Source organism: Massilia norwichensis (assembly GCF_024753245.1).
Classification (GTDB): Bacteria; Pseudomonadota; Gammaproteobacteria; order Burkholderiales; family Burkholderiaceae_D; genus Telluria; species Telluria norwichensis.
Genome location: NZ_JANUGX010000001.1, coordinates 113,545 through 228,887, shown reverse-complemented (window position 1 = coordinate 228,887; position 115,343 = coordinate 113,545). Strand labels below are relative to the sequence as shown.

Sequence of the window (115,343 nt, the reverse complement as noted above, 5' to 3'; positions counted from 1 at the left end):
CGAAGCGCACGGTCGACGACGACGCCCGGCGCCGCTTCGACAGCATCGCCCAGGGCGCGCGCCAGCGGCTGGATGGCGCCGTGCAGTCCTATGCGCAGGTGGTGCGCAACATGGCGGGCCTGTTCAACGCCAACGGCGGCGAGGTCTCGCGCCTGCAGTTCCACCGCTATGTCGCGTCGCTGGGCGTTGCCGACAATTTTCCGGCCATCGAATCGCTCAACTATGGCGTCCATGTCCTCGACGCCCAGCGCGACGCCTTCGTGGCCGCGGTGCGCGCAGACCGCAGCCTGGACCCGCGCGGCTACCCCGACTTCGACATCCAGCCGCCCGGCCGGCGCCCGTCCTACCTGGTACTCAGCTACCTGGAGCCGATGCTGGCGCCGCGGCTCGGCATCGACATGATCGCAGACCGCCCGGCGGTCGCGCGCAGGCTGGAGGAAGCACGCGACCGTGCGGAACTGGTTGCTTCCGGCAGGCCGCTGCAATTCAAGGCTCCGCATGCCGTCCTTGCCATGACCCTGCGCTTCCCGGTGTACCGCGGCGGCGCCGTGCCCGACAGCGTCGAGGGGCGGCGCGCCGCCTATCTCGGCTCGGTCGGCATCGGCTTTTCGATACCGACCCTGGTCCAGCGCGCGCTGGACGGCATGGGCCCGCATCCGGTGGCGCTGCAGCTCTACCTGGCGAAGCAGGAGCAGCTTGCCGCCGGCCAGAAGCTGACCGTGACGCCGGCCGACACCCTGTTGTATGGCAGTGACGTCGAGCAGGCGCCGGCCTCGCAGGTGCCGCACGACGCACGCGAGGCCTTCGAGACCGTGCTGCCGGTGCGCTTCCAGAACAACCTCTGGAAAGTGCGTTTCGTGGCCGATCGTGCCGCGCTGATCGACGGTTTCGGGTTCTGGTTTCCATGGCTGGCCTTCGGCGGCGGCTTCGGTGCGACGCTACTGATCTATGGGCTGTTCCTGAAGCTGTACTGGTCGCGGCGCCAGGCGCTCGAGCAGCGCGTGCTGCTCGACCTGGTACTGGACAACGTCGACGCTTATGTCTACATGAAGGATGGCGAGCGGCGCTTCCGCTATGTGAACGCCAAGATGGCCGAGGCGGCCGGCATGCCCGCCGAGCAGATGGTGGGGCGGCGCGACAGCGAGGTGCTGCCGGCGGCGCGCGCCGACGCGGTCTGGGAGCTGGACCGGCCGGTGCTGGAAACGGGGCAGGGCCGCTCGGTGCAGAACGAGATGCGGCTGCCCGACGGCAGCGTGCGCCAATTATGGAGCGTGAAGGTGCCGGTGCGCGCCGACGGCGAGGTCGTGGCCCTGCTGTGCGTGTCGACCGACGTCACCGACCTGCACCAGCTGAAGGCCAGGGCCGACGCCGCCAGCCAGGCCAAGACCGACTTCCTGTCCAACATGAGCCACGAGATCCGCACGCCGATGAACAGCATCATCGGCATGTCCTATCTGGCGCTCAAACAGGCGGCCGAGCCGCGCCAGCGCGACTACCTGCAGAAGATCCACCATTCGGCCCAGCACCTGCTGGGCATCATCAACCACATCCTCGACTTTTCCAAGATCGAGGCCGGGCGCGTCGAGCTGGAGCTGCTCGACTTCACGCTGGACGCCCTGATGCACAACCTCGCCAACCAGCTGGGCGAAGCCGCCGCGGCGCGCGGCTTGACGCTGGAATTCGAGATCGCGCCCGAGCTGCGGCGCCCGCTGCGCGGCGATCCGCTGCGGCTCGAGCAGGTGCTGCTGAACTTCACCTCGAACGCGATCAAGTTTTCCGAGCAGGGCGCGGTCCTGGTGCGGGTGCGCGCCGTGCGCACCCTCGGCAGCGACACCCTGGTGCGCTTCGAGGTGCGCGACCGCGGGATCGGCATCGCGCCGGACGAGCTGCCGCAGCTGTTCGCGCCTTTCCACCAGGCCGACCCCTCGACCACGCGGCGCTACGGCGGCACCGGGCTGGGGCTGGTGATCAGCAAGCAGCTTGCCGAGCTGATGGGCGGCGAGGTCGGGGTCGAGAGCGTGCCGGGCCAGGGCAGCACCTTCTGGTTCACCGCGCGCCTCGGCACCCCGCCCGACGGCGCCGCGGCGCAGCGCGCGGCAAGCCTGGCGCTCGCCGTGGACACGCCAGGGTCGCCGGCGCGTCCGGGCGCGCTGGCCGGCAGCAGCATCCTGCTGGTCGAGGACAATGCCTTCAACCAGCAGGTGGCGCGCGAACTGCTGGAGGACGCCGGCGCCGGCGTGGTCGTGGCCGGCAACGGCAGCGAGGCGCTGGCGCTGATGCGCGCACGGGAAGAGGGCGCCGCCTTCGACTGCGTGCTGATGGACGTGCAGATGCCGGTGATGGACGGCTTCGAGGCCACGCGCCGGATCCGCCTCGACCCGCTGCTGAAGGACACGCGCGTGATCGCGATGACGGCCAACGCCGGCCTCGAAGACCAGGCACGCTGCCTGGCGGCCGGGATGGACGAATTCGTGACCAAGCCGGTGGCGCCGGAAATCCTGGTCGCGACGGTGGCCCGGGCGCTGGGACGGAGCGTGCAGCACCCGCCGCTGCCGGCCGCGCCGCCGGCGCCGGCGCAGCTGCCCGCGCTGCTCGACCTCGAGGTGCTGTCCGATACTTTCGGCGGCAATCCGGACAAGATGCGTAAATATGCCTTCATGTTCCTGGAGACGGCGCGCGAAGGCCTGCTCGAAATCGACCGCGCGCTGGCGGCCGGCGAAGTCGAGCGCGCCGCCGGGGTGGCGCACCGCATCAAGTCCTCGGCGCGGACGGTGGGCGCGATGGGCTTCGGCGAGGTCTGCGCCGACCTTGAAAACCAGCGCAACCACGGTTCGGTGGCACAGGCGCGTTCGCTGGCCGCCCGCCTGCGCGCGCTGCTGGCGCGGCTGGAACGCCACATTGCCGCCGAACTCGGGGCCCGCCAGCAGGATCAAAAGGCCTGAGCTCGTCCATTTCCTTGTCCGCCAGACCCCCTTGGTAGTATCCTGCGGGGGTCTACCCGAAGTCTCCCATCATGCGCTCCCCGATCTCTCCCGGCCTCCTCATCCTGCACGGCAACCAGATGGAACTGCTGCGCGCCGCCGTCTTCGACTGGCTGCGTGCAAATCCGCTCGGCCCGTTGGAGGAAGAAATCATCCTCGTGCAGTCGAACGGCGTGGCCGAATGGCTGAAGATCGCGCTGGCCGAGGAGCTGGGCGTGTGCGCGGCCACCCGGGTGGCGCTGCCGGCGCGCTTCCAGTGGGAGGCCTACCGCGGCATGCTGGGCCCGGAACGGGTACCGCGCCGCTCGCCCTTCGACAAGGATGCGCTCACCTGGCGCCTGATGCGCCTGCTGCCGGAGCTGCTGGCCAAGGAACAGTTCGCGCCGCTGCGCCACTTCCTGTCCGATGGCGACCCCGAGCGCCGCCTGCAGCTGGCCGAGCGCCTGTCCGACCTCTACGACCAGTACCAGGTCTACCGCGCCGACTGGCTGACCGACTGGGCCGAGGGACATGACCAGTTGCGTCGCCCCGGCGGCGAGCCGGTCGCGCTGGCGCCCGACCAGTGCTGGCAGGCCCAGCTCTGGCGCGAGATCCACGCCAGCCTGCCGCCCGAGCGCCGCTGGTCCGGCCGCGCCACCATCCACCAGCAGTTCATGGCCGCGGTCGAGGACGAGCGCCAGCCGGCCCAGCGCCTGCCGCGCCGCGTGGTGCTGTTCGGGATGTCGACCCTGCCTTACCAGACCATCGAGGCGATGGCCGGGCTGTCGCGCTACACCCAGGTGCTGCTGGCGGTGCCGAATCCCTGCCAGTACCATTGGGGCGACATCATCGAGGGCCGCGAGCTGCTGACCGCCGCCTACCGCCGCCACCAGTCGCGCAACGGCAGCAACCTGGCCGAAGTGCCGGTCGAGGAGCTGCACGCGCACAGCCACCCGCTGCTGGCCAGTTGGGGACGCCAGGGACGCGACTTCGTGCGCATGCTGGACGAGTTCGACGGCCAGCTTGGCGCGCGCTTCGGCAACATGCGCGTCGACCTGTTCAACGAAGGCGATGAAGGCACGCTGCTGTCGCAGGTGCAGGCGGCGGTGCGCGACCTGCTGCCGCTGGCCGAGCACCCGCACGTGCCGCCCGAGCCGGAGGACCGCTCGATCGAATTCCACATCGCCCACAGCGCCCAGCGCGAGGTCGAGGTGCTGCACGACCAGCTGCTGTCCTGGTTCGCGCGCGACCCCGCGTTGCGCCCGCGCGATGTGGTGGTGATGGTGCCCGATATCGACACCTTCTCGGCCGCCGTGCATGCCGTGTTCGACCAGCACAAGCGCAGCGACCCGCGCTACATCCCCTTCGAGATCGGCGACGTCAAGGACCGCAGCGTGAACCCGCTGCTGGTGGCGATGGAATGGCTGCTGCGCCTGCCGCAGCAGCGCTGCCGCCAGAGCGAGGTGCGCGACCTGCTGGACGTGCCGGCGCTGGCCGCACGCTTCGGCGTGGAGGAAGACGACCTGCCGACCCTGGGCCGCTGGATCGAGGGCGCCAGCGTGCGCTGGGGCCTGGACCAGAAGCACCGCGCCGGCCTCGGCCTGGGCTCGGCCGGCGAGCAGAATTCCTGGCTGTTCGGCATCCGGCGCATGCTGCTGGGCTATGCCACCGGCGCCGGCCCCAGCTTCGGCGAGATCGAACCCTATGCCGAGGTGGGCGGCCTCGACGCATCGCTGGCCGGCGCGCTGGCCGAACTGGTGGAAAGCCTGCTGGCCTGGCGCGAACAGCTCGATGCGGTGCTCACGCCGCAGGAATGGGGCCAGCGCGCGCGCGCACTGATGGCGCGCTTCTTCCGCGCCTGCGACGACGAAGACCGCATGATGCTGAACCAGCTCGAGGAAGCGCTGCAGTGCTGGCTGGAGATCTGCGAGAACGCCCTGTTTGACGAAGCGGTGCCGCTGGGCGTGATGCGCGAAGCCTGGCTGTCGGAGCTCGACCAGCCGGCCCTGAACCACCAGTTCGTTTCGGGCGGCGTGACCTTCTGCACCCTGATGCCGATGCGCGCCGTGCCCTTCAAGGTGGTCTGCCTGCTGGGCATGAACGACGGCGACTTCCCGCGCCGCGGCCACCAGTCCGACTTCGATTTGCTGGCACTGCCGGGCATGGGACGGCCGGGCGACCGCTCGCGCCGCGACGACGACCGTTACCTGATGCTGGAAGCGCTGCTGGCCGCGCGCGACAAGCTGTATGTGAGCTGGGTCGGCCGCAACGTGCGCGACAACACCGAGCAGCCGGCCTCGGTGCTGGTCTCGCAGCTGCGCGACTACCTGAAGAACGGCTGGGACATGGAAGAGGGCCTGCCGGACCGTACGACCGTGCATGCGTTGCAGCCGTTCTCGCGCCGCTATTTCGAAGCGGGCGGCCTGCTGACCTATGCCGGCGAATGGCGCTCGGCGTACAGGGAAGATGAGGACAACGCAGCAAGCGACGACGCTTTGCCGCCCTACGAACTGGAACCCGACTACCGCCTGAAGCTGGGCGAGCTGCTGTCCTTCCTGCGCCAGCCGGCGCGCTACTTCTTCCGGCGCCGCCTGGGCGTGAACTTCGGCGGCAACGAGGTGGTGGGCGAAGACGAGGAGCCGTTCTCGCTCGACGCCCTCGAACGCTACTTCGTGGAAGACACCCTGCTCGACGACAGCGGCAGCCCGGAAGCGCAGGACGAAGTGCGCCAGATGCTCGATGCGCGCGCCCAGCGCCTGGTGCGCGAGGGCAGGCTGCCGATCGGCCTGCTGGGCCGGCAATGGCAGCAGCAGCTGGTCGAGGACCTGGTGCCGGTGCGGCGCAGCTGGCTGGCGCTGGGCGCCCGTTATCCGGACCCGGCGCCCAAGCTGGCGGTGAGCCTGGACGTGAACGGGATCCTGCTCGACGACTGGATCGACAAGCTGCGCAGCAACGACGGCGAGACCGTATGGCTGCTGCAGATCTCGTCCAAGGTGCTCGACCGCAAGGGCGCGCCGCGCGGCGACAAGCTGATCGGCCCCTGGCTGCGCCAGCTGGCGGCCAGCGCGGTCGGCGCGCGCCTCACCGGCTACCTGGTGGCGCGCGACGCCACGCTGCAGCTGGACCCGATCGACCCCGCCATCGCCCATGCCGCCATCGAGAACATCGTGGCGCTGTGGCGCGCCAATCTCGACCATCCGCTGGCGGTGGCCTGCAAGACCGCGCTGGCCCACCTGGCCGGCGGCGACCCGCGCGAGACCTATGACGGCGGCTTCGAAATCAATGGCGAAGTCGACGACCCCTGTCTTGCGCGCCTGTGGCCCGAATTCGCGGTGCTGCGCGCCGCCGGCGACTGGCCGCGCACTGCCGAAGCTTTATATGGCCCGCTGGCGGCCTGGCTGCGCGACAGCGTCACCGTCACCGTCACTCCGCAGGAGCCGAGCGTATGAGCGAGCTGCTCCAGCCCCTGACTTTCCCGCTGCACGGCTCGCGCCTGATCGAAGCCAGCGCCGGCACCGGCAAGACCTGGACCATCGCCGCGCTCTACCTGCGCCTGGTGCTCGGCCACGGCAATGGCAATGGCGACGGCGAAGAGAACGGCTTCCCGCGCCCGCTGCTGCCGCCCGAGATCCTGGTGATGACCTTCACCCGCGCCGCCACGCGCGAGCTGTCGAACCGGGTGCGCGAACGCCTGGTGCAGGCGGCCGCCTTCTTCCGTGGCGAGGAATACGTCGACGATCCCTACCTGGAGGCGCTGGCCGACAGCTACGAGGATGACGCCGCGCGCATGGTCGCGGCCCACCGCCTGGTGCTGGCCGCCGAGACCATGGACGAAGCGGCGATCTTCACCATCGACGCCTGGTGCCAGCGCATGCTGCGCGAACACGCCTTCGACAGCGGCAGCCTGTTCGACGAAGAGCTGGTCGGCGACGAGCGTGCCCTGTTCGAGGATGCCGCCAACGACTACTGGCGCCAGCACGTGTATCCGCTGAACGGCCATGCGCTCAAAAGCCTGCTGGCGGTCTGGAAGGACGTCGATGCCCTGAAGGCGGCGGCGCGCGAGCTGGTGCAGCGCGCCGAATTGCTGGGACCCGACTGCGTGGACGAGGAGGGCCGGCCGAACGACATGGAGGCGCTGGGCGCCGTCATCGCCGCGGTCGAGCGCTCGCAGAAGGCCAAGCTCGCGCGCCTGAAGGAGGGCTGGACCGAGCGCGCGGATGCGATGGAAGCCTGGATCGCCGCCCAGCGCGGCACGCACCCGAAATGCTTCAACGGCACCAAGATGAAGCCGGAGTCGCTGGCGAAGTGGTTCGAGGCCTTGCGCGCCTGGGCTGCGGACCCCGCCATGCTGACGCCCGATCTCAACGACACCGCCTGGAACCGCCTGACCCCGGACGGCATCGTCAATGCCTTTGCCAAGGATTTCAGCGCCGCCGTGCCCGAATGCTTCGAGCATACGCAGGCGCTGAAGGCGGCCCTGGAAGAGATCGAGCCGATGGCCCACGCGCTGCTGCGCCACGCCGCCTGCAACATCGCGCGCCGCATGATCGACCTGAAACGCCGCAACCGCCAGTTCGGTTTCGCCGACATGCTCGCGCGCCTGAAAAACGCGCTCGAAGGCGTCAACGGCGAAGCCTTGCGCAAGCGGATCCTCGACCAGTTCCCGGTGGCGATGGTCGACGAATTCCAGGATACCTCGCCCGACCAGTACCGCATCTTCGACCTGCTGTACCACGTGGCGGATAACGATCCGAGCCACGGCCTGTTCCTGATCGGCGACCCCAAGCAGTCGATCTACGGCTTCCGCGGCGCCGACATCCACAGCTATCTGTCGGCGCGCCGTGCCACCGCCGGCCGGCATTACCAGCTCGGCACCAACTACCGTTCGACCGAAGCCGTGGTGGCGGCCGTCAACCGGCTGTTCGAATACGCCGAGCAAGGGCATGCCTTCGGCGCTTTCCGCTTCAAGAAGGAGGGCGAGAACCCGCTGCCTTTCGAGGCGGTGAAGGCGGCCGGGCGCGGCACCGAGCTGGTCGGCGTCGATGGCCCCTTCCAGGCGCTGGCGGTGGCGAGCACGCCGCGCGAGGACCTGCGCACCGAGGACTACCGCGAATACTTCGCCCACCACTGCGCCGAACACATCGTCAGCCTGCTGAACGATCCGCACGTGGGCTTCCGCGACCGCGACAGCGGCCAGTTCAAGCGCCTGGTGCCGGCCGACATCGCGGTGCTGGTGCGCGACCGCCGCGAAGCCACGGCAATCCGGCGCGCGCTGGTGCAGCGCCGCGTCGCCAGCGTCTACCTGTCGGACCAGGATTCGGTGGTCGAGAGCCAGGAAGCGGTCGACGTGCTGCGCTGGCTGCAGGCGGTTGCCAGCCCCCTGGATGGGGTGTTGGCACGGACCGCCTTCGCCACCGCCACCTGTGCGCTGCCGCTGACCGAACTCGCCCGCCTGTCGAGTGACGAACTGGCCTGGGAGCAGCGGGTCGAGCAGCTGAAGAACCTGCACCAGACCTGGCAGCGCCAGGGCGTGCTGGCGATGCTGCGCCGCTTCATCCACGAACTCGGCCTGCCGGCCAAGCTGCTGGCCATGAGCGGCGGCGAGCGGCGCCTGACCAACCTGCTGCACCTGGCCGAGCTGCTGCAGGAAGCCAGCCGCGAACTCGATGGCGAGCAGGCCCTGATCCGCTGGTTCGCCGAGCAGGTCGAGGGACTGGGCGAGGGTGGCGACGAGCGTGTGCTGCGCCTGGAAAGCGATGCCGAGCTGGTCAAGGTCGTCACCGTGCACAAGTCCAAGGGCCTGGAATACCCCCTGGTGTATCTGCCCTTTGCCGTCACCGCGCGCAAGACCGACCGCCGTAACCGCGCCTTCTTCGAGTACGTGCACGAAGATGGCGGGCGGCGCATCGACCTCGGCCTGAGCGAGGATGCGCTGCAGGCGGTGGACCGCGCGCGCCTCGAAGAAGACCTGCGCCTGCTGTATGTGGCGCTGACGCGCGCCAAGCACTTCCTGTGGCTGGGCGTCGCCGCCGTGGCGGCCGGACGCAAGGGCGAGAACCGCCTGCACGAATCCGCGCTCGGCTACCTGCTGACCGGCGGCACGCCGGTGCCGGCCAGCGAGATGCAGGCGCGCTGGGAACAGCTGCGCGGCAGTGTCGATGCGATCGAGCTGCACACGCTGGACGCGCCGGAAGGCTGCACCCGCCTGGCGCGCGCCGACGTGCGCCCGGAACTGGTCGAGGCCCCGGCCTTCGACGGCCAGTTCGAGCGCAACTGGGCGGTCGGGTCCTTCACCTCGCTGACCCGCCACACGGTGGCGCCGCCGACCCGGCCGCAGGAAGAAAACCTGCTGGAAGAAGACGAGCCTGGCACGGTCGAAGTGCAAAGAGCCGAGGACGCGCCCTGGCACCGCTTCCCGCGCGGCGCCACGCCCGGCAACTTCCTGCACGAGCAGCTGGAGTGGATGGCGCAGGAGGGCTTCGGCCGCATCGACGAGGACGATTTCATCAAGCGCCTGCACCAGCGCATCCAGCGCGCCGGCTGGGGCAACCGCGTCGACGATGCGATGGCCTGGCTCGATGCGCTGGCGACCACGCCGCTGCCGCCGACCGGCTGCGCGCTGGCCGAGCTGGAAGAAGTGCTGCCGGAGATGGAATTCTGGTTCCCCAGCCATGGCCTGGACGTGGGTGCGCTCGACCGCCTGTGCCGCCGGCGCCTGCTGGGCGACATCGCGCGGCCAACCCTGCCGGAACGCCAGCTGCATGGCATGTTGAAGGGCTTTACGGACCTGGTGTTCGAGTGCCACGGCCGCTACTGGGTGCTGGATTACAAATCGAACGCGCTGGGGCAGGGCGACGCCGCCTACACGGAAGCGGCGATGGCGGCGGCGATGGCCGATCACCGCTACGACATCCAGGGCGCGATCTACCTGCTGGCCCTGCACCGGCTGCTGCGCGCGCGCCTGGGCGAAGCCTACGATCCCGAGGAACAGCTGGGTGGCGCGGTGTTCCTGTTCCTGCGCGGGATCGGCAACGAATTCACGCGTGGCTGCTACCTGATCGAGCCGGACCGGGAACTGCTCGACGGACTGGATGGGCTGCTGGCAAATGGCTGACAAGAACAAGGACAAGGACGAGGGGATGATGGACCCCGACAAGATCGACATCTTCTGGTTCGAGGTGGAGCGCCTGACCGAGGCCGGCGAACTGCGCCGCCTGTCCGGCGCCTTCGCCCGCTTCGTCGCCTCGCTCGGACCGGCGAGCGGCCCGTTGCTGCTGGCTTCCCTGGTGCTGTCCGAGCTGGAAGGGCGCGGCCACAGCTGCCTGCTGCTGGCCGACCTGGCGCAGGACGCCGCCGGCCTGCTCGGCCTGCCCGCCGAAGAATGGACCGAGCTGGCAGCCGCCATCAAGCCGCTGCCGAAGAACGCCAAGGGCTGGATGGCGCAACTGAGCGGCTGCGAGCAGGTGTGGACGGCCGGCGAATTCGACTACGGCCAGCCGCTGGTGCTGGACGGCGATGCCGATAACGGCCGGCTCTACCTGCGCCGCTACTGGCGCGACGAGACCACGGTGGCGTCCAGCGTGCGCGCCCGCGCCGCCGCGCACCAGGCGGTCGACGTGCCGACCGTACGCGCATGGCTGGACACGCTGTTCGCCACCCAGCGCGCCGCCGAAAAACCGGACTGGCAGAAGCTGGCCTGCGCGATCGCCCTGCGCGGCAGGATGGCGATCATCACCGGTGGTCCCGGCACCGGCAAGACCTATACCGTGGCGCGCCTGCTGGCGCTGCTGTTCGCGACCGCGCCGGATGCGGCCCGCCAGCGCATCGCCCTGGCGGCGCCGACCGGCAAGGCGGCCGCGCGCCTGAAGCAGTCGATCGACAAGGCGCTGGGCGAGCTGGCGGACAAGGTCGGCGACCGGCTGCCGCTGCGCGAACTGACGGCGCGCATGGGCGCGGCGCGCACCCTGCACAGCCTGCTGGGCGCGCGCCCGGACAGCCGCGCCTTCGCCCACCACCGCGGCAATCCGCTCGACGTCGACGTGCTGATCGTCGACGAAGCCTCGATGGTGCACCTGGAGATGATGGCCTCGCTGCTGGACGCGCTGCCGCCCGACGCGACCCTGATCCTGCTCGGCGACAAGGACCAGCTGGCCTCGGTGGAAGCCGGCGCCGTGCTGGGCGACCTGTGCGCCGATGCCCAGGCCGGCAACTACAACGAAGATACCGTGGCCTTCGTGCGCGAAGCGAGCGGCGAGGCGATCCCGCCGGACTACGTGCACGCGGGCGGCGCGCTGGCCCAGCAGACCGTGATGCTGCGCCACAGCCGCCGCTTCGGCGGTCCGATCGGCCAACTGGCGCTGGCGGTGAACGCCGGCGACGTCGAGGCCGCGACGGCCGTGCTGCGCGCGCGCGGCGCCCTGGGCGTCGAGGTCGCGCACGCGCTGCGCTGGATCGAACACGCCCAGCAGCAGCACGCGATCGGCCTGGCGCTGGAAGGCTACCGGCCCTACCTGCAACTGCTGAAGGAAGGTCCAACCCAGGGCGCGGATGGCGCTGCCCACGAGGACTGGGTGCGCGCGGTACTGCAGCGCTTCGAGGCCTTCCGCATCCTGTGCGCGGTGCGCGAGGGCGAATGGGGCGTCGAGGGCTTGAACACGGCGATCGAGCAGCGCCTCGACGGTGTCGGCCTGATCCGCCGCAGCAGCGACTGGTACACCGGCCGCCCGGTCATGGTGACCCGCAACGATTACGCGACCAACGTCTTCAACGGCGACATCGGCCTGACCCTGCCCGACCCGGCGCGCCCCGGCTCGCTGCGGGTCTGGTTCCTGGAAGGCGACAAGGTGCGCAGCGTGCTGGCGACCCGCCTGCGGCATGTGGAAACCGCTTATGCGATGACGGTCCATAAATCCCAGGGCTCGGAATTCGCGCACACGGTGCTGGCGCTGCCGAAGGAGGGTGGGGCGGTGCTGGCGCGCGAACTGGTCTACACCGGCATCACCCGCGCCAGCCGCGAGTTCACGCTGCTGACGCCGGTGCCCGCGGTGCTGGGCGAGACGATCGGCAAGCGTACGCATCGGGCCAGCGGCTTGCGCGGGATGATCGAGCGTTAGCAGTAAAACCGTCGTCCCGCACATTTCCCCCGTCATCCCGCAGCTTTCCCCGTCATCCCCGCGCAGGCGGGGATCCAAGTTTGGGTGAGTAGCGCGAAAAGCCTTTTACAGCCCGCAAAGGACTTGGGTTCCCGCCTTCGCGGGAACGACGAAGTAAGGCTTATTTGCGCCAGTCTTTGCTTTCCTGATGGCAACAATGTTAAAGTTGCTGTTTGGTAACCTCGGAGACTGCGCCATGTTGATCCTTGTCGGTTTTTGCGTCGTGCTGCTGGCGGTGTTCGGCGGCTTCGTGCTGCAGGACGGGCACCTGGCGGCGCTGTTCCAGCCTTACGAGCTCCTGATGATCTTCGGCGGCGCGCTGGGCGCCTTCGTGATCGCCAACGACCGCAAGGCGATTTCGCTGACCTGGCATAGCATCCCGGTCCTGTTCCACGGCTCCCGCTATACCCGCGAGCTCTACATGTCGCTGATGGCGCTGATGTTCGACGTGCTGACCAAGGTGCGGCGCGAAGGCCTGATGTCGCTCGAGGACGACATCGATGCGCCCTATGAGAGCGCGATCTTCGGCAAATACCGGCTGGTGCTGGCGGACCACCACCTGCTCGACTTCATCACCGACTACCTGCGCCTGCTGGTGTCCGGCACCATGAACGCCTACCAGCTCGAAAACCTGATGGACTGCGAGATCGAGACCTACCAGGAGGACGCGGAGATCCCGGTGCAGGCGATCCACAAGCTGGCCGACGGCATGCCGGCCTTCGGCATCGTCGCCGCGGTGATGGGCGTGGTGCACACCATGGGCGCGATCGGACGTCCGCCGGCGGAGCTGGGCAGCCTGATCGCGGCGGCGCTGGTCGGTACCTTCCTCGGCATCCTGCTGTCCTACGGGCTGGTGGCGCCGCTGGCGAGCCTGCTGCACCGCCGCCACCAGGAAGTGGTCAAGGCCCTGCAGTGCGTGAAGGTGACGCTGCTGGCCAGCATGAACGGCTATGCGCCGACCATCGCGGTCGAGTTCGGACGCAAGGTGATCTCGGCCACCGAACGGCCCAGCTTCGCCGAGCTGGAAGGCCATGTGCGGCAGCTGAAATCGCGCTGAAGCCGCACCGGGAACGCGTTGATAGAGAGCGCTTGAGTTTGCATTCGTGCTCACCGATAATGGCTAAATTGCCGAAATTGGGCGTCCACGCCAACATTTCCACCCATGTCCGATTCCTACGGCAGCCTGCCTGCCGCCCAAGCCGCGCTGCTCGGCGCCCAACTCTTCGATAACAGTCCCGACTGCATGAAGCTGCTGGACGCGGATGGCCGCCTGCTGGCCATGAACCGCAACGGCCGCCTGGGCATGGAAATCGACGATTTCAGCGCGCTCCAGGGCCAGCGCTGGCTGTCGCTGTTCCCGGACGAGAGCAGGGAGGCGGTCGGCATCGCCCTCGAACAGGCGCGGCGCGGCGGCAGCGGGCGGGCCAGCGCGTTCTGCCCGACCATGCGCGGCACGCCCAAATGGTGGGACATCGTCGTCACCCCGCTCGGCGGCGCCAACGGCCAACTGGTCGCGGTCTCGCGCGAGGTGACAGCGCAGCGGCGGCTCGAACAGGAGCGCAGCCATCTGCTGGGCGAAGTCCAGGCCGCCAACCAGCGCATGAACGACGTGTTCAAGCAGGCGCCAGCCTTCATGTGCATCCTGCGCGGGCCCGAGCACGTGTACGAGATGGCCAACGACCGCTATTACCAGCTGGTCGGGCAGCGCCGCCTGGTCGGCCTGCCGGCGCGCGAGGCGCTGCCGGAAGTGGGCGGCCAGGGTTTCTTCAAGCTGCTGGACCAGGTGTACCGGACCGGCGAGCCCTTTGTCGGCAACAATTTGCGTGTGGCGCTGCAGCGCGAGCCCGGCGCCCCGCTCGAGGAGCGCTACGTCGACGTGATCTATACCGCGCTGCGCGATGCGAAGGGCGAGATCTATGCGGTGCTGAGTCACGGCATCGACCAAACCCATCGCCGCCAGGCCGAGATCGCGCTGCACGAGAGCCGCGAGCGCTTCGAAAAGATCGTCAGCCAGGCCGCCACCGGCGTGGTCGAGATGGACGTGGCCGGGAACATCACCCTGGTCAACCAGAAGTTCTGCACCATGCTGGGCTATACCGAAGACGAGCTGCTCGGCACCTGGATCATCGACATCACCGCGCCCGACTCGGTGCAGAAGACGCTGGCCGCGGTCGAAAGCATCGTCGCCGAGGGCAGAGGACGGGCGGTCGAGAAGCACTACCGCCGCAAGGACGGCAGCCTGATGTCGGCCACCTCCAGCGTCAACGCGCTGCGCAACGCCGCCGGCGAGACCCACGGCCTGGTCGCGATCGTGCTCGACACCACCGACAGCAAGCTCGCCGCCGAGGCCTTGCGCGCCAGCGAGGAGCGCTACCGCACCCTGTTCGATTCGATGGACCAGGCCTTCTGCGTGGTCGACCTGCACCTGGACGCGAACGACCAGCCGACCGGCTGGACCTTCCTCGAGACGAATGCTGCCTTCAGCGTGCATTCGGGCCTGGCGGATGTGGTCGGGAAGGCACATAGCCTGCCGTCCGCACCCCACGTGTGGTGGCTGGAGTCGGTGCGCAAGGTGGCGAAGGAGGGCGGCAACCTGCGCTACGAGCGTTACGTGCAAGGCCTGGGGCGCTGGCTGGACGTCTACCTGACCCGTATCGGCGAGGCCGGCAGCACCAAGGTGGCGGCGCTGTTCCGCGACATCACCGAACGCAAGACGGCCGAGGAGCAACTGCGCCGCTTTGCCGGCGACCTCGAAGAAGCCGACCGCCGCAAGACCGACTTCCTGGCGACGCTCGCGCATGAGCTGCGCAACCCGCTGGCGCCGATCCGCAGCGGCCTGGGGGTGCTGCGCCTGAACCGCGATGCGACGCCGGCCATGGCGCGGGTGCGCGAAATGATGGAGCGCCAGGTGACCCACATGGTGCACCTGATCGACGACCTGCTGGACGTCGCCCGCATCAGCGGCGGCAAGCTGAACCTGCGCAAGGGCGAGGTGGCGCTCGGCCCCATCCTGGCCAGCGCGGTCGAGACCAGCCTGCCCTTGATCGAGGCCGCGCGCCACGAACTGACGGTCGAGGTGCCGGACGACGAGCTGTTCGTGCACGCCGATGCCACCCGCATCGCCCAGGTGGTGGCGAACCTGCTGAATAACGCCGCCAAGTACACGCCGCCGGGCGGGCGTATTGCGCTGTCGCTGCGGCGCGAGGGCCTGGAAGCGGTGGTGGCGGTCAGCGACACCGGCGTCGGCATCCCCGAACATGCGCTGCAAAGCGTGTTCGAGATGTTCAGCCAGGTCGGCAGCGAAAGCGAGCGTTCGCAGGGCGGCCTCGGGATCGGGCTGTCGCTGGTGCGCCAGCTGGTGCAGATGCATGGCGGCAGCGTGCTGGCGGAGAGCGCCGGGCCTGGCGCCGGCAGCCGCTTCACGGTCAGGCTGCCGCTGCTGCTGAAGGACGCCGCCAGCGCAAGCGCGCCCGTGTCGGCGGCGGCGACCGAAGCGGATGCGGGATCCGGACTCAGGGTGCTGGTGGTGGACGACAACGTCGATGCCGCCGTCACCCTGGCCATGATCCTCGATGTCGACGGCTACGCGACCCGGGTCGCGCACGGCGGCCAGGAAGCGCTGCACATGGTCACGGAATTTGTCCCTGCCGTGGTCTTCCTCGACATCGGCATGCCGGGCATGAACGGTTTCGAGACGGCGGAAGCGATCCGCCGCCTGCCCGGCATCGCCCAGCCCTGCCTGGTCGCCTTGACCGGTTGGGGCGCCGAGCATGATCGCGCACGCTCGGCGGCGGCCGGCTTCGACCATCACCTCACCAAGCCGGTGGAACTGGGCACGGTACAGGCGCTGCTGGCGGGCCTGGCAAAATAAAAGCCACGGCGGCGAACCGGCGCGGCTTTCTTCGGGTGCCGATCAGGCGATCGAGCGATCAGCGATGACGGCGATGGCGCGTCACCTGCGCATGCTTGAAGCGGCTGGTGCGGCTGGCCGAGGCCTTGGCGCGCGGACCGCCGGCGGATGCCTTGATGCGCGGACCACGTGCCGTCGCCTTCATGCGCGGACCGCCGACGGCGGCCTTGACGCGCGAGGCGACGCGGGCGCGTACCGGGCTGGCGGCGGCCGGCGCGGCATCGCCCAGCACGTGGCGGCGAATGTTCAGCGCGTCCAGGATGCGCACCGAGGAGGCGCCGGCGTTCAGCAGCACCATGGTAGCGTTCTTGCCCGCGGCCTTCACGCGCATGATCAGGCAGCGGCCCGCTTCCTGGGTATAGCCCGTCTTCGACAGGCCGATGTCCCAGCCCTTGGCGCCGACCAGGCGGTTGGTGTTGTGGTACTCGACTTCACGGCCCTTGATGTTGACCAGGTGATCCTGCGAGGTCGTGATGCGGGTGATCTCCGCGTAATTCGAGGCGGCGGTCGCCATCTTGACCAGGTCGGCCGCGGTCGATTTGTTATGCGGCGACAGGCCGGTCGGCTCTTCGATCACGGTCTGGGTCATGCCCAGCGCGGCGATCTTGCGTTTCACGGCAAGGCGGAACGCATCCATACCACCCGGATAGGTACGGCCCAGTGCAGCGGCGGCGCGGTTGTCCGACGACATCAGGGCCAGCTGCAGCACGTCGCGGCGCGGAATGGTCGCGCCGACCGGCACGCGCGAGCTGCTGTGCTTGAGCACGTCCACGTCCTCCTTCTCGATCTCGATCGGCTCGTTCATGTCCTGACGGGCGTCGAGCACGACCATCGCGGTCATCAGCTTCGTCAGCGAAGCGATGGGCACGACGGCAGCCGAATTTTTTTCGAACAGGACCTTGCCGGTGTCGTCTTCGACGACCAGCACCGACTGCGATCCGAAAGGCACAGCGAGGGCGGCCGCGCTGGAAATCGTCATCAGCACGGCAGCGAGGAATTTTTTGATCATGTGTTTGTCTGGATAACTGAGCGTTCAGTTAGACCAATAGCGGCGAGCTATATGGCGCTTTTGAAATGGCAGAACACCGACAACTTGATCTAGATCAATGTCATCGGGGGAAAATCAATACCACCGGCAAGATTCTACAAGAAAAAAGGCCTCGCGTTGTCGCAAGGCCTTATTTGTGAACGGAAATTTAGCGATTTATCTTAAAGTAATCTCTTAAAAGCGACTCGGCCATATTTTTCCGTTAGTAAATGCTGTATATCTATCCAGCATTTATTAGCAATTCGAATTACATTCTTTTTATTTCGACTGATAGATCTTGTCGAATTCGCCGCCATCGTCGAAATGGCGTTTCTGCGCCGCGCGCCAGCCGCCGAATACATCGTCGACGGTGAACAGCTGGATCGGCTTGTAATTCGCGGCAAACTGCTTCATGACCTTCTCGTTGCGCACACGCAGGTAGTGCTTGGCGCCGATCGCCTGGCCCTGTTCCGAGTACAGGAAATTCAGGTAGGCGGTGGCCTGCTTGCGCACGCCCTTGCGGTCGACCACTTTATCCACCACGGCCACCGGGGTTTCGGCCAGCACGGAAATCGTCGGGTAGACGACCTCGAAGTTGTCGCCGAATTCGGCGCGCACCAGGTTCACTTCGTTTTCGAAGGTGACCAGGGCATCGCCGATCTGGCGCTGGGTGAAGGTGGTGGTGGCGGCGCGGCCGCCGGCGTCCAGCACCGGCACGTTCTTGAAGATCTTGCCGACCAGCTCGCGGGCCTGGGCTTCGTTGCCGCCTTTCTTGACGACCGAGCCCCAGGCTGCCAGATAGGTATAGCGGCCGTTGCCGGCGGTCTTGGGGTTCGGGATCACGACTTTCACGCCCGGCTTGGCCAGGTCGGCCCAGTCGCGGATGGCTTTCGGGTTGCCCTTGCGGACCAGGAACACCATGGTCGAGTAATAGGGCGAAGCATTGTTCGGGAATTTCTTGGTCCAGTCCTTGGCGACCAGGCCGCGGTCGGCCAGCATGTCGATGTCATTCGCCTGGTTCAGGGTCACCACCGAGGCTTCGAGGCCGTCGGCGACGGCGCGCGCCTGCTTGCTGGAGCCGCCGTGCGACTGCTTGATGACGATGTCTTCGCCGGTGCTCTTCTTCCATTCGGCGATGAAAGCCGGGTTGACGTCCTTGTACAGTTCGCGGGCGACGTCGTAGGACACGTTCAGCAATTCCGGGCCGGCAGCCTGGGAGGCGAGCGGCAGGGCGGCGCTGCCCAGCGCCAGGGTCAGTGCCAGCAGGCGACGGCGGAGCAGAGAGGTGGTTCGGACCATTGTTTGTTCTTCCTTGTAGAGACCTGTGAATACCGGGTTCATCATCCACGAAGAAATATCGGAACAAAAGTACATTTTTATCATATGCTTAGAAGCTTCATGCTCAGCGCATGCCCGGACAGCACGATTGGTGACTTTGGGTTATAGTCCGGCCTGCTGAACCACGCCTTTAACTGAGAGTACATGGGTATCGACATTCGCCAGGCAACACCGAGTGACGCGCAGGAAGCATGCGACCTGTTGCGCCGCTCGATCGAAGAAGGCTGCGCTGCCGACCATGGCCAGCGTAGCGAGATCCTCCAGGCATGGCTGAGCAACAAGACCGTCCAGAACGTCACGACCTGGTTTTCCTCGCCCAGCAACTACGCCGTGGTTGCGGTGCGGGGCGGTGAGCTCGCCGGACTGGCGCTGCTGACCCAGGCCGGCAAGCTGGCGCTCTGTTATGTGATGCCGGGGCAACAGCGCCAGGGCATAGGCAGCGCCATGGTGCAAGCGATCGAAGAGCGTGCCCGCTGCTGGGACATCGCCAAGCTCCATATGCACAGCCCGGCATCGGGCAGCGGCTTTTTCGAACGCCTGGGCTATGTGAATGCCGGCAAGGACAAGGCTTGCTTCGGCCTCGAATGCGACTTCCTGTGGAAACAGCTGGATGCGGCCGAGCCGCCGGCCAGCAAGCGTTTCTGCACCTGCAGCGGAATTTAATGCCAGCGCGCCGTATGTTGTCTGAAACATGCGGTAACACGTGCTCATCTTCTTTCTTGCAATCTATTGAGATATAGTACGCAAGTTCCAATGATGAGTTTGTTATGGCTTCCCGCAGAGATTTCCTTCACCACGGGTTGCGCCTTACCGCACTCGGCCTGGTCGCGACTCCGCTGATCGACGCCAGGGCGGCAGCGCGCAACGCCGACCGCAACGCTTCCAGCCAGGCCACGCCGGCGGAAGCACCCAGCATCGACATGGCCCCGCCGCCCGACCTGTTCGACGCCCAGGTGGTCGACCTCGACTTCTGGGTCAAGCCGCGCACCCTGTCCGTGATCCGTCCCGCCAGCGGCGAACGCAGCAAGGTTCTGTACTGGAAGGACGGCGAGATCATCGACTCGGCCTACCAGGAACTGTGCCACATGCTGCGCGACGTGAACGGCAAGGCCAGCATGGCGATCGATCCCAAGCTGATCGAGACGCTGTGGGCGTCCCAGGCCTTCGTCGCGCGCTACGGCCTCGACAAGCCGCTCGAGATCCTGTCCGGCTATCGCACGCCGGCGTCCAACAACCGCCTCAGGGAGCAGGGTATCCCGGCCGCACGCCAGTCGCTGCACATGTCCGGCAAGGCGGCCGACGTCCGCATCGCCGGCCTGACCGAGGAAGTGCTGGGCGGCCTGGTGCGCAGCTTCCGCCAGGGCGGGGTGGGCTTCTACTACCGTTCCGGACCGAAGGGCGGCTGGATTCATACCGACACTGGCCTGAACCGTACCTGGAAGGGTTGATCGCCAGCGCGATCCAGAACGGCTAGGCGGCGCACCCCGGCGCGCATTTTTGCTATCTTGGCTTGCCTGTCAAACTTTCCGAAGGAGGACACGATGGCAACCATGAACGCACCCACCATGGAGCGGCGGCACCTGCCCGAGCGGCGTGCCGCCATGCGCGAAGGGAATACGGCGATGTCGGCGGTCGACTATATCGCCATGGCGCTTCTGATCATCGGCGGCCTGAACTGGGCCATGGTCGGCCTGTTCGACGTCGACGTCGTCGCCAGCCTGTTCGGGGCCGGCAGCCCCGCCAGCCGCCTGATCTATGTGCTGGTCGGCATCTCCGCCCTGTATTCGATCTGGACGGCCATGAAGATGGGCCGGCACCGCCATTCCGGCTGAGTCGGCGGGGCCGCAGCGGACCATGCGGATCGGGCTGATCTCGGACACCCACGGCCTGCTGCGTCCCGAGGCGCTGGACTTCCTGGCCGGCAGCGACCACATCGTCCACGGCGGCGATATCGGCAACCCGGAGATCCTGGCGCGCCTGGCCGCCATCGCCCCGCTCACCGTGGTGCGCGGGAATAACGATACCGCGGCCTGGGCGAAACAGATACCGGTCAGCGCGCGCATCGAACCCGGCGGCGTGCCGGTCTATGTCATCCACGACCTGAAGGAACTCGACATCGATCCGGCCGCCGGCGGCGTGCGCGTGGTGGTGTCCGGCCACTCGCACAAGCCGGCCTGCGTCGAGCGCGGCGGGGTGCTGTACGTGAACCCGGGCAGCGCCGGGCGCCGCCGCTTCAGCCTGCCGATCGCCGCAGCCGAACTGCTGATCGAGGGCGGACGGGTCGTGCCGCGCCTGGTCACGCTGGCCGCCTAGCCGGCGCGACTTGCGCCTGAGCGGATGCGGCTTGCGCTTCACCATGTGCGGCTTGCGCCTCGGGCCGTGCATGCCTTAGCATACGTGCCCTTGCCATCCTCACTATCACATCGCCCTCATGAGCCAAGATTCGACCAGGGACGGCGCCGAGCGCCCCCGCTTCCGTCCGGTGCCCTGGACCCCGCTGGAAACGCCGCAGGACGTCGAGCTCTGGATCGATGCGCACAACCGCACCATGCAGGAGATGATCGGCCCGCAGGAGACCGGGGTCGGCGTGCGCTTCACGCTGGCGCCGGGCGGCGACGTCTACCTGCAGACCAGCGGCGACGCCGTGCTGCTCGACGTCGAGCCGGACGCCGGCTGGATCGCGCCCCTGATCATGGCCGCCACCGGCGCCGAGCAGCCGGCCGGCCAGGTCTGGATCCTGCCCGAGGACAAACTGGTGCAACTGCTGCTGGGCCTGTCGACCCTGGTCGAGAGCACCCTGATCGTCACCGGCCACAATTTCAAGCATAGCCGCAGGCTGTATTGACCCGCCAATAATTCCCTTTTCGCATGCTCCATTTCAGGTTATAAATCAGGCTCTGCCGCTTGAATGGAGTGCGAAGGTATGCAAACGGGTTCCCTGAACAAGTTCCGCCGGACCGTACTGACGGGCGCCGCGATGGCCTGTGCGGCGGCGCTTTCCATGCTCGCGCTGCCGGCGCATGCCGCCGACCTGCTCGACACGGTGAAGGCGAGGGGAACGCTGCGCATCGCCCTCGAAGGCACCTATCCACCTTTCAATTTCCGCGACCCGAAGACCGGTCAGCTGAGCGGCTACGACGTCGACGTCGCCCGCCTGCTGGCGGCCAGACTGGGTGTGAAGCCGGCGTTCGTGACCACCGAATGGGCCGCCATCCTGGCCGGCCTGGGCGCCGGCAAGTACGATGTCATCATCAGCCAGGTCAACGTCACGCCCAAGCGCGCGCAGGCCTTCGATTTCTCCACGCCCTACACCTATTCGACGCCGCAGCTGATCGTGCGCCGCAACGAGCGCATCGAGTACAGGAAGCTGGAAGACCTGAAGGGCAGGAAGGTCGGGGTCGGGCAGGGCAGCGTGTTCGAGCAGCAGGCCAAGGCCGTGCCGGGCGTCGAGGTCAAGAGCTATCCGGCGGCGCCCGAAAACCTGCAGGACCTGGCCTTCGGCCGCATCGACGCCGCCTTGAACGACAGCCTGATGGTCGGCTACCTGCTGACCTCCTCGCAGCTGCCGATCCGCGCCGGCGCGCGCGTGGGCGCGGTCGAGCGCACCGCGGTCGCCTTCCAGAAGGGCAATCCGAAATTCCGCGCCGCCGTCGACAAGGCGCTCGAGGAAGTCCGCGCCGACGGCAGCCTGAAAGCCGCGTCGGTGAAGTGGTTCGGCACCGACGCCACCCACGCCCCGTGAACGCCTGAATGGAATTCCAGGACCTGTGGGGCCTGCTGCGCGACGCTGCGCCGGTGATGCTGCGCGGCGCCGGCTATACGCTGCTGCTGGCCGTCGCCGCCATGGCCGGCGGATTGCTGCTCGGCCTGCCGACCGCGCTGATGCGGGTCGGGCCCTGGGCGCTGCTGCGCTGGCCGGCAACGCTTTACGTCAGCGTCTTCCGCGGCACCCCGCTGCTGGTACAGCTGTTTGTCGTCTATTACGGCCTGCCCAGCATCGGCATCGAATTCACGCCAGTCATGGCAGGGGTGCTGACCCTGTCGCTGAACGCCGGCGCCTACCTGTCGGAAAGTCTGCGCGGTGCGATCGACGCGGTGGCCCAGGGCCAGTGGCGCGCCGCCTACAGCCTCGGACTCGGCTGGGGCCAGACCCTGCGCCACGTGGTGCTGCCGCAAGCGCTGCGGGTGGCGGTGCCGTCGATGAGCAATACGCTCATCAGCCTGATCAAGGACACCTCGCTGGTCTCGGTGATCACCATGACCGAGTTGATGCTTGTCACCAAAGAGTTGATCTCCGTCACATTCCGTCCATTGCCGCTCTACGTCGCAGCGGCCATCATCTATTGGATGTTGAGCCTGTTCTTCGAGGGCCTGCAGCGCCGTGCCGAACGGCGCCTGAACCGGGCCCATCAGCAACACTAGAACAACAGCGGATCGACAAGGTCAGCGGGCCCGGGCAAACAACCAGGTAAAGCGGGGTGAGATGGACAAGGACGTGCAACAGCTCGACAGCGGCGTCAGCCCCGAGCGGCTGCGCCACGAACAGGAACAGGCGCACTTCAACGAACTCTACCTGCTGGCGCCGAGCGGCTATTTCGTGGTCGCCTTCGACGGCCGCATCCTGCAGGCCAACGTCGCCGGGGCGCAGCTGATCGGCGTGCCGCGCAGCGCGGTCAGGGGGCACCGCTTCCGCGACTTCGTGCGCCGCAACTGGCGCGAGGAGTTCGACGTCTTCTTCGAATCCGCCATCAACAGCCGCGCGCCGCGCCGCCTGCGCATCGAGATGACCTGCGCCGACCTTGGCGCGCCGGGTCCGGTGCTGCTGCTGGCCAGCGCCGACGGCAGTGGCCAGGCCTGCCGCATCGTGGTCGAGTCGAGCGACGGCAAGCTGGCCGCGCTCGAACGCTCGGAGGAACGCTTCCGCCGCATCGTGCACTGCGCCGACGAGGGCATCTGGGAGATCGATGCGTTCGGCTTCATCACCTTCGTCAACCCGAAGATGGCGGCCCTGCTGGGCTGCGAGATCGAAGACCTGCTGGAGCAGCCGCTGGTGAGCTTCATGGACGAGGAGGGCAGGACCCGCTTCGAGGCCCACGACGTGCGGCGCCAGCACGCGCGCGGCGAGCGCGCCGAACTGAAATTCCTGCGCTGCGACGGTGCGGAGCTGTGGACCAGCGCCGCCACCACGCCGATCTTCGACGTCGCCGGCAACTACCTCGGCGCCCTGGCGCTGGTCACCGACATCACGCGCAGCCGCGCCTCGGCCGAGCGGATCTGGCACCAGGCCAATTTCGACGAGTTGACCGGCCTGCCGAACCGCCACATGTTCCGCGACCGCCTGGCCCAGGAGATGCGCAAGGCCGATCGCGGCGCCACCTTCGTGGCCCTGCTGTTCATCGACCTCGACCACTTCAAGGAAGTCAACGACCGCCTCGGCCACGCCGCCGGCGATACCCTGCTGGCCGAAGCCGCGCGCCGCGTGAAGGCCTGCGTGCGCGCGACCGACACCCTGGCGCGCCTGGGCGGCGACGAATTCACCGTGATCCTGGCCGGCCTGGAGCGGGTCGGCAGCGTCGACCGCATCGCCCAGGCCGTGGTCGAGGCGCTGGCCAGGCCCTTCGACGTGCTGGGGGAGGCGGCCGCGATCTCGGCCTCGGTCGGCATCGCGCTGTATCCCGCCGACGCGCGCGAGCTGGCCGACCTGATCTCGCACGCCGACCAGGCCATGTACGCCTCGAAGAACGCCGGCAGGAACCGCTACAGCTACTTCACCCGCGACCTGCAGGAGGCGGCGCTGGCGCGCCAGGTGATCGCCGCCGACCTGCGCGAAGCGATCGCGCAGCAGCAGTTCGAGCTCCTTTACCAGCCGATCGTGTCGCTGACCACCGGCGCCGTGCGCAAGGCCGAGGCCCTGCTGCGCTGGCGCCATCCGACGCGCGGGCTGCTGGCGCCGGCCGAATTCATTCCGTTCGCCGAAAGCAGCGGCATGATCGTCGAGATCGGCGACTGGGTGTTTCGCGAAGCGGCGCGCCAGGTCCAGCGCTGGCAGCGCAGCATCGGTCCGGATTTCCAGGTGAGCGTGAACAAGTCGCCGGTGCAGTTCCGGCGCGACGGCGGCCAGTACCAGGGCTGGCTCGACTACCTGCGCGAACTGCAGCTGCCGCCGCAAAGCCTGGTGGTGGAGATCAGCGAAGGGGCATTGCAGGGCGGCGCCGATGCCCTGCTCGGGCGGCTGGCGCAGTACCGCATGCTGGGTCTGCAGGTGGCGCTGGACCATTTCGGCACCGGCTATGCTTCGCTGGCCTACCTGAAGCGCTACGACATCGACTTCGTGAAGATCGACCCCTCGCTGGCGCAGACCCTGGACGGGGAGGGCGGAGAGCTGGCGCTGTACGAGGCGATCGTCGCCATGGCGCACAAGCTGGGACTGAAGATGGTGGCGGAGGGTGTGGAAACGGCGGCGCAGCGCGCGCTGCTGGTGGACGCCGGCTGCGATTATGCGCAGGGTTATATCTTCGGGCACCCGATGACGGCGGGCGAACTGGAGGCTCTTGCCCTGCGCCAGGCACCGTTGGGTGGGCACGGGGTGCCCACCCAACGAACCGGACTGCCGGTCCCGATTTACATGTTCGGGTAATTCGGTCCGCCGCCGCCTTCCGGCGTGACCCACACGATGTTCTGGGTCGGGTCCTTGATGTCGCAGGTCTTGCAGTGCACGCAGTTCTGCGCGTTGATCTGCAGGCGGTCCTTGCCCTCGTCGGTCTTCACGAACTCGTACACGCCGGCCGGGCAGTAACGCTGCTCCGGACCTGCGTACTTCGCCAGGTTGATCTCGACCGGGATGTTCGGGTTCTTCAGCGTCAGGTGCACCGGCTGGTCTTCCGCATGGTTGGTGTTCGAGATGAACACCGAGGACAGGCGGTCGAAGGTCAGCTTGCCGTCCGGCTTCGGATAGACGATGGGCTTGAAGTCGGCGGCCGGGCGCAGGCATTCGTGGTCGGCGTGCTGGTGGTGCAGGGTCCACGGCGCCTTGCCCTTGAACAGGATCTGGTCGATGCCGACCATGATCGTGCCCAGGTACAGGCCCTTGCTCATCCACGGCTTGAAGTTGCGCGCCACGTGCAGCTCTTCGTGCAGCCAGGACTGCTCGAAGGCGGCCGGGAAGCTGACCAGCTCGTCGTGCTGGCGGCCTTCGCCCAGCGCGGCAAAGGCGGCGTCGGCGGCCAGCATGCCGGTCTTGATCGCGGCGTGGCTGCCCTTGATGCGGCTGACGTTCAGGAAGCCGGCGTCGTCGCCGACCAGGGCGCCGCCCGGGAACACGGTCTTCGGCAGCGACTGCAGGCCGCCCGCGGTGATCGCGCGCGCGCCGTAGGAAATGCGCTTGCCGCCTTCGAAGAACTTGCGGATCTCCGGGTGGGTTTTATAGCGCTGGAATTCCTCGTACGGCGACAGGTAAGGGTTCTGGTAGGCCAGGCCCACCACGAAGCCGACCGCGACCTGGTTGTTCTCCAGGTGGTACATGAAGGAACCGCCGTAGGTGTCGTTGTCCAGCGGCCAGCCGGCGGTGTGGACCACCAGGCCCGGCTTGTGCATGGCCGGGTCGATTTCCCACAGCTCCTTGATGCCGATGCCGTAGACCTGCGGATCCTTGCCCTTGTCGAGCGCGAATTTCGCGATCAGCTGCTTGCCCAGGTGGCCGCGGCAGCCTTCGGCGAAGAAGGTGTACTTGGCGTGCAGTTCCATGCCGAGCTGGAACGCGTCGGTCGGCTGGCCGTGGCGGTCCACGCCCATGTTGCCGGTGGCGACACCCTTGACCGAGCCGTCGTCGTTGTACAGGACTTCGGCGGCCGGGAAGCCCGGGAAGATCTCGACGCCCAGCGCCTCGGCCTGCTGGCCCAGCCAGCGCACGACGTTGGCCAGCGAGATCACGTAGTTGCCGTGGTTGGTCAGCGCCTTCGGCACCATGAAGTTCGGGGTCGCATGCGCCTTGGTCTCGGTCAGGAACAGCACGCGGTCTTCGGTGACCGGGGTGTTCAAGGGTGCGCCGAGTTCCTTCCAGTTCGGGAAGAGTTCATCCAGCGCGCGCGGATCCATGACTGCGCCCGACAGGATGTGGGCGCCCAGCTCGCCGCCCTTCTCGAGCACGCAGACTGAGACCTCGCGGCCTTGTTCCGTCGCCAGCTGCTTCAGGCGGATCGCGCTGGCCAGGCCGGCAGGGCCGCCGCCGACGATGACGACGTCGTATTCCATCGCTTCGCGCGGACCGTATTGTTCGATGAGGTTGTTGGGCTGAGTCATGTTTTAATAGTGTTAGAAAAATTTAAGCACGAGTGTGCACTTTTTTGCTCATGATTGCAACGCAGCACGCTATTGTAGGGCAGATATTAGATGCGGCAATCTAAACGCTGCGAAATTGCTTAAGTATGTAATCATGATGTCTTCGCAGCAGAGTATCGTGCGGCGGTTTCGGCGAGTTTGGTGACAGGGAGCGCAACGTGGGCATTGAAGTCAATTTCGAAGGCAAGATCGCAATGGTGACCGGGGCATCCAGCGGACTGGGTGCGCGTTTCGCGAAAGCCCTGGCCGGGGCCGGGGCGCAGGTGGTGCTGGCCTCGCGCCGGGTCGAGCGTTTGAAGGAGTTGCGCGCCGAGATCGAGGCGGACGGCGGCGCCGCCCACGTGGTGTCGCTCGACGTGACCGACCTTGCCAGCATCAAGGCGGCGATCGCGCATGCGGAAACCGAGGCCGGGCCGATCGACATCCTGGTCAACAACTCGGGCGTCTCGACCACCCAGCGCCTGCTGGACGTGACCGAGGACGACTACAACTACATCATGGACACCAACCTGCGCGGCGCCTTCTTCATGGCCCAGCAGACCGCCAAGCGCATGATCCAGCGCGCCAAGGGCGACCCCAGGAAGCAGCACCGCATCGTCAACATCGCTTCGGTGGCGGGCCTGCGCGTGCTGCCGCAGATCGGCGTCTATTGCATGAGCAAGGCCGGCGTGGTGCAGATGACCAAGGCGATGGCGGTGGAGTGGGGCCGCTACGGCATCAACGTCAACGCCATTTGCCCCGGCTACATCGCCACCGAGATGAACGAGGATTACTTCGACACCGAACAGGGCAGGAAGCTGATCGAGATGCTGCCGCGGCGCCGCATCGGCAAGCCGGAAGACCTCGACGGCCTGCTCCTGCTGCTGGCGGCCGAGGAAGCCCACTTCATCAACGGCACCATCATCACCGCCGACGACGGCATGACCGCGCAATGAGCGGCTCAGTGAGCAGCTCAGTGAGCAGCGCAGGCGCGCCGCTGCTGATCGTGCACGGCCTGCTGGGCTCCGGCAGCTACTACGAGCCGCAGGCCTACTTGCCCGGTGTGGACGTGCGCACGCCCGACCTGCTCGGTTACGGCACCAAGCGCAGCATCGACGTCGGCATCGACCTGCAGCGCCAGGCCGAAGAGGTCGCGCGGGTGCTGCGCGAAGACGTCGGCGAGCCGGCCTGGCTGCTTGGCCACAGCGTCGGCGGCGCGGTCATGATGCTGGCGGCCGCGCAGGCGCCGGAACTGGTGCGCGGCCTGATCAGCGTGGAGGGCAACTTCACCTTGAAGGATGCATTCTGGTGCTCGCGCATCGCACCGATGCCTGAAGCCGACTGGGCGGCCGAGTACGGCGCGATGGAAGACGACCCGGCCGCCTGGCTGGAACGCATCGGCATCGAAGCCAGCGATCTGCGCGTCGCCTGGGCCCGCGACATCCTCGCCAACCAGCCGTATTCGACGATCCAGGCGATGGCGCGCTCGGTGCTGGAAACGACCGGCGCGCCCGGCTATCTCGAGGAGGTGCGGCGCGTGCTCGGCAGCGGCGTGCCGCTCTACCTGCTGGGCGGCGAACTGTCGGCCTCCGGCTGGGATATCCCCGAATGGGTGCTGGCGCTGGCCGCCCAGAGCCTGGTGCAGCCGAAGGCCGGGCACATGATGATGCTCGAGGATCCGGCTGCGTTCTGTTGCCTGGTCGGCGATATCCTGCGCCGCCACAATTAAGTTAACGCCGGAGCGCGGCGCCGGCCGAACGACTACAATGCCTGTTTTTTTGTAAAGCAGGCAGCAATGAGCGAGAAGAAATTAGTCCACGTGATGCGCCAGGCGATCCGCTGGGGCGACATGGACGTGCTGGGCCACGTCAACAACACCGTCTATTTCCGCTACATGGAAAGCGGCCGCATCTCCTTCCTGGAAGAGGCGGCGGGCGAGTTCAACATGCAGGGCGAGGGGCCGGTGATCGTCACCGCCTACTGCACCTTCATCAAGCAGCTGAAGTACCCGGGCGAGATCGAGGTGCGCACCTATGCCGGGGCGCCGGGCCGTTCGAGCTTCGAAGTCACCCACGAGATCAGTCTGGTGGACGCCGAGGGCAAGGCGGACGTGGTCTACGCCGAAGGCGGCGGCAAGGTCGTCTGGATCGATTTCAAGAAAGAAAAGTCGGTGCCGCTGCCCGAACACCTCAAGGCTATCCTGCCGGCCTGACGGCGGACGTGACAAAGCGTGAGTTTTATAGGGCTCACGTTATGGCATCATCGGTGCCCGCCGTAAAACGACGGGTACACATCCCCAAAAAACATTCGACTTGACTGGCTGCGCAAGCGGTTGGCCAGGATCCATGCTGTCTTTTTTCTTCGCAAGTATTGATCCAGGTCGTTGCAAAAATGCTTTCCAGTTCGCAATGCAGTTCCAACAGGCAAAACCAACAATTATAATTACATTTAGTTGTGCCTGCCGCACGATTGATTTTCCACCACTTCCGCTTCCTGACCATGTTCGATAACGAGCTCGCATTCTCCATCGCCCGGCACGCCGCCTGGGCGCCCGGCGTGGCCTCGCCCGAACAGTGGGCGGCGTGGGCGCGCGAACCCTGGCCGCTGGCCGGCGAGGAAGAGCCGAAGGTCGCGGCGATGCCGGCGATGCTGCGCCGCCGTGCCGGCTTCCTGGGCCGCATGGCGCTCGAAGTGGCCTACGAATGCCTGGGCCAGGATGCCGATGTGCCCACCGTGTTCTGCTCGCGCCATGGCGAAGTCGCGCGTGCGGTCGGGCTGCTGGGCGAGCTGGCGCGCGGCGAGCCGCTGTCGCCGACCGCCTTCGGGCTGGCCGTCCACAATGCCAGCGCCGGCCTGTTCTCGATCGCGCGCGCCGACCGCGCCAACCACGTGGCGCTGGCAGCCGGTACGGCCACGCTCGAACACGCGGTGATCGAAGCCTGCGGCCTGCTGGCCGATGGCGCACCGATGGTGCTGCTGGTCGCCTGCGACGCCCCGCTGCCGGCGCTGCTCTCGGCCTTCGAGGACTGCGAAGAACAGCCTTTCGCCTTTGCCTGGGCGATGGTACCGGCCGGCGAGCGCCCGGTGCGCCTGGGCTGGTGCGCGGCGCCGCAGCCCGACGCCCCGGCTTCAAACACGCCCGGCGCACTCGAGGTGCTGCGCTTCCAGCTCGGCGGCGAAGCGCTGGTGCGCCACGCGGCCGGCAAGCGCTGGACCTGGAGCCGCAATGCTTGAGAAGCTGTTCCTCGGCTGGCGCGTGCTCGCGACCGGCTTGAGCTTCATGCTGTTCGGCCTCGGCGGCCTGCTGCTGCGCGTGCTCGTGTTTCCGCTGCTGGCGCTGTGCCTGCGCGAACCGCGGACCAGGGTCAGGGCGGCGCGCGCCGTGATCCGCCTGAGTTTCCGGACTTTCGTCGGCATCATGCGCGGACTCGGTGTGCTGCGCTACGAAGTGCGCGGCCTCGACAAGCTGGACCGCGAAGGCCAGCTGATCCTGGCGAACCACCCGACCCTGATCGATACCGTGTTCCTGATCGCCTTCGTGCCCAACGCCGACTGCATCGTCAAGGGCGGCCTGTGGAACAACCCCTTCACGCGCGGGCCGGTGCGTGCCGCCGGCTACATCTGCAATGACCGCGGTCCGGAACTGGTCGAGGACTGCATCGCCTCGCTGGGTGCCGGCGGCAACCTGATCGTGTTCCCGGAAGGGACGCGCACGCCGCGCTGCGGCACCATGGAACTCAAGCGCGGCGCCGCCAACATCGCCGTGCGCGGCACCCGCGCCGTGACGCCGGTGCGGATCTCCTGCGAGCCGCCGACGCTGGGCAAGGGCGAGAAGTGGTGGCATGTGCCGCCGCGCCAGGCCAGCTTTCGCATCGAGGTCGGCGACGACATCGGCATCGAGCGTTTTACCGGTCCCGGTGTGACCGACGTGCTGGCCGCGCGCCGTCTCACCGAATACCTGCAACATTATTTTATGAAAGAAGGCCAGCACCATGCTTGAACAGGAAGTGAAGGAACTGATCGTCGATGTCCTGCAGCTCGAGGAGATCGCCCCCGCCGATATCGACAGCGAGGCGCCGCTGTTCGTCGAGGGACTGGGGCTGGACTCGATCGATGCCCTGGAAATCGGCGTCGCGCTGCAGAAGCGCTACGGCATCACGCTCCCGCCCGAGTCGCAGGAGACGCGCCGCCATTTTGCATCGGTGCGCGCGCTCGCAGCGATGATTGAAGCTAACCGCAAGAAGTAGGAGAAGGCCATGGTAGCCCTGAATGAGATGAACCGCGACCAACTGTTCGGCTGGGTGGCGGACCTGCTGGCCGAGATGTTCGAACTGGACCGCGCCGAACTGACGCCGGCCTCGAACCTCTACACCGACCTCGATATCGACAGCATCGACGCCGTCGACCTGGCGGTGCACCTGAAGCAGCTGACCGGCAAGCGCCTGCGCCCGGAAGTGTTCAAGACGATCCGCACGATCGATGACGTGGTGAACGCGCTGGTCGCCCTCGGCGACGAGACGGGCGCCGACGCGCAGGCGGAACCGCAAGCGGCCTGACGAGGTGGCGTGGAATGTTCTGACGGCTGCGCTCACGCTGGTGTATCCGTTGGCGATCTGGCTGGGCCATGGCGCGCTCGAACCGCGCTGGCTGGCCGGTCTGCTGCTGCTGACCGTGGCGTCGCGGCTGCCGGCGCTCAAGCTGAGCGCCGCCGCGCGCTGGTCGGCGGCGGCCGCGCTGCTGCTGGTGGCGCTGGCCGTCTGGGCCAACGCCGTGCTGCCGCTCAAGCTGTATCCGGTCCTGGTGAACGCCGCGCTGCTGGCCGCCTTCGGCGCCAGCCTGCTGTCCGGGCCGTCGATGGTAGAACGTCTCGCGCGCCTGCGCGAACCCGAACTGCCGGCGGCGGCGGTCGGCTACACGCGCCGCGTCACCCAGGCCTGGTGCCTGTTCTTTCTCGTGAACGGCGGTATCGCCCTGGGTCTGGCGCTGGACGCGCCGGAAGCCCTGTGGTCGCTGTACACGGGTGTTGTTTCTTATGGCCTGATGGGCCTGATGTTCGGCGGCGAATACCTGCTGCGCATGCGTTTCAAGCGGCTGCACCATGTCTGATTTCTTTGTCCGCATCGCCGGACGCGCACCGGACGCGTTGGCCGGCCGCCGTGGCGCTGCCAGCGTCGCCCACGCCGAGCTGATGGCGCGCACCCGCGCCTGGACTGCGCTCGGGCGCCGCACCCAGGCCACCCAGATCGCCTTGTACCACGAAGACAGCATCGAGTTCGCGGCGGCGCTGCTGGGCGCATGGCTGTCCGGGAAGACGGTCTGGCTGGTGGCCGACACGCTGCCGGCCAGCTGCGCCGCACTGGCGCGCGAGCTTGGTGCCGCACCTGGCGTCTTCTGGGGCCAGTTCCCGCCGTCCTGCATGCCGGCGGTGCCGGACGAGGACGAGCTTTGCCGGCTGCCCTGGCACGAACCGGCGCCCGACTTCCCGGCACTGGTGGTCTACACCTCGGGCAGCACCGGCGCGCCGCTGCCGATCCGCAAACAGCTGTCGCAGCTGACCGGCGAGCTGGAGGCGCTCGAAGCCTGCTTCGGCGCGCGCCTCGGCCATGCCGAAGTGCTGGCCACGGTCTCGCACCAGCATATCTACGGCCTGCTGTTCCGCGTCCTGTGGCCGCTGGCCGAGGGCCGCGCGATCCACGCCGAACGCCATGAATTCCCGGAGCCGCTGGCGCTCGCCCTGGCGGCGCGTCCCTGCGTGCTGCTGGCCAGCCCGGCCCACCTGAAGCGCCTGCCGGCGCATCTCGACTGGAGCGGCGCCGCGGCGCAGCTGCGGGCCGTGTTCTCCTCGGGCGGGATGCTGGAGGCGGCGGCCTCGCAGCATGCGCGCGCCTTGCTGGGGCAGGCCCCGGTCGAGGTCTACGGCAGCTCGGAGACCGGCGGCGTGGCCTGGCGCCAGCGCGGCGAAAGCGCGGACGAAGGCTGGACCCCCTTGCCCGGCGTGGCCTGGCGCGCCGATGACCAGGGGCTGCTGGAAGTGCACTCGGTCCACGCCGGCCCGGATGGCTGGCAGCGCCTGCCGGACCGCGTCGAGGATGCCGGGGCAGGGCGCTTCGTGCTGCGCGGCCGCGCCGACCGCATCGTCAAGATCGAGGAAAAGCGGGTCTCGCTGGATGCGATCGAGAGCGCGCTGCTGGCCGGCGGTCTGGTGCGCGAAGCGCGGGTGCTGGCCTGTCCTGGCCTCGATGGCGGGCGCCAGCTGCTGGCCGCCTTCGTGGTCCCGAACGGGGACGGCGCGGGGCTGCTGGCGCGGGAGGGCAAGCCGGCCATGAACGCGCGCCTGCGCGCCCTGCTCGGCGCCTCGACCGAAGCGGTGGCACTGCCGCGCCGCTGGCGCTACCTGGACGCGCTGCCGGTCAACGCCCAGGGCAAGACCACCCAGGCCGCCTTGCTGGCCCTGCTCGAGGACAAGCCGGTGGGCAAGCTGGAGGCGGGACTGAAAGCGCGTCCGCGCTGGCCGGCGCTGCGCGTGCTGGAGGAATCGTCCGCGCGCATGCTGCTGGAACTGACCGTGCCGGCCGATCTGCTGTACTTCGACGGCCATTTCAGCATCGCGCCGGTGCTGCCGGGCGTGGTGCAGGTCGACTGGGCCATCCACTACGGCCGCCGCTGGTTCGGCATCGATGCCGGCATCACCGGCATGGCCGCGCTGAAGTTCCAGCAGATGATCCGGCCGCAACAGCCGGTCCAGCTGGAGCTCGTGCACGACGCCGCCAAGGGCAGCCTGAATTTTCGTTATTTCTCGGAGGCGGGCGCGCATGCGAGCGGCCGCGTCCTGCTGGGAGCCGATCGCACATGTTGAACAAGAAGTTTTCGCCGGAGCGCCAGAGCGCCTTCGAAGCCCGTTTCGAAGCGCAGAAGATCGCCTTCGGCCCGGTGGTGTTCCAGTGCGTGCGCTATGCCTGGAAGCGCGGCATGCTGCAAGCGATTGCCGATGCCGGCGAGCGCGGGCTGTCGGTCGAGGAGCTGGCAGCCAGCGGACGCTGGACCGTCTACGTCCTGAAGGTGGTGCTGGAAACCTGCATGTCGGCCGGCGTGGTCTACCTGAACGAAGGCCGCTACGCGCTCGACAAGGCCGGCTTCGTGATCCTGACCGACACCATCACCCAGGTCAATATCGACTTCAACCATGACGTCTGCTACCAGGCCATGTTCGATCTCGAGCGCACGCTGGACGCCGAGCAGCCGCTGGGCCTGAAGGTGTTCGGCGACTGGCCGACGCTGTACCAGGGCCTGGCCCAGTTGCCGGAGCCGGCGCGCAGCAGCTGGCTGGCCTTCGACCACCTGTATTCGGACACCTCGTTCCCGGCCATCATGCCGGACGTGTTCGCGACCGCGCCGCGGCGCCTGATGGACATCGGCGCCAACACCGGCAAGTTCACGCTGGCGGCACTGGCGTTCGACCAGCAGGTCGCGATGCACCTGGTCGACCTGCCGGGCCAGCTGGCGGTGGCCGAGCGCGCGCTGGCCGACGCCGGCGTGCGCGAACGCGCGCGCCTGCATCCGATCGATCTGCTCGACGCCGCCGCGGCGCTGCCGTCCGATATGGACCTGATCTGGATGAGCCAGTTCCTGAGCTGCTTCTCGGAAGCGGCGATCGCCAGCATCTTCCGCCGCGTCGCCGCGGCGCTGGGCCCGCGCGGCCAGGTGCTGGTGATGGACACCTTCTGGGATCGCCAGCGCTACGACATCGCGGCCTACTGCCTGATCAATACCTCGCCGTACTTCAACAATCTGGCCAGCGGCAACAGCAAGGTCTACGAGAGCACGGACTATGTGCGCCTGGCCGAAGCGGCCGGCCTGAAGCTGCTCACCGCGCGCGACGGCATCGGCTACTGCCATTCGCTGCTGCGCTTCGGGAAGGCGGAATAAGCATGTTCCATCCCTGCGTCGTTATCCCGGTCTACAACCACGAGCATGCGATCGCCAAGGTGCTCGGGCAGGTGCTCGCGCACGGCCTGCCCTGCATCCTGGTCGACGACGGCAGCTCGCCCGCCTGTGCGGCCGAGCTCGACCGCCTGACTGCCGCACATCCGGGCCAGGTGGTGCTGGAACGCCACGCCATCAACCAGGGCAAAGGCGGGGCGGTGCTGACCGGCTTCGCGCGCGCCGCCCGCGAGGGCCACAGCCACGTGCTGCAGGTCGACGCCGACGGCCAGCACAGCGTCGCCGACATCCCGCGCTTCCTGGACGCCGCGCGCGCGCGTCCGCAAGCGGTGGTGGCGGGCTGCCCGCTGTACGACGAGTCGGTGCCGGCGCTGCGCCTGTATGCGCGCTACCTGACCCACATCTGGGTCTGGATCAACACGCTGTCGCTGGCGATCCGCGATTCGATGTGCGGTTTTCGTGTCTATCCGGTCGCACCGGTGCTGGCGCTGGCGCACCGCCGCAAGCTCGGCCTGCGCATGAACTTCGACATCGAGATCCTGGTGCGCCTGTATTGGGACGGCGTCGAGGTCGTCAACCTGCCGACCCGGGTCGGTTATCCGGAAGACGGCGTATCGCATTTCAAGGCCTGGACCGACAACGTCCTGATCACCCGCCTGCACGTGGCCCTGTTCTTCGGCATGCTGCCGCGTGTGCCTTCGCTCCTGGGCCGCAAATGGCGTACCTGAACAAAGCCACGGACACGCGCCACTGGGCCGCGATCGAGGAGGCCAGCTTCGTGGCCGGCATGCGCCTGCTGTTCTGGGTCTGCCGCGTGTTCGGCCGCTGGCCCTTCCGCGTCGTGCTGTACCCGGTGCTGTTGTGGTACGTGCTGACCCAGCCGCGTGCGCGGCGCGCATCGGGCGGCTACCTGGCGCGCGTCGGCGCGCCGCACGGCGTGCTTGGCGTGACGCGCCACTTCGGCGCTTTTGCCGAGGCCATCCTCGACAAGATGCTGCTGTGGGGCGGCCTGTTCGATTTCAGCCGCGTGCGCCTGCATGGCGCCGCGCCGCTGCTCGAGATGGTCGAGCAGGGCAGGGGCGCGCTGCTGGTCTGTTCGCACCTGGGCAATCTCGATCTGTGCCGCGCGCTGTCGCTGCGCACGCCCGGCCTGAAGGTCACGGTGCTGGTGCATACCCGCCATGCCCAGGCCTTCAACGACATGCTCGCCAGGCTCGACCCGCGCAGCCAGCTGAACCTGATGCAGGTGACCGACATGAGCCCGGCGATGGCGATGCAGCTGTCCGAACGCATTGCCCGCGGCGAGTTCGTCGTGATCGCCGGCGACCGCGTGCCGGTGTCCAGCAATCCGCGGGTCGCGCTCGCATCCTTCCTGGGCCAGGAGGCCGCCTTCCCGGTCGGCCCCTGGGTCATGGCCTCCGTGCTGGGCTGCCCGGCCTACGCGATGTTCGCCACCCGCAGCGGCGACGGTGGCCACGAACTCCATTTCGAGCTGCTGCGCGAGCGGGTCAGCCTGCCGCGCCGCGGACGCGATGCCGCTTTGACCGAACTGGCCGGCGATTATGCCCGCCGGCTCGAACACCACGTCCGGCGCACGCCGCTGGAGTGGTTCAACTTCTACGACTTTTGGCATGTAACCGGATCGGAACGCGCAAATGCAGCTCACTGACCTCAACACCCGCAAGCGCACGGTGCGCTTCGACCGCGAGCGCCTGGCGCTGGAAGACATCGTCGACATCGCGCGCGGCACCGCCCATCCCACGCTGTCCGACGATCCGGCCTTCCGCGCCGCGATCGCCAAGGGCGCCGACTTCCTCGACCGCCTGCTGCGCGAAGATGGCGCGATCTACGGCGTGACGACCGGCTACGGCGATTCCTGCACCGTGACGGTGCCGCTGTCGCTGGTGGCCGAGCTGCCGCACCACCTGTACACCTACCACGGCTGCGGCATGGGGCAGTTCCTGACGCCGGCGCAGACGCGCGCGGTGATGGGCGCGCGCCTGGCCTCGCTGGCCAAGGGGTTTTCCGGCGTCAGCGTGGCGCTGCTGGAGCAGATCGTGCGCCTGTTCGACGCCGGCCTGCTGCCCTTGATCCCGAGCGAAGGCTCGGTCGGCGCCAGCGGCGACCTGACCCCGCTGTCTTACCTGGCCGCGGTACTGTGCGGCGAGCGCGAAGTGCTGCGCGACGGCCAGACCGTGCCGGCCGCGCAGGCCCTGGCGGAGGCCGGCATCGCCCCGCTGCGCCTGCGCCCGAAGGAAGGCCTGGCGATCATGAACGGCACCGCCGTGATGACCGGCCTGGCCTGCCTGGCCTGGGACCGCGCCGACTACCTGGCGCGCCTGACGACCCGCATCACCGCGCTGGCTTCCTTCGCCCTGGACGGCAACGACCATCACTTCGACGAGACCCTGTTCTCGGTCAAGCCGCATGCCGGCATGCAGAACGTGGCCGCCTGGCTGCGCCAGGATCTCGAATATGCCGGCCAGCTCGAGCGCAACGGCAAGCGCCTGCAAGACCGCTATTCGATCCGCTGCGCGCCGCACGTCATCGGCGTACTGGCCGATGCGCTGCCTTTCTTCCGCAGCGCCATCGAGAATGAGCTGAACAGCGCCAACGACAATCCGATCATCGATGCCGAAGGCGAGCGCGTGCTGCACGGCGGCCACTTCTACGGCGGCCATATCGCCTTCGCGATGGACGGCATGAAGAACGCGGTGGCGAACCTGGCCGACCTGCTGGACCGCCAGATGGCGCTGCTGGTCGATGCGCGCTACAACGCCGGCCTGCCGGCCAATCTGTCCGGCATGACGGGCGAACGCGCCGCCATCAACCACGGTTTGAAGGCGCTGCAGATTAGCGCTTCGGCCTGGACCGCCGAAGCCCTGAAGCTGACCATGCCGGCCTCGGTGTTCTCGCGTTCCACCGAATGCCATAACCAGGACAAGGTCAGCATGGGTACGATCGCCGCGCGCGACTGCCTGCGTGTGCTGGAGCTGACGGAACAGGTGGCTGCGGCGCTCTTGATCACCGTGCGCCAGGGCGTGTGGCTGCGCCGCCGGCTCGATCCGGCGCGCGGGCTGCCGGCGCCGCTGGCGCGCATGCTCGACCTGCTCGGCGCCGACGTCGAGCCGATCACCGAGGACCGCCGCCTCGACCCGGAACTGCATCTGCTGCTGGGACGCATCCGCGACCAGGCCTGGAGCCTGTATGCGTAAGCTGAAGCCCGCCTCGCGCTGGAGCGCCGAAGTCGAGGTGCAGGTGCAGTTCTACGACCTCGACCCGATGGAGATCGTCTGGCACGGCAACTACGCCAAATACCTCGAGATCGCGCGCTGCGCGCTGCTCGACAAGATCGGCTACAACTACCCGCAGATGAAGGAATCGGGCTACATGTGGCCGATCATCGAGATGAACCTGCGCTACGTGGCCGCCGCCACCTTCTGCCAGCGCCTGCTGGTTCGCGCCGACATCGTCGAGTGGGAGAACGCGCTGCGCATCGACTACCTGATCAGCGATGCCGAGACCGGCAAGCGCATCAACCGCGCGACCACGACCCAGGTCGCGGTCGACATCGCGAGCCGCGAGATGTGCTTCGTCTCGCCGCCCGTCCTTTTCGAAAAGCTGGGAGTGCAAGCACCATGAAACGTATCCTCTTTGGCCTGCTGCTGGCGGCGAGCGGCGCCCAGGCCGCGGCACCGGTCGCGACCATCCAGGGCATGCTGGCCAAGCCCGAACAGCTGTGCGGCCGCTTCGAACAGACCAAGCAGCTGGCCGGCATGAAGAAGCCGCTGGCCTCGAACGGACGCTTCTGCGTGGTCGCCGGCAAGGGCGTGCTGTGGCGCACCCTGAAACCCTTCCCGAACACGCTGCGCCTGTCGCGCGACGAGATCGTGCACCTGCAGGGCGAGCGCGTGGCAATGCGCCTGGAAGCGAGCCAGGAGCCGACCGTACGCATGATCAACGGCGTGCTGTTCTCGCTGCTGGGCGGCGACCTCGGCCAGCTCGAAACCCTGTTCGAGGTCGACGGCAAGGCCACCGCCAAATCCTGGAACGTGTCGCTGAAGGCGCGCAGCCCGGCGCTGGCGCGGGCGATCGGCGCGATCTCGCTGGACGGCGACGCCTATGTGCGCAACATCCACATGGTGGAGCAGGGCGGCGACCGCACCGACATCAGCTTCTCCGACATCAAGACCGGCCCCGGCGCCGTCTTGCCTGAAGAGGCGGCCCTGTTTTGATCACGCATAAGCGCCCGCATCGACATCTTGCGCTGCTGTGGGCACTGGTGGTGTGCCTGCTGGTGGGCCACAACGCCTGGCTGTGGCTGGGCAAGCGCATCGTGCCGGACACCGACATCCTGGCGCTGCTGCCGGCCGACCAGCGCGACCCGGTGCTGCAGCAATCCTTTACGCACATGGTCGACAGCGCCCAGCAGCGCGTGGTGATCCTGGTCGGCGCCGCCGAATGGAACGATGCGCGGCGCGCCGCCGATGCCTGGAGCGCGGCGCTGGCGCCGCATGCGGACCTGCTGCGCCTGGACGCGGCCGGCGACGAAGTCCAGGCGGGCTGGCTGGACGGCCTGCAGGCGCATGCGACGCTGTTGATAAGCAAAGAGCAGGAAAACCAGCTGCGCGAGCAGCCGGCCGGCTTCTGGCTCGAATCCGCGCTGGGCCGCCTGTACGGTGCCTTCGGCGGGCCCAAGCTGGGCGCCTTCCGCGACGACCCCTTCGGCCTGCTGGCCGGCTGGATGCAGGAACGCGCCGGCGAGACGCCCGTGCGTCCGCGCGACGGCCGCCTGTTCGTGGCGGGGCAGGGGCGCGAATACGTGCTGCTGACCTATACCCTGCAACAGCCGGCCTTTTCGCTGGCGGCGCAGCGCCAGGTCGTGCCGCTGCTGGACCAGGCCGGTGCCGCTGCGCAGCGCGCGGTGCCCGGCGTCGAAGTGATCAAGGCCGGCGTCGTGCTGCACGCCGCGGCGGCCGGGCGCCAGGCCAGCAGCGAGGTCGAGACGATCGGCCTGGGCTCGCTGGCCGGCATCGTGCTGCTGACCTGGCTGACCTTCCGTTCGGTCAAGCCGATCACCCTGGTGCTGCTGGCGATCGGCATCGGCTTTCTCGGCGCCCTGTCCGTGTGCTGGCTGCTGTTCGGCCGCATCCACCTGCTGACGCTGGTGTTTGGCGCCAGCCTGATCGGCGTGGCCCAGGATTACGGCATCTATTTCCTCTGCCACCGGCTGGGCGCCGACCCCGCCCTCGATTCGCCGCGCCTGCTGCGCCGCCTGCTGCCCGGCCTGGGCCTGACCCTGCTGGCGGCGGTGATCGGCTACATGGGCCTGGCGCTGACGCCTTTCCCCGGTCTGCGCCACATGGCCGTCTTCTCCGCGCTGGGCCTGGTGTTCGCCTGGCTGACCGTGGCCTGCTGGTTCCCGGCACTGGTCAAGGCGCGCGACATGCGGGCCGGCTGGCTGGCGCGGCGCTACACCGGTTTGGCCGCGCGCTGGCCGCGCGTCTCCGCCAGCCCGGCCACGCTGGCGCTGCTGGCACTGCTCGGCGCGGGCGCGCTGCTCGGCTGCATGCGTTTGACCGTGAACGACGACATCCGCTCGCTGCAATCCTCGCCGCCGCAACTGGTGCAGGACCAGATCAAGCTGGGCAAGCTGCTCGACGTCCCGAGCCCGGTGCAGTACTACCTGGTGCGCGGCGCCACCGACCAGCAGGTGCTGCAGCGCGAAGAGGCGCTCAAGCGCAAGCTCGATCCGCTGATCGCCCAGGGCCATATCGCCGGCTACCAGGCGCTGTCGAACTGGGTGCCGTCGGCGCAGACGCAGCGCGAGCGCCTGGCGCTGGTGGAAGGCCGCCTGCTCGGCGCCGAGGGTCCGCTGGCGGCGCTGGCACAGCAGGTCGGCGAAGACCGCGGCTGGGTCGAGGCGACCCGCACCCATCTGCTGTCGCGGGCCGCGCCGATGTCGCCGGATGCCTTCCTGCGCACCCCGGCCAGCGAGCCGTGGCGCCACCTGTGGATCGGCGAAGTCGGCGGCGTGCGCGCCAGCATCGTCGCGCTCCGCGGCATGCGCTATGCCTCGATTCCGGTACTCGAACGCGCCGCCGAGGGCCTCGAAGGCGTGCAGTGGGTCGACAAGGTCGGCGGCATCTCGGCCGTGCTGGGACGCTACCGCGCCTACATGGGCTGGGTGGTGCTGGGTGCCTATGCGCTGGTCTACCTGGTGCTGTTCCCGCGCTACCGCGGCCGTACCTGGCGCGTGCTGGCGCCGACCGCCGCGGCCAGCGTGCTGACCCTGGCGCTGCTCGGCTTGAGCGGCCAGAGCCTGCAGCTCTTTCACGTGCTGGCCCTGATGCTGCTGCTCGGGGTGGGCGTCGACTACGGCATCTTCATGCAGGAGCGGCATGGCAAGGACGGCGATGCGCCCTGGCTGGCGGTCGGCCTGTCGGCGGCCAATACCCTGCTGTCCTTCGGACTGCTGGCACTGAGCGGCACCCCGGCGCTGCGCGCCTTCGGCCTGACCATGCTGGCCGGGACCGCACTGGTCTGGCTGGCCGCGCCTTGCTTCATCCTGAGCGAAGAGGAGACCCATGCGGAGACTGTCTATGCCTAAGTATGCCGTGCTTCCTGCGGCCGTTTTGCTGGCCGGCCTGCTGCTGGGCGGCTGCACGGCGCCCAAGGCCGGGCCGGCGCGCCTCGGCCTGCGCCTGGCGCCCGCCACGCTGGGCCAGCCCATCAGCGTGCAGCAGCACCTGACCGTGCAGCGCGGCGGCAGTACCAACGACCTCGACGTCGCGCTCGAAGTCGACGCCGCGCGCCTGAACCTGGTCGGCCTTGCGTTCGGCCAGCGCGTGCTGAGCCTGGACTTCGACGGCCGCGAGCTGAAGGAGTGGCGCCATCCGATGCTGCCGGCGCAGGTGCGCGCCGCCGACGTGCTCGAAGACCTGCAGCTGACCTTGTGGCCGGCCGCCGAGATCGCGCGCGCGCTGCCGTCCGGCTGGAGCATCGAGGAGCAGGGCCTGCGCCGCACGCTGCGCCTGGACGGCAAGGTCGTGACCACCATCGATTACAGCGGCACGCCGCGCTGGCAGGGAACTGCGGTGCTGGATAACGTGCGTTACCAATACCAGCTGACCGTCGAGTCGGCCGCAGAATGAGGGAATGGGGCCCAGCATGCAGTACCTGAACGATTGCGCCATCGTGTGCGCACTCGGCAGCGGGCGCGAAGAAGTCGCGTGGCGCCTGCTCGAGGAAGCGCGCAGCGGCTTGCGCGTCTCCGATGCGTATTCGCCCGGCCGCGAACTGCCGGTAGGCTGCGTCGATGTCGCACTGCCGCGTGTCGACCACCTGCCGCTGCCGCTACGCAGCCGCAACAACCAATTGGCGCTGGCCGCGCTGGCGCAGCTGCGCCCGGCGGCCGAGGCGGCGATCGCGCGTTACGGCGCGGCCCGCGTCGGCGTCGTGATCGGCACCAGCACCTCGGGCGTGGCAGCCACCGAAGCGGCGCTGGCGGCCGAGCTGGCGGATGGCGCACTGCCGGCCGGCTTCCACTACGGCCAGCAGGAAATGGGCTCGCCCGCCGAGCTGATTGCGCGCGAACTCGGCACCGGCGGCCCGGCCTATGTCCATTCGAGCGCCTGCTCGTCGAGCGCCAAGGCGCTTGCCAGCGCCGCACGCCTGATCCGCATGGGCTTGTGCGACGCGGTCGTCACCGGCGGCGTCGATACCCTGTGCGCGTTCACGGTGGCCGGCTTCAGCGCGCTGGAATCGGTCAGCCCGGCGCCCTGCAATCCGCTCGGCGCCAACCGCAAGGGCATCAACCTGGGCGAGGGCGCGGCGCTGTTCCTGATGAGCCGCGAGCCGGCTGCGGTGGCGCTGTGCGGCTGGGGCGAGTCGTCCGACGGCCACCACATGTCGGCGCCCGATCCGGCGGGTGGCGGCGCGCGCATCGCGATGCGCGAAGCCCTGCGGCGCGCCGGCATCGAACCTGGCCAGATCGATTACATCAACCTGCACGGCACCGCCACCGTGCAGAACGATGCGATGGAATCGCGCGCGGTGGCCGAGCTGTTCGGCGGCGATGTCGCGGTCAGCTCGACCAAGCCCTTCACCGGCCACACGCTCGGCGCCGCCGGTGCGGTCGAAGCGGCCTTCTGCTGGCTCGCCATGCAGGACGATAACCCCGAGGGCCGGCTGCCGCCGCACCTGTGGGATGGAGCGCCCGATCCGGCGCTGCCGGCCTTGAACGTGGCGCTGCCCGGCGCGCGCCTGGGCCGCCCGCTGCGCTGGGCGCTCAGCAATTCCTTCGCCTTCGGCGGTTCGAATGCGACCCTGGTGTTCGGGAGGACGGCATGAGCCTGCCCGACATCAAGACCCTGGTGCCGCACAGCGGGACCATGTCGCTGCTCGATTCGCTGCTGGCGGCCGATGCCGAAAGCCTGAGCGCACGGGTGTCGATCGGTCCGCAGACCCTGTTCTGCGAGGACGGCGCGGTGGGCGCCTGGGTCGGCGTCGAGTACATGGCGCAGGCGGTGGCCGCGCATGCCGGCTACAAGGCGCGCCTGCGCGGCGAGCCGGTTCGGGTCGGCTTCCTGCTCGGTACCCGCCGCTACAGCTGCGCGGTGCCGGCTTTCGCGACCGGCAGCACGCTGGACATCCACGTGCGCTGCGCGCTGCAGGGCGAGACCGGTCTCGGCGCCTTCGACTGCCGCATCGTCGATGCCGAGCGCGGCGCCGAGCTGGCGGCGGCGACGATCACCGTGTTCCAGCCTGAGAATGTAGAAGAATTTTTGCAACGGAGTTCCGAATGAGTAGTACCGACAAGACTGTGCTGGTGACCGGCTCTTCGCGCGGCATCGGCAAGGCCATCGCGCTGCGCCTGGCCCGCGATGGCTACCGGGTGGTGGTGCATTGCCGCAGCCGCCGCGATGAAGCGGATGCGGTGGCCGCCGAGATCGAAGCGGCGGGCGGCAGCGCGCGCGTGCTGCAGTTCGATATCGGCGACCGCGCCGCCAGCGCCGCCGCGCTGCTGGCCGACGTCGACGCCCATGGCTGTTATTACGGCGTGGTCTGCAACGCCGGCATCGCGCGCGACACCGCCTTCCCGGCGATGCTCGACGAGGAATGGGACCAGGTGCTGGGCACCAACCTCGACGGCTTCTACAACGTGCTCAAGCCCCTGTGCATGCCCATGGTCCAGCGCCGCAAGCCGGGCCGCATCGTGACCATGGCCTCGGTCTCGGGCCTGATCGGCAACCGCGGCCAGGTCAACTACAGCGCGGCGAAGGCCGGCATCATCGGCGCCACCAAGGCGCTGGCGCTGGAACTGGCCAAGCGCGACATCACGGTCAATTGCGTGGCCCCGGGCATGATCGAAACCGACATGCTCGACGAGGCGCCGGTGGAAGAAGCGCTGAAGCTGATCCCGGCGCGCCGCGTCGGCCGTCCGCAAGAAGTGGCGGCCCTGGTCAGTTTCCTGATGTCGGAAGACGCCGGCTACATCACCCGTCAGGTGATCTCGGTGAACGGAGGTTTGGCATGAACAAGCGTGTCGTCGTCACCGGCATGGCCGGCATCAGCCCGCTCGGCAACGATTGGGCCAGCGTACGCGCACGCCTCGGCGCGTACCGCAACGCGATCGTTCGCATGGCGGACTGGGAAGGCTACGAGGGCCTGAACACGCGCCTCGGTGCGCCGGCCGCACCCTTCGATTTGTCCGAGCGCTTCAACCGCAAGACCCAGCGCAGCATGGGCCGGGTGGCGCTGCTGGCCACGCGCGCGAGCGAACTGGCGCTGCAGGATGCCGGCCTGCTCGAGCATCCGCTGCTCACCAGCGGCCGCATGGGCGTGTCCTTCGGCTCCTCGGCCGGCACGCCGAGCGCGATCGGCGACTTCGGCCGCATGATGGAAGAGCGCACCACACGCGGCATCAACGCCACCACCTACATCAAGATGATGGCGCACACGGCGCCGGTGAACATCGGCGTGTTCTTCGGCGTGACCGGACGCGTGTTCACGACCTCGTCGGCCTGTACCTCGGGCAGCCAGGGCATCGGCTACGCCTATGAAGCGATCAAGAGCGGCAAGCAGATCGCGATGATCGCCGGCGGTGCCGAGGAACTGGACGCGACCGAAGCGGCGGTGTTCGACACCCTGTTCGCGACCAGCGTGCGCAACGACGAGGCCCACCTGACGCCGCGTCCCTTCGACAGCGCGCGCGACGGCCTGGTGATCGGCGAAGGCGCCGGCTGCCTGATCCTCGAAGAACGCGAGCACGCGCTGGCGCGCGGCGCCACCATCTACGCCGAGATCGTCGGCTTCGGCACCAACAGCGACGGCACCCATGTGACGCAGCCGAACGCGGCGACGATGAAGGTGGCGATGCAGCTGGCGCTCGAAGACGCCGGCCTGGCCCCGGACGCGATCGGCTACGTCAACGCCCACGGCACCGCGACCCAGCAGGGCGACGTGGCCGAGAGCCAGGCCACCGCCGAGGTGTTCGGCAAGCGTATACCGATCAGCTCGCTCAAGAGCTACATGGGACACACGCTCGGCGCCTGCGGCGCGCTGGAGGCATGGTTCAGCATCGAAATGATGCGCGAAGGCTGGTTCGCGCCGACCATCAACCTGGATGAGGTCGATCCGGCCTGCGGTGAGCTCGACTATATTCGCGGCGAGGGCCGCAAGCTCGACTGCGAATACATCATGTCGAACAATTTTGCGTTCGGCGGCATTAATACGTCGCTGATTTTCAAACGGTAGTACCCACAAATAACAAAACAGGGAGAAAGATGAAGAACACCCGCCGTACCGTTTTGCTGGCAACCACTGTACTGGCCGCAGGCTTGATGCAGGGCTGCGCCACGCGCATCAAGGCCGCGTCGACCGACAATCCGCCGCCGTCCAAGGCGTTCTCGGCCTATAGCCGCATCGTTGTCAAGCCGGTCGTGTTCCGCGAAGGCTACCACGGCAGCCAGGCCGGCCTGGCCAAGATCGAAGAGAACCTGCGCAAGGACCTGGGCGAGAAGGCCGAGCAATGGAACAACCGCCCCAACGACGGCAGCGTGCTGACCGTCGAACCGGTGGTGGAAGAGCTGTCCTTCAAGCGCATCGCCACCCGCGTCTTCCTGGGCCCCCTGGCCGGCAGCTCGGGCGTGCTGATGCGCGTGAGCTTCCGCGACCAGAACGGCAACGTGATCGCCAATCCGGAATTCTTCCAGCGCACCGCGGCTTTCAGCGGCGGCTTCACCCTGGGCGTCACCGACAACCTCATGCTGACCCGCGTGGCCAACCTGGCCAGTGGTTACATCATCGCCAATTACGACAAGGCGGTGGGCGGCCCGACCGGCGCCGACGACAAGGCTGTTCGTCACAACTAAAGGAGAAAACGATGGCTATGACAAAGATGGGGTATGGAATCGCCTGTGCACTGCTGCTGGCGGCCGCGACGTCGGCCCAGGCCAACGACCGCAAGCACATGTTGCCGATCAAGGAGGCGCTGGCCAGCGCCGCCGCGGATGAGCGCCTGGGCGACTCGGTCAAGTTTTATTTCGGTAACCAGCCGAGTCCGGCGGTCGTGAAGCGCATGGGCATGGACCAGACCAGCCAGAAGACGAATGCCTTCGCCAAGTCCGACGAAAAGGCCTGCAACTGGGTCTTCCTGTCCGCACTGCGCCAGATGGAAAAACGCGCCCGTGAGCTCGGTGCCAACGCCGTCATCAACATCGCCAGCAACTACAAGAACGTCGAAGTCAAGAGCGACACCGAGTTCGAGTGCCACGCCGGCGCCATCATGGCCGGCGTCGCGCTGAAGGGCGAGTTCGTCAAGGTTGCCGAGTAAGTGACTGCGGACGCGCCTCATCGGGCATCGGTCTGGCTGCTCGATGCGGATGCGCTGGCGGACGAGACGCTGGATTCGTACGCCGCCTGGCTGGATGCCTCGGAGCGGGAGCGTCTGGTCCGCTTTCAACGTCCGGCGCGGCGGCGCCAGTTTCTTGGTGGGCGGGTGCTTGCCCGCCTGGCGCTTGGCCACGTGCTGGGCGCCGAGCCATCCGCCATCCGTCTGCTGGACCGTCCCGGCGCGGCGCCGCTGTTGGCGTCGCCTTCGGCGCCGGCGGCCGGATTCAGTAATTCCCATAGTGGCCGCTGGGTGGCCTGTGCCGTGAGCGGCAGCTCGAAACTCGGATTGGACATCGAACGCATCGACGCGAGCCGCGATATCGATGCGCTGGCTGCGCAGGCTTTCGATGCGGATCGGCAGGCTTGGCTGACTACACGTCCTGCAGAAACCCGCGTACGGGATTTCTACGGTTTGTGGAGCAGGGCGGAGGCGCAGTTCAAGCTGGACATGCCGGCAGGCTCGGTGTTCGAGCTGTCGACGCCGGAACTGGCGATTGTGCTGTGCTGCGGGCGGATGCTGGACAAACCGCCGGCGCTCGAGCTCAGGACGCTCAGCGCGTTACCCCCACCAGCTTGTGCACCAGCTCCGACGAGGTCGAGGCCGAAAACTTCTTCATGAGCTTGGCCCGGTGCATCTCCACCGTGCGCGGCGACAGATCGGTTTCGCGCGCGATCACCTTGCTGGTCTTGCCTTCGACCAGCAGCGCGGCGATCTCGCGCTCGCGCGGGGTCAGTGCGGCCGTCACCGGGCGCTTCTCGCTCACATCCTCGAACGTCCAGACGCCGGCGCCCAGCGGTTGCTGCGGGTCGAGCGCGCGGCCCGTCACGTGGCACCAGAACAGTTCGCCGTTGGCGCGGCGCATGATCCGCTCGTCCGAGTAGCGTCCCCTGACGTTCATGATGGGGACGATGCGGTCGCCGGTGCGCAGGAATTCGTCTTCGGTCGGGTACAGTACCTCGAAGGACTTGCCGTCCAGCTCGGCGCAGTCGTAGCCGAACATATCCGCCAGCGCATGGTTGCAGGCCTGGATGATGCGGTTGACCGAGATGCACATGCCGACCGGCGCATGCTGGAAAATCATCTCGTAATCGATGGCGTATGATGCGCTGGATGGCATGTCGGTGCGGCCCGGTAGTTCTACGGTATTGTGCTTTGCAGGTCGCTATTTTATTCTCGAATTCTACTCTGCTGTACAGATCACTTACTAAAGGGACGGGTATGAATAAAGTTTATCCAGATGCGCGGTCCGCACTCGCGGGCGTCGTCCAGGACGGCCAGACCATCGCCGTGGGCGGTTTCGGCCTGTGCGGTATTCCGGAAGCGCTGATCCTGGCGTTGCGCGACTCCGGCGTCAAGAACCTGACGGCCATCTCAAACAATGCCGGCGTCGACGACTTCGGTCTCGGTCAACTGCTCACCACGCGCCAGATCAAGAAGATGATCGCTTCTTATGTCGGCGAAAACAAGGAATTCGCGCGCCAGTACCTGGCCGGCGAACTCGAGCTGGAATTCACGCCGCAGGGCACGCTGGCCGAGAAGCTGCGCGCCGGCGGCGCCGGCATCCCGGCCTTCTTCACCAAGACCGGCTACGGCACCATCGTCGCCGAAGGCAAGGAAACCCGCGAATTCGACGGCGAGATGTATGTGATGGAGCGCGCGCTCAACCCGGACGTGGCACTGGTCAAGGCTTACATGGCCGACCGCGCCGGCAATCTGGTGTTCCGCAAGACCGCGCGCAACTTCAACCCGAACGTCGCCACCGCGGGCAAGGTCTGCATCGTCGAAGTCGAGAAGCTGGTCGAGGTCGGCGAGATCGATCCGGATCAGGTGCACCTGCCGAGCATCTTCGTGCACCGCATCGTTCATAACCCGACGCCGGAAAAGCGCATCGAACAGCGCACCGTGCGCGCAAGCTAAGACCAGGAGACAAGAACATGGCATGGACTCGTGATGAAATGGCCGCGCGCGCGGCAAAGGAACTGCAGGACGGTTTCTACGTGAACCTGGGCATCGGCCTGCCGACCCTGGTGGCGAACTACGTCCCGCAGGACGTCGAAGTGTTCCTGCAGTCGGAAAACGGCCTGCTGGGCATCGGTCCGTTCCCGACCGACGATGCGGTCGACGCCGACCTGATCAACGCCGGCAAGCAGACCGTGACTGCGCTGCCGGGCTCGGCATACTTCAGCTCCGCCGATTCCTTCGGCATGATCCGCGGCGGCAAGATCAACCTGGCGATCCTGGGTGCGATGCAGGTCTCGGAAAAGGGTGACCTGGCCAACTGGATGATCCCGGGCAAGATGGTGAAGGGCATGGGCGGCGCGATGGACCTGGTGGCCGGCGTCAAGCGCGTGGTGGTGCTGATGGAGCATGTCGCCACCGCCAAGGACGGTTCGGTCAGCCACAAGATCCTCAAGAAGTGCGACCTGCCGCTGACCGGCGTGGGCGTGGTCGACCGCATCATCACCGACCTGGGCGTCATCGACGTCACCGACACCGGCCTCAAGCTGGTGGAACTGGCGCCGGGCGTGAGCAAGGAGCAGGTGGTGGAAGCGACCACGGCCGAGCTGGACGTGTCGGCAGTCTGAAGCCTGAACCAAGCGCGCCAAACGAAACCGCGGCCTGGCAGCCGCGGTTTTTTTATTCCAGCGTCCAGACGTACTGGACAGGGACCATGGTCCGCACCGGTACGCCGTTTTCGCGGGCCGGATGGAAACTGCACAGCGCCAGGGCGCTGCGTGCCGCCTCGTCCAGGCCGGGATAACCGCTCGATTTCCTGACGAATGCGTCCAGCACCCCACCCCGCTCATCGAGCATGAAGCCGAGCGTGACCGTGCCCTGATGCCCGGCGGCAAGGTCCTCTTTCGGGTATTCAGGCTTGCGGCAGCTGTTGAAGTCGACGATCGCCTGCTGCCGCGCGCTCTTCGAATGCGTGGGCGTCGAAGCGGAAGCGGTGACGCGGCTCGTCGGCGCATGCGCGCTGGCGGCGCACACGACGGCCAGGCCCAGCACCGGGATTGCCGCTTTCCAGTTCAGAGCCTGCACGTCGGGGCGCAGCAGGCGGCGGATGCGTGCCATCAGGTCGCCGCCGTTCGCGGCCTGGGCCAGGTGGTGGCTGGAAAACTGCAGCTTTTCGAGCTCCGACAGCGCCAGCGCCAGGCGGCGCGGCTCGCCCAGGTGGCGGGCGGCGAAATCGTCGGCGATCTGTTCGCGTTCGGCACGGATGCGGCGCGACAGCCACCACACGGCCGGGTGGTAGAACAGCAGGGTCTCGATCACGTTCTGCAGCAGGTTGACCAGGTAATCGTGGCGCCGGACATGGCCGAGTTCGTGTGCCAGCAGGGCTTCGAGCAGGTGCGGCGGCATGCCGGCGACCAGGCTGGCCGGCACCAGCACCACCGCGCGCCACCAGCCGGCCGTGATCGGGCTGGCCAGGCCGTCCACGACCCGCAGTCGCACCTCGCGGTCCAGGCCGCAGCGTTCGGCCAGGCGCGCCAGGCGCGCCTGCCAGACCGGGTCCTGGGATTCGAGACGGGCGGCGCGGCCGATCCATAGCAGGCCGACCACCATGCGTAGGCTCAGTGCGCCGGCACAGCTCGCCCACAGCGCGACGATCCAGCCCAGGTTCTGCCCGAGCCATGGCAGCAGTCCGGCAGTATTCGGCCCGGCGGTGCCGGCGCCGGCACCGCCCGGCACCGGCGTGCCGTCCGCCACGCTGCCGCCCGCCTTCAGCAGCAGGGCCAGGTCGACGGCCGGCCATGCCAGGCACAGCAGCAGGCCGAGGCAGGCGACCGCGTAGCGCGTTTCGGGCCGGGCATTGCGCAAGGCCGTCAGCAGCACGGCGACGACGCAGCCGAGCAGGGCGCCCTGCCAGACGAAATGGACCAGGGTCCAGCCGACGGCGGCGACCAGGGCCGGGGCGCTCATCGTTTGTCCTCGAGCTGCCTGTCCGCGAGCTGCCTGTCCTCACCCTGCTTGCCGTCGTCCTTCAGCAGGGCTTCGATTTCTTCACGTTCCTTTTTCGAGATGCCGCTCTTGAGCGCGGCCAGCACCAGCGCCTTGGCCGAGCCGGAGAAGGCGCGCTGCATCAGGTCCTTGAGCAGATTGGTTTGCAGCGATTCCTGGGCCTGGGCCGGGGCATACACGTGAGACCGTTCGCTTTCGTCGCGGATCAGCAAACCCTTGGCGTGCATGATCTGCATCAGGCGCAGCACGGTGGCGTAGGTCACGTCGGGGCGGGTCTTCAGGATCTCGTCGTGCACTTGGCGGGCGGTGCCGGAACCGAGCGGCCACAGCACTTGCAGCAGGTCGAGTTCAGCCGGCGTCGGCTTGGAAGGGGCAGGGGGCTTGGCCATGGTTCATCCTCGAAAACAGTCTATGCGCCCGCGTAGACTAGCCGTTCTAGATTCGCCTGTCTACCGAAATATTTATCGAAATATTATTGCGAACCCGATAAGAATGGGAATAGCATAGACAGCATTGTCTACATCCTCCGAGGTGCCGATGAAGCTGCGAAACCTTCGCCTTGCCTGGCGCCTGCTGGCCCGGGAACCCGTGTATTCGGCGGTGGCGGTACTGGGCCTGGCGGTGGCGCTGGCGGCCTGCTTCCTGCTGTTCGGGCTGGTGCGCTATGCCTGGAGCTACAACGGCGCGCTTCAGGGCGCCGACGGCATCTATGTCGTCAAGGAGCGCCGCAACATGTTTCCGCGGCCCGATTGGGTCGAAAAAGGCCCGCCGCTCCTCGCGGCCAGGGCCAAAGCCGCCGGGCTGGTCAGCGACAGCACCGACGGCCGCAGCGAGCAGCTCGCGGCACGCATCGGCGAGCGCCTGGTGCAGCTCAGGCTGACGGTGGTCGAGCCCAACTACCTGGCGTTTTTCGGCATCCGCGCGCTGGCCGGCGATGCCGACGCGGCGCTGGCGCGGCCCGATGCGCTGGTGCTCAGCCGCAGCGAAGCGCTGCGCCTGTTCGGCACCGCGGACGCTCTCGGCAAGGTGCTGACGGTCGGCGGCGCGCCTTTCGTCGTGCGCGCCGTGATTGCCGACCTGCCGGCCAACACCAGCCCCGACTTCGGCGCCCTGCTCGGCAAGGGCGTGCACAGCTGGGACCCGCCGCCGACGACGACGCTGGGCGCCTGGTCCAGGGGCGCGCGCCTCTACCTGCGGCCGGCGCCCGGCGTCGGGCCGGCGCAACTGGAAGCCGCGCTGGAACGCATCGTCGCGACCGAGCGCGATGCCAGCCTGCCCGCCAGCCTGACCGATGGCAGGCCCAAACCGCTGACCAGCATCGCCGTCACGGCCTTGTCCAGAGTCTATTTCGATGCGGACCTGCTGGCCGGACGCGCCGGCGAACGTTACGGCAGCCCCGCGGCCATCGCCGGCCTTGGCCTGCTGGGCCTGTTGATCCTGGCGCTGGCGGCCGTCAACTACATCAACCTGGCCGCCGTGCGGACCGCCGCCCGCCGCCGCGAGATCGCGGTGCGCAAGGCGCTCGGCATCTCGGGCATTGGCCTGGCCGGGCAGTTCGTGGCCGAATCGCTGCTGGTCGGCGCCAGTTCGACCCTGCTCGGCGCCCTGCTGGCGTGGCTGACCCTGCCGCTGTTCTCGGAACTGGTCGGGCGCCCGCTGGCCGGCAGCTATGGCCTGGCCGGCTGGGCCCTGATGGCCGCGATCGGCCTGGGCACCGGCCTGCTGTCCGGCCTGTATCCGGCCTGGCTGGCGGCGCGGGTGCCGGCCAGCGTCGCCCTGGGCGGGCGCGGCGGCGACACCCTGTCCGGCGTGCGCCTGCGCCGGGTCCTGACGGTGGCGCAGTTCGCTGCCGCAATCGGACTGGTGACGGCCAGCATGTCGGTCTGGTGGCAGGCCAGCTACGCCAGCGCCGTCGACCCCGGCTTCGATCCGTCGCCGCAGCTGGTGCTGGCGCTGCCGGGCAAGCCCGGTTCGGCCGCGGCGCATGCCTTCAAGGCCGAGCTGGTGCGCTCGCCCATGATCGAGGGCGCGGTTGCCATGGCCGAGGCGATCGGCCGCGACGAGGTGACGATCATCCGCAACGTCACGCTGCGCGACGGTACCACCCTCCCCATCGAGGGCAAGGAGGTCGGCGCCAATTTCTTCCAGGTGCTCGGCCTGCGTCCGCTGGCGGGCCGGCTGTTCGCGCGCGAAGGCGAGGACGGCGTGGTGCTGAACGCGCGCGCGGTCCAGGCGCTGGGCTTCGCCTCGCCGGAGGCCGCGGTCGGCCAGATCGTCGACGGCAAGCTGCGCGTGATCGGCGTCGCGCCGGACCTGCGCTTCACGACGCTGCGCCAGAAGCCGGGACCGATCATCTACGCCCAGAACGAGGACGGGACCGTGCTGACGGTGCGGGTGCGTGGGCCGCTGCCCGCGGCGCGCGCCTTCATCGAGGCTTTGTGGGCGCGCCACTTCCCGAACGATTTGCCGGACATCGAGACCGCGACCTCGGTGTTCGCCCACAACTACGCCGACGACCTGCGCCAGGCCAGGGTGCTGGCCCTGGCCAGCGTGGTGGCGACCGCGCTCGCCTGCTTCGGCATTTACGTGCTGGCCAGCTATACGATCCGGCGCCGCGCCCGCGAATTCGTGCTGCGCAAGCTGCATGGCGCGACGGCACGCCACATCGGCCTGCTGGTCGCACGCGAGTGGCTGGGCCTGCTGGGGCTGGGCGCCTTGCTGGCGCTGGCACCGGCCTGGCTGTGGACCGAGCGCTACCTTGCCGGTTTCGTCGAGCGCGCGCCGATGGGCTGGTGGCCGCTGGTACTGGCCTGCGCCGGCGTCGGCCTCGTCGGGCTGGCCGGCTGCGCGCGCCAGGCGCTGGCGGCGATGCGGGTGTCGCCCGCGCTGGCCTTGCGCGACCAATGATTTCTTACTGATGGAGTGTCCATGCTGAACATGAAGCCCTTCCTGCCCATCCTGACCGCCTGCGCCATGGCCGTCGCCGCCCTCAGCCTGCCTGCCGGGCCGGCGCTGGCCTCGCCGATTCCCGACTATCCCTTCGCGCACGTGAACGGCAGCAGTTACCGGGTCGAGATGCCGGATATCGCGTCGCTCGACTTCCAGGTCGTGGCCGAGGGAACCGACCCGGCGGCCGCGCGCGCGACCATCGACGCTCGGATGGCCGAGGTGCGCGAACTGATGCAGAGGCTGAGCATCGACGTCGAGGAGATGCAGGTGCGCGAGGTGCGCCAGGGCCTGCGCAAGCAGCCCGCGGCCGACGGCCAAGCTGTGTACGAACTGAGCTGCGACGTGAAGATCAACCTGCGCAATGTCGCCAACTGGCCGGCGCTGGCCGGCGGCCTGCTGGGCAAGCCCAACCTGGACAGCTTTGCCGCCGATTTCGACCTCAGCACGATGAACAAGGTCACCGACGAGATGGTTGCCGAAGCGGTCGTGGATGCGCGCCACCAGGCCGAGGTCATGGCGACGGCAGCCGGGCGCCGCCTGGGCCCGGCGATGGCGATGACCAGCGATGCCATCAAGAAGCTGGGCACCAACTTGGGTCTGGAGCGCGACGAATTCAGAGGCGAGCGCAGGCAGGCCCGCCGCCCCGCCAACCAGAGTGCCGCGGAGATCGACCGCGATGTCTTCATCATGGTGCAAGCGCTCAAGCTGCGCCAGTCGGTCGACATGGTCTACCGCCTCGAGAACGCGGCGCCGGCCAGGGCGCGCAAGGCGAAGTAGGCACGGGCGCGCCGGCTTACGCTTGAGGCGGCGCAGGCGCGCGCGGCGACCCAAATCCGCCCGGCCCGGTCCAAGGGAGAGTATCCCGGACCGAGGCCATGGCGCACGACCCCGACATCGCAGGCAATCCCGACGAGCCCGACCCGCCCGGCCCGCGGCGCCCCTTCGCCGCCGAGCTGTGGGCGGTCACCCGGCATTACCGCTGGCGCATCGCCGCCTCGGTGCTGCTGCTGATCGTCGCCAAGATCGCCACGGTGGCGGTGCCGCTGGTGCTCAAGCGCATCATCGACGCCTTTTCCCAGCCTGCGCTGCCGGCCCAGCTGCCGATCTACCTGCTGGCCGGCTATGCCTTGCTGCGCTTCGCCTCGACCCTGTTCAACGAGTGGCGCGACCTGCTGTTCGCGCGCGTGACGCTCAGCACGGTCTCGAATTTCGCGCAAAAGACCTTCGCCCACCTGCACGCGCTCGGTCCGCGCTTCCATGCCCGGCGCCAGGTCGGCAGTTTGCTGCCGGACATCGACCGCGGCACCAACGGCATCGCCTTCCTGCTCGGTGTCGGGCTGTTCACCATTGTCCCGACCCTGGTGGAGATCGGCCTGGTGCTGGCGGTGATGCTGCGCCGCTACCACCCGGGCTTCTCCAGCATCATCGTGCTTACCTTCCTCGCCTATGTCGGCTTTACGCTGGTGTTCACGGCGCGCCGCGTGGTCTACCAGCGGCGCGTCAACAAGCTCGACTCGCGCGCCAAGGGGCAGCTGGCGGACAGCCTGATCAATGCGGACACCGTCAAGTATTTCGGCAACGAAGCCTTCGAGTCGCGCAAGTTCGCGAGCATCATGGATGGCTGGCTGGAGGCCGGGGTCGGCAACCAGCGCGCCCTGTTCACCCTGCACGTGGGGCAGAGCTTCGTGATCGCCATCGGCGTGGCCGCCATCATGCTGTTCGCCGGCCAGGCCGTCATGCAGCACCGCATGAGCGTGGGCGACCTGGTGCTGATCAACGCCTACGCGCTGCAGGTCTGCCTGCCGCTGAACGCCCTCGGCTTCGTCTACCGCGAAGCGCGCGACGCCCGCGTCAACGCCGAGCGCCTGTTCGGCCTGCTGCGCGAGCGTCCGGAAATGCCGGACCCGCCGGATGCGCCGGTACTGCACCCGGGCGCCGGCGAGGTCGTGTTCGAGCACGTCAGCTTCCATTACGACCCGGAGCGGCCGGTGCTGTTCGACGTCAGCTTCCGCATTCCGCCCGGCACCACCCTGGCGGTGGTCGGGCGCAGCGGTTCCGGCAAGTCGACCCTGGCGCGGCTGCTGCTGCGCCTGTACGACCCGAACACGGGCCGGGTGCTGATTGACGGCCAGGACATCCGCCATCGCAGCCCGTCCAGCGTGCGCCGTGCGATCGGTGTCGTGCCCCAGGACGCGGCGCTGTTCAACGACACGATCGGCAACAACATCGCCTATGCGCGTATCGACGCCGACAGGGAGGAAGTCGTGGCGGCGGCCAGGGCGGCCCAGCTGGACGGCTTGATTTCGGCGCTGCCGGAAGGCTACGACAGCCCGGTGGGCGAGCGTGGGGTGATGTTTTCGGGCGGCGAAAGGCAGCGCATCGGCATCGCCCGTGCGATCCTGAAGAACCCGCCCATCCTGATCTTCGATGAAGCGACCTCGGCCCTCGATTCGGTCTCGGAACATGCGATCACGCAGGAGCTGGAAAGGCTGGCGCGCAACCGCAGCACCCTGATCATCGCGCACCGCCTGTCGACCATCGTGAACGCCGATGCCATCATCGTCATGGAAAACGGCCGCATCGTCGAGCGCGGCACCCATGCGGAATTGCTGGAGCAGGAGGGCGCCTACGCGCAGTTGTGGCTGCTGCAGCAGCGCATGGCGCAGGCGCCCTGAGCGGCGCCGGGCGGTGGGCGCCTCTCAGGTGCGGCGTCGCAGTAATTGCAGGCCGAGCGCCGCCAGCAGCGTGGCGCCCAGCGCCAGCGCCGCCTTGTTCTGGCCGGCCCCGCCTGTGACGGCGCCCGCGCCCGCATCCGAGCCGCCGCCGCGCATGCCGCTGCGGATGCCGCTCGCCCCCACCGGCGGGACGTAGAAGGTGCCGCTGGTGTCGGCGGCCGGCGGCGCCCGCCTGGTCCAGCGGTCCATGAAGCGGTCCATCAGGCTGGCGGTGACGGGCGCCGCGAACTGGCCCAGCTCGAGGGCGCTGGCCGGCGCGCCGACCACGGTGGTCGCCCGCGGCTTGCGGGCCAGCGCGACCAGGGCCTCGGCCACGCGCTCCGGCGCCATGGCGCCGGGCGGCATCTTGAGCCTGGCCCCGCTGTAATTGGCGGCGTGGTAGATCGCCGGCGTGTCGACGAAGGTCGGGTAGACGTCGCAGACGTGGATGTTCGGGTAGTCGTGCAGCTCGCCGCGCAAGGCCTGGCTGAAGCCGCGCAGGGCGAACTTGCTGGCCGTGTAGGCGGCGGCATAGGGAGAGGCGATGAAGCCGCCGACCGAAATCATGTTGACCCAGATGCCATGGCCCTGGTCGCGGAAGATCGGCAAGACCGGGTAGGCATCGTTCATGTGGCCGACGAGGTTGGCGTCGATCACGCGGTGGTGGTCGGCGATCGGCACATCGAGGTATTTGCCGACTGCGCCGATGCCGACATTGCTGAACCACAAATCGATCCCACCGAGCACCTGGCGCGCACGGCGGGCGAAGCGCGCGACCGCGTCGGCGTCGGTCACGTCGACCAGCGCAAAGTCGGCCCGTCCGCCGGCCTCGCGGCAACGGCGGGCGACGTCGGCCAGGCCTTCCTCGCCGCGCGCCCCGAGCAGCAGACTGGCGCCTTGCCGGGCAAAGGCAATCGCCGTGGCGGCGCCGATGCCGCTCGATGCGCCGGTGATCACGACGCGGATCGTTTCTGGTTTCATACACGCACTCCCTGTCGATGTTGTCGGTCCAAGCCTGGGTATGGGGGCCGACGCAGCATGCGCAAGGGGCGAACGTGATTTTTCGCTAACTTTCCAGCTTGGCCAGTTTGCCCAGGCAACGGCGCTGGAAGTTGTCGAGACCGTCGGTGACCAGGGCATCGTCTTCGGCCAGCACCTCGGCGTCGATCAGCAGGCGCAGCTTGGCGATGCGGTCGCCCAGGGCCAGCGCTTCGGCCAGGTGGTCGGGGCCGTCCTGGCCCGCATGGGCGATGGCGCCGGCTACTTCTTTGGGGAAATTCCAGTGCAGGGCGATGGCGGAGGAGAGCTGGCGGCTGCCGCCCAGCAGGCGCGCGCCGAAGCTGCTCGAGCCCGGTATCCGGCCGTCCAGGCCGATCCGGTCGGCCACGCGGAAAGCGACGATCAAGCCCAGGTTCTGCATCAGCCCGGCCAGGTAAGCTTCGAACACGCCGGTGCTCAGGCCCGGCGCCATCAGGCTGGCGGCCAGGGCGCAACTCACCGACTGGTTCCACACCTGGGGCGCGGCTTCGCGCGCAAAGCCATCGGCCTGCATATTGATGAGGGGACGGAAGGCGATGCGCGCCAGCAGCATGCGCAAGCCGTTCTGGCCCAGCATCATGATCGCTGCCTCGACATTTTTCACCGGCGAGATCGGGCGGTAGTAGGCGCTGTTGGCTTCGCGGATCACTTCCGCCACCAGCACCACGTCCTGCGCGACCTGGCGCGCCAGTTCGGGCACCGAGGCGTCTTCGTCGTTCAGGCTGGCCAGCAACTTGGGGATCGCCTCGGGCACGCGCGGCACCAGGCCGGCCGCTTCGCCCGGCTGCAGGGACAGGATCCGCACTTCGTCGAGGATGCGGGTCTCGACCTCGTCCGGCGCCGCATAGCCGCGCGCCGCCGTCAGCCAGCGGTAGTAGGTGGCATCGATCTCGGCCGCCAGGTCGGCGGTCCGGTCGTCGGGGGCTGCCGTCTGGGGCGAGGCGGCGGGCGGGGTGTCGGCGCCGCCGCGCAGGCGGTTGATCCAGTTCTTCATAGGAGGGATTGTAACCGCAAAAAAAACGCCGGGCGAACCCGGCGTCTGAACGAGGATAGCTACAGAAACGTCGCTGGAAGGCCTCAGGCGGTTTCGTGGACCGCTTGTTCGCGCAGCGAGCCTTCGTCCACGCTCGGATTTTTCAGCTCGGCGCTCAGGCGTTCCTTGTCGAGCTCGCCTTCCCATTTCGACACGACGATGGTGGCCACGCCGTTGCCGATGATGTTGGTCAGGGCGCGGCATTCGCTCATGAACTTGTCGATGCCCAGGATCAGGGTCATGCCCGCCACCGGGATGGTCGGCACCACGGCCAGGGTTGCCGCCAGGGTGATGAAGCCGGCGCCGGTGATGCCGGATGCGCCCTTCGAGGTCAGCATGGCCACCAGCAGGATGGTCAGTTCCTGGGTCAGGGTCAGCTCGGTGTTGGTGGCCTGGGCCACGAACAGGGCGGCCATCGTCATGTAGATGTTGGTGCCGTCCAGGTTGAAGGAGTAGCCGGTCGGGACCACCAGGCCCACCACCGATTTCGGGCAGCCCAGCTTTTCCAGCTTGCGCATGATGGCCGGCAGCGCGCTTTCCGAGGAGCTGGTGCCCAGCACGATCAGCAGCTCTTCCTTGATGTAGGACAGGAAGCGGAAGATCGAGAAGCCGGTCCAGCGCGCGATGGCGCCCAGCACGATGACGATGAACAGGAAGCAGGTCAGGTAGAAGGAACCGACCAGCGAGGCCAGCGGCACCAGCGACTTGACGCCGTATTTGCCGATGGTAAAGGCCATCGCGCCGAAGGCACCGATCGGTGCTGCCTTCATGATGATGTTGACGACGCCAAAGATCGCGTGCGACAGCGCTTCGATGCCGCGCGTGATCGGACGGCCGCGTTCGCCCATCATCGACAGTGCGAAACCGAACAGGATCGCGATGAACAGCACCTGCAGGATCTCACCCTTGGCGAACGCATCCACGAAGGTGTTCGGGATGATGTTCATCAGGAAGTCGGTGGTCGACAGCGACTTGGTCTTCTCGGTGTACTGGGCGATCGAGTGGGTGTCGATGGTGGCCGGGTTGACGTTGAAGCCGGCACCCGGTTTGATCAGGTTGGCCACGATCAGGCCGATCGCCAGGGCGAAGGTCGACACGATCTCGAAGTAGAGCAGGGCCTTGCCGCCGACGCGCCCGACCTTCTTCATGTCCTGCATGCCAGCAATGCCGGCGACCACGGTACAGAAGATGACCGGGGCGATGATCATCTTGATGAGTTTGACGAAGCCGTCTCCCAGCGGCTTCATCGCAGTCGCCAGGCCCGGATCGAAGATGCCCAGCAGGACACCGACGATAATCGCGAACAGCACCTGGATGTACAGGACTTTATAGAATGGTTTTTTCATGATCAGGCTTCATGCGCTAATGATAGTGCCGTCATCATTACTGAAAATATCTGCGCCATCTATTGTGGAAAACCGCAACACCGGCACCTATAACCCATCCTACGCTTTCTGAATGTCGGGGCACGCCCGATTGAGAACTAGCGCCGGTAGATCGTACCGCCCTTCATCACGAAGCCCACCTTGCGCAGCGCGGCGATGTCCAGCGTCGGGTCGCCGTCGACCGCGACCACGTCCGCCAGCTTGCCCGGCTGCAGCGCACCAAGGTCCGGCTTGCCGAGGATGCCGGCTGCCACCGTGGTCGCGGCGCGCAGGGCTTCCGTCGGCGTCATGCCCAGGCGCACCATCCACGCCAGTTCACGCGCGTTGCTGCCGTGGGTGAAGACGCCGACGTCGCTGCCATTGCCGATCAGCACCCCCATCCTGTGCGCCAGCCTGAAGGCGCGCGCCGCCTCCTGCATGGCCGGGGTCGGGGCGCCGCCGCGCACGTGCTTCTGGAAGTATTCGCCGATCGCTTCCGGCGCCGTCAGGGTCGGCACGTAGGCGGTGCGGCGTTCCAGCATCAGCTTGAAGGTCGCTTCGCTGGCGCCGTAGCCGTGCTCGATGCTGTCGACACCGGCCAGCACGGCCAGGCGGATCGCGTCGTCGCTGCTGGCGTGGGCCGCCACCTTGCGTCCGGTGACATGGGCGGCCGCCACCATCGCCTTCATCTCTTCCAGCGTGAAAGTCGGGCGGGTGCTGCCGTCGATGCCGGTGCGGTAATCGGCGTAGAACTTGATCCAGTCGGCGCCGTGCGCGGACTGCTCGCGCACCGCTTTGGTTGCCTCGTCGACCCCGGTGGCCTGCTGGGCGCCGTAGGGGATTTCCATGTCCGGGCGGTAGCTGCGCTCGGCCGGGCCGTAGCTGGCCGTGGCGACGATGGCGCGGGTGGCGACCAGCAGGCGCGGGCCCGGCACCTGGCCCTCTTCGATGGCGCGCTTGATGCCGACGTCGTCGTAGCCGGCGCCTTCGGTGCCGAGGTCGCGCAGGGTGGTGAAGCCGGCCTGCAGCGTGTCAGCCGCATGGCGCACCGCCAGCGCGACGCGGTAGGCCGGGGCTTCCTTGATCACCTGGTCGTCCCAGGTGGTCTCGTTATACGGATGCAGCAGCACGTGCGAGTGCAGGTCGATCAGGCCCGGGATCAGGGTCTTGCCGGGCAGGCTGATGCGTTCGGCATCGCTCGGGACGGTCATCTTGTCCGCCGGGCCGACCGCCTGGATGCGGCCCTGCGCCACCAGCACGCTCCAGCCGGCGTGCGCGGCGCCGTCGCCGGTCCAGACCTTGTCGGCCGTGATCAGGACCGGGCCGGGCGGCGGCACCTGGGGCGCGGCATGGGCCGGCAGGCCGGCAAGGGCGCCAACCAGCGCGACGATGGAAAGGGCGAGCTGCCGGGAGCGGATCCGCATGGGTGTCTTCCTCTTGTGTTTATGAAATGGAAAGACGACATCATAGCGGAGCGGGGCCACGGCAGCCTCATCCATGCCTTCGGTCCACAGTTGGAAAATGCCAAAACAACAAGCTTCCATCCTGTCCAGGACAGGAAATTCGATGGTTATTTGATGTAGATCAAGCAATAAGTTTGATCAAAAGACCATGTCAAATACAATATTTCCCCAAGAAAACCATGTTATCTGCATGTCAAATAACTTTCTCTTTCAGCAAGCCGGGCTATCCGCCAACGCTACATGATTGCCTCGGTGTCCTGGTTCAATCGCGGTGTTTCGCGCTGACGGGTCCGCGCAGCCTGCTGCGCGCCCTGGGCGCCGTGCTCGCAAACTATTTAATCGACGATGCTAAAAAATAATGATGTGAATGCCGGCACCAGCCGCGAGCTCCAGTCAGTCATGCCAACCATGTCCGGGTCGCTCGATGAGGCGGTCGAGGCGATCGCACATGAAATCGGCCTCGATCAACAGGAGTTCGCTGCACGCATGACCTTTCTGGAGCTGGATGAGCGCGACCATGCGCTGCTGCGCGAGCTGCACGGCTTGATCGACAAGGAGATCGATACCCTGTCGGACAGCTTCTACGACCACATGCTGAGTTTTCCGGCCTTGCGCGCCCTGATGCGCGACAGCCGGACAGTGCAACGCCTGAAGCGCGCGCAGATGGCCTACTTTCGCAGCCTGACTGCCGGCGAGTACGGCGAGAACTATATCCGCGAACGGCTGCGGGTCGGATTGGTCCACCAGCGCATCGGCCTGGAGCCGAAATGGTATATCGGGGCCTATCGCAAATACCTGGCCGAGCTGATCGAGCTGGTGTGGGAAAAGATGCATGCCGAGCCGCAGCGCTTCCGCGCCGCCTGCGACAGCATCCTCAAGATCGTCTGCCTGGACATCGGACTCGCGCTCGACACCTATGCGCACGCGGACCAGCGCAGCGTGGTCCAGTATCAGAATTACCTGGAGCAGGTCATCGGCGGAATGCCGGCCGGCCTGATCGTGGTCGACGACAGCGGCCATGTCCGTTCCATGAACGCGACCATGCTGGCCATGCTCGGCATCCCCGACGAAGCCGTCGACGCGCGCCCGCTGCTGGAAGCGCTGATCCCGGCGCCCGAGCTGGCCGAACGCATGGCGGCCGCGCTGGCCACCGGGATGCCGCAAGACGGCGTGGTGGTCGCCATCGACGGCCATGCGGACGGCGTGCGCTACTTCGAATTCAATATCCGCCGCACGCGCCAGGCCGGCGGCGCGATCCTGCTCCTGATCGGCCACGACATCACCTTCCGGCGCCAGGCGCGCCTGCGCCTGCAGGAAAGCGAGGAATTCTTCCGCCTGACCTTCTCGCAGGCGGCGGTGGGCATCGCGCTGCTGTCGCGCGACGGCCGCTTCGTGCGGGTCAACCGCAAACTCACGCGCATCCTCGGCTTCACCGAGATCGAGCTGCTGCAGCGCTTCGTGCACCAGATTACCTATCCCGACGACCTGCTCGAAGACCGTGCGCTGATCCACAGGCTGATCGACGGCGAGATCCGCGACTTCCAGCGCGAGACGCGCTACGTGGCGAAGGGCGGCAATCCGGTGTGGGTCAATGTCAGCGCCTCCGTGATGCGCGAAGCCGCCAGCGGGCAGCTGCGCCTGATTACCGCCGTCGAAGACATCTCGCGCCGCAAGCAGGCGGAGGAAGCCCTGCAGCGCATGGCCAGCCACGATGCCCTGACCGGGCTGCCGAACCGGGCCCTGCTGCAGGACCGCCTGGGCCAGGCGATCGCCCAGGCCCAGCGCGCGCAGCGCCAGGTCGGGGTGATGTTCATCGACCTCGACCGCTTCAAGCATGTGAACGACAGCCTGGGACACGAAGCCGGCGACCAGATGATCGTCGAGATCGCGCGCCGGCTCGCCAGCGCGCTGCGCGAAAGCGATACCGTGGCGCGCCAGGGCGGCGACGAGTTCGTGGTGGTGCTGCCCGATCTGGCCTGTCCGGAAGATGCGGCGCTGGTCGCGCAAAAACTGCTGGCGCAGCTGTTCCAGCCGCTGGTCCTGTGCGGCGCCGAGCTGTTTCCGACCGGGAGTCTGGGCATCGCCATGTACCCGCGCGACGGGCAGGACTGCAATACCCTGCTCAAGGCCGCCGATGCGGCCATGTACCGGTCGAAGGCGAACGGCGGCAATCACGCGGAGTTCTATACGGCGGACATGGGCGCCGATACCGAGGAGCACCTGCACATCGAGGCCAGCCTGCAGCGCGCGCTCCAGCGCGAGGAATTCGTGCTGTATTACCAGCCGCAGGTGGACGTCGACAGCGGCCGCGTGGTCGGCCTGGAGGCGCTGCTGCGCTGGCAGCGGGAAGGGAAAGAGCTGGTATTGCCGGCGGACTTCATTGCGCTGGCCGAAGAGACCGGACTGATCCTGCCGATCGGCGAGTGGGTCCTGGCCACCGCGATGCGCCAGCTCGCCGCCTTTCACCGCAGCGGGATGACGCATCTGCGCATGAGCGTGAACGTGTCGGCACGCCAGTTCCAGCACAACGACGTCGCGGCCCAGGTCGAACGCCTGCTGGAAGAAACCGGCTGCGCGCCCGGCGCTTTGACGATCGAGATCACGGAAACCCTGTTGATGGAACGGCCGGGCGCCGCCGCCGAGATGATGACGCGGCTGTCGCGGATGGGGGTGCAACTGGCGATCGACGATTTCTGCACCGGCTACTCGAGCCTGGCCAACCTGAAGCGTTTCCCGATCCGCGGCCTGAAGATCGACCGCTCTTTTGTGGCCGACATCGCCACCGACAACGACGACGCCGCCATCGTCGCGGCCGTGATCGCCCTGGCCCGCTCGATGAAGCTCGAAGTCATCGCGGTTGGCGTCGAGACCGGGGAACAGCAGCGCTTCCTGCGGGCGCGCGGCTGCCGCCGCATGCAGGGCTACCGCTTCGGCAAGCCGGCCCCGGCCGCGGACATCGAAGCGCTGCTGCGTTCCCGTCACGTGGATATACCAGCATGAAGGCGCTCGTGTATCGATTGCCGGCGCGCTGGCGACCTTCGATCGTGGTCACGCTGCTGGTGCTGGCGACTTTATCGCCGGGCATCGCCTGCCTGCTGATGGAGGACGCGCACCATGCGCTGGTCTGCATGGGCTTGTCCGCCATGCTGGCCCTGGTCGTGACACGGTACTGGCACCGCCGCCAGAAGCAGGCCCAGCGTTTCCTGGCGGAGAGTGCGGGCGCCTTCCGCAGCCTGATGGAATGCGCACCGGATGCCGTCCTGGTGGCCGGCGCCGAGGGGCGCATTGCCGCCATCAATACGCGCGCAGAGGCCATGTTCGGCGTTGCGCGCAGCGCCGCCGCCGGCATGCCGCTGGAGGCGCTGCTGCCGCCGGCACCGGACGACGCCGAAACCAGCCATTTTCACGTGCAGGATGGCGCTTTCCCGGCGGAGATATGGCGCACGTCCACCCCGGCCGGGCAGCACATTGCGATCGTGCGCGACCTGTCCGAGCGCCGCCGCCTGGAGCGTGCGCTGGACCAGCAGCTCAGCCGCGATCCCTTGACCGGCCTGCCGAACCGCCGCGGCATCCTGGAGATCCTGGACGGCGCGCTCGCCGGCGCGCGCCGCGAGCGCAGCCTGCTGGCGGTGCTGGTGTTCGACATCGACGCCTTCCGCAAGATTAACAGCAGCCACGGCTATGCCTGCGGCGACGAAGTGCTGTGCGAATGCACGGCGCGGCTGTCGGGCTTGCTGGGTGCGGGCGATGCCCTGGCCCGCCACAGCGGCAACGAGTTCATCGTCGTGCAGGCGCATTCCAGCGCGGCGGCAGGGGCGCGCCTCGCCGAGGCGATGCTGGCCTGCATGCGGCGTCCTTTCGCGCTGCGCGGCCAGGAGACCTTCCTGTCGGCCAGCATCGGCATCGCGCTGTCCTCGTCCAGCGCCTGTGCGCCGCCGCAACTGGTGCAGATGGCGCAGGTGGCGATGGCCGCCGGGCGCGTCGACGGTCCGGCCCGGCTGTGTTTCCACCGGCCGGAGATGGACCAGGTGATCCGCGACCGGGTCGACCTGGAGTCGATGCTGCGCCATGCGATCCGGCGCGGCCAGCTCGCCCTCCAGTACCAGCCGCGCATCGACGCGCTCGAGCACGGCATGGTCGGGGTCGAGGCGCTGGTGCGCTGGCGCCATCCGGTGCTGGGCCTGGTGGCGCCGGCCCGCTTCATCCCGATCGCCGAAGAAACCGGCATGATCGAGGAACTCGACATGTGGGTCTTGCAGGAGGCTTGCCACCGCGCCGCGCGCTGGCGGGCCGCTGGGCTGCCGCTGGGCCGGATCTCGGTCAACCTGTCGGCGCGCCAGTTCCAGCAGGCCGGACTGCCGGAGCGCGTGCGCATGGCGCTCGCAGCCAGCGGACTGGAAGCGCAGCGGCTGGAAATCGAGATCACCGAAAGCACGGTCATGCACGACACCGAAAAGGTGGTCGAGGTGCTGCGTTCCCTGAAGGCGCTCGGGGTCGCCTTGTCGATCGACGATTTCGGCACCGGCTACTCCTCGCTCAGCTACCTGAAGCGCTTCCCTCTGGACATCCTGAAAATCGACCGCGCCTTCGTGAAGGATGTGGCGAGCGATCCGGGCGGCGCCGCGATCACGCGCGCCATCATCGACCTGGCGCACGGCCTCGGCCTGGAAGCGGTGGCGGAAGGCGTCGAGACCGAGGAGCAACTGGCCTTCCTGATGGACAACGGTTGCGACGAATTCCAGGGCTATTACTTCAGTGCGCCAGTGTGGCCCGAACAGATCGAGCAATTGCTGCTGAAGGAAGCGCAGGGTACCTGAAGCCTGGCGCGGAGTTCCCCTCTCAACTTTTACCTGAACCCACATGCTGAAACTGAACACACTTACCATCAAGACCCGGCTGGTCTTCGTGATCGTCCTGCTGGGACTGGAACTCATCGTCGGCGCGGTCGTCGGGCTGCTCAGTCTTGGCCATGCCAACGACGAGCTGCGTTCGCTGCATGACGACCACCTGGTCGCCCTGGGCCAGCTCGATCGCGTGGTCCGCGGGCTGAACGCGAACCAGCTGGCGGCGGCCGAGGCGCTGCTGGCCGACGCCGATGCGCTGCCGTCCCTGCTGGCCGGCATCGAGCGCGACAAGGCCGCGGCCGATGCCGCCTGGAAGGCGTATGGCGCGACCGGGATGGGCCCGGGCGAGCGCGAAGCGGCCGAACGCTTCGTGCGCGCCCGCAGCGCCTTCCTCGAGCAGGGCCTGCTGCCCGCCGTGACGGCGCTGCGCGCCGGCGACCTCATGCGGGCCAAGGCCATCGTGCAGGGGCCGATGATCGCCCTGTTCGCGCCGGTACGCGCCGGCATCGACGAGCTGATCCAGCTGCAGCTCGACGAGGCCGAGCGGATGAGCAAGGCGTCGCAGTCGACCTACGAGCTGGTGCGCGTGGTCTGCCTGTCGGGCATGGCCTTCGGCCTGGTGCTGGCCGGCATCGTGGGGGCGGTGCTGGTGCGCGGCATCGTCCAGCCGCTGGAGGAGGCGGTGCGGGTCGCCAGCGCGGTGGCGGGCGGCGACCTGACCCAGAACATCGACGTCAAGGCGCAGGACGAGACCGGCCGCCTGATGCGGGCCCTGAATCGCATGAACGACGGGCTGGCGCAGATCGTCGGCCGGGTGCGGGTGGGCACCGACACCATCGCCACGGCCGCCACCCAGATCGCGGCGGGCAACCTCGACCTGTCGGCACGCACCGAGCAGCAGGCCGCCTCGCTCGAGGAGACGGCGTCTTCGATGGAAGAACTGACCTCGACGGTGCGCCAGAACGCCGACAACGCGCGCGAGGCCAACGTGCTGGCCCTGTCGGCATCGGACGTGGCCAACCGCGGCGGCGCGGTGGTGGCGCAGGTGGTGCGCACGATGGCCGACATCGACGCCTCGGCGACCCGGATCGCCGACATCATCGGCGTCATCGACGGGATTGCGTTCCAGACCAATATCCTGGCGCTGAATGCCGCCGTCGAGGCCGCACGCGCGGGCGAACAGGGACGCGGTTTTGCGGTGGTCGCCGGCGAGGTGCGCAACCTGGCGCAGCGCAGCGCCGCGGCGGCGCGCGAAATCAAGACCCTGATCGACGATTCGGTGGAAAAGGTGCGTCACGGCTCCGGTCTGGTCGATCGCGCCGGCGCGACCATGCAGGAGATCGTCGCCAGCGTCGAACGGGTCACCGCGATCATGGGCGACATCACGGCGGCCAGCCAGGAACAGAGCGCGGGGATCGAGCAGGTCAACCGGGCGATTGTCCAGATGGACCAGGCCACCCAGCACAACGCCGCCCTGGTCGAGCAGGCGTCCGCCGCGGCGCAGGCACTGCGCGAGGAAGCCGGCAGCCTGGCGCAGGCGGTCCACCTCTTCCGGATCGAGGCGCGCGGTGCCCGGCGCGCTGCAGCGCCCACCGCGCCTGTCGAGGGCGCCGCCGCGGCCGGCTATCCGCTGCTGGCCGAAGGCCGCTAGGCGAGGGCGGGCCTCAGCCCTCCAGGTCGCCCAGCGACTGCTCGATCCCCAGCTGCACGTCGCGCAGGAAGGCGCCGCCCTGGTCGGACAGCGCGATCCCCGGCACCGCCAGCTCGACCAGGCACACCAGCGCCTGGCGGAACCATTCCATGTCGGTGCCCATCAGGGGCAGGGCATGGGCGTCGATGATGTAATGGACCGCGCGCGTGAGCAGGTTCGGGTCGCGGCCGGCACGGGCGATGCCGGGTGCGAAGTCGGCGACTTCGCGTTGGAAGCGGTCGGCCAGGGTCTCGAGGATGTCGTTCGAGACCTGCGAGTGGCCGGCGGCCAGCACGACCCGGGCCAGGTCCAGGCAGGCGTCCTGCAGTGCCGAGTCGTCGAGGCGTTCGGTCATGGTCTTGCTTTCTAGCGTTGCAAAGGCGCCAGCATGCCACGAATCGCGCTTCCGTGTTATTTGAACTTCTGTTCGTACTGCAGGCGCAGGCTGCGATAAGTCGGGATCGCGGCATCGCGTCCGGTGGTGCCAAGCGCGTCCGCGTAGACGCTGCCGCGCAGGTGGTCCGGCGCCAGCAGGTTGCGCGCGGTGAAGCGCAGCTGGCGCTCGGGATCGAGCTTGTAGAGGACGTAGGTCTCCAGGTCGCGCCGCACGCCGGCGTAGGCCGACTCGTAAACGGAGCTGCGGGTCCAGCCGCCGCTCACGAAGTTGAAGCTGGCACCGGCGCTGAGACGCTCGCCGGTGTAGTCGGCGCCGAGGTTGCCCGACCAGCGCGGCTGCGCGTCGAGGCGGTTGCCCGGACCCGGCACCGCGTCCACCGCCGACCAGTTGCGGCTGACGTTGGCGCGCAGTTCGAGCGGCCAGCCGACGCCGAGGGCCTTGAGCGGCAGCTTGGTTTCCAGCGCCAGGCTGCGCACCCGCGCGCGGCCCTGGTTGGTCGGCGCCGTGACCCAGCGCGTGCCATCGTAGCGAGTATGGGCGCGGATCAGGTCGTGGATCGCGCGGCTGGTCGCGCTCAGCGAGACCAGGCCGCCCACGCTGAAATAGTGCTCATAAGCGGCGTCGATGCCGGTCGCCAGTTCCGGGCGCAGGCCGGGATTACCGGTGAAATCGCTGGACACCTCGGTGTTCACGCTGGCGTAGAACACGGCGGGGATCAACTGCTGCATGGTCGGCGCGCGGTAGGTGCGGGTCAGGGCGAAGCGCAGCTGGTCCTGTTTCGAACCGGGGATCTTCCACAAGGTCTGCATCAGGGGGCTGAACACGTGGTAGCTGGCGCTGAGCGGGGCGAAGGCATCGCCGCTGGTATTCGTGCGCACGCCTTCCCAGCGCGCGCCCAGGTACAGCGACCAGCCTGGGCGCACCTCCCATTCGTCCTGCCCGTAGATGGCCAGGCGGTCGACGGTGGCGCGAAAGCCGGTGTCGACGTCGAGCGGCGTTGCGCTGGACAGCGGGCGGTCGATGCGCAGATTCTGCTGGCGGTTGCGGTCATGGCCCGCATCCCAGCCGAAGGCCAGGGCGTGGCCCGCGAACAGCGGCACCAGGTATTTGCCGGTCGTGATGATCTCGTGTTCGCGGAAGCGGTCCTGATCGAAGGTGTCGAGCACGAGTTCCTGATCGCGAAAGCCGGTGCGGTGCATCTGGCGGCGCACCCGCGACATGTCGAGCGCGAGCTTGCTGTCCAGCCGGGCGCCGTCGTCGAAGCGCCGGTCGAGCACGAGCTCGCTACGCAGGTTATCGCTGTCGATCTTCCAGCCGACCGGAAGCCAGGGCTGCGGGTAGTCGGGGCCGGCGAGGGTCGTGGTGCGGTTGTCTTCCGTCCCGCGACTGCGCGCGCCATTGTAGAAATTCTGCCAGCTCAGGGAGCCGCCGCCGGCCAGCGCCCAGTTCAGGCGCGCGTTCGCATTGATGAGTGTAAAGCGCTGGCGGAACAGGGTGTCGGTGTCGCGCAGTTCGGTGAGGGCGCCGGCGGCGTCGCGCGTGGTGAAGCGTTCGCGCTGGCGGTATTCGCGCGTCCAGTGGTTCAGGTTGGCGCCGAGGGTATAGCCGAAGCCGCCCGGCTTGCCCGGCTTACCCGATTTGCTGACGCTGAGTCCTTGTCCATCGTTGTCCGGTGCGCGGGTGCCGGACAGCTTGATTTCGGCGGCATCCTTGCCGCCGGTCTTGCGCAGCACGATGTTGATGGTGCCGGCAATGGATTCGGTGCTGTATTCGGCGGTGGCGGCGCGCACGATTTCGATCTTCTCGATGGAATCGGGCGACAACGCTTCCAGGTCGAAGCCGGGCGGCATGCGGTCGCCGTTGATCAGGACCTGCGTGTAGCCGCTGCCCAGTCCGCGCATGCGCACAGCGCTGCCGGCGACGGTCACGCCGGGCAGGCGCTTGAGCGCATCCAGCACCGTGGCATCGCCGTACTTCACCAGTTCCTCGTGCCCGACCACCGTGCGGCTGGCGCTGTCGTTGCGGCGCAGCGTCTCGGCGCCGGCCTTGACCTCGACCGTGGCGACCGTCGGGGCCGTGGCGGCGGCGGGCGCCTCGGGCGTGGCCTGGATCTGCTGGGCGTGCACCAGCGGGGCGGCCGCGAGGGCGGCGAGGACGAGCGACTTGTTCGGCATGCAGGCATCCTTCAAACATAGACAATGATGTCTATATTGAGGCGTATGTTATCGCCGAGTCAATAGCGCAGCGCTGCCTAGACCGAATATTCTAGAAATCGACGAAAAAAAAGCGGCGCAGGTGGCGCCGCCCTGTTGAAGGGGAGCTTGGGATTACTGCGCAGCCCAGCCGCCATCCATGTTCCAGGCCACGCCGCGCACCTGGTCGGCGGCCGGCGAGCAGAAGAACACGGCCAGCGCGCCCAGTTCTTCCGGTGTGACGAATTCGCCGGACGGCTGCTTTTCACTCAGCAGCGCCTTCTTGGCCTGCTCGTTGCTCATGCCGTCGCGGGCGGCGCGGTCGTCGACCTGCTTCTGCACCAGCGGGGTCAGCACCCAGCCCGGGCAGATCGCATTGCAGGTCACGCCGCTGTGCGCGTTCTCCAGCGCCGTGACCTTGGTGAAGCCGACCAGGCCGTGCTTGGCCGCCACGTAGGCCGACTTGCCGGCAGAGCCCACCAGGCCGTGCACCGAGGCCAGGTTGATGATGCGGCCCCAGTTCTTCTGCTTCATGCCGGGCAGGGCCAGGCGGGTGGTGTGGAAGGCCGAGGTCAGGTTGATGGCGATGATGGCGTCCCACTTCTCGGTCGGGAATTCGTCGACGTTGGCGACGTGCTGGATGCCGGCATTGTTGACGAGGATGTCGACACCGCCGAATTTTTCGGCCGCGAAGCGCATCATGGCTTCGATCTGGTCCGGCTTGGACATGTCGGCGTTATGGTAAGCGGTGCGCACGCCGAATTCCTGGCCGATGTCGGTGTACAGCTTCTCGATCTGCTGGGCGTCGCCGAAGCCGTTGAACACGATATTCGCGCCCTGTTCGGCGAGCGCGCGGGCGATGCCCAGGCCGATGCCCGAGGTCGAGCCGGTTACCAGGGCGGTCTTGCCGCTTAACATAGTGGATTTCATGGACTACCTCATCGTCAGAAGTTGGGAATTGAAAACTGTGTCGGTCTGTCGCGGCCGGACTTGGTAGAATTCTAATCGCTTCGCCGGTTAAAATGTTGGCGGCCATTCAAGACACACGAGACGAGAGGGAGGAGGCATGGGCGAACCGAGGCTGAAGAGCGTGCAATGCAGTTCGCCGGCCGGCCTGCACCGTATGGCCTACAAGGAGTGGGGCGATCCCGCCAATCCGCAGGTACTGGTGTGCGTGCACGGCGTGACCCGCGTGGCCGACGACTTCGATGCGCTGGCGAGTGCCATGAGCGACCGCTACCGCGTGGTCTGTCCCGACGTCGCGGGCCGCGGTCGTTCGGATCGGCTGCGCGACCCCAATCTCTACGTCGTGCCGCAATACGTGGCCGACATGGTGACCTTGATCGCACGCGTGACGGCCAACAACGAGGAGGGCACGGTGCACTGGGTCGGCACCTCGATGGGTGGCCTGATCGGCATGATCCTGGCTTCGCTCGAGGGCAACCCGATCCGCCGCCTGGTGCTGAACGATATCGGGCCGGTGCTGGACGGCGCGGCGATGGCGCGCATCGGCGACTACATCGGCCAGGATGTGCGCTTTGCCAGCTTCGAAGAGGGTGCGCGCTTCGTGAAAGAGGTGTCGACCTCCTTCGGTCCGCACAGCGATGAAGAATGGCACAAACTGGCCAGCGACGTGCTGGTGCAGGAGCCCGGCGGCGCCTGGGTGCGCCACTACGACCTGGGCCTGGCCAAGCCCTTCGCCGCGATCACCCCGGAGCGCGCCGCCCAGGACCAGGCGGCGCTGTGGGGCGCCTTCGATGCGATCCGCTGCCCGACGCTGCTGATCCGCGGCGAACTGTCCGACCTGCTGTCGCGCGCGACGGCGGAAGAGATGACGCGCCGCGGACCGAAGCCGCAACTGGCCGAGATTCCCGGCGTCGGCCATGCGCCGACCCTGATGCACGCATCGCAGATTGCGATCGTGCGCGATTTTTTGATCAACTAAACGTCGCTCCCGCGCAGGCGGGAGCCCAAGGAAGCAAGGAAATATGGAAATCCAACGTCTGCACGTAGGCAAGCGCCTGTCCGAAACCGCGATCCATAACGGCACCATCTACCTGGCCGGCCAGATCGCCGAAGACACCACCCAGGACATCGTCGGCCAGACCCGCGAGGTGCTGGGCCACGTCGACCGCCTGCTGGCGGAAGTCGGCAGCGACAAGACCCGCATCCTGAGCTGCCAGATCTACATCTCGAGCATGGAGCACTTCGCCGGCATGAACGAAGTCTGGGACGCCTGGGTCGCGCAAGGCCACACCCCGCCGCGCGCCACCGTCGAAGCGAAACTGGCGAACCCGGCTTGCCTGGTCGAGATCGTCATCGTCGCGGCCATGCCGTAAGAAACAGGGAGCTGCATGGTCTCGATTGCCGCGCTCGGCGACGCCACCACCCGGCTGGTCCAGGGCCTCGGCCCGGCGGACCTGTCGCGGGTGCGGGCGGCGCTCGACTTTGTCCAGGAAGCCTACGGCGAACGTCACGCCTCGTCCGGCCAGAGCGCCTTCGAGTTCTCGCTCGGCGTCGCGGTCACGCTCGCGGTGCTGCGCTCGGATGCCGAGACGCGCATCGCCGGCCTGCTGTTCGAGCTGTGCCTGCTCGAGCCGCTGGTCGCCGAAAAGCTCGAAGACCGCTTCGGCAAGGAAGTCGCCGACATGGTGCATGGCGTGCACCAGCTGATCCGCTTGCGCGACCTGACCGCCGCGCAGGCACCGGTCGGACGCGGCAAGAACGCCGCCCAGCAAGCGATGGCGCAGGTCGAAACCCTGCGCAAGATGCTGCTGGCGATGGCCTCGGACATGCGCGTGGTGCTGGTGCGGCTGGCGTCCTGCGTCACCACCCTGCGTTATTTCGCGGAGCAGAAACGCTTCGACGAGCTGACCCGCAACTACGGCAGCGAGGTGCTGGATCTGTACGCGCCGCTGGCCAACCGGCTCGGCATCTTCCAGCTCAAGTGGGAGCTGGAAGACCTGTCGTTCCGGATGATGGAGCCGGAAACCTACAAGCGCATCGCCAAGATGCTCGAAGAGAAGCGCATGCTGCGCGAGAGCTTCGTGCAATCCTCGATCGAGCGCCTGGAGACGGAGCTGGCCGCTGCTTCGATCCGCGCCGAGGTCAGCGGCCGGCCCAAGCACATCTACAGCATCTGGAAGAAGATGCGCGGCAAGGAGCTCGACTTCAGCTCGCTGTACGATGTGCGCGCCTTCCGCGTGATCGTCGCCGACGTCAAGACCTGCTACACGGTGCTGGGCGTGGTCCACAATATCTGGACCCCGATCCCGAAGGAGTTCGACGACTACATCTCGCGCCCGAAGCCGAACGGCTACCAGTCGCTGCACACGGTCGTCACCGCCGAGGACGGGCGGCCACTCGAAGTGCAGATCCGCACCCAGGAGATGCACAACTTCGCGGAGTACGGCGTGGCCGCGCACTGGCGCTACAAGGAAGAGGGCGGCTCCAACTTCAAGAGCCAGCAGTACGACGAGAAGATCGCCTGGCTGCGCCAGCTGCTGGCCTGGAAGAGCGACGTCGTGGCCGATGCCGTCGCCGGCCAGGAAGACCTGCAGCGCGAATGGGTCGAGAAGCTGAAGTCGGCCACGCTGGACGACCGCATCTTCGTGCTGACCCCGCAGGCGCGCGTGCTCGAGCTGCCGCAGGGCGCCACGCCGATCGACTTCGCCTACCACCTGCACAGCGAGGTCGGGCACCGCTGCCGCGGCGCCAAGATCGACGGCGTCATGGTGCCGCTGAACACGGCGCTGAAGAACGGCCAGACCTGCGAGATCATCACCGCCAAGGGACCGGCGGGCAGCGCGGGACCCTCGCGCGACTGGCTCAGCCCCGGCTACACGGTGTCGAGCCGGACCCGCACCAAGATCCGCGCCTGGTTCCACGCGCAGGAACTGGCCGAGACCCTGACCCACGGCCGCGCGCTGGTCGAAAAATCGCTGCAGCGCGAAGGCAAGACCGCGGTCAACCTGGAAGCGCTGGCGCACAAGCTCGGCTTCGCCAAGGTGGACGATTTGTTCATCGCGGTCGGCAAGGAGAAATTCAGCCTGCGCCACGTCGAAGCCGCGCTGCACGACCCGGCCGACAACCCGCCGCCCGAGGATGCGGCGGTGGTCAACAAGAGCCGCGCCTCGAGCGTCGAGCAGGGCGCGAAATCGGGCGTGCTGGTGGTCGGCAGCGAAGGCATGCTGACCATGCTGGCCAAGTGCTGCAAACCGGCGCCGCCGGACCCGATCGTCGGCTTCGTCACGCGCGGAAAGGGCGTGTCCATCCACCGCGCCAGCTGCAAGAACTTCGGCGAGATGGCGTCCAAGGCGCCGGAGCGGGTGATCGAGACCGACTGGGGCCGCGCCGACAAGGAAACGGTGTACCCGATCGACATCTTCATCCTGGCGTCGGACCGCCAGGGCCTGCTGCGCGACATCTCCGAGGTGCTGGCGCGCGAGAAGATCAATGTGATCGGCGTGAACACCCAGAGCAGCAAGGGCGCGGCGCGCATGGTGTTCACCGCGGAGATCGGCTCGACCGGGCAGCTGCAGAAGGCGCTGGCGGCGATCGGCGAGGTGAGCGGCGTGCAGGAAGCGCGCAGAACCTGATACGGCTGGGGGAACACCCCGCCGAATCTGTATCATGTCCATATGATCACTTCGCTCATCTACCTGAAGCCGCGCGACTGGGGCCTGCGCATCAAGCGCTGGCTGCTCAGCTGGTGGGGGATGCTGCACCTGGGCGCGATCGCGCTGGTGATGGCGATGTCGCCGTCCATCTGGCACCGCGACAACCGGCACGCGACCTCCACCTACATCTACACCAGCACCTGGGCGGTGCTGCCCTGGTTCACGCTGCTGACGGCGCTGGTCAGCCTGGTCATCATCCGCATCGTGCTGGTGACGGCGCAGAGCTACGGCCTGTCCGGCTTCGCGCTGGAGATGATGGTGCGGGTGCTGGTGCTGGAGCTGCTGCCCTTGTCGGCGGCGCTGTTCGCGGCCCTGCGCGCGGGCATGGCCTTCGACGCCAATGCGATGGGGCTGGCGGCGAGCGGCGTGGCGCCCGGCGACGCCGCCGAGGCAACCCTGCGCCGCGTGCGCCGCGACCTGGTGCCGCAGGTGATCGCGAACGCCTTCTCGGTGCTGAGCTTGGCGATGGTGAGCAGCGTGATCGTGCTGGTGCTGGCCTACCTGAACGTGTACGGGCTGTCGCCCTGGGGCCTGAGCGATTACACCCGCACCGTGGGGCGCGTGTTCGATCCGACCGTGACCCTCGGTTTCGTGTTCAAGACGGTGCTGTTCGGCCTTGCGGTCGCGGTGATCCCGAGCGCGGCGATCCTGGACATGCTGCGCCACCGGCGCCGCCACCGCTCGAACGTGCAGCCCGGCGCGCTGCGGCTGCTGTTCGTGCTGCTGCTGATCGAGGCCAGTTCGCTGGCCGTCAAATACATCTGAATGACCTGAATATCTGAGCGAGGACTGCGCATGGCGGATACCGTACCTGACGAGCCGAAACACGTCGAAGCGAAGGCAGTGATCCTGCTGGTCGTGATCGGCGCGCTGATCGTCGCCTTCTTCCTGTACGTGATGTACGCGCGCGGCGTGTTCGAGCCCACCCAGCAGCTGGTGCTGGTGACCGACAACTCCGAGGGCGTCATCCCCGGCATGGACATGACCTTCGCCGGCTTTCCGATCGGGCGTGTGCGCCAGGTCGACCTGGGCCAGGACGGCAAGGTCAACGTGCTGGTCGACATTCCGAAGGCCGATGCCAAGTGGCTGCGCACCACCAGCGTGTTCACGCTGGAGAGCAGCGTGGTCGGCCAGACCCACCTGCGCGCCTACAGCGGCATCCTGAGCGACCCGCCGCTGCCGGACAAGGCGCAAAGACCGGTGCTGCGCGGCGACGCCGCCGCCGAGATCCCGCGCCTGCTGTCGACCGCCCGCGCGCTGCTCGAGAACCTGCAGAACATGACGCAGGAAGGCTCGGCCATCGCCAACACGCTCGGCAACGTCGAGACCTTCAGCGGCCGCCTGACCGGCAAGTACGGCGTATTGGGCACGGCCCTGGGCGGCGATGCCGAGGCCCAGAAGCTGCTGCAAACGCTGGAGCGGGTCGACACCATCCTGGCCAAGACCGACCGCCGCGTGTTCGGCAAGAACGGCGTGATGGACGATGCCCAGGCCGCGATGCGCGAGCTGAATGGCGTGCTGCAGGATGCGCGCGGGACGCTGCAGAAGGTCGACGCGGTGCTGGTCGAGGCCCAGGCGGTGGGCGCCAACGCCAGGAACGCAACCCAGGATCTGGGTCGCCTGCGTGGCGAGGTCGATGCCAGCCTGCGCAAGGTGAACCGCCTGGTCGACGAGATCAACCGCAAGTGGCCGTTCAAGCGCGACGAGGAGATCAAGCTGCCATGAAGACGACCGTTCTCACCGCCGGCGCCGCCGTCACGCTGGCGCTGTCCCTGGCGCTGGCCGGCTGCGCCAGCAAACCCCAGCCGCCGGACTGGCAGCCGAACGCGAAGAGCGCGCTGGATGGCTACACCGACGCCTGGCTGCACGGCAACACCGCGGCCGCCGATGCCGAATTCGCGCGCGCCCGGCGCGAGACCGCCAGCACCGGGCGCTTCGACAATGTGGCGCAGGTCGAGCTGGTGCGCTGCGCCGCGCGCGTGGCGGCGCTCGACTACGACTGCGCCGGCTATGCGGCGCTGGCGGGCGACGCGACCCCGGCCCAGCAGGCCTATGCGGCCTATCTGGCGGGCCAGTGGCAGGGTCTGAACGCCGGCCTGCTGCCGGAGCAGCACCGCGCGGTCGTCACGGCCGGTACCCTGGCCGGGGTGCAGGATCCGCTGGCGCGGCTGGTGGCTGCCGGGGCCTTGATGAAAGCAGGGCGCATCACGCCGGCCGACATCGGGAACGCGGTCGACACGGCTTCGCACCAGGGGTGGAGAAGGCCGCTCCTGGCCTGGCTCGGCGTGCAGGAACAGCGTGCCCAGGCCGCGGGCGATGCCGCGGCGCTGCAGCAGATCCGGCGCCGCATCGCACTGGCCTCCGAGGGCTGAGCAGGCGGCGTGCTAAGCCGGCAGCTTGCGCACGCGCAGCTGGCGCGGCTCCGGCGCGGTGACCCGGTCGACCACCGCTTGCGGCACCTGCTCGTCCTTCAGCAGGGCCAGCGCCATCTCCTTGCCGAGCTTTTTTCGATCTTCAGCGCGGCCTCGACGATGGCATCGTGGACGCGGTTCCGGCGCCGGCACCCTTGCTGCTGCAGATGCGACAAGGGCGCCACCGGCGGCCCGCGCTTGCGGTCGGTGAACAGGATGCGATCGACGATTTCCTGGTCGATGCCTTCATGTTCGAGATAGCGGGCAGCCTCGTCCAGACCCAGCATTTCCCGGTAAACCAACGCGACTTCGATATGCTGCGAAACCACCGTCTCGCGACGTACCTTCCAGACCATGAACCGCTCCATCGAAGTGACCCGACCAGGGCTTCATGATACTTCAGCGCCGGGCCCGCTTGCCGCACGGCTCGGCCTTACTTCACCCGTGATACGCGCGCGCTGTTGTTATAGCCTTCGACTTGCAGGAAGTAGCCGCCCAGCAGGCCGCGCGAGACCTCGACCTTCGGGTCCTGCATGGGACGCATGACCGCTTCGCTGCCGTCCGTCACCCGCCACACCTGGCCGTTGGCCAGGGTGATGCTTGAACCCGGGCCCCAGCCGTCGAAGCGGCCGACCACGGTGCTGCGGATGCGCGATTCGTCGGCACTCATCTTTTTTTGCGCTGCCGGCGGCAGGCCGAAGCTCTGCTCGGGCGAGGCAGCCGGTGCGGGCGCGGCGGCAGCCACCGGCGTGGCGCCGACCGGCATCGCGTCATAGCAGGCCAGGCGGCGCGCGGTATCGGTCTGGGCACGGCATTTCAGGATCGCAGCATCATCGGCGAGGGCGGCGCCGGCGGACAGCAGGCCGCAGGCAAACAGCAGAAGGTTTTTCATGGGCTCGTCTAAATAGTCATGCCGGAATGGCAAGCCATTATAGTAGCCGAGCCGCAATATCGTGTCCCGCCGCGCAGCCTAGAGCACGCCGAAGATGAACAGCAGCACCAGCGTGATCGCAAGCGACACCAGGATCGAGCCCAGGCAGCCCAGTTTGTTGGAGAAAAACAGGAACATGCGTCAGCCTTTCGTTCAGGTGGCGGTCCATCCCGCCTGCGCGGGACGCGCGGGCGCCTGGCGATAGGCCGGCGGGAGCTGGTTGTGGATGCGTACCGCCGCCTTGGCCGCGCCGCCGGTCGCCACCGCGATCTGGTTCAGGCCGACGACCACGTCGCCGATCGCGTACAGGCCGGGCACGGTGGTGGCGTAATGGTCGTCGACCACGATTTCCTCGCACTGCGCGGTCTCGGCGCCCAGCTTGGCGGCCAGGCTGGAGCGGGCTTTCTCGCCCAGCATCGGGTAGAACACGTCGGCCGGGTATGCCTCGCCGTCCTCGGTATGCATCACCGGTTTCATCGACGCGTCGAGTGTGACCGACAGCAGCGGCGACTCGATCAGGCGTACGCCGGCGGCGTCCAGGCGGCGCTTGTCCTCGGCATCCAGCATCGAGGCCGGGCCGCGTTCGAACAGCGTGACGTCGCTGCTGAAGCTGCGCATGAAGAGGGCGTGGCCGACCGGGTTGATGTCGGCGGTGGCGACCGCGATGCGCTTGTCCATCACGTCGAAGCCATCGCAGACGGGGCACAGGCGCAGCGAGCCGAACGCGATCGCCTCGCGCCAGTTCTCGATCGGCAGCCCGGCGTCGGCCACGCCGGTGGCCAGCAGCACGGTGTGGGCGCGGATCTGTACCGGCTCCGGTTCGGGTTGGTCTTCGCTCGCCTCGGGCAGGTAATCGCCGACGAACAGGCCGTCTTCGATGCGCAGGTCGACGATCTCGCCCGGCATCACCGTGCCGCCGTAGCGTTCGAGCTGCACTGTGAGGTTGCCGAGCAGGACGTGGCCCGGCACGCCTTCCGGAAAGCCGGGGTAGTTGTGCGAGACCGGGATCAGGCGCAGCCGGCTGTTGCCCTTGTCGACCAGGGCGACGTTGCGGGTGAAGCGGCGCAGGTAAATGGCGGCGGTCAGGCCGCCGGGGCCGCCGCCGACGATAAGGGTGTCGTAGACTTGATCTTGAATAGGCATGTGTCGATTATCGACATGGCACTCCTATTCTACCTATCGGCGCGTGCCCCGCTGCCGGGTCGGAGCCCGCTGACACGCTCGTCGGTGTTCAGGCGTGGACTTCCGGCTGCAGCGTCACATGGTCGATGCCGTGCTTGTCGAGCAGCATTTCTTTCACGGCGCGCAGCACCTCGGGCCAGGCGTTGAGGTCGGCGATCTCGAGGTGGCCGATCAGGGCCGGCTCGCCCGGCGACATGTCCCACACGTGCAGGTCGTGCACCGACAGCACGCCCGGCACGGCGGCCAGGTCGGCGCCCACGCCCAGGTAATCGATCTGCTCGGGCACCCCCTCCATCAGGAAGTGGTAGGACTCGCGCAGCACGCCGATGGTCGACTTCAGGATCAGCAGCGACACGAAGATCGACAGGATCGGGTCGATCCGCACCCAGCCGGTGAAATGGATGATGGCGCCGGCAGCGATCGCGGCCACCGAGCCGAGCAGGTCGCCCAGCACGTTGACCAAGGCGGCGCGCGTGTTGATGCTCTGCTCGCCGCGCGACAGCACCCAGGCCACCAGGATATTGATGCAGGCACCAATCGCGGCCACCACGAACACGGTGCCGCCTTGCACGGCTTCCGGCTTGAGCAGGCGCTGCGCGGCCTCGTAGACGATCCAGGCAACCAGCAGCAGCATCGCCAGGCTGTTGACGAAGGCGGCCAGCGCCTCGGCGCGCACGAAGCCGAAGGAATGGCGGTGCGAAGGCGGACGGCGCGCGATCAGCTGGGCCATCAGCGCCAGGCCGAGCGCGGCGGCGTCGGTCACCATGTGGCCGGCGTCGGAGATCAGGGCCAGCGAGTTCGACATGAAACCCGTCACCGCTTCGATCAGCGCGAACAGCAGGGTCAGGCCCAGCGCCAGTCCCATCGCGGCCTGGCTGCGGCCTTCGATGACGTGGCCGTGGCGGGCGTCGCCGTCGAGGTGGGCGTGCAGGTGGGCGGAGGAGATCGAGTGGTCTGACATGGGAAGAGGGAATGCGGAAAAGTCGAACAGTATAGTAGGGTGGGCACCCCGTGCCCACGCCGCGAATGCAAATTCCATGTTGTCTTGCACAATTGCGGCCGGGCCCCTATAATGGCGGCATACGGGCGGTTAGTTCAGCTGGTTAGAATACTTGGTCGACATCCAAGGGGTCGCAGATTCGAATTCTGCACCGCCCACCAGAATACTCAGTAGTAATTCAGTAAGAGCGAGAAAGGCACCGACGGTTATGACACCGCGAACTACAACTAAGTTGTGGGGGAATCGCTAGACGCGGTACGGTGGTCTTTTGTCTCAAGAAACTCGACAACACTGATAAAAACGCGCCTGGTGCGCGTTTTTTTTCGTCCGAATACTTTTCATTTCAATTTTATTAATCTTAGCGGGCGCGAGCGGCGCCGAACAGGAGATCAAAATGCTGAATGTGCGACTTCCGGACGGCTCCAGCCGTCAATTCGAAGGCCCCGTCACCGTGGCCCAGGTGGCCCAGAACATCGCCCCGAGCCTGGCCAAAGCCGCGCTGGCCGGCAAGGTCAACGGCAAGGTGGTCGATACCTCCTTCCTGATCGAGTCCGACGCCGACCTGGCGATCGTCACCGACAAGGACCCGGAAGGCCTGGACGTCATCCGTCACTCGACCGCCCACCTGCTGGCTTACGCAGTCAAGGAGCTGTTCCCGGAAGCCCAGGTCACCATCGGCCCGGTCATCGACAACGGTTTCTACTACGACTTCTCCTACAAGCGTCCCTTCACCCCGGACGACCTGCAGGCGATCGAGAAGAAAATGGCCGAGCTGGCCAAGAAGGACGAGCCGGTCAGCCGCAAGGTGCTGCCGCGCGACGAAGCCGTGGCCTACTTCAAGTCGATCGGCGAAGACTACAAGGCCGAGATCATCGCCTCGATCCCGGCAAATGAAGACGTCTCGCTCTACTCGGAAGGCAATTTCACCGACCTGTGCCGCGGCCCGCACGTGCCCTCGACCGGCAAGCTGAAGGTCTTCAAGCTGATGAAGCTGGCCGGCGCCTACTGGCGCGGCGACTCGAAGAACGAGATGCTGCAGCGCGTCTACGGCACCGCCTGGGCCAAGAAGGAAGACCAGGAGCAATACCTGCACATGCTGGAAGAGGCGGAAAAGCGCGACCACCGCAAGCTGGGCAAGGCGCTGGACCTGTTCCACTTCCAGGACGAGGCGCCGGGCCTGATCTTCTGGCACCCGAAGGGCTGGACCATCTGGCAGCAGGTCGAGCAGTACATGCGCAAGACCTACCAGGCCACCGGCTACAACGAAGTCAAGGCGCCGCAGATCATCGACGTGACCCTGTGGCAGAAGACCGGTCACTGGGACAACTACCGCGAGAACATGTTCACCACCGAGTCGGAGAACCGTACCTACGCGCTCAAGCCGATGAACTGCCCGGGCCACGTGCAGATCTATAACGCCGGCCTGCGTTCCTACCGCGACCTGCCGCTGCGCTACGGCGAGTTCGGCCAGTGCCACCGCAACGAGTCCTCGGGCGCGCTGCACGGCCTGATGCGCGTGCGCGGCTTCACCCAGGACGACGGCCACGTGTTCTGCACCGAAGAGCAGATCGCGCCGGAAGTGGTGGCTTTCCACGCCCAGGCCATGAAGGTGTACGAGGACTTCGGCTTCGAGAACATCGACGTCAAGATCGCCCTGCGTCCGGAAAACCGCATCGGCTCCGACGAAGTCTGGGACCAGGCCGAGGAAGCCCTGCGTTCGGCCCTGCGCGGCTGCGGCGTGGAGTGGACCGAGCTGCCGGGCGAGGGTGCCTTCTACGGCCCGAAGATCGAGTACCACCTGAAGGACAGCCTCGGCCGTCCGTGGCAGGTCGGCACCATGCAGGTCGACTTCTCGATGCCGGGCCGCCTGGGCGCCGAGTACGTGGCCGAAGACAATACCCGCAAGGTGCCGGTCATGCTGCACCGTGCGATCGTCGGTTCGATGGAGCGTTTCATCGGCATCCTGATCGAGAACTACGCCGGCGCGCTGCCGCTGTGGCTGGCGCCGGTCCAGGTTGCTATTCTGAACATTTCGGATGCGCAAGCTTCCTATGTGAAAGAAGTCGAGGCGCGCCTGAAGGCCGCGGGCCTGCGCGTTCACGCTGATTTGCGGAACGAGAAGATTACCTATAAAATCCGGGAGCACTCCGTCCAAAAACTGCCGTACATCTTAGTTGTCGGTGATAAAGAGCGGGATGCCAACACTGTGGCCGTTCGCGCGCGTGGCAATGTCGACCTGGGCGTCATGTCCGTCGATGCGCTGCTGGAACGCCTCCAAAGCGAGGTAGCAACCAAGGCGAAGTAACAGCGCCTTGAGACGGCCCGATCAAATCAACTTTAAAAGGAAACACCATAGCTACTGACAAGTCGTCACATCGCATCAATGGCGAAATCAACCATCCGGAAATGCGTCTGACCGGAGTGGATAACGAGCCGCTGGGCATTGTGAGCCTGGCCGAAGCGTTTCGTCTGGCTGAAGAAGCGAACGTCGATCTGGTGGAAATCGCCCCGAACGCGAATCCGCCGGTCTGCCGTCTGATGGACTACGGCAAGTTCAAATATTCGGAGCAGAAGCGTGCGCACGAAGCGAAGCTGAAGCAGAAGATCATCCAGGTCAAAGAGATCAAGTTCCGTCCGGGTACGGACGAAGGCGATTACAGCATCAAGCTGCGCAACCTGATCAAATTCCTGGAAGAGGGTGACAAGACCAAGATCACCCTGCGCTTCCGCGGTCGCGAGATGGCCCACCAGGACATCGGTGCGCGCATGCTGGAACGTCTGCGTGGCGATCTGGAGCCGTATGGCCAGGTCGAGCAGTTCCCGAAAATGGAAGGCCGCCAGATGATCATGGTGGTCGCGCCGAAGAAGAAGAAGTAAGCTTCGCGCGATCGCAGCACGCTTGCTGTGACAGTCAAGCCGGGCCGGGCCCGGGCTTCAGGTTCGCCTGCGGCCCGGGCTCGGCCTATTCCATTTTTTGCTGTCGCCACGTGCGCACGTGGTGCGCACCCTACGGTTTAGCGGTAGGGTGGGCATCCCATGCCCACGAACCCGTAAAGCTCTGATATAATCTGCGGTTCCCGTGTCGTATGATGCGGGAATGCAAGACTGTAGTGGACTCGCTTCTGCTGCAGAAACAAGTGAAAGCAGGCATCCAAGAGCAGCGTTGCTGCCACCTGCAATCCTGTTACATATGAGGCTGCCTGTAAGAGGGCAGATGACTATGCCGAAAATGAAAACCAAAAGCTCCGCGAAAAAGCGTTTTCGCGTGCGTCCGGGTGGTACCGTCAAATCGGGTATGGCGTTCAAGCGTCACATCCTGACCAAGAAGACCACCAAGAACAAGCGCCAGCTGCGTGGCACCCGTAACATCAATGCGTCGGACGTCCAGAGCGTCTACCGCATGATGCCGTCGGCCGTCTAATCTCACACTAAGGAGCGAATATGCCTCGAGTAAAACGTGGGGTTACTGCACGTGCCCGTCACAAGAAGGTTCTTGAACTTGCTAAAGGCTATCGTGGCCGCCGCAGCAAAGTATTCCGTATTGCCAAGCAAGCAGTCATGCGCGCTGGCCAGTACGCATACCGCGACCGCCGCAACAAGAAGCGCGTCTTCCGCGCACTGTGGATCACCCGTATCAACGCGGCTTCGCGTTCGCACGGCATGACCTACAGCGCCTTCATGAACGGCCTGAAGAAAGCCGCGATTGAACTGGACCGTAAAGTCCTGGCCGACATGGCTGTGAACGACAAGCCGGCATTTGCCGCTATCGTGAACACCGTCAAGACCAAGCTGGCTGCCTAATCAGTCGTCAGCAACAAGAAGTACAGTGTAAGCGGCTGCAAGGCCGCTGACGCGCAAAGGACGGGGCAAAGGTTTGACGACCGATGCCCTGTTTTTGTTTCTGGCGTTCCCCGCCATCCAAAACAGGAAAAGAACACGCATGAACTCGCTCGAAGAACTCGTCGTCTCGGCCCAGGCTGACTTTGGTGCCGCACAAGACGCTGCCGCGCTGGAAAACGCAAAAGCGAAATACCTGGGCAAGACCGGCCAGGTCACCGAACTGATGAAGGGTCTCGGCAAGCTCGACCCGGAACAGCGCAAGGCGCAGGGCGCCCTGATCAACGCCGCCAAAGAAAAAATCGAACAGGCGTTGACGGCCCGCCGCGAGGATCTGGCGAACGCCCAGCTGATGGCGCGCCTGAACGCCGAGAGCATCGACGTCACCCTGCCGGGCCGCGGCCGTTCGACCGGCGGCATCCACCCGGTCATGCGCACCTGGGAGCGGGTCGAACAGATCTTCCGCTCGATCGGCTTCGACGTGGCCGACGGCCCGGAAATCGAAACCGACTGGACCAACTTCACCGCACTGAACAGCCCGGAAAACCACCCGGCGCGTTCGATGCAGGACACCTTCTACATCGAGGGCGAGGACAGCACCGGCAAGCCGCTGCTGCTGCGCACCCACACCAGCCCCATGCAGGTGCGCTATGCCCGTACCCACACCCCGCCGATCAAGGTGATCGCACCGGGCCGCACCTATCGCGTCGACAGCGACGCTACCCACTCGCCGATGTTCCACCAGGTCGAAGGCCTGTGGATCGGCGAGAACATCAGCTTTGCCGACCTCAAGGGCGTGTACCTGAATTTCGTGAAGGCCTTCTTCGAGACCGACGACCTGCAGGTGCGCTTCCGTCCGTCGTACTTCCCGTTCACCGAACCCTCGGCCGAGATCGACATCGCCTTCGGCTCCGGTCCGCTGAAGGGCCGCTGGCTGGAAGTCTCGGGCGCCGGCCAGGTGCACCCGATTGTCGTGCGCAACTTCGGCCTGGATCCGGAAAAATACATCGGCTTCGCGTTCGGCTCCGGCCTCGAGCGCCTGACCATGCTGCGCTACGGGATCAACGACCTGCGCCTCTTCTATGAAGGCGACCTCCGTTTCCTGAAGCAGTTCAATTAAATGGCCTCATAAACCTACTGCGCGGGCACATTTCCGCCCTGCGATGCTCGCCGTACCTGCGTACGGCTGCGCTTCTCGGACGGAACTGAGCCCTGCTCGCTACGGTTTCTGAGACCATTTGAAAAGCAAACTTAAGACCTTGAAAAGGCACTGATATGCAATTCTCCGAAAACTGGCTCCGTTCCATGGTCGATCCGAAGATGAATTCGGACGAACTGGCCCATCTGCTCACCATGTCCGGCCTCGAAGTCGAGGAAGTGGAAGCGGTCGCGCCGCCGTTCTCGAACGTCGTGGTCGCCGAAGTCAAGGAAGTGGCCAAGCACCCGAACGCCGACCGCCTGAACGTCTGCCAGGTCGACGTCGGCAGCGGCACTTTACTGAATATCGTCTGCGGCGCGCCGAACGTGCGCGCGGGCATGAAGGCGATCTGCGCCAAGGCCGGCGCCGTGCTGCCGCCTGGCGCCGACGGCAAGCCTTTCGAAATCAAGGTCGGCAAACTGCGCGGCGTCGAGTCGCAGGGCATGATGTGCTCGGCCAAGGAACTGAAGATCTCCGAAGAGAGCAGCGGCCTGATGGAACTGCCGGAAGACGCGCCGGTCGGCCAGAACATCCGCGACTACCTCGCGCTGAACGACCAGAAGTTCACCATCAAGCTGACCCCGAACAAGGCGGACTGCCTGTCGGTGCTGGGCGTGGCGCGTGAAGTGTCGGCCCTGACCGGCACCCCGCTGACCTTCCCGGCGCAGCGCATCGTCCCGGTGAGCACCGACGAGATCCTGCCTGCAAGAGTGTCGGCACCGGACCTGTGCGGACGCTTTACCGGTCGCGTGATCCGCGGCCTGAACGCGCGTGCCGCCACCCCGGAGTGGATGAAGCGCCGCCTGGAACGCAGCGGCCAGCGCTCGGTCTCGGCCCTGGTCGACATCTCCAACTACGTGATGCTGGAAACCGGCCAGCCTTCGCACGTGTTCGACCTGGCCAAGATCCATGGCAGCATCGACGTGCGCTGGGGCCGCAAGGGCGAATCGCTCAAGCTCCTGAACGGTAACACCGTCGAGGTCGACGAGTGGGTCGGCGTCATCGCCGACGAAAAGGAAATCGAATCGCTGGCCGGCATCATGGGCGGCGACTCGACCGCGGTCACGCTCGACACCACCGACATCTACCTGGAAGCCGCATTCTGGTGGCCGGGCGCCATCCAGGGCCGTGCCCGCCGCTTCAACTTCTCGACCGATGCGGCGCACCGCTTCGAGCGCGGCGTCGACTATGCCGGCACCGTCGAGCGCATCGAGCGCATCACCTCGCTGATCGTCGAGATCTGCGGCACGCCGGCGACGAAAGTCGGTCCGGTCGACGACCAGATCGTGAACATCCCGCAGCGCCAGCCGGTTACCCTGCGCACCGAGCGCGCGCAGAAGGTGATCGGCGTGGCCATCGACGACGATACCGTGGCCGACATCTTCACCCGTCTCGGCCTGCCGTTCGAGCGCGAGCCGGGCCGCTTCACGGTCACCGCGCCGTCCTACCGTTTCGACATCGAGATCGAGGAAGACCTGATCGAGGAAGTCGCGCGCGTGTATGGCTTCGAGAACATCCCGGCCTTGCCGCCGGTGGCACCGTCGGCGATGCTGATCGAGCCGGAAAACACGCGCTCCTTATTTGCCGTTCGCCACCAGCTGGCCGACCTGGGTTACCAGGAAGTGGTCAACATGAGCTTCGTGGAAAGCCAGTGGGAAGCCGACTTCGCCGGCAATACCGACCCGATCAAGCTGCAGAACCCGATCGCCAGCCAGATGAGCGTGATGCGTTCGAACCTGATCGGCAGCCTGATCGCCAACGTGCGCTACAACGTCAACCGCAAGGCCGGCCGCGTGCGCGTGTTCGAAGTCGGCGCCGTGTTCCACCGCAATCCGGCAGCCGTGGACGGTCCGCTGTCCATCGCCGGCTTCGATCAGCCCAAGCGCGTTGCCGCCATGGCCTACGGCCCGGCCGCGGACGAGCAGTGGGGCATGCCGACCCGTGCGGTCGACTACTTCGACGTCAAGGGCGACCTGGAAGCACTGTTCGCACCGCGTGCGCTGCGCTTCAGCAAGCTCGAGCATCCGACCCTGCATCCGGGCCGGTCGGCCCAGGTCGAGCTGGACGGCCGCGCGATCGGCTTCATCGGCGAGCTGCATCCGCGCTGGCTGCAGAAGTACGATCTGCCGCAGGCACCGGTGCTGTTCGAGGTCGATGCCGAGGCGCTGCGCGAACGCATCGTGCCGTCGTACACCGAAATCTCGAAGTTCCCGGGCGCCACCCGCGACCTCGCGCTGGTGGTGAAACAGGACGTGCCGGCCCAGGCTTTGCTGGACGCATTCAAGGCCGAGCTGGCCGCGAACGCAAACGGCAAACTCGTGCAAGCCGTTGTTTTGTTTGATGAATATCGCGGCAAGGGTTTGGAACAAGATGAAAAAAGTCTTGCTTTCCGCTTTGGCTTGCAAGATACTCAATCGACGCTGCAGGACGACGCGGTCGAGGCCATCATGGCCGCGCTCGCACAGGCAGCGGCACAACAACATGGCGCCAAATTGCGCGCCTGACGTCACATCCAAGACATAGGTAGGGCTTCAAAATTAACAACAACGACGTTGATTCCGCCGTCCTCGAGAAAGCGCTCGCCGCCCATCGGGTACGGAAGGAAGCGGAACAGGAGTTGCCGACCCTGACCAAGGCGGAGCTGGCCGAATTGCTATTCGAGCAGGTCGGCCTGAACAAGCGCGAAGCCAAGGACATGGTCGAGACCTTCTTCGACGAGATCCGCAACGCGCTCGAGCGCGGCGAGGCGGTCAAGCTGTCCGGCTTCGGCAACTTCCAGTTGCGCGACAAGCCGCAGCGTCCGGGCCGCAATCCGAAAACCGGGGAAGAGATTCCGATCACGGCGCGTCGCGTCGTGACCTTCCACGCCAGCCAGAAGCTCAAGAGCATGGTCGAGGAGGCCAATCCGGCCAGCGCCGACAGTGCCTCGCTCGCGCGTGCCGCCTGAGTAAAACCAACGATTCATGAATGACCGACCCAACAAGATGGAACTGACTGTATTGCCGCCGATTCCGGCCAAGCGTTATTTCACGATCGGGGAAGTCAGTGAATTGTGCGGCGTCAAGCCGCATGTGCTGCGCTACTGGGAGCAGGAATTTACCCAGCTTAAACCGGTCAAACGCCGTGGAAACCGCCGCTATTACCAGCATCACGAAGTGCTGTTGATCCGGCGTATCCGCGAGCTGCTGTACGAGCAGGGCTTCACGATCAGCGGCGCCCGCAATCGCCTCGACGGCAGGGGCGGGCAGGCCGAGGATGTCGAGGCAGTGCCGCCGGTGCCTCCCGCACCGCCCGAGCCGAGCATCGCGCCCGAGCTGTTGCGTGAAGAGCTGCACGCCATCCTCGCGATCCTGAAGCACGGGTCGCCGGCGGCCTGATTCGGCTCATCGATAGCGCTATCGATCGAGTATCGGGCTCAAGCATTCGTGCTCCTGTTGTTCTGCACCTAGGAGGTGCTAGAATGTCACTTGCGAATGTTGCTGACTCAAACATGCTTGTTGTGGGCGTGAGGTGTCAGCCTCGGCTCTTTCCTGCCTCAGGAAAAATCTAAGGGAAGACAATGATACGCGTTGCCATTTGTGACGATCACCAGATAGTTCGAGCAGGTTTCAAACAGATTTTTTCGTCGTCGGGCGACTTTGAAGTCGTGGCCGAGGGCGCTACCGGGCGTGAAGCCCTCGACATCGCACGTCGCGAGATTTGCGACGTGCTGCTATTGGATATTGCAATGCCGGACCAAAGCGGCATCGACATCCTGCGCACCATCCGCCAGGGCCAGCCGAACCTGCCGGTGCTGATCCTGTCGGGCTATCCGGCGCAGCAGTACGCGCTCAACCTGTTCAAGATGGGCGCCAATGGCTACCTGAACAAGGAGTGCGACGCCGACGAGCTCAAGACCGCCGTGCGTACCGTTTACCAGGGCCGCCGCTACGTCAGCTCCCAGGTCGGCGAGCTGCTGGCCCAGAGCTTCGACCGCGACCCGAACACGGCGCTGCACACGGAGCTGTCGGACCGCGAGTTCCAGGTCTTCCTGCGCCTGGCCAAGGGCGCGACCGTGTCGGACATCGGCAATGCACTGTCGCTGTCGATCAAAACGGTTTCGACCTACCGTACCCGCATCATGGAAAAGATGGGCCTGCAGTCGAACAGCGACCTGACCTATTACGCCATGAAGAACAACTTGCTCGACTGAGCAGGGCGCTCTGCTCGTCTGAGCAGGGCATGTCTGCCCGCCGGGCAGATCTGCGAGAGGGCGGCGTACCTGCCGCGTCGTCTTCTTGCATCACCCCTCCGCACGCCAGCCCTCGCTGGCCTGCATACATATTTCTCTCAGTCTATAATCGCGCACATCGTCGCTGCGTGAGAGGATCTCCAGGATGTATTTCAGTGCGGACCCTGCCTACCGGCCGGTGCGCAGCCTGCCGTGGTACCAAACCCTGCTGGGTGCGGTGTGCGTGCTCATCCTGGTGCTGAACGGCGTCAGTCTGGTGCGCAACCTCGGTGAGTTGAAGGCAACCAATGCGAGCCAGGCCCAGGCGGACCGGGTATCGAGCCGCTTGCAGTATGTGAACCTGCTCGTCACCGACGCGGACAGCGGCTTGCGCGGCTATTTCCTGTCCGGTTCCGAGACCTATCTCGGCCCGCTGCGTACGGCCCAGCGCGAACTCGAAGGCGAGTTCGAAACGCTCAGGACGCTCCTCGCCGACAATCCCTCGCAACTGAAGAACCTGGCCCAGCTGCAGACCCTGGTGCGGCGCCGCGTCGGCCTGATGAACGAGTCGCTGGACGTGTATCGCCACGGCGGCCTGGACGACATCGTCGCCATCGCCCGTACCCAGGAAGACCTGGTCCGCATGGACGAGATCCGCCTGCAGGTGGTGGTGATGACGCAGGAGCAGAACGAATTGCTGGCCGCGCGCGGTGCCGGCTTCTACGACCAGTACCGCCGCACGGCGCTGCTGGGCGTGGGCATCAACCTGGTCGCCATCGTCGTGCTGGTGCTGTTCTATCACCTGATCTGGCGCAGTTTCTCGCTGCGCCTGTCCGCCGAGCGCGCGCTACAGGAGAGCAATGACCAGCTCGAAACGCTGGTGGCGGCGCGCACCGAGCAGCTGTCGGTGCTGTCGCGCCACCTGATCAGCGTGTCGGAAGAGGAAAAGGCGCGCCTGGCACGCGAGCTGCACGATGAGATGGGCGCCAACCTGACGGCCATCGGCATGGCGCTGTCCACGGTCGGCGAGCATTTGAAGGACAGCCACCCGGCGCAGGCAGCCGCACTCGGCTGCGCCCGCAAGACCCTGCTCCAGACCGTGGAGCTGAAGCGCCGCATCATCGAAGACTTGCGCCCCAGCCTGCTGGACAATATGGGCCTGGCGGCGGCACTGCAGAGTTATTGCAGCGATTTCGCGCGTGCCGCCCAGCTGGACTGCGAAGCCCTGGTCGAGGGCGACGTCGACAGCGCCGGTCCCATGCATGCGATCGCGCTGTTCCGCATCGCCCAGGAATCGCTCAACAATGTCGCCAAGTATGCGCAGGCGCGCCACGTGGTCGTGCATTTAGCACGCGAGGGCGAGGGGCTGGCGCTCGAAGTCAGCGACGATGGGGTCGGGATTCCGCCGGACGCGATGCGGCGTCCGAAGTCGCACGGCCTGCTGGGCATGCGCGAACGCGCCTTGCTGCTGGGCGGGACCTTGACGGTGGAACGTGGGGTGAACGGGCAGGGGACTTGCGTACAGGCCTGGGTACCGCTGGCCGCGCCGGCCGCCGAATCTCTGGGCGCCTTATCGGGCACCTCGGCGCTGCCGGCCATTGAACAACAACTGCAACAACAAGCCGCCGATGCGCAGTTGGCAATCGGCGGCAGTACGGCAAGGTTTATGCGCGTGCCACATCCATCAGCAGACGATCGTACTCGCTCTTAGCGACCTTGTAGCACTCGCCGGCGTAGTCTTCCAGGCCCTGGCGGTTCAGCACGGTGATGTTGCCGCGGCGGTACTGGATCAGGCCTTCGTCCTGCAGCTTGCCGGCGGCAGCGGTGATGCTTTCGCGGCGCACGCCCAGCATGATCGAGATCAGTTCCTGGGTCACCTTCAGTTCGTTGCTGGCCGAGCGGTCCAGGCGGTCCAGCAGCCAGCGGCACAGTTTCTGCTCGATCGAGCTGTGGCGGCCGCCGACGGCGTTCTGGGCCATCTGGGCGAACAGCGCATTGGTGTAGCGCATCAGCAGTTGCGGCAGGGCGCCGCCCTTGTTGAAGGCGTCGCGCAGGAACTGGGTCTTCAGGCGGTAGCCGTAGCCGGCGCTCTGGACCACGGCGCTGCAGGTGGCGCGCTCGCCCATGAACAGGGAGACGCCGACCGCACCTTCATGGCCGACCACGGCGATTTCGGTGGTGGCGCCGTCTTCCATCACGTACAGCAGAGAGACGATGGCGGTGGTCGGGAAATAAACGTATTCGAGCTTGCTGCCGTATTCGAACAGTTCCTTGCCGAAAGGCAGCGGGACCAGTTCCAGGTGTTCAAACAGGGTTTCCAGGTCTTGGCGCGGCAGGGCCGCGAGCAACTCATTCTGTTGGGTGCCGCTATAGCTGACGACCGGACGGGACGCCACTTTGAATTCCTCGGCCGATGCGGGAATCTGGTTGACCGACTGAGTCTTCTGGGCGGCAACACCAAGTTGAGCGTTATTCATATTGTCCTCGTTATCTCTGACTTACTTCACGTACTTCATGGGGGGCGAATGCTTGGATGGGTTTCCTCATCGCGATGTGTGTACTTTATTGCCATAGTCTCTTGCCGAACATAAGACTAGTCGTCGCCCCCATGTAGGTTCTATGCAGGATGTTTTGTCAGTCCAGTCCTACTAGAGAGAAACATTCGAAAAAGGCTATTTTTAGCATTCTTGAAATGGTCAATTAACATAAAAACGGTTTCGCGCTCAGCCTTATATGACGTCCTGACAACAAATAGGCCTTTCTTAGGTTCATCAGGAACATAGCGCCCGATAAGGCCGTTTACCGCCGTTAACGAAAACTTCACAAGTCGTGGCAGAGCGAGCCCGACTTGTCCTACAGCGGATTTAAAGACAAACCGGGCGAGACTCGGTAAAATCGCGCGTTTATGCACACGCGCCGCAAAGGCGAGACCATGTCCAACGAAACCGCAGCAAGCACTCCTGACAACGTCGACGACGTCCTCGACGCCCCCTCGGCCAAGACCGCCGCGCAGATCGCGCGCGAAGTCCAGCGCCGCCGCACCTTCGGCATCATTTCCCACCCCGATGCCGGTAAGACCACGCTCACCGAAAAGCTCCTGCTGTTCTCGGGCGCGATCCAGCTGGCCGGTACCGTCAAGGGCCGCAAGAGCGGGCGCCACGCCACTTCCGACTGGATGGACATCGAGAAGCAGCGCGGCATCTCGGTCGCGTCTTCGGTGATGCAGTTCGAATTCCGCGAGCACGTGATCAACCTGCTCGACACCCCGGGCCACCAGGACTTCTCGGAAGACACCTACCGCGTGCTGACCGCGGTCGACTCGGCGCTGATGGTGATCGACGCCGCCAAGGGCGTGGAAGAGCAGACCATCAAGCTGCTGGACGTCTGCCGCATGCGCGCGACCCCGATCGTCACCTTCATGAACAAGATGGACCGCGAGACCCGCGATCCGCTCGAGCTGCTGGACGAAGTGGAATCGGTGCTGAAGATCGAGTGCGCCCCGGTGACCTGGCCGATCGGCATGGGCAAGAACTTCCGCGGCGTCTATCACCTGATCAAGGATGAGATCATGCTGTTCAAGGCCGGCGAGGAAAAGGCCGACGGCGACTACGAGATCATCAAGGGCATCGACAACCCGCGCCTGGCCGAGATGTTCCCGATGGAGATCGAACAGCTCAAGATGGAAGTGGAGCTGGTGCACGGCGCTTCCCACGTGTTCGACCTGGAGCGCTTCCTGTCGGGCGTGCAGACCCCGGTGTTCTTCGGCTCGGCGATCAACAACTTCGGCGTGCGCGAGATCCTGTCGGCCCTGATCGACTGGGCCCCGGCCCCGCGCGAGCGCGATGCCACCGTGCGCGCCGTGAAGCCCGAGGAAGAACGCTTCTCCGGCTTCGTCTTCAAGATCCAGGCCAACATGGACCCGGCCCACCGCGACCGCATCGCGTTCCTGCGCGTGTGCTCGGGACGCTTCGACAAGGGCATGAAGGTCAGGCACCTGCGCCTCGGCCGCGAAGTGAAGCTCTCGTCGGTGGTGACCTTCATGGCCTCGAGCCGCGAACAGGTCGAGGAAGCCTACGCCGGCGACATCATCGGCCTGCCGAACCACGGCAACATGCAGATCGGCGACAGCTTCTCGGAAGGCGAACTGCTGACCTTCACCGGCATCCCGTACTTCGCGCCGGACCTGTTCCGCACGGTGCGCATCCGCAATCCGCTGAAGACCAAGCAGCTTCACAAGGGCCTGCAGCAGCTGGGCGAAGAGGGCGCCGTGCAGGTCTTCAAGCCGGTCATCGGCTCGGATCTGATCCTTGGCGCGGTCGGCGTGCTGCAGTTCGAGGTGGTCGCCAGCCGCCTGCTGAACGAGTACGGCGTCGACGCCGTGTTCGAAGGCTCCAGCATCAGCAGCGCGCGCTGGGTGTCCAGCGACGACAAGAAGGCGCTGTCCGACTTCGAATCGCAGCTGGCGCCGCAAGTCGCCTACGATGCTGCCGGCAACCTGGCCTTCCTCGCGACCTCCGGCGTCAACCTGCGCCTGACGCAGGAACGCTGGCCGAAGCTGCAGTTCCACGCGACGCGCGAGCACGCTGCCAAGCTGGATTGATCGTGTAGGGGCATACGCGGGCACGGGGTGCCCGCCCTACGTGTGACGCGCGGCCGACGTAGGGTGGGCACCCCGTGCCCACGTCCCTGCGCATCACATCTTCCTCTTCCCCAGCCACGCCTCCAGCACGCTACCCACCCAGCACAGCGCAAACACCCAACCCGACAGCGTCACCGACAAGGGCGTAGGCCGCCCCTCCAGCCTGGCCGCAATCGCCGCCGGATCGAGCGGCATGCTGCCGCCCAGCAGCTGGCCCGCCAGCGCATTCGCTTCATCCAGCGCGAAATTCAAATAAACATAGCCAGCCACCAGCGCCGGCACCGCGAACAGCAGGGCGAGGCCGCGCCGGCCCAGGTACCACTGGCCAATGCCGGGGAAAACCAGGGCGGACAGCAGGGCTGCAAGCCCTTTGGAACGGTTCATGCGTCTTCTTTCATAGTTTGAGCAGGCACAAGGGCGACCTTGCGCTACAGCGTAAATTTCCCTAATGCACGTCTTGCAGAGCGGCTAACAAAGCCGCCAGGGCAAGGCGCATCGTCGAAGACAGTACGCTAGTACGGCGAGACGATGCAACGCTGCTATGGCGGCTGTGTTAGCCGCTCCAAGCGACATCGTTGACAGGGAGAGAAAACAATGACGCTCAACATGCTGAGCCGCCTGCGGATCGGCCCCAAGCTTTTGCTGGCGCCAGGCGCCGTCCTGCTGTTGCTGGTAATCCTGTCCTGCGGCGCCTATCTCGCGATGGTGCGGCAGAACGACTCGCTGGACGCCATCGTGCAGCAGCGCGCCACCCACATGCGGGCGGCCGCCGACCTCGTCGCCTCCGCCCAGCGCGCGCATGCCCAAGCCTACCAGATCCTGACCTGGATCAGCGGCAGCTTCCCGCGTACCCGGATCGAGCCGCTGGTACAAGACGTTCAACAACAGCAGACTGCCATCGAGCGCGGCTTCGCCAACCTTTCGCGCATGGCCCAGAACAGCCCGGCCCGCTACCGCGACGCCGAGCTGCGCTACGTCGAGCAGGCGGCGTCGGCCTGGCGCCTGTACGAAGGCGCGGTACGCGACGTGATCGATCTGGCCCGCGAGGACCAGTCGGTCAGCGCTACCGCCATGGCCAAGGCCGAGCGCGCGTTCGGCGTGGTGGCGGAACGCCTGGCCGAGCTGTCGCGCCGCGAGCAGGCGCTGTCGGAAGAGGCATCGGACAAGGCTGCCAGCGATTTCAAGAGCATCGCGATCCTGATGCCGATCGTGATCGCGCTGTCGATCGTGGCCTCGCTGGCGATCACGATGGCGGTGCGGCGCTCGCTGCTGGCCGAGATCGGCGCCATCGAGGCAGCCGCCAGCAGCCTGGCCAGCGGCGACCTGACGGTGCGCGCCCGGGTCGACGGCGACGACGAGATCGCGACCACCTCGCGCGCGCTGGACGACAGCATCCGCAACCTGAACCTGTCGCTGCGCACCATCCTCGAGTCGGCGCGTTCGATCGGCTCGGCCTCGCGCGAGATCGCCCTCGGCCGCGCCGGACTGCCGCCGCGCGCCGGCGTCCGCGCCTCGCTCCAGCACACCGCGACCTCGATGCAGGACCTGGCGGCGGTCATGATGGAAACCGCCGATTCGGCGCGCCAGGCCAACCAGCTGGCCGAGGCGGCCAGCAGCGCGGCCCAGCAGGGCGGCAGCGTGGTGCACCGGCTGGTGGCGACGCTGGAAAACGTGCGCCGCTCGGCCGCGCGCCTGGACGAACTCGGCGAAGACATCGAGACCGCCTGCGGCCGCGCCGGCAGCCTGGCGCTCGGCGCGGCCGTCGAGGCGGCCCAGAGCGGCCCGCAGAGCCTGCATTTCGCGCAGGCGGCGTGCGAGGTGCGGGCGCTGGCCGGACGCGCCATGGCGGGCGCCCGCGAGGCGCGTGAACTGGTGCGCGAGACCATGGCGGCGATCGAAGGCGGCACCGGCATCGCGCTCGACGCCGGCGACAGCATGGCGATGCTGACCAGCTCGGTGCAGGCGGTGGGCGACATCGTCAACCGCATCGGCAGCGCCAGCGCCGAGCGTGCCGAAAACCTGGCTGGGGTCAACCAGGCGATCGTCCGCATGGACGAGCTGACCCAGCAGGGCACGCGGATGGTGGAAGATGCGGCGATGGCCGCCCGCACCTTGCAGCAGCAGGCGCTTAGCCTGTCGCAGGCGGTGGCCGCGTTCCGGCTCGACGAAGCCGTGCAGGCCGCGCCGGAGGAGGGCGATGAAGAAGGGGCTGCGGGAGCGTCGGACCGACGCCCCGGCAGCCCCGGGCACCCCTACTTAAGGCTCGCTAGCAGCCGCAGAGGGAAGGACTGACAGTTTCGGGACCTCGAGAAACCGTAGCGAGCAGGGCTCAGTTTGGGTCGAGAAGCGCAGCCGTACTTACGGTACGGCGAGCATCGCAGACCCAAAATGTGCCCGCGCAGTAGGTTTATCGAGGTTCCCTCACTCGTAGTCCTCGATCGGTGCACAACCGCAGAACAGGTTACGGTCGCCGTAGACGTTGTCCGCGCGGCCGACCGGCGGCCAGTACTTGCGCTTGCGCAGCGACGGCACCGGGAAGGCGGCCACTTCGCGCGAGTAGCTGTGCTTCCAGTCGTCGGCGGTGACGACTTCCGCGGTGTGCGGCGCACCCTTCAGCGGGTTGTCCATGCGGTCGTACTCGCCGCGCTCGACCTTCACGATCTCGGCGTGGATGGTGATCATCGCCTCGATGAAGCGGTCCAGCTCGACCTTCGACTCCGACTCGGTCGGCTCGATCATCAGCGTACCCGGCACCGGGAAGCTCATGGTCGGGGCGTGGAAGCCGAAGTCCATCAGGCGCTTGGCCACGTCTTCGTTGCTGATGCCGGTCTTGTCCTGCAGCGGGCGCAGGTCGATGATGCACTCGTGCGCGACCAGGCCGTCGTGGCCGGTGTACAGCACCGGGTAGTGCGGCGCCAGGCGGCGGGCGATGTAGTTGGCGTTCAGGATCGCGGTCTCGGTGGCCGCGGTCAGGCCTTCGGCGCCCATCATCGCGATGTACATCCACGAGATCGGCAGGATCGAGGCCGAGCCGTAAGGCGCGGCGCTCACCGCGCCGATGCCTTGCTCAGTGTTCTCGCCTGCGCGCTGGTAGCCGGTCGATGCCTGGTTCGGCAGGAAGGGCACCAGGTGCGCGCCCACCGCCACCGGACCGACGCCCGGACCGCCGCCGCCGTGCGGGATGCAGAAGGTCTTGTGCAGGTTCAGGTGGCTGACGTCGCCGCCGAACAGGCCCGGACCGGCCACGCCGACCAGCGCATTCATGTTGGCGCCGTCCACATACACCTGGCCGCCGTGCGCGTGCACGATCTCGCACAGTTCCTTGATGCCTTCCTCGAACACGCCGTGCGTCGACGGGTAGGTGACCATCACGCAGGCCAGGTTGGCGCTGTGCTGTTCGGCTTTCTTCTTCAGGTCCGCGAGGTCGACGTTGCCGTTCTCGTCGCAGGCCGTGACCACCACCTGCATGCCGACCATGCTGGCCGATGCCGGGTTGGTGCCGTGCGCCGAGGACGGGATCAGGCAGATGTTGCGGTGGCCTTCGCCGCGCGACTCGTGGTACTTCTTGATGATCAGGAGGCCCGCGTACTCGCCCTGCGAGCCGGCGTTCGGCTGCAGCGACACGCCGGCATAGCCGGTCACGGCGCACAGCATGGCTTCCAGCTGGCCGATCATCTCGCGGTAGCCGACGGTCTGGTCTTCCGGTGCGAACGGGTGGATGTTCGAGAACTCGGGCCAGGTGACCGGGATCATTTCCGAGGTCGAGTTCAGCTTCATCGTGCACGAACCCAGCGGGATCATGGTGCGGTCCAGCGCCAGGTCCTTGTCGGCCAGCGAGCGCAGGTAGCGCAGCATCTCGTGCTCGGCGTGGTAGCGGTGGAAGGTCGGGTGGGTCAGGTAGGCGCTGGTGCGGCTCAGGGCTGCCGGGAAGGCATCCTGCGCATCGCTGTCCAGCGAGTCGAAGTCGACATTCGCCTGCTTGCCGGCGGCATCGCCAAAAATCTTCGCCAGCAGGGCGATCTCGTCGCGGCCGGTGGTCTCGTCCAGCGACAGGCCGACGTGGCGCGCATCGATGCGGCGCAGGTTGACGCCGTTCTCGTAAGCGATGCGGTGGATCTCTTCAGCCTGGTCGGTGATGACGGTCAGGGTGTCGAAATAGGTGTCGTTGACCAGCTGGTAGCCCAGGCTTTGCAGCGAGGCGGCCAGGATGCCGGTGTAGCGGTGCACGCGGCGGGCGATCTGCTCCAGGCCTTTCGGGCCGTGGTAGATCGCGTACATCGAGGCCATCACGGCCAGCAGCACCTGCGCGGTGCAGATGTTCGAGGTCGCCTTTTCGCGGCGGATGTGCTGTTCGCGGGTCTGCAGCGCCAGGCGGAATGCCTTGTTGCCCTGGGCGTCGACGGTGACGCCGGCCAGGCGGCCTGCCATGCTGCGCTTGTAGTCGTCGCGGGTGGCCAGGTAGCCGGCGTGCGGGCCGCCGAAACCGAGCGGCACGCCGAAGCGCTGGCTGTTACCGACCACCACGTCCGCGCCCCATTCGCCCGGCGGGCTCAAGACGGTCAGGGCCAGCAGGTCGGCCGCCACCACGACCATCGCACCCATCGCGTGCAGCTTTTCGCAGGCGTTGCGGTAATCGCGCACGTCGCCGTTCACGCCCGGGTACTGCAGCAGCACGCCGAAGCAGGTCTCTTGCAGGTTCTCGATGTCGGCGGCGGCGATGGTGCGCACTTCGACGCCGATCGGCAGGGCGCGGGTCTGCACCACTTCCAGGGTCTGCGGCAGCACGTCGTCGGCGACGTAGAAGACTTTCGAGGCCGACTTGCCGACGCGCTGGATCAGCGTCATCGCCTCGGCGGCGGCGGTGCCTTCGTCCAGCATCGAGGCGTTCGCGATGCCCATGCCGGTCAGGTCGGTGATCACCTGCTGGAAGTTCAGGATCGCTTCCAGGCGGCCCTGCGAGATCTCCGGCTGGTAAGGCGTGTAGGCGGTGTACCAGGCCGGGTTTTCGAAGATGTTGCGCAGGATGACAGGCGGGGTGTAGGTGCCGTAGTAGCCCTGGCCGATCATCGACTTCATGACCTTGTTCTGCGAGGCGATGCTCTTCAGCTTCGCCAGCGCGGCCTGCTCGGGCAGCGGATCGAAGAACTGGCCCAGGTCCAGCTTGTCCTTGCGGCGGATGTTGGCGGGAACGACGGCATCGATCAGGGCGGCGCGGCTCTGGTAGCCGAGGACGGACAGCATGGCTGCCTGTTCGGCGTCGGACGGACCGATGTGGCGCGGGATGAAGCCATCACGTGCTTCGAGTTGGGTCAGGCTGGTGCGGGTCATGATAAGAGGCGGAAAAAGGAGGGAGTCGGGCTACTACGTACGTCGTTCCCGCGGAGGCGGGAACCCAAGTTTGGCTGGAGCCGACGCGGTTCATGCAGAACTTGGGTCCCCGCCTGCGCGGGGACGACGGGGTGGCTTATCAGCCTTCGGTGGTCTTGCCGTAAGCAGCAGCGTCCAGCAGGCCGTTGATCGCGGCCGGGTCGCTCGGCTGCAGCTTGAACAGCCAGGCGCCGTAGGCGTCGGCGTTGATCGAATCCGGGGCGTCGGCGGTCGCCTGGTTGACGGCGGTGACGGTGCCCGAGACCGGTGCGTAGATGTCGCTGGCGGCCTTGACCGATTCCACCACGGCGGCGTCGTCGCCGGCGGTGAAGGTCTTGCCGACCTGCGGCAGTTCGACGAACACGATGTCGCCCAGCGCGTCCTGCGCGTACTCGGTGATGCCGACGGTCAGGGTGCCGTCAGTTTCTTGACGGACCCACTCGTGGGACTCGGTGTATTTCAGGTCGGCTGGGATGTTCATGCATGGCTCCTAATGGATAGAGAGATGAGGCGGTAAGTATACGTTGTTCTTGTCTGTGTGGCGCTGTCAGGAAGCCAGCACTTTGCCGTTGCGCACGAACGGCAGCTTGACCACCGAGGCGGCCAGTTTCTTGTCGCGGATTTCGACGTGCACGGTGTCGCCGACCTGCGCCTCGACCGGCACACGCGCCAGTGCGATCGCCTGCTGCATGCTCGGGCTGAAGGTGCCGCTGGTTATTTCGCCGGCATTGCCGGAGGCCGCGATGACCTTCTGGTGGGCGCGCAGGATGCCGCCTTTTTCGCGCAGGATCAGGCCGACGAAGTTCTGCTGCTGGCCCTTGGCGAGCAGGGCTGCCTTGCCGATGAAGTCGCGCTCGGCGACCAGGTCGACGGTCCAGGCCAGGCCGGCGTCGAGCGGGGAGACGTTGTCGTCCATGTCCTGGCCGTACAGGTTCATGCCGGCTTCCAGGCGCAGCGTGTCGCGCGCGCCCAGGCCGGCGGGCTTGACGCCGGCGGCGGCCAGCGCATTCCACAGCGCTTCGGCCTGCGTGGCCGGGACGCCGATCTCGAAGCCGTCTTCGCCGGTGTAGCCGGTGCGCGCCACCATGACTTCGCCGAACGGGGTGTCGTTCACGATCGTGACGTTGAAGGGTTTCATCTCGCTCGATGCGGCCTGGGTGCCCGGCAGCACCTGCCAGACCTTGGCGCGGGCATTCGGGCCCTGCACGGCGATCAGGGCGATGCCATCGTCGGACAGATCCGCACGGCGCGGCGTGATCGTCAGGCCGCTGTTGGTGGCGTCGTTCTGCTGACGGATCCAGGCGATGTCCTTCTCGGCGGTGCCGGCGTTGACCACCAGGCGGAACCAGTCTTCGCGGAAGAAGTAGACGATCAGGTCGTCGATCACGCCGCCTTCCGGATTCAGCATGCAGGAGTAGAGGGCCTTGCCGGCCACCTGCAGCTTGTCGACGTTGTTGGCCAGCAGGCCGCGCAGGAACGGACGGACATTCGCGCCGTGCAGGTCGACCACGCACATGTGGGAGACGTCGAACATGCCGGCGTCAAGGCGCACGGCATTGTGTTCTTCGATCTGGGAACCGTAGTTGACGGGCATGTCCCAGCCGCCAAAGTCGACCATCTTGGCGCCGGATGCGCGGTGTACGGAGTTGAGCGGCGTCGCTTTGAGCGTCATGGCGTGAGATCCTCGGACAGGTAAATAGGGTTACGGCATACGGCTTGCGCACGCATGCAGTTCGCACCCCTCTGTCCTCGGTACCTGAGAGATAGCGGCGCGTTGCCGCCTGCCCCTTCGGTGGGCTCACCAAGAGCCGCTCTCCAGAGTTGGTCCGCAGCCGCGGCATCGTGCTTTTCACGTGCTTCAGCGCGTCCCCCGACCGGTCCGGTTGCCTGAGAGTTTTCGGGTGATGCCCCTTCGGCGGCAGCCTGCGCTGCGCTCTCCCGGTCAAGACTGCGAAGGATATGCGAGGCGTGGTGGGAAGTCAATTCGAAAGCGGGGAAAGCCGGGAAGAGGCAGGCGCGCACTATTGCAGTGCGTCACCATAGGGAAAAAAGCGTGTTTTGTTACACTTACTCCACGACTTTGTCACAGAAGAGAGCCCACGATGAGCGAAGATCAAGCAAAACAGCAAAAAGAGGCGTGGTTCACGCTGTCCGGTGACGTCAACAGCGACATGGTGCATCGCGTGTTCGAAGCCGTTTCGATGATGACCGAGGATGGCATCGAGACCGCGCACGTGCTGGTGCAGTCGAACGGCGGCTATGTCAGCGACGGCCTGTGCCTGTATAACTTCCTGGCGAATGCGCCGGTCGAGTTCGTGATGTACAACGGCGGCGCGGTGGCCTCGATCGCGGTGATCCTGTTCCTGTCCGGCACCCGCCGCTATGCCAGCGAAACCGCGCGCTTCATGATCCACAAGTCGCATGCGACCGCTTCGCCGGGCTCGCGTCCGGACGCCCTCAACATCATCGTCGAAGGCCTGCGCGCCGACGACGCCCGCACCGAGTCGATCCTGCGCAAGCACATCGAACTGACGCCGGAACAGTGGGGCATCCACCAGTACGGCGACCTGCACCTGAACGGCCGCGACGCCAAGACCGCCGGCCTGGTCAACGACGTCCGCGACTTCGCGCCGCCGAAGGGCGCGCCGCTGCGCAATATCTGAGTCCGACTGCGCGGCTGCGGCCGCGCTTCGCGGCTGTCCGAACTCCCGCCATAACAAGACAGGGCCTGGAACGGTTTCCCGCCCAGGCCCTGCTGCTGTCATTGAATTCCGAATACGGGTTTAGCGGTTGCCGCCGCGGCTGCCGCCCGAGCGCGAACCCGAGCCCGACGACTGCTTGTTGCCGTCGTTCTTGTGGCTTTGACGGCCTGCTTCGGCGTGCTGCTCCGGGGTGCCGCCGCGGGTGCCACCCGAGCCGCCCGAACGCGAGCCCGAACCCGAACCCGACTGTTTGTTGGCGTCGTTCTTGTGGCTTTGACGGCCAGCTTCTGCGTGCTGCTGGCGCGAGCCGCCCTGGGTACCCGATTTGCTGTTGTTAGCCATGATCATTCCTTTCAATTATTGGAAATGTCCTGCTTACCGAAGCGTCGCTGAAACATTGGAAATCAGTAGCGTTTCCGGTAGAGCAATAATGCAAGCCCGGCAGTAGATGTGGTATCGGATCACGGCGTGAGGCATTGTAGGAGATATACCTACAGTCAAAGAATAAATCCTCTGCAAATATTGCTATGACGCGATATATATGCTTTGCGGAACTTGAGATGCGCCGTTAAGTGCAGTTGCGTATTGTTGAGTTAACTCTGCATTAGCATATTCATTCCTTCCTCTTTGGGCGCGTGCGGCACGCGTGGCCACACGGGTTTTTCGCTTTCCGCCATCGCCTGCAGATATTGGTTGCCATGTGGCAATTATGTGCCACAATATATGCAGGCAATCCATGCACCCACCGTCCACCATGTCATCGAGCCGAGTCCAGAGTCCGGCAGCGCGCCAGGCCGCCTCCACGCAGCAGGCGGCGCTGGACGCGCTCGCGGCTATTGCTGCCGACCAGTTCAAGGAGCAGCTGACGCCGATGATCGCCCGCTTCGGCGCGGCCCTGGCGGACCTCAGCCAGCCGGGCCTGGACACGCGCGAGGTCTACCGCCGCGTCCGTTCCAGCAAGCTGCTGAAGGAAAACGGCTACGCCTTCTTCCATCTGGCCAGTACCGGCTTCGAACGGGCGCTGCGCCGGGAACTCGAAGGTCTGCAGCCGCAGGGCGCCGCGCAGAAGGCGCTGCCGGCTTCGCTCAGCCTGGTCCCGCTCGAGGTCATGGACAGCAAGGTCGCCTTCGGCGCCATCACCCGGCCCTTCGACATCGCCCATTCGGAGCCGCTGGCGACCCTCTCGGTCCGGCTCGGCCTCCTGCTCAACAAGGGCGTGCTGCGCGGCGACGCCAATCCCTTCCGTCCCGAAGTCTTCCTGAAAGCCCTGGAAGAAGCCTGGCGCGAGTTCGAGCCGGAAGAAGAGTCGCATGCGCTGATCCTGGAACTGCTGCGTCCCGAGCTGGTATTCGATTTCGCGCCCCTCTACGAAGCCCTGGTCGAGGGCCTGACCCGCAAGGATGGGCAGCCGGGCTCGATCGAAGCCTTGCGCATCCAGAAGACCGACGACGCGGCCGCGGCACGCGCCGCACGCGCCGGCGGCAAGGCGGCGCTGGCCGAGCAGCTGCGCAAGCTGTTCGGCGACGACGACTGCGGCCTGCCCGATCTGCCGCTGATCCCCGAGCTGCCGGCGATGCCGTCCGGTAGCGGCGGCTGGCGGCCCAGTGGGGCGGCCGGGTTTGCAGCGGTGCCGGCACTGGCAACAGCAGAGCAGGGCGCGACGCAAGCCGCGGCGGTGCAGCCGGTTTCGTCGGCGCAGTCGGGCGGCGGCGGCTTGTTCGCGGGCGCTGCCTCAATAGCCGGCGCGCCAGTGGCCGGTGCTGCGCCCAGCGCCGCTTTTGTCGCGAGCGCCTCGGCCGACGGCTATCCCGCAGCGCCGGGCGGGAGCGTGGCCGCCGCTGGCTTCGTGCCCGCCGCCGGATTTGCGACCGCCGGCCTGCCGCCGATCCCCGGCTTACCGCACGATGCGCCGCTGCTGGCCCCAGGCCAGGTCGCACCGCTGCTGGACCTGCTGGCCCGCATCGAACCAGGCCTGCAGGCGCAAGGACAGGTGCAAGGTGCTGCGCAGGACAGTACGCAAAGCCCGGTGGCCGCCGGCGCACTGCCGCACAACGTCTTCTACCTGCCGCGCTTCGCCCAGAGCCTGCCCAAGGGCAGCCTCTCGCGCGGCGACGAAAGCACGCTCGGCCTGCTGTCGCGCGTGTTCGAAACCGTGCTGCTCGACGACAGCATCCCGCCCCAGACCCGCGAACTGCTGCGCGTGCTGCAGGTGCCGGTGCTGAAGGCGGCCCTGCTCGACAAGAACTTCTTCTTCGAGGAAGCGCATCCGGCGCGGCGCCTGGTCGACCTGCTGTCGCGCATGGGCTGGGAGCAGCGCAAGGACGCCGCCGACCCGCTGTTCGAGGTCATGCAGCGCAGCGTCGAACGGGTCGGCGAGGCCCAGCCGAACGCCTTCGCCGAGGCGGTGGCCGAGCTGGAAGCCGGCATCGCCGCGGAGGAGACGGCCCAGCAGGAAGCGATGGCCGGCCCGGTGGCCAGCGCCCTGAAACAGGAAAAGCTGCAGGTCGCGAGCCGCGCCGCGCGTGACGCGGTCGCGCTGCGGGTCCGGGCCGGCGAGGTCGAACAGGTGGTCAGCGGCTTCCTCGAGCAGCGCTGGACCACGGTCATGACCTTCGCCTACAGCATCGAGGGCGAGAAGCCGGGTGCGGTCGGGAATGCCACCCGCGCGATGGATGAGCTGATCTGGAGCGTCAAGCCGAAACAGACGCAGGAACAGCGCAAGGCCCTGATCGCCAAGCTGCCGCGCCTGCTGCAGACGCTGAACAAATGGCTGGACGCGATCCGCTGGCAGGACGCCGAGCGCCTGCAGTTCTTCGCCCGCCTGGCCGAATGCCACGCCTCGATCGTGCGGGCGCCGATCGAACTGTCGCCGGAACGCCAACTGGAGCTGGCGGTCGAAGCCGCGCAGCAGGATGCGCTGCGCCGGGTCGAGCTGGAGCAGGCTGCGGCCGAGCAGGAAGCCGCGCGCCGCCAGGCGATCTCGCCGGTGGACGGCCTGGAACGCGGCATGTGGTTCGAGTTCAGGACGCCGGATGAGAGGCGCAAGGTCAAGCTGGCCTGGGTCAGCCCGCTGCGCACGCTCTTCATCTTCTCCGGCGCCGGCCGGCGCGAAGCCTTCTCGCTGTCGGCCGAGAAGCTGGCCGAACTGCTGCACGCCGGCGGCGCGCGCGTGCTGGCGATCGACGGCGTGGTCGGCCAGGTGCTGTCGGAGGCGATGGCGCAGGGGGCGGTCAACGATGCGTCCGTAAAGGCCGCGGCCGCCTGAACGATTGCGGTATAGTCGAGCCGTCAGCAACCCCGGCTACGCGCAGCTTCCGACATGATCTGGTGGTCCCATCTCTCCGCCCTGGGCGGCCTGAACGTCACCGCATTGCTTGCCGTCGCCATCGCCGCGTGGCTGGTCGGCGCGCGTTCCTGGCGGCTGGCGCTGGCCTGGTGCCTGCTGTTCGGCGCCGCGCTGCTGATCGCCGTGGCCAGCCAGATGGCCTTCCTCGGTTGGGGCATCGGCGTGCGTTCCCTCGAATTCACCGGCTTTTCCGGCCATGCCACGCGCGCCGCGGCGGTGTTTCCGGTCGCGCTGTTCCTGCTGCTGGAAAGGCGCGGACTGCGGCGCGAGGACCGGCGCAGCGAAGCGCGGCCGGGCGGGCAGGACCGCCGCACCAGCAGCTGGCTGCGCGCCGCGGTGCTGGCCGGTGCGGTTCTGGCCATCGCCGTGGCCTTTGCCCGGGTCAAGGTCGGCGCCCATTCGGCCAGCGAGGCGGCGGCCGGCTGCGTGCTGGGCCTGGCCTGCGCCGGCCTCTTCATCGCCCACACCCGCGCCACGCGCGACCGCTCGCCCCAGCCGCTGCTGCTCGGCCTGCTGGCGGCGACCCTGCTGCTGCCGCGCGCCGACCCCATCAATTCCCACCAATGGCTGACTGCGGCGGCGCTCAAGCTGTCCGGCAGCGACCGGGTCTGGCTGCGCAGCGGCTGGCAGCCGGCGCGGGGCCCTTACGTGCCGCCGTGCGCGCCGCAAAAACGCCGTTTCGAGGTGCTTTGTACCTGACCAGCTCAAGGGACGGCGGCGATGCGGCCCTGGCGCTGCAGCAGGCCCTTTGCCACCTCGAGCGCCTCGCTTGGCGCCGCCGGGACGTCCGGCAGCACGCCGCTGCCTTCCCAGTTGCCGTGGGTGATCGGGCTGATGCTGCGGGCGCCCGGTATCGAGGCGCTGAAATGGTCGCCGAGGCGCCAGGGCATGGTCGGATGGGCGCCGCCCCAGGTCCGTTCGCCGATCACGGTGGCGCGTTTCAAGGCCTGCATCGTGTACGTGAAATCCTCGCCGGCGGAGGCAGTGCGAGGTCCGGCCAGGATCAGGACCGGCTTCCTGCCGCCATAGCGTTTGCCGTCGAGCTTGTCCTGCGTCCAGAGCTGCAGCGTCTCCCCGGACGCGCGTTCCCAGATGTCGTTCAGCCGGGTGCGCTGGTCGACGAAATAGCTGATCAGCAAAGCCACAGACAGGGGCGTGCCGCCGCGGTTGTCGCGCATGTCGATGATGAGGGCATCGGTATCGGCGAGCTTGTTCATCGCCGCCGCGTATTTTTCGGCCGTCAGGTAGGGCGGCGGAAATCCCGAGATCTTCAGGTAGCCGATGTTCGGGCTCATTCGAACGGCCTTCTCGACGCCGAAGGTCTGCATGCTGCGCCTGACCCGGTCTATCCAGCGCATGAAGCCATTGCCGTCCTCGCGCGGCGCCTCCAGTGCTGCGAGCCGCGATATGGAGGGCAGCGGCGGCTGGGGCGGCAGGGGATCGGGACTGAACCTGACTCGCATATGCAGGTCGTGCGTCACCGAAGCCACGTCCGCGTCGAGCCGTGCGGCGAATTCCGTGCCGCTGGCGATGCCGTCGTAAGCGCCGTCTTTCTGGCGCTCACGCAACAGTTTCTCGACCTGCTTCGCCTTGTCCGGGAAGACGTAATACCGGTTCAGGCCGGTCACCAGCGCATCGATGGTCTGTGCGCGCATGGCGCCGTCGACTGTGATGCCGGGACGGCGCGTGGCGGCGAACACGGCGAACAATGCCAGCAATAACAAAGAAGGTATGACCAGCCATTTCTTTTTCATGGTTCTCCTCGTATGGGTTGGCAATGGGCTCGTCAGCAGCATTGCATTCGTCGGCGGAGCAATATTGCGAAATTAGCATAGCATGCATAATTGCCATGTTCTAGCAAATTATTTGCTGGTAGGGCGAGGGTGGACAGGATAGGGACGGGAGGGAAAACGTTGACGCTGCACAGAATGGACAGCTCGGGCCAGCGCGAACGCAATAGCAGAAAACAAGGTCAAATCTTGGCCGCAAAGCAAGAACCAAGGTATGATGCTGTTTTCAGCAGCCCCTCTTCGACCCTGAGCAAACGTGCGTCTATCCTCCATCAAATTGTCGGGATTTAAGTCTTTCGTCGATCCCACCAATTTCCAGGTGCCGGGACAGCTGGTCGGCGTGGTCGGTCCGAACGGATGCGGCAAGTCGAACATCATCGATGCCGTGCGCTGGGTGTTGGGCGAATCGAAAGCCTCCGAGCTGCGCGGCGAGTCGATGCAGGACGTGATCTTCAACGGCTCCACCCACCGCAAGCCGGCCGGGCGCGCCTCGGTCGAGCTGGTGTTCGATAACAGCGCCGGCAAGGCCGCCGGGCAGTGGGGGCAGTACGCCGAGATCGCCGTCAAGCGCACGCTGACGCGCGACGGCACTTCGACCTATTACATCAACGGCCAGCCGGTGCGGCGGCGCGACATCCAGGACATCTTCCTCGGCACCGGCCTCGGTCCGCGCGCCTACGCCATCATCGGCCAGGGCATGATCTCGCGCATCATCGAATCGCGCCCCGAGGAGCTGCGCGTGTTCCTGGAAGAGGCGGCCGGGGTTTCGAAGTACAAGGAGCGGCGCCGCGAAACCGAAAACCGCCTGGCCGACACGCGCGAGAACCTGACCCGCGTCGAAGACATCCTGCGCGAGCTGAACGCCAACCTGGAAAAGCTGGAGGCGCAAGCCGCGGTGGCGAACCGCTTCCACCAGCTGCAGGCCGACCAGGAAGAAAAGCAGAAGCTGCTCTGGCTGCTGCGCAAGAACGAGGCCAAGGCCGAGCAGGCGCGCTGGTTCCTCGAGATGGAACAGGCCCAGACCGGCCTCGAAGAACAGAACGCGAAGATGCGCCACCTCGAGCTGGAACTGGAGCGCATGCGCCAGGCCCACTTCGAAACCGGCGACCGCCTGCACGCGGCCCAGGGCGCGCTGTACCAGACCAATTCCGAGATCGGCAGCCTGGAAGCGCAGATCAAGTTCGTGGTCGAGTCGCGCACGCGCCTGCAGAACCAGATCGGCACGCTCACCGCCCAGCGCGAACAGTGGCTGAACCAGGCGCGCGATACCCAGGAACAGATCGAGGAAGCGGAATACCGTCTCGAAGAACTGGCCGCGCGCGTGGAAGGCGCGCAGATCGCGGTCGAAGTGCAGAACGAGCGGCTGCCCGAACTCGATGCCGCCTGGCGCGCCGCGCAGGAAAAGACCACCGAATCGCGCGCCCGCATCATGCAGGTCCAGCAGCGCATCGAGCTCGCGTCGGCGCACCAGCGCAATGCCTCGAACATCCTGGCCACGCTGGCAACGCGCCGCGAACGCCTGCAGCAGGAGCGCGGCAACCTGAACCTGCCGGACGCCGGCCACCTCGACAATCTGCGCATGCAGCTGGAAGAAAAACAGCTGCAGCTGGAAGAGCAGAACCTGTTATTGGAGGAGGCGGCCAGCCGCCAGGAATCCAGCGAGCAGGAACGCCGCGCGGCGCACAGCGCCGTCCAGCAGGAGAGCGCCGCCAACGCCAAGCTCGAAGCGCGCCTGTCGGCCCTGCGCCAGCTGCAGGAGCGCGTGCAGACCCAGGGCAAGGTCCAGCCCTGGCTGCAGAAGCATGAACTCGACAAGCTGCCGCGCCTGTGGCAAAAGCTCGACATCGAAACCGGCTGGGAGACCGCGCTGGAGTCCGTCCTGCGCGAGCGCACCGGCGCGCTCGAGATCTCGAACCTGGACTGGGCGCGCGGCTTCTTCGGCGATGCGCCGCCAGCCCGCATGGCCGTGTACACGCCGTCCACCAGCGCACCCGCGCAGCCGGCCGCGCACGGCCTGAAGACTTTCGCCAGCCTGCTGAAGCTGAACGACCCGGGCCTGCGCGGCCTGCTCGACGACTGGCTGCACGAAGTCTACGTTGCCGACGATCCCGGCGCGGCCCTGGCCCAGCGCGACCGCCTGCCGCCGGGCGGCTGCTTCGTCACGCCGCACGGCCATATCGTCAGCCGTTCCAGCGTGCGCTTCTACGCCGCCGATGCCGAGCAGGATGGGGTGCTAGCGCGCCAGCACGAGATCGACAACATCGGCAAACAGCTGCGCGCCCAGGCCCTGCTGCTGGACGAGGCGCGCACCCGTGCGACCCGCGCGGACGCGCTTGTGACCGACCTGCAGCGCCGTCTGCAGGAAGGCCGCCAGAAGGTCGCGACCCTGCAGCGCGAGACCCACGCGCTGCAGATCGAGATCGTCAAGCAGGCCGAGGTCGAGGCGCGCTTCAACCAGAGGAGCGGCCAGATTTCTGCGGACCTCGACGAGATCGCGGCCCAGGAATCCGAGCAGCGCCAGGCCCGGATGGAAGCCGAAGCGCAGTTCGAAGAGCTGGACATGGAACTGGCCGAGCTGCAGGGCACGCACGAGGATGGCCAGACCGCCTTCCTCGACAAGGAACGCGCCTTGAACGAAGCGCGCGACCGGCTGCGCGAGCTGGAACGCGCGGCCCAGGAAGCGGTATTCGCCGAAAAGACCCAGCGCACCCGCATCGAAGAGCTGCGCCGCACGATCGCCACCGCCAACCAGCAGGCCGAGCAGGTCCTGGAAAGTATCGGCGCCGGCAAAATGGAACTCGAAGCGATCGAATCCGGCACCGCCGCCGAAGGCCTGCAGGAATTGCTGGCGCGCCGCACCGCGCAGGAGCAGGCCTTGAGCGATGCGCGCCACGAACTCGACCAGCTGACGCAGCAATTGCGGGCGGCCGAGGAAGCGCGCATGACGGCCGAGCGCAGCCTGCAGCCGCAGCGCGAGCGTATCACCGAGATGCAGCTGAAGGAGCAGGCCGCGCGCCTGAACCAGGAACAGTTTGCCGAAGCCCTGAGCGCCACCGGCGCGGTCGAATCCGAACTGCAGGACAAGCTGCAGCCGGACATGAAGCCGCAATACCTGCAGGGCGAGGTGACGCGCCTGACGAACGCCATCACCGCCCTCGGCGCGGTGAACCTGGCCGCGGTCGAGGAACTGGCCCAGGCCACCGAGCGCAAGCGCTTCCTCGATTCGCAAAACGCCGACCTGCAGGAAGCGATCGCCACGCTGGAAGGCGCGATCGGCCGCATCGACCGCGAATCGCGCGACCTGCTGCAGGACACCTTCGACCGCGTCAACGCCAACTTCTCGGAACTGTTCCCGATCCTGTTCGGCGGCGGCACCGCCAAGCTGGTGATGACCGGCGAAGAGATCCTCGACGCCGGCGTGCAGGTCATGGCCCAACCACCGGGCAAGAAGAACGCCACCATCCACCTGCTGTCCGGCGGCGAAAAGGCGCTCACCGCCACCGCGCTGGTGTTCTCGATGTTCCGCCTGAATCCCGCGCCGTTCTGCCTGCTCGACGAGGTCGACGCGCCGCTGGACGACGCCAATACCGAGCGCTTCTGCCGCATGGTCAAGCGCATGTCGGACCATACCCAGTTCCTCTTCATCTCGCACAACAAGATCGCGATGGAGATGGCCAATCAATTGATCGGTGTGACGATGCAGGAGCAGGGCGTGTCGCGCATCGTCGCGGTGGATATGGAGTCGGCGGCCGAGCTGGCCGCGGCATAGGTGAAATGCTATCTAATTGATAGCGACGATTAATTTCTATAATGCAAGCCGGCTAGGAATAATGCTATCTCCATTTGCGAATTGATAGGTAGTATTTATGAGTAGTCTGCATTTTTCCGCCGGGCGCGCCGCCGCCTGCGTCCTGACCCTGATCAGCGGTGCGCTGGCACTGGCGCAGGGCGCATGCCCAACAAGTCCTGACCAAGGATAACGGCGCCCCGGTCGGCGACAACCAGAACAGCCAGACCGCCGGCCCGAACGGCCCGACCCTGCTGCAGGACGTGCACCTGGTGCAGAAGCTGCAGCGCTTCGACCGCGAGCGCATTCCCGAGCGCGTGGTGCACGCCACCGGTACCGGCGCCCACGGCAGCTTCACCACGACCGACGACCTGTCGGACCTGTCGAAGGCCAGGCTGTTCAAGCAGGGCATCGTGACCCCGGTGTTCGTGCGCTTCTCGACCGTGATCCCGAGCCGCTCGGGTGCCGAGACCACGCGCGATCCGCGCGGCTTCGCGACCAAGTTCTATACACAGGAAGGCAACTGGGACCTGGTCGGCAACAACCTGCCGATCTTCTTCATCCGCGATGCGATCAAGTTCCCGGACATGATCCACGCGCTGAAACCGTCGCCGAACACCAACGTGCAGGAGCCGGAACGCGTGTTCGACTTCTTCTCGCACATCCCCGAGGCGACCCACATGCTGACCCGCGTGTATTCGAACTACGGCACCCCGGCCAGCTACCGCCAGATGAATGGCAGCAGCGTGCACGCGCTGAAGCTGGTCAATGCCAAGGGCGAGTACGTGTACGCCAAGTTCGCCTGGAAGTCGCAGCAGGGCGAGCGCAACCTGCGTCCGCAGGAGATCCCGGTAATCCAGGGCAAGAGCACCAGCCACGCCACCACCGACCTGTACACATCGATCTCGAAGGGCCAGTATCCGAAATGGGACCTGGTGGTGCAGATCCTGCGTCCGAACGAGATGAACAGGTTCGATTTCGATCCGCTGGACGCGACCAAGATCTGGCCGGGTGTGCCTGAGCGCAAGGTCGGTACCATGGAGCTGAACAAGGTGCCGGAGAACTTCTTTGAAGCCACCGAGCAGGTTGCGATGGCCCCAGGTAACCTGGTGCCGGGCATCGAAGCCTCGGAAGACCGCATGCTGCAAGGCCGCCTGTTCTCGTACATCGATACCCAGCACCACCGCCTGGGCGCGAACTTCCAGTCGCTGCCGATCAACAAGCCGCTGGTGCCGGTCGCGAACAACCACCAGGACGGCCCCGGCAACATCTCCGGCCGCACCGGTACCGTGAACTACCAGCCGAGCCGCCTGCCGGGCGCGCTGGTCGAAGATCCGAATGCGCGCAGCAGCCAGTTGCCGCTGAGCGGCAGCACCCAGCAGCAGCGCATCGCCAAGACGCTGAACTTCCGCCAGGCCGGCGAGTTCTACCGCTCGCTGAGCACCCAGGACCGCGATGACCTGATCGCCAACCTCTCCGGCGACCTGAAGGGCGTGAAGAACCAGGACAGCCTGCTGACCATGCTGTCCTACTTCTGGAAAGCCGACAAGGACTACGGCATGCGCCTGGCCAAGGCGGTTGGCGTGAGCGCCGACAAGGTCGCGCCGCTGGCCGCCGCACTGCAGGACTGATCGCGGCGCCGCCATTCGGGCACGCTTGACAAGCCATCCCGCCCGCGCGGGGTGGCTTTTTTTGCAGAGAAGCGCCGCCGCGCATGGCGTACGCCGGTCCATTTGGTTATCATATCGGCCATTCTTCCATCTGCACTGCTACGTTATTTCTTTCCTTCATGCTACCCTCATGTCCTGAAGCCCCGCGGGACGCCTTCCCAGGCGCCGGCGCGGACACTTTCAACGCATGAGGCACGCGATGAGCCATTTCCGCTGGCCGGCAATGGGCGTGCAGTGCGCCGAACCAATCGCATCCGAGGCACAAGCAGCATGAACGACTTACAAATGAGCCTGATCGCAGCCGGCGGCGTCTTCGTCGTCGGGATCATTAGTTATAACAAGTGGCAGGAGTACAAGGCCCGCAAGAGCGTCGAACGGGCCTTCGCAAGCAACCATGACGACGTGCTGATGAAGACTGGCGCCGCACCCGCCGCGCCGGTCGAGCCAGGCGCGGTCGAACGCCACGAACCTGTGCTGGATGCGAACGTCGACGAGCCCTACGCCGAACTGGCGGGCAGCGACGCGCTGGCCGAGCCGGTGGTGCGCGAGCCTGCTGCGACGTCTCCCGTCGCGCCCGAGGGTGTCGCGGTCGGCGGCGCTGCGCCTGGTGCGCCGGTATCCGGTGCCGGCGCAGGTACTGCAGCCGCTGCCGCCAGCCTCGAACCGCTGGCCGGCCTGCCGGGCGCCAAGCCGGACACCCCGCCGGCCCAGCTGGCCGAGAACCTGGTCGATCCGCTGATCGACTGCCTGATCCCGCTGAACGTCGAAGGCGCCGCGCGCGGCGAGAAGATCCTGCCCGCGCTGCTCAAGCTGCGCCGCGTCGGCAACAAGCCGGTGCACTTCGTCGGCCTGGCCGTGAACGGCGACTGGGAGCCGATCGTGCACGGCGGCGTCTACACGAAGCTGCAGGCCGGCGTGCAGCTGGCCACCCGCACCACGGCCCTGAACGAACTCGAATACTCGGAAATGGTCACGCGCCTGCGCGCGGTGGCCGATGAGATCGGCGCCGAACCGGAAGTCCCGGACATGATCGAAGTGATGAGCGAGGCGAAGAACCTGCACCGCTTCGTCGCCGGCCACGATGCCCAGCTGGGCGTGAACCTGGCCTCGAAGGGCGCGCCGTGGGCGATGTCGACCCTGATCGGCGCGCTGGAAAACCAGGGCTTCGACGTCCGTCCGGACGGCCGCTTCGCGATGCCCGACGGCGAAGGCGGCGTGCTGTTTACGCTGTCGACCAACGTCAACCTGGGCGCCGACACCACCTCGCGCCTGACCCTGCTGCTCGACGTGCCCTGCGTCGCCCCGGCGAAAGACGGCTTCGGCAAGATGGTTGCCTGCGCCAAGTCACTGGAGCTGCGCCTGGACGCCGCCATCGTCGACGACTTCGACCAGCCGCTGCTGGATGAAGCCCTGAGCGAGATCGCCGGCCAGGTCGGCGAGTTCTACCAGGAGATGGAAGCCGCCGACATCCCGGCCGGCTCGACCCGCGCGCTGCGCCTGTTCAGCTGAGGTGCGGATGGATCATCTGGAGCGCATGGCGTGGCTGGTCAAGGAACTGAATCACCACATCTATAACTACCACGTGCTCGACGCGCCGACCATCCCGGACGCCGAGTACGACAAGCTGTTCCGCGAACTGCAGGAACTCGAAGCGGCCCACCCCGAAGCGGTCTCGAACGACACCCCGACCTCGCGCGTGGGCGGCGCGCCGATCCCGGAATTCAGCCAGGTCACGCACGCGATGCCGATGCTCTCGCTGAACAACGGTTTCAGCGATGAAGACATCGACAACTTCGACCGCCGCGTGCGCGAAGGCCTGGACCTGCCGCCCGGCGCTGAAGTCGAATACGCGGCCGAGCTGAAGTTCGACGGCCTGGCGATGAGCCTGCGCTACGAAAACGGCGTGTTCGTGCAGGCCGCCACCCGCGGCGACGGCTATACCGGCGAAGACGTCAGCGCCAACATCCGCACCGTGAAGGTGATTCCGCTGCGCCTGCATGGCGACGCTAATGGAGAACCTGCGCCGGCGGTGCTGGAAGTGCGCGGCGAAGTCCTGATGTTCAAGGAGGACTTCGAGCGCCTGAACCAGCGCCAGCGCGATCTGGGGGCGAAGGAATTCGCCAATCCCCGTAACGCCGCCGCCGGCAGCCTGCGCCAGCTGGACGCGCGCATCACGGCCCAGCGCAAACTGCGCTTCTTCGCCTACGGCATCGGCGTGCTGGAAGGCGCCGAGATGCCAGATTCGCATTCGAAGGTGCTGGACTGGTTCGAGCGGCTTGGCCTGCCGGTGTCGAAGGAGCGGGCGGTGGTCACCGGCTGCGAAGGCATCCTCGGCTACTTCAAATCGATCGGCGAGAAGCGCAAGTCGCTGCCCTACGAGATCGACGGCGTGGTCTACAAGGTCAAC

General features: G+C 66.9%; 95 protein-coding genes, 1 tRNA gene and 2 riboswitches (2 of these 98 only partly in view). Of the genes, 72 read left to right on the top strand and 24 right to left on the bottom strand.

The genetic code is table 11. The annotated features are described in order from the left end of the window. From NX782_RS00965 to NX782_RS00940, 6 genes are all read left to right on the top strand, one after another. On the top strand, nucleotides 1-2,942 hold the 3' portion of the coding sequence (locus tag NX782_RS00965) for an ATP-binding protein (RefSeq protein ID WP_258843603.1). It extends 124 nt beyond the left edge of the window; 2,942 of the gene's 3,066 nt are visible here — the last part of the coding sequence; its start codon lies beyond the left edge, outside the window; it ends in the stop codon at nucleotides 2,940-2,942. Nucleotides 2,943-3,013: 71 nt separating this feature from the next. After that, nucleotides 3,014-6,409: an exodeoxyribonuclease V subunit gamma gene (gene recC, locus NX782_RS00960; RefSeq protein ID WP_258843602.1), complete on the top strand. Its 3,396-nt coding sequence runs from the start codon at nucleotides 3,014-3,016 to the stop codon at nucleotides 6,407-6,409. Next, nucleotides 6,406-10,074 (top strand): exodeoxyribonuclease V subunit beta, encoded by a 3,669-nt coding sequence (gene recB / locus NX782_RS00955; protein ID WP_258843601.1) that lies wholly within the window; start codon nucleotides 6,406-6,408, stop codon nucleotides 10,072-10,074. The genes recC and recB overlap by 4 nt, the downstream gene beginning before the upstream one ends. 28 nt (nucleotides 10,075-10,102) lie before the next feature. Continuing rightward, nucleotides 10,103-12,073: an exodeoxyribonuclease V subunit alpha gene (gene recD / locus NX782_RS00950; protein WP_258843773.1), complete on the top strand. Its 1,971-nt coding sequence runs from the start codon at nucleotides 10,103-10,105 to the stop codon at nucleotides 12,071-12,073. A 235-nt stretch (nucleotides 12,074-12,308) separates the two neighbouring features. Next, nucleotides 12,309-13,169 carry a flagellar motor stator protein MotA gene (gene motA / locus NX782_RS00945; RefSeq protein ID WP_258843600.1) on the top strand — a complete coding sequence of 287 codons (861 nt, stop codon included), beginning with the start codon at nucleotides 12,309-12,311 and terminating at the stop codon, nucleotides 13,167-13,169. 105 nt (nucleotides 13,170-13,274) lie between these two features. Beyond that, nucleotides 13,275-15,983 (top strand): PAS domain S-box protein, encoded by a 2,709-nt coding sequence (locus tag NX782_RS00940; RefSeq protein WP_258843599.1) that lies wholly within the window; start codon nucleotides 13,275-13,277, stop codon nucleotides 15,981-15,983. 58 nt (nucleotides 15,984-16,041) lie between these two features. Here the strand turns inward: NX782_RS00940 and NX782_RS00935 are convergent, their stop codons facing one another. Beyond that, on the bottom strand, nucleotides 16,042-17,031 hold the full coding sequence (locus tag NX782_RS00935; RefSeq protein WP_258843598.1) for a serine hydrolase: 990 nt from the start codon (nucleotides 17,029-17,031) through the stop codon (nucleotides 16,042-16,044). Nucleotides 17,032-17,328: 297 nt separating this feature from the next. Beyond that, nucleotides 17,329-18,348 (bottom strand): sulfate ABC transporter substrate-binding protein, encoded by a 1,020-nt coding sequence (locus tag NX782_RS00930; RefSeq protein ID WP_258843597.1) that lies wholly within the window; start codon nucleotides 18,346-18,348, stop codon nucleotides 17,329-17,331. A gap of 183 nt (nucleotides 18,349-18,531) precedes the next feature. Here NX782_RS00930 and NX782_RS00925 point away from each other — a divergent pair, with 183 nt between their 5' ends. The 8 genes from NX782_RS00925 to NX782_RS00890 all read left to right on the top strand — a co-directional run bounded on the left by NX782_RS00925 (nucleotide 18,532) and on the right by NX782_RS00890 (nucleotide 25,024). After that, on the top strand, nucleotides 18,532-19,050 hold the full coding sequence (locus NX782_RS00925; RefSeq protein WP_258843596.1) for a GNAT family N-acetyltransferase: 519 nt from the start codon (nucleotides 18,532-18,534) through the stop codon (nucleotides 19,048-19,050). Between the two features lie 104 nt (nucleotides 19,051-19,154). Then, nucleotides 19,155-19,835: a YcbK family protein gene (locus NX782_RS00920; protein WP_258843595.1), complete on the top strand. Its 681-nt coding sequence runs from the start codon at nucleotides 19,155-19,157 to the stop codon at nucleotides 19,833-19,835. 93 nt (nucleotides 19,836-19,928) lie between these two features. Further along, nucleotides 19,929-20,219, top strand: a complete 291-nt coding sequence (locus NX782_RS00915) for a DUF378 domain-containing protein (protein WP_258843594.1) — start codon at nucleotides 19,929-19,931, stop codon at nucleotides 20,217-20,219. Between the two features lie 22 nt (nucleotides 20,220-20,241). After that, nucleotides 20,242-20,700, top strand: a complete 459-nt coding sequence (locus NX782_RS00910; RefSeq protein WP_258843593.1) for a metallophosphoesterase family protein — start codon at nucleotides 20,242-20,244, stop codon at nucleotides 20,698-20,700. 118 nt (nucleotides 20,701-20,818) lie between these two features. Beyond that, complete coding sequence (locus tag NX782_RS00905) at nucleotides 20,819-21,232, top strand: hypothetical protein (protein WP_258843592.1); 414 nt, start codon at nucleotides 20,819-20,821, stop codon at nucleotides 21,230-21,232. 78 nt (nucleotides 21,233-21,310) lie between these two features. Then, nucleotides 21,311-22,129 (top strand): transporter substrate-binding domain-containing protein, encoded by an 819-nt coding sequence (locus tag NX782_RS00900; RefSeq protein ID WP_370661750.1) that lies wholly within the window; start codon nucleotides 21,311-21,313, stop codon nucleotides 22,127-22,129. An 8-nt stretch (nucleotides 22,130-22,137) separates the two neighbouring features. Next, complete coding sequence (locus NX782_RS00895; protein WP_258843591.1) at nucleotides 22,138-22,809, top strand: amino acid ABC transporter permease; 672 nt, start codon at nucleotides 22,138-22,140, stop codon at nucleotides 22,807-22,809. A 73-nt stretch (nucleotides 22,810-22,882) separates the two neighbouring features. Then, nucleotides 22,883-25,024: a putative bifunctional diguanylate cyclase/phosphodiesterase gene (locus tag NX782_RS00890; protein WP_258843590.1), complete on the top strand. Its 2,142-nt coding sequence runs from the start codon at nucleotides 22,883-22,885 to the stop codon at nucleotides 25,022-25,024. Here NX782_RS00890 and NX782_RS00885 read toward each other — a convergent pair. Beyond that, nucleotides 25,009-26,685: an electron transfer flavoprotein-ubiquinone oxidoreductase gene (locus tag NX782_RS00885; protein WP_258843589.1), complete on the bottom strand. Its 1,677-nt coding sequence runs from the start codon at nucleotides 26,683-26,685 to the stop codon at nucleotides 25,009-25,011. The two genes, NX782_RS00890 and NX782_RS00885, sit on opposite strands and share 16 nt — an antisense overlap. 197 nt (nucleotides 26,686-26,882) lie before the next feature. Here NX782_RS00885 and NX782_RS00880 point away from each other — a divergent pair, with 197 nt between their 5' ends. From NX782_RS00880 to NX782_RS00765, 24 genes are all read left to right on the top strand, one after another. Further along, entirely contained in the window at nucleotides 26,883-27,659 is a 777-nt protein-coding gene (locus tag NX782_RS00880) for an SDR family oxidoreductase (RefSeq protein WP_258843587.1), read from the top strand. An 8-nt stretch (nucleotides 27,660-27,667) separates the two neighbouring features. Then, a complete protein-coding gene (locus NX782_RS00875; RefSeq protein ID WP_258843586.1) occupies nucleotides 27,668-28,432 on the top strand; it encodes an alpha/beta fold hydrolase in 765 nt (254 codons plus the stop codon). 66 nt (nucleotides 28,433-28,498) lie between these two features. Further along, on the top strand, nucleotides 28,499-28,915 hold the full coding sequence (locus NX782_RS00870) for an acyl-CoA thioesterase (protein WP_258843584.1): 417 nt from the start codon (nucleotides 28,499-28,501) through the stop codon (nucleotides 28,913-28,915). A 257-nt stretch (nucleotides 28,916-29,172) separates the two neighbouring features. Next, nucleotides 29,173-29,937, top strand: a complete 765-nt coding sequence (locus NX782_RS00865) for a beta-ketoacyl synthase chain length factor (RefSeq protein WP_308632750.1) — start codon at nucleotides 29,173-29,175, stop codon at nucleotides 29,935-29,937. After that, entirely contained in the window at nucleotides 29,930-30,703 is a 774-nt protein-coding gene (locus NX782_RS00860; protein WP_258843583.1) for a lysophospholipid acyltransferase family protein, read from the top strand. The genes NX782_RS00865 and NX782_RS00860 overlap by 8 nt, the downstream gene beginning before the upstream one ends. Further along, entirely contained in the window at nucleotides 30,696-30,950 is a 255-nt protein-coding gene (locus NX782_RS00855) for a phosphopantetheine-binding protein (protein WP_258843582.1), read from the top strand. The genes NX782_RS00860 and NX782_RS00855 overlap by 8 nt, the downstream gene beginning before the upstream one ends. A gap of 9 nt (nucleotides 30,951-30,959) precedes the next feature. After that, nucleotides 30,960-31,259, top strand: coding sequence for an acyl carrier protein (locus tag NX782_RS00850; RefSeq protein WP_258843581.1), 300 nt, complete (start codon nucleotides 30,960-30,962; stop codon nucleotides 31,257-31,259). Between the two features lie 4 nt (nucleotides 31,260-31,263). Continuing rightward, nucleotides 31,264-31,809 carry a COG4648 family protein gene (locus NX782_RS00845; protein ID WP_258843580.1) on the top strand — a complete coding sequence of 182 codons (546 nt, stop codon included), beginning with the start codon at nucleotides 31,264-31,266 and terminating at the stop codon, nucleotides 31,807-31,809. Further along, nucleotides 31,802-33,559 carry an ApeI family dehydratase gene (locus tag NX782_RS00840; RefSeq protein ID WP_258843579.1) on the top strand — a complete coding sequence of 586 codons (1,758 nt, stop codon included), beginning with the start codon at nucleotides 31,802-31,804 and terminating at the stop codon, nucleotides 33,557-33,559. Before NX782_RS00845 ends, NX782_RS00840 begins: the two co-directional genes overlap by 8 nt. Continuing rightward, complete coding sequence (locus tag NX782_RS00835) at nucleotides 33,553-34,629, top strand: class I SAM-dependent methyltransferase (RefSeq protein WP_258843578.1); 1,077 nt, start codon at nucleotides 33,553-33,555, stop codon at nucleotides 34,627-34,629. The genes NX782_RS00840 and NX782_RS00835 overlap by 7 nt, the downstream gene beginning before the upstream one ends. A gap of 2 nt (nucleotides 34,630-34,631) precedes the next feature. Beyond that, nucleotides 34,632-35,372: a glycosyltransferase family 2 protein gene (locus tag NX782_RS00830; RefSeq protein ID WP_258843576.1), complete on the top strand. Its 741-nt coding sequence runs from the start codon at nucleotides 34,632-34,634 to the stop codon at nucleotides 35,370-35,372. Continuing rightward, on the top strand, nucleotides 35,360-36,313 hold the full coding sequence (locus NX782_RS00825; RefSeq protein ID WP_258843575.1) for a lysophospholipid acyltransferase family protein: 954 nt from the start codon (nucleotides 35,360-35,362) through the stop codon (nucleotides 36,311-36,313). Before NX782_RS00830 ends, NX782_RS00825 begins: the two co-directional genes overlap by 13 nt. Beyond that, nucleotides 36,300-37,859: an HAL/PAL/TAL family ammonia-lyase gene (locus NX782_RS00820; RefSeq protein WP_258843574.1), complete on the top strand. Its 1,560-nt coding sequence runs from the start codon at nucleotides 36,300-36,302 to the stop codon at nucleotides 37,857-37,859. Before NX782_RS00825 ends, NX782_RS00820 begins: the two co-directional genes overlap by 14 nt. After that, a complete protein-coding gene (locus tag NX782_RS00815; protein WP_258843573.1) occupies nucleotides 37,852-38,286 on the top strand; it encodes an acyl-CoA thioesterase in 435 nt (144 codons plus the stop codon). The genes NX782_RS00820 and NX782_RS00815 overlap by 8 nt, the downstream gene beginning before the upstream one ends. Then, the gene (locus NX782_RS00810; RefSeq protein WP_258843572.1) at nucleotides 38,283-38,879 is read left to right on the top strand and encodes an outer membrane lipoprotein carrier protein LolA; all 597 of its coding nucleotides are present in this window, start codon (nucleotides 38,283-38,285) and stop codon (nucleotides 38,877-38,879) included. The genes NX782_RS00815 and NX782_RS00810 overlap by 4 nt, the downstream gene beginning before the upstream one ends. Next, nucleotides 38,876-41,254, top strand: a complete 2,379-nt coding sequence (locus tag NX782_RS00805) for an MMPL family transporter (protein WP_258843571.1) — start codon at nucleotides 38,876-38,878, stop codon at nucleotides 41,252-41,254. The genes NX782_RS00810 and NX782_RS00805 overlap by 4 nt, the downstream gene beginning before the upstream one ends. Continuing rightward, the gene (locus tag NX782_RS00800) at nucleotides 41,247-41,798 is read left to right on the top strand and encodes a DUF3261 domain-containing protein (RefSeq protein WP_258843570.1); all 552 of its coding nucleotides are present in this window, start codon (nucleotides 41,247-41,249) and stop codon (nucleotides 41,796-41,798) included. The genes NX782_RS00805 and NX782_RS00800 overlap by 8 nt, the downstream gene beginning before the upstream one ends. Nucleotides 41,799-41,814: 16 nt before the next feature. Further along, complete coding sequence (locus NX782_RS00795) at nucleotides 41,815-42,996, top strand: beta-ketoacyl-ACP synthase (protein WP_258843569.1); 1,182 nt, start codon at nucleotides 41,815-41,817, stop codon at nucleotides 42,994-42,996. Further along, entirely contained in the window at nucleotides 42,993-43,451 is a 459-nt protein-coding gene (locus NX782_RS00790; RefSeq protein WP_258843568.1) for a hotdog family protein, read from the top strand. Before NX782_RS00795 ends, NX782_RS00790 begins: the two co-directional genes overlap by 4 nt. Continuing rightward, the gene (fabG, locus tag NX782_RS00785; protein ID WP_258843567.1) at nucleotides 43,448-44,182 is read left to right on the top strand and encodes a 3-oxoacyl-ACP reductase FabG; all 735 of its coding nucleotides are present in this window, start codon (nucleotides 43,448-43,450) and stop codon (nucleotides 44,180-44,182) included. Before NX782_RS00790 ends, fabG begins: the two co-directional genes overlap by 4 nt. Then, nucleotides 44,179-45,402, top strand: a complete 1,224-nt coding sequence (locus NX782_RS00780; protein WP_258843566.1) for a beta-ketoacyl-ACP synthase — start codon at nucleotides 44,179-44,181, stop codon at nucleotides 45,400-45,402. Before fabG ends, NX782_RS00780 begins: the two co-directional genes overlap by 4 nt. Before the next feature lie 29 nt (nucleotides 45,403-45,431). Beyond that, entirely contained in the window at nucleotides 45,432-46,019 is a 588-nt protein-coding gene (locus NX782_RS00775) for a hypothetical protein (RefSeq protein ID WP_258843565.1), read from the top strand. Between the two features lie 11 nt (nucleotides 46,020-46,030). Next, nucleotides 46,031-46,480 (top strand): heavy metal-binding domain-containing protein, encoded by a 450-nt coding sequence (locus NX782_RS00770; RefSeq protein WP_308632749.1) that lies wholly within the window; start codon nucleotides 46,031-46,033, stop codon nucleotides 46,478-46,480. Then, nucleotides 46,481-47,158, top strand: coding sequence for a 4'-phosphopantetheinyl transferase family protein (locus tag NX782_RS00765; protein ID WP_258843564.1), 678 nt, complete (start codon nucleotides 46,481-46,483; stop codon nucleotides 47,156-47,158). It begins immediately after the preceding gene. On the opposite strand, the gene NX782_RS00760 is transcribed toward NX782_RS00765, so the two are convergent. Further along, the gene (locus tag NX782_RS00760) at nucleotides 47,091-47,621 is read right to left on the bottom strand and encodes a PAS and helix-turn-helix domain-containing protein (RefSeq protein ID WP_258843563.1); all 531 of its coding nucleotides are present in this window, start codon (nucleotides 47,619-47,621) and stop codon (nucleotides 47,091-47,093) included. The genes NX782_RS00765 and NX782_RS00760 overlap by 68 nt on opposite strands. 137 nt (nucleotides 47,622-47,758) lie before the next feature. Here NX782_RS00760 and NX782_RS00755 point away from each other — a divergent pair, with 137 nt between their 5' ends. Further along, entirely contained in the window at nucleotides 47,759-48,457 is a 699-nt protein-coding gene (locus NX782_RS00755) for a CoA transferase subunit A (protein WP_258843562.1), read from the top strand. Nucleotides 48,458-48,474: 17 nt separating this feature from the next. Continuing rightward, on the top strand, nucleotides 48,475-49,125 hold the full coding sequence (locus tag NX782_RS00750; RefSeq protein ID WP_258843561.1) for a CoA transferase subunit B: 651 nt from the start codon (nucleotides 48,475-48,477) through the stop codon (nucleotides 49,123-49,125). 52 nt (nucleotides 49,126-49,177) lie between these two features. Here the strand turns inward: NX782_RS00750 and NX782_RS00745 are convergent, their stop codons facing one another. Beyond that, nucleotides 49,178-50,464, bottom strand: a complete 1,287-nt coding sequence (locus NX782_RS00745; protein ID WP_258843560.1) for a M56 family metallopeptidase — start codon at nucleotides 50,462-50,464, stop codon at nucleotides 49,178-49,180. Beyond that, nucleotides 50,461-50,892 carry a BlaI/MecI/CopY family transcriptional regulator gene (locus NX782_RS00740; protein ID WP_258843559.1) on the bottom strand — a complete coding sequence of 144 codons (432 nt, stop codon included), beginning with the start codon at nucleotides 50,890-50,892 and terminating at the stop codon, nucleotides 50,461-50,463. The genes NX782_RS00745 and NX782_RS00740 overlap by 4 nt, the downstream gene beginning before the upstream one ends. 148 nt (nucleotides 50,893-51,040) lie before the next feature. Between NX782_RS00740 and NX782_RS00735 the strand changes: the two genes are divergently transcribed. From NX782_RS00735 to NX782_RS00725, 3 genes are all read left to right on the top strand, one after another. Further along, complete coding sequence (locus NX782_RS00735) at nucleotides 51,041-53,410, top strand: ABC transporter permease (RefSeq protein WP_258843558.1); 2,370 nt, start codon at nucleotides 51,041-51,043, stop codon at nucleotides 53,408-53,410. A 21-nt stretch (nucleotides 53,411-53,431) separates the two neighbouring features. Next, nucleotides 53,432-54,229, top strand: coding sequence for an SIMPL domain-containing protein (locus tag NX782_RS00730; protein ID WP_258843557.1), 798 nt, complete (start codon nucleotides 53,432-53,434; stop codon nucleotides 54,227-54,229). Nucleotides 54,230-54,327: 98 nt separating this feature from the next. After that, entirely contained in the window at nucleotides 54,328-56,127 is a 1,800-nt protein-coding gene (locus NX782_RS00725; protein ID WP_258843556.1) for an ABCB family ABC transporter ATP-binding protein/permease, read from the top strand. A 24-nt stretch (nucleotides 56,128-56,151) separates the two neighbouring features. Here the strand turns inward: NX782_RS00725 and NX782_RS00720 are convergent, their stop codons facing one another. From NX782_RS00720 to NX782_RS00705, 4 genes are all read right to left on the bottom strand, one after another. Next, entirely contained in the window at nucleotides 56,152-57,147 is a 996-nt protein-coding gene (locus NX782_RS00720; protein WP_258843555.1) for an SDR family oxidoreductase, read from the bottom strand. Between the two features lie 85 nt (nucleotides 57,148-57,232). Further along, on the bottom strand, nucleotides 57,233-58,198 hold the full coding sequence (locus tag NX782_RS00715) for an HDOD domain-containing protein (RefSeq protein WP_258843554.1): 966 nt from the start codon (nucleotides 58,196-58,198) through the stop codon (nucleotides 57,233-57,235). An 83-nt stretch (nucleotides 58,199-58,281) separates the two neighbouring features. Next, the gene (locus NX782_RS00710) at nucleotides 58,282-59,586 is read right to left on the bottom strand and encodes a dicarboxylate/amino acid:cation symporter (RefSeq protein ID WP_258843769.1); all 1,305 of its coding nucleotides are present in this window, start codon (nucleotides 59,584-59,586) and stop codon (nucleotides 58,282-58,284) included. A 134-nt stretch (nucleotides 59,587-59,720) separates the two neighbouring features. Next, complete coding sequence (locus NX782_RS00705; protein WP_258843553.1) at nucleotides 59,721-61,025, bottom strand: metal-dependent hydrolase family protein; 1,305 nt, start codon at nucleotides 61,023-61,025, stop codon at nucleotides 59,721-59,723. A gap of 438 nt (nucleotides 61,026-61,463) precedes the next feature. On the opposite strand from NX782_RS00705, the gene NX782_RS00700 reads away from it, so the two are divergent. From NX782_RS00700 to NX782_RS00690, 3 genes are read left to right on the top strand one after another with little or no spacing between them, the layout of a single operon-like run. Continuing rightward, entirely contained in the window at nucleotides 61,464-64,064 is a 2,601-nt protein-coding gene (locus NX782_RS00700) for an EAL domain-containing protein (protein WP_258843552.1), read from the top strand. Beyond that, nucleotides 64,061-65,881: a putative bifunctional diguanylate cyclase/phosphodiesterase gene (locus tag NX782_RS00695; protein WP_258843551.1), complete on the top strand. Its 1,821-nt coding sequence runs from the start codon at nucleotides 64,061-64,063 to the stop codon at nucleotides 65,879-65,881. Before NX782_RS00700 ends, NX782_RS00695 begins: the two co-directional genes overlap by 4 nt. A 43-nt stretch (nucleotides 65,882-65,924) precedes the next feature. Further along, nucleotides 65,925-67,559 (top strand): methyl-accepting chemotaxis protein, encoded by a 1,635-nt coding sequence (locus NX782_RS00690; RefSeq protein ID WP_258843550.1) that lies wholly within the window; start codon nucleotides 65,925-65,927, stop codon nucleotides 67,557-67,559. 13 nt (nucleotides 67,560-67,572) lie between these two features. On the opposite strand, the gene NX782_RS00685 is transcribed toward NX782_RS00690, so the two are convergent. The 3 genes from NX782_RS00685 to NX782_RS00675 all read right to left on the bottom strand — a co-directional run bounded on the left by NX782_RS00685 (nucleotide 67,573) and on the right by NX782_RS00675 (nucleotide 71,117). Then, complete coding sequence (locus NX782_RS00685; protein ID WP_258843549.1) at nucleotides 67,573-67,953, bottom strand: hypothetical protein; 381 nt, start codon at nucleotides 67,951-67,953, stop codon at nucleotides 67,573-67,575. A gap of 56 nt (nucleotides 67,954-68,009) precedes the next feature. Then, a complete protein-coding gene (locus tag NX782_RS00680) occupies nucleotides 68,010-70,169 on the bottom strand; it encodes a TonB-dependent receptor plug domain-containing protein (RefSeq protein ID WP_258843548.1) in 2,160 nt (719 codons plus the stop codon). A gap of 153 nt (nucleotides 70,170-70,322) precedes the next feature. Further along, entirely contained in the window at nucleotides 70,323-71,117 is a 795-nt protein-coding gene (locus NX782_RS00675) for a 3-hydroxybutyrate dehydrogenase (RefSeq protein WP_258843547.1), read from the bottom strand. Between the two features lie 136 nt (nucleotides 71,118-71,253). Here NX782_RS00675 and NX782_RS00670 point away from each other — a divergent pair, with 136 nt between their 5' ends. Genes NX782_RS00670 through NX782_RS00645 form a run of 6 tightly spaced genes read left to right on the top strand, consistent with a single transcriptional unit; the run spans nucleotide 71,254 to nucleotide 77,238 of the window. Then, a complete protein-coding gene (locus NX782_RS00670) occupies nucleotides 71,254-72,132 on the top strand; it encodes an alpha/beta fold hydrolase (RefSeq protein WP_258843546.1) in 879 nt (292 codons plus the stop codon). Between the two features lie 43 nt (nucleotides 72,133-72,175). Continuing rightward, nucleotides 72,176-72,526 (top strand): RidA family protein, encoded by a 351-nt coding sequence (locus NX782_RS00665; RefSeq protein WP_258843545.1) that lies wholly within the window; start codon nucleotides 72,176-72,178, stop codon nucleotides 72,524-72,526. Between the two features lie 15 nt (nucleotides 72,527-72,541). Beyond that, nucleotides 72,542-74,785, top strand: coding sequence for a RelA/SpoT family protein (locus NX782_RS00660; RefSeq protein WP_258843544.1), 2,244 nt, complete (start codon nucleotides 72,542-72,544; stop codon nucleotides 74,783-74,785). A 42-nt stretch (nucleotides 74,786-74,827) separates the two neighbouring features. Beyond that, nucleotides 74,828-75,631 (top strand): MlaE family ABC transporter permease, encoded by an 804-nt coding sequence (locus NX782_RS00655; protein ID WP_258843543.1) that lies wholly within the window; start codon nucleotides 74,828-74,830, stop codon nucleotides 75,629-75,631. A gap of 30 nt (nucleotides 75,632-75,661) precedes the next feature. Then, complete coding sequence (locus NX782_RS00650; protein WP_258843542.1) at nucleotides 75,662-76,591, top strand: MlaD family protein; 930 nt, start codon at nucleotides 75,662-75,664, stop codon at nucleotides 76,589-76,591. Beyond that, nucleotides 76,588-77,238: a hypothetical protein gene (locus tag NX782_RS00645; protein WP_258843541.1), complete on the top strand. Its 651-nt coding sequence runs from the start codon at nucleotides 76,588-76,590 to the stop codon at nucleotides 77,236-77,238. The genes NX782_RS00650 and NX782_RS00645 overlap by 4 nt, the downstream gene beginning before the upstream one ends. 98 nt (nucleotides 77,239-77,336) lie before the next feature. Here the strand turns inward: NX782_RS00645 and NX782_RS00640 are convergent, their stop codons facing one another. From NX782_RS00640 to NX782_RS00625, 4 genes are all read right to left on the bottom strand, one after another. Continuing rightward, nucleotides 77,337-77,633: a hypothetical protein gene (locus NX782_RS00640; protein ID WP_258843540.1), complete on the bottom strand. Its 297-nt coding sequence runs from the start codon at nucleotides 77,631-77,633 to the stop codon at nucleotides 77,337-77,339. A 77-nt stretch (nucleotides 77,634-77,710) separates the two neighbouring features. Beyond that, complete coding sequence (locus tag NX782_RS00635; protein ID WP_258843539.1) at nucleotides 77,711-78,169, bottom strand: hypothetical protein; 459 nt, start codon at nucleotides 78,167-78,169, stop codon at nucleotides 77,711-77,713. 192 nt (nucleotides 78,170-78,361) lie between these two features. Next, nucleotides 78,362-79,351, bottom strand: a complete 990-nt coding sequence (locus NX782_RS00630) for an NAD(P)/FAD-dependent oxidoreductase (RefSeq protein WP_258843538.1) — start codon at nucleotides 79,349-79,351, stop codon at nucleotides 78,362-78,364. Nucleotides 79,352-79,439: 88 nt separating this feature from the next. Then, nucleotides 79,440-80,351, bottom strand: coding sequence for a cation diffusion facilitator family transporter (locus NX782_RS00625; RefSeq protein WP_258843536.1), 912 nt, complete (start codon nucleotides 80,349-80,351; stop codon nucleotides 79,440-79,442). 123 nt (nucleotides 80,352-80,474) lie between these two features. Between NX782_RS00625 and NX782_RS00620 the strand changes: the two genes are divergently transcribed. From NX782_RS00620 to NX782_RS00570, 11 genes are all read left to right on the top strand, one after another. Next, nucleotides 80,475-80,551, top strand: a tRNA-Val gene (locus tag NX782_RS00620). A 233-nt stretch (nucleotides 80,552-80,784) separates the two neighbouring features. Next, complete coding sequence (thrS, locus tag NX782_RS00615) at nucleotides 80,785-82,695, top strand: threonine--tRNA ligase (RefSeq protein WP_258843535.1); 1,911 nt, start codon at nucleotides 80,785-80,787, stop codon at nucleotides 82,693-82,695. A 20-nt stretch (nucleotides 82,696-82,715) separates the two neighbouring features. Further along, the gene (infC, locus tag NX782_RS00610) at nucleotides 82,716-83,267 is read left to right on the top strand and encodes a translation initiation factor IF-3 (RefSeq protein WP_258843768.1); all 552 of its coding nucleotides are present in this window, start codon (nucleotides 82,716-82,718) and stop codon (nucleotides 83,265-83,267) included. Between the two features lie 343 nt (nucleotides 83,268-83,610). Beyond that, nucleotides 83,611-83,811 carry a 50S ribosomal protein L35 gene (gene rpmI / locus NX782_RS00605; RefSeq protein ID WP_036228503.1) on the top strand — a complete coding sequence of 67 codons (201 nt, stop codon included), beginning with the start codon at nucleotides 83,611-83,613 and terminating at the stop codon, nucleotides 83,809-83,811. A gap of 20 nt (nucleotides 83,812-83,831) precedes the next feature. Further along, on the top strand, nucleotides 83,832-84,191 hold the full coding sequence (gene rplT / locus NX782_RS00600) for a 50S ribosomal protein L20 (protein WP_047826396.1): 360 nt from the start codon (nucleotides 83,832-83,834) through the stop codon (nucleotides 84,189-84,191). A 139-nt stretch (nucleotides 84,192-84,330) separates the two neighbouring features. Next, nucleotides 84,331-85,347, top strand: coding sequence for a phenylalanine--tRNA ligase subunit alpha (gene pheS / locus NX782_RS00595; protein ID WP_258843534.1), 1,017 nt, complete (start codon nucleotides 84,331-84,333; stop codon nucleotides 85,345-85,347). 155 nt (nucleotides 85,348-85,502) lie between these two features. Further along, on the top strand, nucleotides 85,503-87,929 hold the full coding sequence (gene pheT / locus NX782_RS00590) for a phenylalanine--tRNA ligase subunit beta (RefSeq protein WP_258843533.1): 2,427 nt from the start codon (nucleotides 85,503-85,505) through the stop codon (nucleotides 87,927-87,929). A gap of 32 nt (nucleotides 87,930-87,961) precedes the next feature. Continuing rightward, on the top strand, nucleotides 87,962-88,372 hold the full coding sequence (locus tag NX782_RS00585) for an integration host factor subunit alpha (RefSeq protein WP_258843767.1): 411 nt from the start codon (nucleotides 87,962-87,964) through the stop codon (nucleotides 88,370-88,372). Nucleotides 88,373-88,388: 16 nt separating this feature from the next. Continuing rightward, nucleotides 88,389-88,802, top strand: coding sequence for a MerR family transcriptional regulator (locus NX782_RS00580; RefSeq protein ID WP_258843532.1), 414 nt, complete (start codon nucleotides 88,389-88,391; stop codon nucleotides 88,800-88,802). Nucleotides 88,803-88,984: 182 nt separating this feature from the next. Next, nucleotides 88,985-89,617: a response regulator gene (locus NX782_RS00575; RefSeq protein WP_141837548.1), complete on the top strand. Its 633-nt coding sequence runs from the start codon at nucleotides 88,985-88,987 to the stop codon at nucleotides 89,615-89,617. A gap of 184 nt (nucleotides 89,618-89,801) precedes the next feature. After that, a complete protein-coding gene (locus NX782_RS00570) occupies nucleotides 89,802-91,346 on the top strand; it encodes a CHASE3 domain-containing protein (protein WP_258843531.1) in 1,545 nt (514 codons plus the stop codon). Here the strand turns inward: NX782_RS00570 and NX782_RS00565 are convergent. Then, nucleotides 91,300-92,112 carry a Crp/Fnr family transcriptional regulator gene (locus tag NX782_RS00565; RefSeq protein ID WP_258843530.1) on the bottom strand — a complete coding sequence of 271 codons (813 nt, stop codon included), beginning with the start codon at nucleotides 92,110-92,112 and terminating at the stop codon, nucleotides 91,300-91,302. The two genes, NX782_RS00570 and NX782_RS00565, sit on opposite strands and share 47 nt — an antisense overlap. A gap of 455 nt (nucleotides 92,113-92,567) precedes the next feature. On the opposite strand from NX782_RS00565, the gene NX782_RS00560 reads away from it, so the two are divergent. After that, nucleotides 92,568-94,235, top strand: a complete 1,668-nt coding sequence (locus tag NX782_RS00560) for a peptide chain release factor 3 (RefSeq protein WP_258843529.1) — start codon at nucleotides 92,568-92,570, stop codon at nucleotides 94,233-94,235. 93 nt (nucleotides 94,236-94,328) lie between these two features. Here NX782_RS00560 and NX782_RS00555 read toward each other — a convergent pair whose 3' ends face one another. Continuing rightward, nucleotides 94,329-94,658: a hypothetical protein gene (locus NX782_RS00555; RefSeq protein WP_258843528.1), complete on the bottom strand. Its 330-nt coding sequence runs from the start codon at nucleotides 94,656-94,658 to the stop codon at nucleotides 94,329-94,331. A 210-nt stretch (nucleotides 94,659-94,868) separates the two neighbouring features. On the opposite strand from NX782_RS00555, the gene NX782_RS00550 reads away from it, so the two are divergent. After that, the gene (locus tag NX782_RS00550) at nucleotides 94,869-96,566 is read left to right on the top strand and encodes a methyl-accepting chemotaxis protein (protein ID WP_258843527.1); all 1,698 of its coding nucleotides are present in this window, start codon (nucleotides 94,869-94,871) and stop codon (nucleotides 96,564-96,566) included. A gap of 129 nt (nucleotides 96,567-96,695) precedes the next feature. Here NX782_RS00550 and gcvP read toward each other — a convergent pair whose 3' ends face one another. The 3 genes from gcvP to gcvT form a co-directional block, all read right to left on the bottom strand. Then, entirely contained in the window at nucleotides 96,696-99,602 is a 2,907-nt protein-coding gene (gene gcvP / locus NX782_RS00545) for an aminomethyl-transferring glycine dehydrogenase (protein ID WP_258843526.1), read from the bottom strand. 139 nt (nucleotides 99,603-99,741) lie between these two features. Then, the gene (gene gcvH, locus NX782_RS00540) at nucleotides 99,742-100,122 is read right to left on the bottom strand and encodes a glycine cleavage system protein GcvH (protein WP_258843525.1); all 381 of its coding nucleotides are present in this window, start codon (nucleotides 100,120-100,122) and stop codon (nucleotides 99,742-99,744) included. A 66-nt stretch (nucleotides 100,123-100,188) separates the two neighbouring features. After that, entirely contained in the window at nucleotides 100,189-101,313 is a 1,125-nt protein-coding gene (gene gcvT / locus NX782_RS00535) for a glycine cleavage system aminomethyltransferase GcvT (protein ID WP_258843524.1), read from the bottom strand. 61 nt (nucleotides 101,314-101,374) lie between these two features. Then, nucleotides 101,375-101,470, bottom strand: a riboswitch (glycine riboswitch). Nucleotides 101,471-101,506: 36 nt separating this feature from the next. Then, nucleotides 101,507-101,592: riboswitch (glycine riboswitch) on the bottom strand. Nucleotides 101,593-101,743: 151 nt separating this feature from the next. On the opposite strand from gcvT, the gene NX782_RS00530 reads away from it, so the two are divergent. After that, entirely contained in the window at nucleotides 101,744-102,304 is a 561-nt protein-coding gene (locus tag NX782_RS00530) for an ATP-dependent Clp protease proteolytic subunit (protein ID WP_258843523.1), read from the top strand. A gap of 120 nt (nucleotides 102,305-102,424) precedes the next feature. Here the strand turns inward: NX782_RS00530 and NX782_RS00525 are convergent, their stop codons facing one another. Further along, nucleotides 102,425-102,685 (bottom strand): hypothetical protein, encoded by a 261-nt coding sequence (locus NX782_RS00525; protein ID WP_258843522.1) that lies wholly within the window; start codon nucleotides 102,683-102,685, stop codon nucleotides 102,425-102,427. Between the two features lie 394 nt (nucleotides 102,686-103,079). On the opposite strand from NX782_RS00525, the gene NX782_RS00520 reads away from it, so the two are divergent. Next, complete coding sequence (locus NX782_RS00520) at nucleotides 103,080-105,608, top strand: DUF1631 family protein (protein ID WP_258843521.1); 2,529 nt, start codon at nucleotides 103,080-103,082, stop codon at nucleotides 105,606-105,608. Nucleotides 105,609-105,662: 54 nt separating this feature from the next. Further along, a complete protein-coding gene (locus NX782_RS00515; RefSeq protein WP_258843520.1) occupies nucleotides 105,663-106,388 on the top strand; it encodes a phosphatase PAP2 family protein in 726 nt (241 codons plus the stop codon). A 5-nt stretch (nucleotides 106,389-106,393) separates the two neighbouring features. Here the strand turns inward: NX782_RS00515 and NX782_RS00510 are convergent, their stop codons facing one another. Further along, the gene (locus NX782_RS00510) at nucleotides 106,394-107,443 is read right to left on the bottom strand and encodes a S41 family peptidase (protein ID WP_258843519.1); all 1,050 of its coding nucleotides are present in this window, start codon (nucleotides 107,441-107,443) and stop codon (nucleotides 106,394-106,396) included. A gap of 292 nt (nucleotides 107,444-107,735) precedes the next feature. On the opposite strand from NX782_RS00510, the gene smc reads away from it, so the two are divergent. From smc to ligA, 4 genes are all read left to right on the top strand, one after another. Then, nucleotides 107,736-111,248, top strand: coding sequence for a chromosome segregation protein SMC (gene smc / locus NX782_RS00505; protein ID WP_258843518.1), 3,513 nt, complete (start codon nucleotides 107,736-107,738; stop codon nucleotides 111,246-111,248). Nucleotides 111,249-111,406: 158 nt separating this feature from the next. After that, a complete protein-coding gene (locus NX782_RS00500; RefSeq protein ID WP_258843517.1) occupies nucleotides 111,407-112,897 on the top strand; it encodes a catalase in 1,491 nt (496 codons plus the stop codon). A gap of 309 nt (nucleotides 112,898-113,206) precedes the next feature. After that, nucleotides 113,207-114,445 (top strand): cell division protein ZipA C-terminal FtsZ-binding domain-containing protein, encoded by a 1,239-nt coding sequence (locus NX782_RS00495; protein ID WP_258843516.1) that lies wholly within the window; start codon nucleotides 113,207-113,209, stop codon nucleotides 114,443-114,445. A gap of 7 nt (nucleotides 114,446-114,452) precedes the next feature. Then, nucleotides 114,453-115,343 carry the 5' end (the start) of an NAD-dependent DNA ligase LigA gene (gene ligA, locus NX782_RS00490; protein ID WP_258843515.1) on the top strand. The gene runs 1,458 nt beyond the window's last position, so the window shows 891 of its 2,349 coding nt (coding positions 1-891); the start codon lies at nucleotides 114,453-114,455; the stop codon falls past the right edge of the window.

Bases quoted from the DNA above. Each gene is read 5' to 3' on its own strand.
- recC (WP_258843602.1), top strand. From the start codon at position 3,014: ATGCGCTCCCCGATCTCTCCCGGCCTCCTCATCCTGCACGGCAACCAG.
- recB (WP_258843601.1), top strand. From the start codon at position 6,406: ATGAGCGAGCTGCTCCAGCCCCTGACTTTCCCGCTGCACGGCTCGCGC.
- recD (WP_258843773.1), top strand. From the start codon at position 10,103: ATGGACCCCGACAAGATCGACATCTTCTGGTTCGAGGTGGAGCGCCTG.
- motA (WP_258843600.1), top strand. From the start codon at position 12,309: ATGTTGATCCTTGTCGGTTTTTGCGTCGTGCTGCTGGCGGTGTTCGGC.
- NX782_RS00940 (WP_258843599.1), top strand. From the start codon at position 13,275: ATGTCCGATTCCTACGGCAGCCTGCCTGCCGCCCAAGCCGCGCTGCTC.
- NX782_RS00935 (WP_258843598.1), bottom strand. From the start codon at position 17,031: ATGATCAAAAAATTCCTCGCTGCCGTGCTGATGACGATTTCCAGCGCG.
- NX782_RS00930 (WP_258843597.1), bottom strand. From the start codon at position 18,348: ATGGTCCGAACCACCTCTCTGCTCCGCCGTCGCCTGCTGGCACTGACC.
- NX782_RS00925 (WP_258843596.1), top strand. From the start codon at position 18,532: ATGGGTATCGACATTCGCCAGGCAACACCGAGTGACGCGCAGGAAGCA.
- NX782_RS00920 (WP_258843595.1), top strand. From the start codon at position 19,155: ATGGCTTCCCGCAGAGATTTCCTTCACCACGGGTTGCGCCTTACCGCA.
- NX782_RS00915 (WP_258843594.1), top strand. From the start codon at position 19,929: ATGGCAACCATGAACGCACCCACCATGGAGCGGCGGCACCTGCCCGAG.
- NX782_RS00910 (WP_258843593.1), top strand. From the start codon at position 20,242: ATGCGGATCGGGCTGATCTCGGACACCCACGGCCTGCTGCGTCCCGAG.
- NX782_RS00905 (WP_258843592.1), top strand. From the start codon at position 20,819: ATGAGCCAAGATTCGACCAGGGACGGCGCCGAGCGCCCCCGCTTCCGT.
- NX782_RS00900 (WP_370661750.1), top strand. From the start codon at position 21,311: ATGCAAACGGGTTCCCTGAACAAGTTCCGCCGGACCGTACTGACGGGC.
- NX782_RS00895 (WP_258843591.1), top strand. From the start codon at position 22,138: ATGGAATTCCAGGACCTGTGGGGCCTGCTGCGCGACGCTGCGCCGGTG.
- NX782_RS00885 (WP_258843589.1), bottom strand. From the start codon at position 26,685: ATGACTCAGCCCAACAACCTCATCGAACAATACGGTCCGCGCGAAGCG.
- NX782_RS00870 (WP_258843584.1), top strand. From the start codon at position 28,499: ATGAGCGAGAAGAAATTAGTCCACGTGATGCGCCAGGCGATCCGCTGG.
- NX782_RS00860 (WP_258843583.1), top strand. From the start codon at position 29,930: ATGCTTGAGAAGCTGTTCCTCGGCTGGCGCGTGCTCGCGACCGGCTTG.
- NX782_RS00855 (WP_258843582.1), top strand. From the start codon at position 30,696: ATGCTTGAACAGGAAGTGAAGGAACTGATCGTCGATGTCCTGCAGCTC.
- NX782_RS00850 (WP_258843581.1), top strand. From the start codon at position 30,960: ATGGTAGCCCTGAATGAGATGAACCGCGACCAACTGTTCGGCTGGGTG.
- NX782_RS00840 (WP_258843579.1), top strand. From the start codon at position 31,802: ATGTCTGATTTCTTTGTCCGCATCGCCGGACGCGCACCGGACGCGTTG.
- NX782_RS00835 (WP_258843578.1), top strand. From the start codon at position 33,553: ATGTTGAACAAGAAGTTTTCGCCGGAGCGCCAGAGCGCCTTCGAAGCC.
- NX782_RS00830 (WP_258843576.1), top strand. From the start codon at position 34,632: ATGTTCCATCCCTGCGTCGTTATCCCGGTCTACAACCACGAGCATGCG.
- NX782_RS00825 (WP_258843575.1), top strand. From the start codon at position 35,360: ATGGCGTACCTGAACAAAGCCACGGACACGCGCCACTGGGCCGCGATC.
- NX782_RS00820 (WP_258843574.1), top strand. From the start codon at position 36,300: ATGCAGCTCACTGACCTCAACACCCGCAAGCGCACGGTGCGCTTCGAC.
- NX782_RS00815 (WP_258843573.1), top strand. From the start codon at position 37,852: ATGCGTAAGCTGAAGCCCGCCTCGCGCTGGAGCGCCGAAGTCGAGGTG.
- NX782_RS00810 (WP_258843572.1), top strand. From the start codon at position 38,283: ATGAAACGTATCCTCTTTGGCCTGCTGCTGGCGGCGAGCGGCGCCCAG.
- NX782_RS00800 (WP_258843570.1), top strand. From the start codon at position 41,247: ATGCCTAAGTATGCCGTGCTTCCTGCGGCCGTTTTGCTGGCCGGCCTG.
- NX782_RS00795 (WP_258843569.1), top strand. From the start codon at position 41,815: ATGCAGTACCTGAACGATTGCGCCATCGTGTGCGCACTCGGCAGCGGG.
- NX782_RS00790 (WP_258843568.1), top strand. From the start codon at position 42,993: ATGAGCCTGCCCGACATCAAGACCCTGGTGCCGCACAGCGGGACCATG.
- fabG (WP_258843567.1), top strand. From the start codon at position 43,448: ATGAGTAGTACCGACAAGACTGTGCTGGTGACCGGCTCTTCGCGCGGC.
- NX782_RS00780 (WP_258843566.1), top strand. From the start codon at position 44,179: ATGAACAAGCGTGTCGTCGTCACCGGCATGGCCGGCATCAGCCCGCTC.
- NX782_RS00775 (WP_258843565.1), top strand. From the start codon at position 45,432: ATGAAGAACACCCGCCGTACCGTTTTGCTGGCAACCACTGTACTGGCC.
- NX782_RS00770 (WP_308632749.1), top strand. From the start codon at position 46,031: ATGGCTATGACAAAGATGGGGTATGGAATCGCCTGTGCACTGCTGCTG.
- NX782_RS00760 (WP_258843563.1), bottom strand. From the start codon at position 47,621: ATGATTTTCCAGCATGCGCCGGTCGGCATGTGCATCTCGGTCAACCGC.
- NX782_RS00755 (WP_258843562.1), top strand. From the start codon at position 47,759: ATGAATAAAGTTTATCCAGATGCGCGGTCCGCACTCGCGGGCGTCGTC.
- NX782_RS00750 (WP_258843561.1), top strand. From the start codon at position 48,475: ATGGCATGGACTCGTGATGAAATGGCCGCGCGCGCGGCAAAGGAACTG.
- NX782_RS00745 (WP_258843560.1), bottom strand. From the start codon at position 50,464: ATGAGCGCCCCGGCCCTGGTCGCCGCCGTCGGCTGGACCCTGGTCCAT.
- NX782_RS00740 (WP_258843559.1), bottom strand. From the start codon at position 50,892: ATGGCCAAGCCCCCTGCCCCTTCCAAGCCGACGCCGGCTGAACTCGAC.
- NX782_RS00735 (WP_258843558.1), top strand. From the start codon at position 51,041: ATGAAGCTGCGAAACCTTCGCCTTGCCTGGCGCCTGCTGGCCCGGGAA.
- NX782_RS00730 (WP_258843557.1), top strand. From the start codon at position 53,432: ATGCTGAACATGAAGCCCTTCCTGCCCATCCTGACCGCCTGCGCCATG.
- NX782_RS00725 (WP_258843556.1), top strand. From the start codon at position 54,328: ATGGCGCACGACCCCGACATCGCAGGCAATCCCGACGAGCCCGACCCG.
- NX782_RS00720 (WP_258843555.1), bottom strand. From the start codon at position 57,147: ATGAAACCAGAAACGATCCGCGTCGTGATCACCGGCGCATCGAGCGGC.
- NX782_RS00715 (WP_258843554.1), bottom strand. From the start codon at position 58,198: ATGAAGAACTGGATCAACCGCCTGCGCGGCGGCGCCGACACCCCGCCC.
- NX782_RS00705 (WP_258843553.1), bottom strand. From the start codon at position 61,025: ATGCGGATCCGCTCCCGGCAGCTCGCCCTTTCCATCGTCGCGCTGGTT.
- NX782_RS00700 (WP_258843552.1), top strand. From the start codon at position 61,464: ATGCCAACCATGTCCGGGTCGCTCGATGAGGCGGTCGAGGCGATCGCA.
- NX782_RS00695 (WP_258843551.1), top strand. From the start codon at position 64,061: ATGAAGGCGCTCGTGTATCGATTGCCGGCGCGCTGGCGACCTTCGATC.
- NX782_RS00690 (WP_258843550.1), top strand. From the start codon at position 65,925: ATGCTGAAACTGAACACACTTACCATCAAGACCCGGCTGGTCTTCGTG.
- NX782_RS00685 (WP_258843549.1), bottom strand. From the start codon at position 67,953: ATGACCGAACGCCTCGACGACTCGGCACTGCAGGACGCCTGCCTGGAC.
- NX782_RS00680 (WP_258843548.1), bottom strand. From the start codon at position 70,169: ATGCCGAACAAGTCGCTCGTCCTCGCCGCCCTCGCGGCCGCCCCGCTG.
- NX782_RS00675 (WP_258843547.1), bottom strand. From the start codon at position 71,117: ATGAAATCCACTATGTTAAGCGGCAAGACCGCCCTGGTAACCGGCTCG.
- NX782_RS00670 (WP_258843546.1), top strand. From the start codon at position 71,254: ATGGGCGAACCGAGGCTGAAGAGCGTGCAATGCAGTTCGCCGGCCGGC.
- NX782_RS00665 (WP_258843545.1), top strand. From the start codon at position 72,176: ATGGAAATCCAACGTCTGCACGTAGGCAAGCGCCTGTCCGAAACCGCG.
- NX782_RS00660 (WP_258843544.1), top strand. From the start codon at position 72,542: ATGGTCTCGATTGCCGCGCTCGGCGACGCCACCACCCGGCTGGTCCAG.
- NX782_RS00655 (WP_258843543.1), top strand. From the start codon at position 74,828: ATGATCACTTCGCTCATCTACCTGAAGCCGCGCGACTGGGGCCTGCGC.
- NX782_RS00650 (WP_258843542.1), top strand. From the start codon at position 75,662: ATGGCGGATACCGTACCTGACGAGCCGAAACACGTCGAAGCGAAGGCA.
- NX782_RS00645 (WP_258843541.1), top strand. From the start codon at position 76,588: ATGAAGACGACCGTTCTCACCGCCGGCGCCGCCGTCACGCTGGCGCTG.
- NX782_RS00640 (WP_258843540.1), bottom strand. From the start codon at position 77,633: ATGGTCTGGAAGGTACGTCGCGAGACGGTGGTTTCGCAGCATATCGAA.
- NX782_RS00635 (WP_258843539.1), bottom strand. From the start codon at position 78,169: ATGAAAAACCTTCTGCTGTTTGCCTGCGGCCTGCTGTCCGCCGGCGCC.
- NX782_RS00630 (WP_258843538.1), bottom strand. From the start codon at position 79,351: ATGCCTATTCAAGATCAAGTCTACGACACCCTTATCGTCGGCGGCGGC.
- NX782_RS00625 (WP_258843536.1), bottom strand. From the start codon at position 80,351: ATGTCAGACCACTCGATCTCCTCCGCCCACCTGCACGCCCACCTCGAC.
- thrS (WP_258843535.1), top strand. From the start codon at position 80,785: ATGCTGAATGTGCGACTTCCGGACGGCTCCAGCCGTCAATTCGAAGGC.
- rpmI (WP_036228503.1), top strand. From the start codon at position 83,611: ATGCCGAAAATGAAAACCAAAAGCTCCGCGAAAAAGCGTTTTCGCGTG.
- rplT (WP_047826396.1), top strand. From the start codon at position 83,832: ATGCCTCGAGTAAAACGTGGGGTTACTGCACGTGCCCGTCACAAGAAG.
- pheS (WP_258843534.1), top strand. From the start codon at position 84,331: ATGAACTCGCTCGAAGAACTCGTCGTCTCGGCCCAGGCTGACTTTGGT.
- pheT (WP_258843533.1), top strand. From the start codon at position 85,503: ATGCAATTCTCCGAAAACTGGCTCCGTTCCATGGTCGATCCGAAGATG.
- NX782_RS00580 (WP_258843532.1), top strand. From the start codon at position 88,389: ATGAATGACCGACCCAACAAGATGGAACTGACTGTATTGCCGCCGATT.
- NX782_RS00575 (WP_141837548.1), top strand. From the start codon at position 88,985: ATGATACGCGTTGCCATTTGTGACGATCACCAGATAGTTCGAGCAGGT.
- NX782_RS00570 (WP_258843531.1), top strand. From the start codon at position 89,802: ATGTATTTCAGTGCGGACCCTGCCTACCGGCCGGTGCGCAGCCTGCCG.
- NX782_RS00565 (WP_258843530.1), bottom strand. From the start codon at position 92,112: ATGAATAACGCTCAACTTGGTGTTGCCGCCCAGAAGACTCAGTCGGTC.
- NX782_RS00560 (WP_258843529.1), top strand. From the start codon at position 92,568: ATGTCCAACGAAACCGCAGCAAGCACTCCTGACAACGTCGACGACGTC.
- NX782_RS00555 (WP_258843528.1), bottom strand. From the start codon at position 94,658: ATGAACCGTTCCAAAGGGCTTGCAGCCCTGCTGTCCGCCCTGGTTTTC.
- NX782_RS00550 (WP_258843527.1), top strand. From the start codon at position 94,869: ATGACGCTCAACATGCTGAGCCGCCTGCGGATCGGCCCCAAGCTTTTG.
- gcvP (WP_258843526.1), bottom strand. From the start codon at position 99,602: ATGACCCGCACCAGCCTGACCCAACTCGAAGCACGTGATGGCTTCATC.
- gcvH (WP_258843525.1), bottom strand. From the start codon at position 100,122: ATGAACATCCCAGCCGACCTGAAATACACCGAGTCCCACGAGTGGGTC.
- gcvT (WP_258843524.1), bottom strand. From the start codon at position 101,313: ATGACGCTCAAAGCGACGCCGCTCAACTCCGTACACCGCGCATCCGGC.
- NX782_RS00530 (WP_258843523.1), top strand. From the start codon at position 101,744: ATGAGCGAAGATCAAGCAAAACAGCAAAAAGAGGCGTGGTTCACGCTG.
- NX782_RS00525 (WP_258843522.1), bottom strand. From the start codon at position 102,685: ATGGCTAACAACAGCAAATCGGGTACCCAGGGCGGCTCGCGCCAGCAG.
- NX782_RS00520 (WP_258843521.1), top strand. From the start codon at position 103,080: ATGCACCCACCGTCCACCATGTCATCGAGCCGAGTCCAGAGTCCGGCA.
- NX782_RS00515 (WP_258843520.1), top strand. From the start codon at position 105,663: ATGATCTGGTGGTCCCATCTCTCCGCCCTGGGCGGCCTGAACGTCACC.
- NX782_RS00510 (WP_258843519.1), bottom strand. From the start codon at position 107,443: ATGAAAAAGAAATGGCTGGTCATACCTTCTTTGTTATTGCTGGCATTG.
- NX782_RS00495 (WP_258843516.1), top strand. From the start codon at position 113,207: ATGAACGACTTACAAATGAGCCTGATCGCAGCCGGCGGCGTCTTCGTC.